Here is a 115,343-nt window from a genome sequence, read left to right on the forward strand (position 1 = left end):
GGCTCACCTCTTCCCATTCCGAACAGAGAAGTTAAGCCTGCCTGCGCCGATGGTACTGTTACTACGGGAGAGTAGGTCGTCGCCAGTTTTTAATTGAAAGCCTCAAGTGAATAACTTGAGGCTTTTTTGTGTTTATAGATTTTAGATAATAGAAACTAGATAGGAGATTATTGTACAATGTAAAAAGTATAATGTACAATGTAAAGAGTACAATGTAGCTTAGACTTCTTAAAACTAATCTCTAGCTTCTAGTTTGCAGCTTAACAACCCTTGCACCTTATAATCTTAAACCTTAAATCTAACTTCTAGTTTCTAGCCTCTAGTTTCTAAGATTTGAGATACTAGATAAGATCTGAGATAATTGTATAGAGTAAAAAGTATAATGTAAAATGTACAGAGTAGTTTACTATTTACTAGCTTCTAAATCTCTAATCTCGAGTTTCCAACTTAACAATCCTTATTCCTAATAGTCTTACATCTTAAGTCTAACCTCCAATTTCCAACTTCTTTTTAACGAAAAATAAAGTCCAAAATAAATAATTTCAAAAGTTTTAAATTTTCATTTTATATTTAAGGTAATTAATTTAATATCTTATGAAGCCATTTAATGTCAGAATATATGCCTTATTAGAGCATGAAGGAAAGATTTTAGTAATGCATGAACCATTTCAAGGGAGATTGATTTATAAATTCCCTGGAGGTGGACTAGAGTTTGGTGAAGGAACTGTTGATTGCCTTAAACGTGAGTTTCGAGAAGAGTTGAACTTGAATGTAGAAATTACATCACATTTTTACACGCAAGATTTTTTTATGTTAAATGCCTTTGATGAATCTGAACAGATTATTTTAATTTATTATAAGGCTTCAATAACAGCGAAAGAATTAAAGAACCTAAAAGTTCTTGATGCAGATATTAATGAATTACTTTGGATTACTCCTAACGATTTAAGAATTGATGATTTTACCTTAGCGGCAGATAAAATTGTTGTAGACTTATATAAAAAAGAAAACTCCGAATCCTAAGATTCGAAGTTTATGATTTGTTGATCATCAAAATATTGTATTACTGCATATTTCATCAATAATGTTTGTTCGTTAGTTTTAAGAGGAGGCAACTCATCTAATAACTCGAAATGAGGCCAACCATCTGCATCTTTTCCATCGAAGCGATAAAAACCAAATGGTTCTAAAACACGACATACTGCAATATGTAATAAATTTAGTTTATCGTCTTTTTTAAATTTCTTTTTACCTTGACCTAATTCTTGTACGCCAATTATAAAAAGAATTGTATCTAAATCTGGTTTTTCACCGTCTGTGAAATTTTCTTGAAAGAATTGTTCAATTTTTTTCCACTTTTCAGTGTTTGATGATGTTTCTTCTGTTAATTTTGAAATATCCATTTAGAATTTACGTCCTTTATGACGCATATTTGGGTTCTGTAATTGTGATGTACTTACATTGAAACGTTTCATTTGACCAGTCATCATCTTAATTTGGTCAGTAAACATTCCTTTAGTATCATTCTTTTTAGCTTCTTTGATATAGTTTTCAGCTTCTTTCTTTTTACCTTTTGACATAGCAGCACCAGCTAAAGATAAGTTAGCCATAGCACGATCATGATCAAATGATAAACCGTAATTTAAAGCTTCTTTCATATATTTTTCTGAAAGAGCAACATTATCTTGTGCTTCTGTAATTCCTTTCATGTAATTAAAATATCCCATTTGTTTAGGAATTAATTGTGATGAAGGATTAGTTATTTTATTTAACCATTTCTTAGCCTTTACCATATCTTCTTTACGTAAGAACCAAAAAGCAAGTAAAATATTTTCGTTTCTGAAATAAAATAAGATTGGAAAAACAGCCAATAATAAAGAAACAAATCCCCAACCGTATTCACGAGTTGTAAATAAAAAGATTGCTAAAGCAATTAAGATAACAGCAATTACTAATTTGATATACTTATTCATCTTATGATTATATATTAGATTTTATAGCTTCTGCAATTTCATTCATTTTTTCTGCAGATAGCTGAATTTTTGGATTTGTGAAATTGATATCTTGCATTGTATTTAAAGGTACTAAATGTACATGTACATGTGGAACCTCAAGTCCAATAACAGCAACACCAACTCGTAAACATGGAACAGCCTTTTCTATAGCTTGTGCAATTTCATAAGAAAAGTCCATTAACCCAAGGTAAGTTTCTTTATCTAAATGAAATATTTTATCTACTTCTTTTTTAGGAACAACTAATACATGTCCTTCTACTAAAGGAAAAGCATCTAAAATCGCAATAAAATTTTCATTTTCTGCTATTTTGTAAGATGGGATTTCACCATTTATAATTTTTGTGAAAATACTTGCCATATTTTTTTTGTTTAAAAAATTATTAATCCAAAGATATTTCTAAAATTTCAAAATTTAAAATCATACCATTAGGTAATGTAATTTCTGCAAGCTCTCCTAAAGATTTTCCTAATAAACCTTTTGCAATTGGTGTATTTACAGAAATTCTCATTTTAGCTAAGTCTGCTTCAGACTCTGGAACTAATGTATAAACTAACTCCTGTCCGTTTGCAGTATTTTTAATTTTAACTTTAGATAAAATTGATACCTTAGAATGATCTAATTTAGACTCATCAATTACACGAGCATTTGCAACTACTTCTTTTAATTTAGCAATTTGCATTTCTAACATTCCTTGCGCTTCTTTTGCAGCGTCGTATTCTGCATTCTCAGACAAATCTCCTTTGTCTCTTGCATCAGCAATTTGTTGAGATATTTTTGGACGTTCAGTAGTTTCTAATTGATGAAGCTCTTCACGTAATTTTTCTAATCCTTCTTTCGTTACATATTGTATATTTGCCATAACAACAATGTTTAATTAATTTTTATTAATAGGTCATATAAAAAATAATCCTACACATATATCTTAAATATGCGCAGGACTATTTGTTTATCGTTTAACAAAGATAATAAAAAATAAATACGAAAAGAGAAATGAAACAATTTATTAGAATGATTCTAAATAAAGTGATATTGATAGCTAGTTTTATCTTTATATTACAATCATGTGCATCAGATGATGGAACGGTAAGTTGTGTTCCCTTAACAACAGTAAGTTTTTCAATCAATACAAATTTACCATTATATGCCAATTTAAATAGTCCTGGAGGTTATGTAGAAATTCCAGCTGGCCCAACTTCAGGAACAAGAGGATTAATTGTTGTGAGAACAGCATCAGGATATAAAGCATATGATAGAAATGCACCTCATATTTGTCCAGACGAAAAAACGACTTTATATGTAAAAGATGGGATAAAAATTGTCTGTGATGCTGATAATTCAGAATGGATTTTATTAACAGGACAACCTACTAAAGTTGCAAATAGAGCACCAAGAACTTATCAAGTTTTTGTGAATGCTAATAACGTAATAATGATTACGAATTAATATGAAATTATTTTGCTTGTTATAACATATAATAAGCGTTTGATTTGTATTTAATTTAAATGGTTAAAATACAGGTTATTATGTTTTTATTTGGATGATTTTTGTTTTTTTTAATAAATATTTATGATTAAATTATTTTTAAAAAAAGATGAATTCGTTGTAAAGATTACACAAATCCATTATTTTTGATAAATATAAATTTATCAATATAAAAACAAAAGTAATGAGCATTATTTCGCATATCCATGCAAGACAAATTTTAGATTCTCGTGGAAACCCAACAGTAGAAGTAGACGTTATAACAGAATCAGGTATTTTAGGTAGAGCTGCAGTTCCATCTGGAGCATCAACAGGAGAATACGAAGCCGTTGAATTACGCGATGGAGGAGACTTATTCTTAGGAAAAGGAGTTTTAAAAGCCGTTGAAAATGTAAACGATGTAATTGCTCCAGAATTAATTGGTTTTTCAATTTTTGAACAAAACTTAATTGATCAAGTAATGATCGATTTAGATGGTACAGAAAACAAAGCAAAATTAGGTGCAAACGCAATCTTAGGTGTTTCTTTAGCAGTAGCAAAAGCAGCAGCAGAAGAATTAGGTTTACCATTATTTAGATATATCGGTGGTGTTAACGCTAATACATTACCAGTTCCAATGATGAACATTGTAAATGGAGGTTCTCACTCAGATGCTCCAATCGCATTTCAAGAATTTATGGTTATGCCAGTACAGGCAGAATCTTTTTCTGATGCATTACGTAAAGGAACAGAAGTTTTCCATTCTTTAAAGAAAATTTTACACGATAGAGGTTTATCTACAGCAGTAGGTGATGAAGGTGGTTTTGCTCCAACTTTTGATGGTACTGAAGATGCTTTAGATACAGTTCTTTTAGCTATTGAAAAAGCTGGTTACAAAGCTGGTGAAGAAATTATGATCGCTTTAGATTGTGCATCATCAGAATTTTACGAAAACGGTAAATATGATTATTCAAAATTTGAAGGTGATAAAGGTGTAGTACGTTCTTCTGCAGAACAAGCTGCTTATTTAGCTGAATTATCTGAAAAATATCCAATTATCTCTATTGAAGATGGAATGGATGAAAATGACTGGGAAGGTTGGAAAATCTTAACAGATAAAATTGGTGATCGTGTACAATTAGTTGGTGATGATTTATTAGTTACTAATGTTAAGAAATTAAGCCAAGCTATCGAAGACGAAACTGCAAATTCTATCTTAATTAAATTTAACCAAATCGGTACATTAACAGAAACAATTAAAGCTGTACAAATGGCACAAAATGCTGGTTACACTGCTGTAATGTCTCACCGTTCTGGAGAAACTGAAGATGCAACTATTGCTGATTTAGCTGTAGCGTTAAATACAGGACAAATTAAAACTGGTTCTGCTTCTCGTACAGATCGTATGGCGAAATACAATCAATTAATTCGTATCGAAGAAATCTTAGGAGAGACTGCAATTTTCCCAGGATTAAAAGCTTTCAAAATTAAGCGATAATTAATCTCGAGTGATTTATATCAGTCTTGAATTAATAAAATAATAAGTATATTACGCAATAAATAATAATATAAACTATAAAATGTCAGATAAGGTAATATTAAATTACAACGGAAAAGAGTTGGAACTTCCTGTTACAACTGGTTCTATGGACGAAAAATCCATAGATATTTCTAAGTTGAGAAGTGAGACTGGATTAATCACAATGGATCCAGGTTATAAAAATACAGGAGCATGTGAGTCTAAAATTACATTTTTAGATGGTGAAGAAGGTAAGTTAATGTACCGCGGATATCCAATTGAACAATTAGCGGAGAAATCTTCTTTTGTTGAAGTTATGTATTTACTAATTAAAGGAGAGTTACCAACTCAAAAAGAATTAGATAAATTTGTAGCAGATATTACTGAATATAATTATGTATCAGAAGATTTAATTAAAATCTTAGATGCATTCCCAAGTTCTGCACACCCAATGGGAGTTTTAACTTCTTTAACAGCTGCTTTATCAGCTTTTAACCCAAAATGTGTAGATGTTTCTTCAGCAGAAGACATGTACCGTGCAGCAGTTACATTATTAGGAAAATTTACTGTTTTAGCTTCTTGGACTCAAAGAAAAATTAAAGGATTACCAGTTAACTACTCTAATGATAAATTATCATACGTAGAAAACTTCTATCAATTATTATTCAGAAAGCCAGGTCAAGATTTAGATATTGATCCAGTTATTATTGATGCAATCGATAAGTTATTAATCTTACATGCAGATCACGAACAAAACTGTTCTACATCTAGTGTACGTTTAGTAGGTTCTTCTCATGCAGGTTTATTTGCTTCTATTTCTGGAGGTATTTCAGCTTTATGGGGACCATTACATGGTGGTGCAAACCAAGCGGTATTAGAAATGTTAGAAGCTATTAGTAATGATGGTGGAGATGTTGAAAAATACTTAGCTAAAGCGAAAGATAAAAATGATCCTTTCCGTTTAATGGGATTCGGACACCGCGTTTACAAAAACTTTGATCCACGTGCGAAAATCATTAAAGTAGCAGCTGATAATGTTTTAGAAAAATTAGGAATCAATGATCCTATTTTAGAAATTGCTAAAAAATTAGAGCAAGCAGCTTTAGAAGATGAGTACTTCAAAGAAAGAAACTTATATCCAAACGTAGATTTCTATTCAGGAATTATCTACAAAGCATTAGATATACCTACGGAAATGTTTACTGTAATGTTTGCAGTTGGACGTTTACCAGGTTGGATTGCTCAATGGATGGAAATGCGTGAAACTAATCAACCAATTGGTAGACCTCGTCAATTATATACAGGTTCTCCATTACGTGATTACGTTGAAATTGAAAAAAGATAAGAATTATCTTTCCAATAAATTAAAAGCCAAAAATCAAATGATTTTTGGCTTTTTTTATTTCCTTAATTTAAATTCATTTGCTTTTGAAAACTTAAATCGCTACTTTTAAATTGACTAAACTATTATTTAAGATGAAATTTGACAAAATACACAACAAAGGACAAGCTCAGATTTTTGAGAATAAATATTTAGAAATGTTAACGAAAGGACATCCTGCAATTATTTGGGGTATGTATATTCCAATACTTGCTTATTGTATTTATTATGGCGTGTCTTCTCAAGGTTTATCTATAAAAGAAACAGTTTTTTTATTTTTTGGAGCTGTTTTGTTTTGGACGTTATTTGAATATTTTGCTCATCGTTATCTTTTCCATTGGACAGGGAAACAAGCAAGCCTTAAAAGGGTCGTTTATATATTTCATGGTAATCATCATCATTATCCAAGAGATAAGCAGCGTTTATTTATGCCTCCTATTCCAAGTATTTTATTAGCTTCTATTATATTTTGTATCCAATATTTAATTTTAGGAAACTATGTTTTTGCATTTTTTCCAGGTTTTATGATTGGTTACTTATTATACGCATCAATGCATTATTTAATTCATGCCGTAGCTCCTCCATTTAAGTTTATGAAACCTTTATGGAGAAATCATCACTTACATCATTACAAAAATGAAGAATTAGGCTTTGGTGTTTCGAACACATTTTGGGATAGAATTTTCGGAACAATGTTCGATTTAAGGAATGAAAAAGAAGATAAAGAGAAAGTAAAAGATTTAATGTTTCAGAAAAAGTAGAACATTAATATTTGTATCTTAAACAATTAAAAAAAAATAATTAACACATAGTATGAAAAAATACACCTTTCTAGTTTTAGCTTTATTGGCTTACTCACAGATTAATGCACAATATTCTAAGAAAACGCAATTAAAATATATAGAAGAATTGTCATCCGATAATATGAAAGGAAGAGGATTTGGAACAGAAGAAAGTAGATTATCTGCTGAATTAATTGCAAAAACCTTCAAAAAAAATAATTTGAAACCTTGCGTAGGAGATTCTTTTTTAATTGAATTTGAACATAATGGTAAAAAGGGACAGAATGTTTGTGGAATAAAACAAGGTAAGTCAAAAGATATTTATGCTTTTGGTGCACATTACGATCATATAGGTTATGATGATAAAGGTGATGATAAGATTTTTAATGGTGCAGATGATAATGCAAGTGGAACTTCTACTGTAATGGCTTTATCAGATTATTTTAAAGACAAAAAAACAGAAAAGACCTTAATGTATATGGCATTTGATGCTGAAGAAATAGGATTGGTAGGCTCTAAGAAATTAGTAGAAAATGAAGCTTTTTCTTCTTATCTATCTGATATGAAAGTGATGTTGAATTTAGAAATGCTAGGAACGCTTTCTGCTTTTGGTGAAGGGAAAGTTTATATGACAGGAAGTGATCGTTCAGATTTAATGGCATTAATGAATAGTAATACTAAAACAACGTTTAAAGTTGAAAGTGATCCATATTTAAAACAACAATTATTTTTCCGTTCAGATAATGTGAATTTTGTAAACAAAGGAGTAGTTTCTCATTCACTGTCAACAGTTAATATGGAAAATCAACATCATTATCATCAGAAAAATGATGAATTAGATGTCATTAAGATTGATAATTTATCAATAATTGCACAAGGTATAGGATATTCTATAGAAGAAATGATGAAACAGAATCAACAACCAAAATATTCTAAGTAGTATATAAGAATAATAGCCCAAGTTTTTAATTATATGATTTCAATCATTTAGGCTAAATGTTTATTAAACTGATGTTTAATTTTTTACTTCTAATTTAGTGATAGAATAAATCTAAAAAAAAATAATTAAAACGGCTGTCTCAGAAGACAAAAGAATCCCCTAAATGCCATTTTTTTTCATTTAGGGGATTCTTAATGAGGTTTAATTTTGAAACAGCTTTTTATATTTTATATATATGAAAATAAATAAACGACTACGATCAATTTTTGTTATAGCATTGGGTGCAATAATTACATACTATTTTTTAGAATTTTTAGATAGCCTTAGGGGGTAATAAATCTTAAAAAAAATCACAACTAAGTATTTTGTAACATTTCAATGCTTTATGCGTCTTTCTATTAACACAGTATGAAGACAATAAAAATAAAGTATGAAACGAATATTCATTGTAGCATTCTCGCTATTTAACTTTTATACATTTGCTCAGGTTACAGAGGAAAACGATTCTACCACTTATGACGTAGTCGAAATAAAAGAAGTTTTAATTGAGGCACAACGTAAGAAAATGTATGCAGATAAAGCCGTATATACATTTGATAAAGATGCTTTAGAAAAAGCAAGATTTGCACGAGATTTATTAAATACATTACCAGAGTTACAAGTAGATCCAGTAAGTAATAAAATAACGAGCACAAAAGGAGGTACAACACTTTTTTTACTAAACAATATAGAGGCTACAGATTTACAAATACGTTCTGTAAAACCACAAGATGTTATTCGAGTAGAATATTTTGATATTCCACCAACACGTTGGGCAAACAGAGCAGATCAGGTTATAAATATTATTACTCGAAATCCAGAAAATGGTTATGTTTTCGGAAATGATATTGCTACAGCTGTTTCGGCAGGCTTTGTAAACAATTCTACTTATGCCAATTTTACACGAGGCAAAAATAATTTCGGTTTAGAGTATAATCTTAATTTTAGGGATTATAAGAACAGAACTTCGAGCAATGTTTACGATTATAATTTAAATGGCGTTCATTATAGAAATGATGATAGGCGAAAAGAATATTTTGGATATACGGATCAATCAATAGCATTACGTTATACGAATACAAATCCAGAGAAATATGCGTTCCAAGCAAAGTTTGACTTAAGTATTAATACTGCTTTTGCTTATGCCAATGGTGAAACTATTTTTTCTCGAGATGATGTAAATGCCAATCATTCCATTTATAAACATTCTAATAATAATTATGTGAAGCCTACATTAGATTTATATTATTCTAAGAAAATAGGAAAGAAAGACGAAGTTTCAGTTAACGTTGTTGGTTCTTTCTTTACCACTAAAAGCTTTGATAATATTAGAGAATGGATTACAAGTTCTGGAGAAGAGCAATATAATTATTTGACAAATTTAAAAGCCGATCAAAAAGGAATTGTTGGAGAGGTTGCACATACTCACGATTTTGAAAAAGGAAAATTAAATTCTGGTTATCGTGCATCTTATAACTCAATAGAAAATAATTTAACTAATCTAAATGGAGTTTCAGATAATACAGTAAAGTATCTAGAACAATACATGTATTCTGAATTTTCAGGTAAAACAAAAAAGTTGATGTATCGTTTGGGATTAGGATTAACTAATATTAATAACAAAAACGAAGAAGCAGAAACGAATACATGGACATTAACACCAAAATTAGTTTTGGGATATGAGTTATCTAAAAATCAAAGTTTGCGCTTATCAAGCTCATACAAACCAACCAGTCCTTCTAATTCTGCTTTAAGTGCAAATGTTGTGCAAATTGTACAGAATATTGTACAAACAGGAAATCCATATCTTACTATTCAGAAATCGTTTAGTAACAATTTAATTTATTCATTCAATTCTAAATATTTCGATCTTAATCTAAATACGTTTTATGTTCGTACAAACAATCCCTATAATCAATTGTATTTAGAAGATAAGGACGGAGATGATATCAGAGGTTATAAATTAACTTACGAGAATGCACAGAATTCTCAACATTATGGTGTTCAACTAACGGGATCTGTAAAACCATTTGGAAATGATTTACTAACACTTAAAGTAAATGTTTCGCCAGCAACACAACGTTTTAAGACAAGTGATGGACGAATTTTAAAAAATGATTATATCGGTAATTATTTTGTTATATCATCTAGTTATAAGGATGTGACATTAAATTATCAGTTTAATATTCCGTATTATACACTTGGTGGAGCTTTATTGTATACACAAGAGAACATGAACCATGCTTTTGCAAATTATAAATTGAATAATTGGACATTTATGGCTGGTGTTTATTGGATTGGAATGCCATCTACTTACAAACAAAAAACACTAGATAAACAATTTGTAGATTATTCTCGTGTAGGAAAAATTTGGGACAATAAATCGATGTTTGCTTTTGGAATTAGCTTTGATTTTGCTACTGGAAAACGAACAAATATTAATAGAAAGTTAGAAAATGATACGGCAGGTGCTGCAACTTTTTAATAAATAAAATAATGTGTAAATGTAACTTTTTTGTTTAATCTTACGTCTAATTATAAAACGGTTAAATAATGAATAAACTACTTTATATTTTTACATTACTTTCAATTTATATAAGTGCACAATCAACTAATCTGAGAGTTTTAGATTATTCGACAAATTTATCTATTGATGACGCAGATGTTTATTTTTCTCAATCTAGAAAAAACTTTATCACCGATTTAGATGGAAGAGTTGTGGTTAATTTAAAAGATGTTAATGCTACAGATGAACTAATTGTTTCTAAAAAAGATTATCAAGATGCAAGAATAAAAGTTTCTAACCTAAAATCAGATTTAACAATTAAACTTGAAAAGATTTCTGAAATAGAATTACAAGAAACGATTGTAACGAATCTTAGAGCTGAAGACATTTTACAAAAAGTAATTGATAATTATGAGAATAATTTTAAAGTTGATAAATATTATTTTTTAGCAACTGTAAAACAAAGTGTAATAGAAGATACGAACAAAGATTATATTGATGTTAATTTACAGTTTAAGTTTAAGAATAAGGATTTAAAAATAAAATCAACAGGAAAAGTAAACAGTCGCTACACGGAAGGAAAGTTAAAATACAAAGTCAATATTAATACAGTAGACTATTTAAAGAATTTATATCTTTTTGATGGACTAAAAGAAATGCACGAATCTACTTTAAATAAAAGATATTTAGCGTCAAAAGTAGTTAGTACAAGATATGCTGATAAGCCCATGTATGAAGTTTATTTGAATAAAACAGAGGATCAACAAATTTATTTATTAATTGATAAAACCACTTTTTCTCTTGTTGAGTTTAAATCTAATTTTATAAAAAATAAGAGTATAAATTTGGATATAAAGAGCAACGAAATCTCAATAAAGTTTAGACCTTATGGAGACAGTTGGATACTGAAAGAATCTACAGTGTTTATGGATACTTCTTTTAAGCATGATTCTTCTCCAACCATTAATTTAGATTATAAATTAAATACGTATGACTTTAGTACAAATCCATTTCCAGAATTTAAAAAATCTGTGAGAGAAGAAGATGATATTCGTAGAAGTTTCAAATAAAAGATTTAGGTTTAAGATATAAGATATAAGATATAAGATATAAGGAGTAAGTCTTATTCCAAATTGTTGCTTGGCGTTCTCTGCGTAATCTTTGTGCTCTTTGCGGTTAAACAATATAATAAAGAAGTTAGAAGTTGGAAATTAGATTTCCTCTATTATCAAGCATTGTCTGTTTAGCTTATAGCTTCTAAACTTCATTAAACTAAATTATAAGTCAATCGTCAAGCTTTGTCTTGCGAAGCATCATTTACTATATTCACCCAACTTGTCAAGCTGATTTCATTTCAGCTTCACATTATGTGAGTAGTGATGTGTTCCTGAAACGAGTTCAGGATTTTCTTAATAAAAAGAGAAGGATTATTTATAAAAATCCTTCTCTTTTATATTTAATTTTTCAAGGATGAAATTTATAACCCTGTGTAGATTTGTATCCTCTCTTTGCATACAAGAAACATCAAAAGTTGTATTACTATTTTGATTTCCTATTGTTAATATTAAATGATATCCATCTAAGCACATAAGATTGTTAAAAATATCTTTAGAATTCAATTCTAATAATTTATCTTCAATTTCTTTATAATCTTCCAAAGACAAATAGACATTCTTTTTGTAATCTCTATTAGACTCTAAATTCATTTTTATAACTGCAAGAGCTTTTTGCTTTTTATCTTTTTTGTTTATAGGATAAAACATAGACTCTGGATGATCTATAGAAATATCCGTATTGCTAAACAATTTAAAAGAGGAATAATGAATATTAAACCACGTAATCTTTGTTTGTCCAAAAGTTAGTATCGATAGTAAGAAAACAACTAAACTTAATTTCATATCTCAGCTAAAAACTTTAAAGTATCAATGTTGTCAGCATAATCAGTTAATAAAGGTGTTTGCGTTTTTCCGAAATCAACATAATTCGGATTATCTTTTAAATCATTTCCAACAACACATTGTATTTGATCTTCATTATTGATTAAATATGATTTTACTTCATCAAGATCCGAGTAAATTTCATAATTAACTACAGCAATTGGAGAATGTAAGTTTTCATCTTTTTTTAATAAAACGAAATTATTATCTAAGAAATCATCTTTTCCTAATAAGTAAATCGCACGATTATAATCGTAGTTATTGGCATATTTAGGATGATTAATAACAGTTGTACCCCAATCTAAAATATTCTCAAAAAAAGTTGGAATCTGTTCTTCAGATTTAAAGTAAATCTTTGTAATATTTCTGCAACCTAAACCAAAATATCTAAAAATATCATCTCCTAATGCTTTTAATTCATCATTCGTTTCTGTACCATTTAATACAGCGACAGAAGTTCTATTTTTACGAATAATGTTTGGAACTTTAGAAAAATATTGCTCAAAATAACGAGCAGTATTGTTACTTCCCGTAGCGATAACAGCATCAAAATTCTCTAAACGATCAATTTTTTTGATAATTTGTTTAAAATCATCATTAATTGTGTAAAGGAATTTTATGATAAATAACATTAACTTATCGTCTTTAGAAGATGTTTTTACCAAAGCGCTATGTCCAGCAAGTATAACAGCAAGTAAATCATGAAACCCAACTAAAGGTAAATTTCCTGCCATAATAATTCCGACATTTTTCTCTGTTACTGTAAAATTGTAATTACTTATCCAATTAGATAAACTCTCTGTTGTTAAAGCTTTTGACCAATTTTCTAATGCAAAGAATATATTCTCTTTGGTAAACCAATTGTTATATGCTTCAGCATCATTTACAGCAAAATTTATTTCTTCATCTAAGGCATTAAATTTCAATTTTAACACATCCGAGATAGGCGCATTTTTATTTGAAATGTATAGAAATAATTGGCCTAATTCGTTAAAAGCAGAAATCCTTTGTTCGATTGTCATAATTCTTAAAAATAAAATGTAATTTTGCAGTTACAAATGTAGGAAATAAAAAAACAGATACAATGGCTATAATTATTACAGATGAATGTATAAATTGTGGAGCTTGTGAACCAGAATGTCCAAATACAGCAATATACGAAGCTGCTGTAGATTGGAGATATTCTGAAGGTACATCTCTTACAGGAGATATTGTAAATGTAGATGGTGTTACTTTTAATGCTGATGCAGTACAAGATCCTATTAGTGATGAAGTGTATTACATAGTTCCAGATAAGTGTACTGAATGTAAAGGATTCCATGAAGAGCCACAATGTGCGGCAGTTTGTCCTGTAGATTGTTGTGTTCCGGATGATAACCACGTAGAAAGTGATGAACGTCTTTTAAGTAAGAAAGCGTTTATGCATTTAGAGTAAAAATCGTCACAACTTTACATATTCATAACCTCGACTTTTATAAGTCGAGGTTTTTTTATTCCAATTTTCTCCAGTTTTTCTAATCACATTTTAATGTTATTCTAATCGGATAGTAATACTATTATAGGGTATAGTCATGTATTTTTGATATCAAATATTAAACATTTAATAAACGGATGGATTTTCAATTGAAATTCAATGTAAACGAAAAACTGTATCTCAAAAATCCAGAAAGTAGCGAAGTAGGTAAAACTATCGTTAAACAAGCTATAGAACTGATTTTTGAAACCGGATTTGAGCATTTTACTTTCAAAAAATTGGCTATAAAAATTAATTCTACAGAAGCAACAATCTATCGTTATTTCTCGTCGAAGTATAAATTATTAACCTATATTTTGAATTGGTATTGGTCTTACATCGAATTTATTTCTGAGCTAAAAACAAAAGAGATTAAAAACTCATTAGAAAAATTAGATAAAATATTAGAAATTATTACACACTATGATAATTCTTGCGATGAGGTAGAAGATTATAACATAAAAAAACTTCATGCAATTGTTATTTCAGAAAGTAGTAAATCTTACTTGGTAAAAGAGGTTGATTTAATTTGTAAAGAAATGGTTTTTGAACCTTTAGAAAGTCTTTGCAAGTTTATAGCAGTAATTATAAAAGAAGTTAGAGAAGATTTTCCTTATCCGTTTTCTTTAGCAAGTACATTATTAGAAACTGCACACGATCAACATTTTTTTAGTGAGCATTTACCAAATCTTACAGATAATAATCAACACGAGAATCATACAAAATATGTGTTAGATTATTTAAAATATATTACGTCAAACTTTATCAAATAAACAAAATGGCATCAATATCAGCAAGCGAACACGGTAGAAAACTACTTCGCTATATTACAAAGGAGAAAAAAGATGTAACCAATATTTATTTTTATGCAATACTAAACGGACTTGTTTCTTTAAGTATCCCTTTGGGAATACAATCTATTATTAGTTTTGTATTAGGAGCAACTATGGTTACGTCTATTTATATTCTTATTTTCTTCGTCGTAATAGGAACTTTTTTGGTAGGATATTTTAGATTAAAAGTTATTGAGATTATCGAAAAAATTCAACAAAAAATATACGTGGAATTTTCAATGGCTTTTGCAGATAAATTACCTAAAGTAAATCTATCTACAAATAGAAAATATTATTTACCAGAATTAGTAAATAGATTTTTTGATATTCAGAATCTACAGAAGGGTGTTTCAAAAATTCTTTTAGAAATACCTACAGCGTTAATCCAGATTTTATTTGGTATTTTATTATTAGCCTTTTATCATCCATGGTTTTTAGCTTTTGGAGGACTTGTCGTTATATCAATTGTTATGATATTTTATTACACAATGGAAAGTGGAATAAAATCTAGTATAGATGAAAGTGATAAGAAATATGAAACCGCAGCTTGGATAGAGGATGTAGCTGGATCTGTAAAAACTTTTAAAATGCACTCAGAAAGAGGAACGCATATTTTAGGAACAGATGATCGTGTTTCTGATTATTTAGATGATAGAACTTCTCATTTTAAAGTTTTAGTGTTTCAATACAAAACAATTATTGCATTTAAGGTAATTATTACATTTACAATGTTGGCTATTGGAACTTATCTTATGTTAGACCAACAATTAAATATCGGAGCTTTTATAGCAACAGAAATCGTTGTATTAACAATTATGGCTGCTGTAGAAAAATTAATTGTTAGTTTAGAAAGTTACTACGATATGATTGCTTCTTATGCGAAGTTAACAAAGGTTACAGAGCTAGATGAAGAAGTAGAAGGAGATATAGAACTTTTACAAAAAAATAAAGGAACAACAATAGAGTTTAAAGATGTTGAGTTTGCTTTTAATGACAGTCCTAAAATTTTACATGACATCAATTTTAAACTTCAAGAGAATTCTTTAACTGTTGTAACAGGAAAAACTGGGACAGGAAAATCTCTTCTTTTAAATATGTTAGCAGGTTTTTATGAATCGAGTTCAGGAAGTATTCTTTTTGATAAAATACCATTGAAAAATCTAAATAAAAAACATTTCAGAAATAGTGTTGGACTTTATTTAGAAAGCTCAAAAGTAATTCAGGGAACTGTACAAGAAAATATTCTTTTAGGAAATACACAAAGTAATACACAAAGTATTTTAGAGCTTTCTGATGAATTAGGGATAGATAATATTTCGAATTTATTTAGTAAAGGTTTCACAACAGAAATTAGCGAAACAGATTCTGAACTTTCATTTAATTCTAAAAAGAAAATTCTTCTTCTTCGTTCTCTTTTAGGAGAAAAAAGATTATTGCTTTTAGAAAATCCTTTAAGTGGAATGTCTGATACTTTTCAACAAAAGATGATAGAATATCTTAACCATTTAAAACAGCATACAACAATTGTAATTGTATCATCAGATGCAAATCTTGTTAAATACGCTGATCAGCATCTTCATTTAGAAGATGGAACACTTAGAGTTATTTCATAAAAATTACAGAAAATGCAATTAAAATCATTCGATAAAATATATCAAATACGTAAAAGATCAAGAGTAAAAAGATGGTTTTTATTCATTCTTTTAGCTGGAATTGTGACGTTATTTCTTCCTTGGACACAGAATATAAAAGTCAAAGGAAATGTTTCGTCTTTGTATCAATCTCAGCGGCCACAGCAATTAAATTCTCCTATTCCTGGACGAATTATTAAATGGAATGTAAAAAATGGAGATTATGTTTCTAAAGGAGATACGCTTTTACAATTATCAGAGATAAAAGAAGATTATATGGATCCTCTGTTAGTACAAAGAACAGAAGAACAAGTTGATGCAAAAATTGGTGTAAGAGAGTTTTATAAAGCTAAAGTAGGGACAGCTAAAAATCAACTTGAAGCATTGAATGCTGCAAGAGAATTAAAACTGAATCAGATTAAAATTAAGATTAGTCAGTTAAATAATAAATTAGTTGGAGAAGAAGCAGAACTTTCTGCAGCTGTAAATGAATTAAAACTTTCTGAAGATCAGTTTGCAAGACAAAAGAAAATGTACGACGAAGGTTTAGTTTCGCTTACACAATTTCAACAAAGAAGTATTTCTTATCAAAATTCTATTGCGAAGAAAACAGCTTATGAAAATAAAGTTTCACAAACGAAACAAGAAATCATTAATACACAAATTGAACAAAATGCTGTAACCCAAGATTACAACGAAAAATTGAGTAAAATAGAAGGTGAACGTTTTCAAAGTATGGGACAAATTGAAGGAAGTGATGGAGATATTGCAAAACTTCAAAATCAAGTTGCGAATTACAAAGCAAGACAAGGTTTATACTTTATTATAGCATCTCAAGATGGACAAATTGTTCAATTAAACAAAGCAGGAATTGGAGAGGTTTTAAAAGACGGAGAAAATATTGGAACTATTGTTCCTACAAAAGTAGATTATGCGGTAGAAATTTATGTTCGCCCTGTAGATTTACCTTTGATAAAAGAAGGACAACGCGTCATGTGTATTTTTGATGGTTTTCCTGCTATTGTTTTCTCTGGTTGGCCAGATTCTAGTTATGGTGTTTTTACAGGAAAAGTTATTGCAGTAGAAAGTAATATTAGTCCAAATGGTCTTTTTAAAGCATTAGTTGTCGAAGATAAGAATGAGAAAAGGTGGCCAACAAAAATTAAAATGGGAACGGGAACACAAGGGATTGCTATTTTAAACGATGTTCCTATTTGGTACGAATTATGGCGTAATATAAATGGATTCCCTCCAGATTATTATGAAGTTTCTAATACAAAATCTACAAAGGATGAGAAAGGTAAATAATAGTGTTTTTATTTTCATTTTATTTCTTTCCCAATTCACTTTTGCACAAGATTCGTTGAAAATATCTTCTAGTGAGTTTATTTCTGTTGTTAAAAACTATCATCCACTTGCAATAAAATATCAACTTCAAAATAAAATTGCGAAAGAAGAAATTACACAAGCAAGAGGAGGGTTCGATCCTGTTTTAGCAGCAAAATTGGGCGAGAAAAACATTGATGGAACAAGATATTATGAACAGAAAAATATTGAGATTGGTATTCCTACTTGGTATGGAATAGATATTCACGGAAGTTATAATCATCTTGAAGGAGATAAATTAAATGCGAGTGATACTAGAGGAGGACTTTATCAATTTGGAGTAACAATTCCTTTAGCTAAAAATCTGTTGTATGATAAAAGAAGAGCTATGTTGGATCAGGCAAAATTTGCATTGAAAATGACAGAAGCTGAACAAATTGTTTTAACGAATGATCTTCTTTTAGATGCAGAAAATACTTATTGGGAATGGGTACAGAATTATGAAATTTATAAACTGAAATCAGAAATTGTAGACATTAACAGAAAGCGATTAGATTTTACAAGAAAAACCTTAGATTTTGGTGAAATTCCTGCAATTGATACAATAGAAGCACTTTCTCAATTACAAAGTTTTGAACTTCAACAGCAAGATGCTTTTCTAAATTTTGTAAAAAGTACGCAACAACTTCAATTGTTTTTATGGAAAGATAATCAACAGATTTACGAGCTTACAGAAATGATTTATCCTTCGGATGGTTTAGAGAATCATTTGGCTTATTCTGATTTCGAATTTTTAATTAATGAAGTGGAATCGCAAGAACTAAATTCACATTCATCAATCTTATTTTATAATCAGAAACAAAATATTTTAGAGAGTGAGAAACGATTAAAATGGCAGAGCTTTCTTCCGAAAATAGATTTCACCTATAACTTTTTTAATAAAGAAGGTTATTCAGCTGATTACATACCATTCTTTGATAATAATTTTCAATATGGTTTAAAACTAGAAATTCCAATATTTCAACGAGAGGCTAGAGCGAATTATGAAATTGCCAAAATTAAACTGCATCAGAATATTCTTGATACGCAGATTAAAACAAGGGAATTGGATGTGAAAATTGAAACCTATAAAAACGAAATTTTAAATTTTCATACACAAATAGATCTTTCTAGAAATAATTTACAAAATTATAGAAAGTTATTAAACGCTGAGGAAACAAGGTATGGTATTGGAGAAAGTTCTCTTTTCCTAATCAATTCAAGAGAAAATAAAGTAATAGACGCGCAAGAAAAATATATCTCGATACGAACAAAATTTCTGAAAAGTTTTAATAAACTAAAATGGTTGAAAGAAAATTTTTTAGTTACCTCTATAAATTAGAAAGCAAAAATCCACTTCTATATGAAGTGGATTTTTTTTAATTATTTTTAAGTAATATTGTTCCTTGCAGTTTATTTGGTGTAGTTGAATTTAATTCGTTCCATTGAGCGAGATACCAATAACTATCCGATGGTAGAACAGTACCGTTTACTCTTTTTCCATTCCAGATAAAATTATTGTTTAAAGAACCTTCAAAAACATTTTTTCCTTGTCTATCAACAATTCTAAAAACAGGATTTTCTTTGGTTGATAAAAAAGAGAAATCGATTTTATCATTTACACCATCTCCGTTAGGAGATATAAAGTTGTAAAAATCTGGAATGATAAACGTCGTACTTTTTATACAACCTTCTACAGTTTTTATTTCAATTTTATGAGAACCTTTTGATACATTATTAAAAATGTTTGTACTTACCCATTCACCTTCATCAATTCTATAAAGTATAGGATTGTTTCCATTCATAACATTTACTAATACATCATTTTTTGTAATGCTTAAACTAAGTTTTACAGGAGCACAAGGATCAGGCGCAGGTATAGTTTCAAAAGAACTAACAGAACATGAAACAGCAGGTCCAACAGAATTAGTTGCTGTTATTTTTACATAATAAGTTGTAGCATGTTTAAGTGCAGCTGTAAGTGTAAAATTATCTACATCATCAACATTATAATTGTCTAGAATATCATTCCCATCTGGTGTCGTTCCTATTGTAATTAAGTAAGCTGTAGCATCTTCTACTTTATTCCATCTAATAATAGGAGTTAAGGCTACATTTTTTCCTCCATTTGCAGGAAGAGTTACAGATGTACAAGCAGGAATTGTTGGAACTTTTTCTGTTTTAAATCTATAAATAGAACAGTTTTCTTTCGAAATTCCGATAAGTGTATTTTCTGGATGTATTAAAACAGTATGCCAAGTATTCGATTTTAAATTTGTTGTTATTTCGTTGTAAGTTATAACACCAGTAGAAGAAGAATTATCTAATACGGTTGCTGATACTACCGTATTACTAGGTTCTTCGATAACGGTTAGCTTATATTGATTGGCATTTGTAATCTTATTCCAAGAAATAACAGGAGTAAGTGATACATTTTCTTCGCTATTATAAGGAGAGATAATAGCAGGACAATCTGCAAAAAATAAATCACGATCAAACGTTAATTCGTAAGCACCTAAATCTACCGAAGTACCATAATGTCTATTTCTTTTATCTAAATCATGAAAAAGAGATGTTGCACCACCAGCTACAAGCTGAAATAAACTTTCTTTACCAGCATTAAAAGCAGGACTAGAAGTTTGTAAAGTATAGTCACTATCATTGTTTACGAATAAAGGATCAATCCCGATTAAATTATCAACTGGAGAATATTCTTCAACAATATTATTGGTGATGTTATTTGTAAATGTTGTAGAACCTATCGTTTCTGCTGCAACGTCTTTTTTAAAGTTACTAGATTGTGCAGTATTTAAATAAAAAATACTATTAACAACTGTGTTCGTAGATCCATCTTTAAAAAGGATTGCAGAATTTGTATTCTTTACAAAAGTTACATTTGTTATGGCTAAATTCTTCGCATTATAAATACCTCCACCATTAACAGTAGCAGTATTGTTACTAACCAAAGAACTTAAAATTTTTAATTCATTGTTACTATTGTTATAAATACCTCCACCAATTTTTGCTTTATTATTTATAAAATGAATTCTATTTAAGTATGTTTTAGATGAAGGCGTAAGGTACATAGCACCTCCATTTTCTTCTGTCGTATTATTAATAAAGTAAATAGCTGTTAAACTAATATCACTATTGTCGTTATAAATACCAGCACCATTTTGAGTACTGTAATTATTCTCAAAATTTAATTTTGTATCAAATCCAATACTATTACCAGCAACTTGTTCCATTCTTAAGTTAGATGATTTTACATAAAGAGCACCACCATTAGAATAGGATCTGTTACCAGAAAAAGAAAAATTTTCTATTACAGCTTTTTTAGAATTGTTGATATATAATGCACTCGAATTAGTACCATTTGTTGAGGTGTAATAATTATCTTTAAAATCAACAAAATCAAAATAAAGCTCATCTACATTTTCAACATACACAGCACTTGTGTTAGAAACATTATTACCTTTTACAGTTATATCTTTAAAATTTAATTTAGGTGTATTTAAAACAGAAATTGCACTTCCTTCCTCAGTCCTAGATGTTAGATTAGCATTTTGTATTGTAAAAGTAGTTAATTCAACCGTTCTACTGTTATTAAAAGTAAAGATTTTAGTAATGTTTTGTCCATCAATAGAAGTTAATGTAGGATCACTAGAAATAATTTCGATAGGATTTCCTGTTTCAGGATCAATTTCATAAGAATAACCTCCTGATATTTTAACGCTTTGGTAGTTACTAAAATCAATTTTTTTACTCGTTTTTATGACTCCTTTATAAAGTTTAATTTCGACAGAAAATCTTGTTGTACTAGCGTTTATTAAATCCGCTACATTATCAAAAGACATCGCATTATCCCAGTTAGCTCCAGATCCGTTTCCAGTTCTAGAATCTTTAACATAGTATTGTCCGAATGAAAAATTAATTCCAAAAATTAACAATAGTAAGTAAAAGTATTTAGGGATAATATTCATAAATTTTTAATTTTAACAGTAGGGATTAAAAATAAACAAAATATTGAATAATTGATGATATAAGTTTTAGAAACTTACACATTGTTGAAAAACTATAAATGGATATTCTCCTGAGCTTGTTTTCAGGGGAATATCCATTTATGTTTTTATGTTTTTTTGAGAAAAAATTAGATGTAAAACTCGAATAAAATATCTATTTAGCGTATTTCTTTTTTCTTAACCAAAAACCTATTCCTCCTAATAACGCAATAATAGCAGTAGGAACGATAAGGTTAATCATTTGCCAAGTCGATTTCTCTTGTATAACAGCTGTTTCGCTTAATAAAGGAATTTCTAATTTTCTATTTCTTAGTGCTAAAAAGTCTGCATCACCCAATAAATAATCCATCGCATTCATTACAAATGTCTGATTGGCGTATGTTTTCGGCTTTCCATCTGGATTATCGGGACGTACAGAGAATTTATTTTCACCTAATTGCATTGGAACTCCACGCCAAAGCGAATTTTTTAAGACATCACCATCTGATATGACAATCATTTTTCCATCCACTGTTTTAGCTTTAAAATTCGGAAATTCTTTTCGCTCATAACGCATTGCATAAGCAGAATTAAAATTTCCTTCTAATAAAACAGCCATCGGAATTTTACCCATTCTGTATTCTTCAGGACTCTCTATATTAACCTCATCTAACTGAATGTAATTCATAGACGGTTTTAGTGATGTTTGCTCTGTCGTACTTAATAAAACAGTTTGTTTTATGTTAGGATTTTTAAGCAATTCTATTGGATTAGCAAACTGAAATAAAACGGGATCTATAGAGCTTGTAATAGGATTTTCTTCTCCTCTTACACCTAACTCAAAGTAAGGCCAATTGTAGTAATTGTAGCTTGTGTTTCCTGCAGTTTCTCCATCAGCTAAAACAATTTGAGCACCATTCATATCTTTAATAACTGCTGGATGGATACGAACACCGTAATTAAATAAGAAATCATTTAGTTTTAAATCTCTCGGAAAAGCAACTATTTTTCCACTACGGAAAATAGAATCCATTTCGGCATCTACGGTTTCAACAGCCATCATTAGTTTTCCTCCATTCATTACATATTGGTCCAATACCAACTTATCCATATCAGAAAAAGGTAATGTTGGTTTTGCAACAATTAATGCGTCAAAACGTTTTAAACTATCCAAATCAGAAGGCTGAAAAGATAAAGTTTTATTAACGATTGGATTAAGGTAAATTTCGGCATCATACTTTTCAGATAATGCGCTACCTAATCCTTGTATGTTAGCTTCTGGTAATTCGTCATGATGTACAACAAAGCCAATTCTTTTACGTTCGAAATTTGTTACTTTCTGAATTTTTTCTGCAAATAGATACTCTAGTTTTTCACTAGAAGCCAATGCTAATTCATTAAATGGAGTAGAAGGATCATTCACCAACACTTCCATATAAGTTGTTTTGTCTCCGTAAGTTAATTTAGCATAGGGATATACATTTAATAGACCTTTATCTGTTTTGATAGGAACTGCTGCTAATTGGTTTTGTTCCAATTCAGCTTGTCCTAAATCTAAAGGATCAATAAAAGAGTAACTGATATTACTATTTTTCTCTCTTAATTCATCTAATAAAAATTGAATTTCATTTTTCAGAATTCTATAATCTCCTGTTAAATCTCCACCTAAAAGAATTTCAATTTTTAGAGGCTGTTTTACATTCTCTACTAATTTTTCTGTTGTAGAAGTTAATGTGAAACGTTTATCTTTTGTCATATCAATTCGTGTATATACAAATTGACCAATGATAAAAATAACGAATAATGAAATGAAAATAATAAGATGTGATTTATTTAATTTCTTCATGCTGTTATTTTTTATTTTCGATATTAACGATTGTTAATTGGTTTAATAGACCAATTAAAATTAAAAAGTAAAGAACATCTCTTGTATCAATAATTCCTTTTAAAAATTGATTATAATGTGTAAAACTTCCCATTTTTTGTACATAAAAATCCATTGTACCAAATAAATTATAAGAAGCTAAACCTTCAAAACCATAAAAAATAATAAAACAAAAGAAAACGGCTAAAACATAAGCCATTACTTGATTTTTTGTTATTGATGAGGTAAATAATCCAATTGCTGCAAAAAGAGAACCTAAGAAGAAAAGACCTAAATATCCAGAGAAAATTGTTCCATAATCTAACTCTTGGTCTGGAATTAAAAACTCTTCTAACGTAAGTGTAAATAAAAACGTAGAAATTAAACAGAAAATAACAACCGATAAAACAGCAAAATACTTACCTAGAATAATCTGATTGTTTTTTATAGGTAATGTAAATAACCACAATAAAGTTCCATTAGCATGTTCTTCTGCAATTAATTTCATTGTTAATGCAGGAATCATAAATAAAAAAATCCAAGGACCAATAAAAAAGAAACTGCTTAAAGAAGCATTTCCTGTATTAAAAACATTAAACTCGTTATCAAAAAACCAAAGAAATAAGGTTGAAACGATGACAAATGTTGCCGCTGATAAATAAGCCGTTAAGCCTAAATAAAAATTGGAAAATTCTTTTTTGAAAATTGTCCACATATTATTTTTTATTATTTCTATTAATTAAACGAACAATAACCATAAGTAGTATTCCACAGCCAAAGAAACTAACAAAAGACCAATACCAATCTCTACCAAATTGTGTTTTTTGTATAACAGCAAATACGATAACGAAAAGTAAAATTGTCGCCAGCTCATTCATCATTCTAAGTTGAACAGAAGTGTATTTGTAAATATTTTTCTGAACTTGTCTTAATGTTCTCCAACACCAGAAATGATAAACCAATAATAAACTTACCATTCCTAATTTACTTTTCATCCAAGGAACTTGTAACAAGGCTTGATTTTTCATCAGCATATTTACTCCCATTACAATTAAAATAACAAGAGCAGGGGCGGTAATTACATTCCATAGTTTTTTCTCCATGTATGTATATTGCTCTTGCAAAATGCTTTTCTTAGGTTCTTCCATCTTCTGCGTTTCGGTATGATAAATCATTAACCGAACAATGTAAAATAAACCTGCAAAGTAACTGACTACAAAAATTACGTGAATTGCTTTGTATATTAAATAATTGTATGCCATATATAAATGAAAAACTTCTTTTTTTTAAACTATTTTTTAGCGTTAAATGTCAAACTCAATTGTGATTGTATCGCCCTTTTTTAATCCCATTAATTGATTTGCTGCTCCAGAAATTGTTGGATTACTTTTATAAAGAGTTACTTCTAAAAAGTTGGCAGAATTAAACAAACATAGTGTTCTACCAAAAGCTTGTACCTCTTTACTAAAATCTTGTACAACCTCATTATAATGATCGTAAATGATGTTGATATCAGTAATCGAAAAATCTTTTTGACGTAATAGAATCTTATATTTTCTATCTTGAGCAATCTCTTCAAAATAATCTTTTGAAATATTTGTTACTACATTTCCAAAATGATCAATATAAATAACATTTCCAATAATAAATTTTTCATCTCTATAAATTGGTTTCAGTTCATTTAATTGTTTTACTTCGTTTCGTTTTATTCCTAAAAGTGCAGGTACTCCTCCTCGTGCTAAATGACAAGCAATTGGTACAAAACAATTTTTCATAGGAAATAAACTATCCATTCCTTCTGGATAAGCAGTTATCTCGTAAATTTCTTCTGGATTGTATTCTTGACAGATTAGAGATAAAATCCCATTATCTGCACAAATAAAATAATAACCATTAATTAAAGCGCAAATAGGTTTCTGAAATGGAGTGCTTAATGCATTAACACCAATAATGTGAATGGTACCTTTCGGAAATTCTTCGTAAGAATTACGAATAATATATGCAGCTTCGGATAAATCGTAAGGGTTAACATTATGTGAAATATCAACAATTGTAACATCAGCCAATTCCTTTAGAATTGCGCCTTTAACGCTGGAAACAAAATAATCTTTGAGTCCAAAATCCGATGTTAATGTAATAATTGCCATTATTCTATAATAAATAGCAAATATATTGTTTATTTTTGTGATAAGTGAACCAAAAATACAACCACATTTGACAGAAATTAACATCGAATTAGCAGAAATTAATGCCCAAGATTTTTACGGCGCTAATAATGAACATTTAAAAAGGATAAAAGAGTACTATCCTAAATTAAAAATCATTGCAAGAGGAAGGCAGTTAACTGTCCTTGGAAATGAAGATATTTTGAAAGTTTTTGACCAAAAAATTCAAAAAGTCATTCAGCATATTCATAAATATAATCGACTTTCTGATCGTGAACTTGAAATTATTATGACAGAAGATAATAATGAAATGCTTCAGATGAAAAAAGAAGATGAAATTATTGTTCATGGAGTTAATGGGAAAATTATCCGACCGCAAACACCCAATCAACACAAATTGGTGCAGACTGTTTACAATAAAGATATGGTTTTTGCCATTGGACCAGCTGGAACAGGAAAAACTTATACTGCGGTTGCTTTAGCTGTACAAGCATTAAAAAACAAAGAAGTTCGTCGTATTATTATGACACGTCCTGCTGTAGAAGCAGGAGAAAATCTTGGTTTTTTACCTGGTGACATGAAAGATAAGCTTGATCCTTATTTACAGCCTCTTTATGATGCTTTGAAAGATATGATTCCGTTTGAGAAACTTTCTACTTATACAGAAAAAGGTGTAATAGAAGTTGCACCATTGGCTTTTATGAGAGGTAGAACATTAGACGATGCATTTGTTATCTTAGATGAAGCGCAGAATACTACTTATGCACAGATGAAAATGTTTTTAACGCGTATGGGAAAACATTCTAAATTTATAATTACTGGAGATCCTAATCAGGTAGATTTACCACCGAAACAAAAATCTGGATTAAGAGAGGCTTTAAATGTTTTACATGGTGTAAAAGATATTGGTTTTATTTATTTAGATGATAAAGATGTTGTGAGACATAAAATTGTTCGAGAAATCTTAAAAGCTTACAAAGTGAGTGAAGATAAAGAAAGAGAGAAAATAGATATAAAGAAATAGAAATTAAAAAATCCCCATTCAATACATTGAATGGGGATTTTTTAATTATCACTTAATTTTAATTTGTAAAAAATGTGTATTTAATATTTATGTTAACAGTTTATTATATTAACTTTAATATTATATTGATTGTTTGTAAAACTAAATTAATTAACACACATGAATAAAAAATCTACAACATTTAAAATGCTTATGCTGTGCGGATTTTTAGCGTTTAACACGCTTTCTGCTCAGAACTACGAAAATCTTATATCAGATTATTTATATTCTAATTCATCTAAATTAAAATCAGCATCCAATGCAAGTAAAGAATTTACGATAAGTAATATAGACCGTTCAGAAAGTATGAAGGCAGATGTTCTTCAGGTGCAACAAATGTATAATTCTATACCTGTTTATCAAGGTATATCTACTTTTCTGATAAAGGATAATCAAGTAGAATATGCAAATGAGAATTTTGTATCAAACTTTGATGCGTCTAAGACTTCCAAAAAAAGTAAATCCTCTATAGATGAAGAAAAAGTAGCTCAATCATTATTTCCAAAGCTACTTGCTAATGCAAATATAAAATCATCTTCAACCTATACGATTACTAAAACAAATAGTATTGAGAGTAATGTAGATAAAAAAATAATTTATTTTCCGAAAGACAATCAATTGATTTTGGCAATGGAATTTAACTTCGAAGAAGTTAATACATCAAACTATTGGCATATTTTAGTTGATATTGAGACTGGAGAAATATTACTAAAAGAAAACCTTACCGTTTTTTGCCAGTTCGATAAAGGAACATTTTCTCATGAAGATCATACACACAGTGTAACTACACTTCTAGAAAATAAAGCAAAACAAGAAGAAACGAACAATATTGCAGATGCAAGATATAATGTTTTTCCTTTTCCAATAGAAGCACCAACTTTTGGTAATCGTGCAATGGTTTCTGAGGATAGAACAATATCTCCAGACGGATGGCATTATGATGGTACAACTTCTTACACAACTACAAGAGGGAATAATGTATACACTTATGAAGATATTAATGGAACAAATACGGCATCTTATGTTACAGATGCAGGAAATTCTCTTGTATTTGATTATCCATTAGATATTAATTCTACTTTAGACACCTATAGAGATGCAGCTATTACAAATTTGTTTTATGCAAATAATAGAATTCATGATGTGTTTTACAAGTTTGGATTTACAGAAACAGCTCGAAATTTTCAGCAAAATAATTATGGATTTGAAGGAAGAGGTAATGATGCTGTTTTTGCCGAAGCCCGAGACGGGTACGGAAGAAATGATTCGGAATATTTAAATAATGCGAATTTTAGTTCACCTTCAGATGGAAGTCGTCCAAGAATGCAGATGTACGTATGGAACCCTATTTCACCTCCACAAAGAATAAGTTTTAACGCACCATCTGATTTAGTAGGTTTAAATATGCAAACACAAACTGCTAGTTTTGGACCTTATTCAACGGTAACACCAGTTGTTGGAGACTTAGTGAAGTCTGAACCAGCAAACGGATGTACTACGTTTACAAATGATTTAACGAATAAAATAGCTTTTGTAGAAAGAGGTACTTGTAATTTTACTGTAAAAGTTAAAAATGCTCAGGTTGCTGGAGCAAAAGCTGTTATAGTTTACAATGTAGATACTACTCAAGCATATGGGGGAATGGGAGGTACTGATGCTACAGTAACAATTCCATCTGCATTAATTACTTATCAAGATGGACAACGACTTTCTTCAGCTTTAAATTCAGGAACAAATGTTAATCTTACTTACCAAGATGATAAGAGTAAATATATTTGGATAGATGCTAGTTTAGATAATGGTATTATTATACACGAATATGGACATGGAATATCAAATAGATTAACAGGAACTGGTTCTGGTTGTTTAAATACCAATCTTAGTAATGAACAAATGGGAGAAGGTTGGTCAGACTTTTTTGCTTTAATGTTAACAAATAGACCAGGAGATAATGCAAGTGTAGCAAGAGGAATGGGAACTTTTGCTAATGCAGAACAACCAAATGGAGGAGGTATTCGTCCAGCAAAATATTCTCCAGATTTTGCAATAAATAATTATACTTATGGAAGAACAAATGGAATGACTACCACTAATGCTGCTGGGGCAACTGTACCTCATGTACATAGTATAGGTTTTGTTTGGGCAACCATGTTATGGGATTTACATTGGAAGTATGTAGATCGTTACGGTTATAGTTCTAACGTTCTTTCTAACCCAAATAGTGGTAGTGCAAAAGTTTTACAATTGGTAATGGATGGTTTAAAGTTACAATCATGTAACCCAACATTTATAAATGGTAGAGACGCAATTTTAAAAGCTGATGAGGTAAAAGGAGGAACAGATCGTTGTATGATTTGGGAAACATTTGCAAAACGTGGTTTAGGTGTTAAAGCTAGTGCAGGAGGTAAGACAGGTGTTGGAACAGGAATTAATGACCAAGTAGAAGATTTTACTGTGCCAGCAGATTGTAGTTTATCTACTCAAGAGGTTAAATTAAATTCAGATATTAACGTTTATCCAAATCCAGCTAAAAATGAAGTTACAATATCTTCTAAAACAATAAAAGATAAAGTAAATATTCAAATTTTTGATGTTACTGGAAGAAAAGTACTAGATGAAACAAAAGTTATTCTTTCAGGAGCTAACTTAGATACATCAAAACTTACAAATGGAGTTTATATTCTAAAATTAGATAGTAAAGAAGGTAGTTCTTCTCAAAAATTAATTATTAAGAAATAAGAAAAATTTTTATAAACCTAAAAGGCCATTCAATTGAATGGCTTTTTTTTATTTAGATGAAATTATTTTCCATAAGAAGGAATCATATGATTTAAAATTAATTTGAATATTCTCATAACAACAATCGTATTAAGATTTTTAAATTAAAAAGTATTTTAATTTATTAAGTGTTATTGTATTTAATGTTGATGCTAATTAAGTATTTATTTGTATTCATTTTAATGATAAATTATTTAGTTTTATTGTAAACTAATTTAAATATGAATAAAAAATCTACTACCTTTAAAGCGTTAACGCTATGTGGCTTTTTGGCGTTTACTCCCCTTTCTGCCCAGAATTATGAAAGCCTTATATCAGACTATTTATATTCTACTTCATCTAAACTGAAATCAACACCGTTTGCTAATAAAGAATTTACGATAAGTAATATTGATCGTTCCGAAAGTATGAAGGGAGATATTCTGCAGGTACAACAAACGTATAATTCTATACCTGTTTATCAAGGTATATCTACTTTTTTGATAAAGAATAATCAGGTAGAATATGCAAATGAGAATTTTGTATCAAATTTTGATGCGTCAAAAACTTCCAAAAAAAGTAAATCATCTATAGATGAAGAAAAAGTGGCTCAATCATTATTTCCAAAGCTACTTGCTAATGCAAAAATAAATTCATCTTCAAGTTACACATTTACTAAAGAAAATGATAATAAGAATTATGTTGATAAAAAATTGATTTATCTTCCGAAAGACAATCAATTGATTTTGGCAATGGAGTTTGATTTTGAGGAAGTCAATACGTCAAATTATTGGCATATTTTAGTTGATATTGAGACCGGAGAAATATTATTAAAAGAAAATCTTACCGTTTTTTGTAAATTCGATAATGGAACATTTTCACATGATAATCATTCACACGGTGCACCTACACTTTTAGAAAATAAAATAAATCGAGCTGAAACAAATAATATTAAGAATGTTGCAGGAGCAAAGTACAATGTTTTTGCTTTTCCTGTAGAAGCACCAACTTTTGGTAATCGTGCAATAGTTTCTGAAGACAGAACGATATCTCTAGATGGGTGGCATAACGATGGAACAACATCTTACACAACAACAAGAGGAAATAATGTATATGCTTATGAAGATCTTATGGGAACAAACTCACCATCTTATATTACAGATGCAGGTAATTCCCTTTTATTCGATTATCCGTTAGATATTAATTCTACTTTAGATACTTATAGAGATGCAGTTATTACAAATTTGTTTTATGCAAATAATAGAATTCATGATGTGTTTTATAAATTTGGTTTTACAGAAACAGCTCGTAATTTTCAGCAAAATAATTATAATAAAGGAGGAAGAGGTAACGATGCTGTTTTAGCAGAGGCAAGAGATAGTCATGGAAGAAATGATTCTAGATATTTAAATAATGCAAATTTTGCTTCTCCTGCTGACGGAATCAATCCAAGAATGCAAATGTATTTATGGAACCCTATTTCACCTCCACAAAGAATAAGTTTTAATGCGCCATCAGATTTAGTAGGTCTAAATATGCAAACCCGAACTGCTAATTTTGGACCGTATTCCACTGTAACGCCAGTTATTGGAGACTTAGTAAAGTCTGAACCAGCAAACGGATGTACTACTTTTACAAATGATTTAACGGACAAAATAGCTTTTGTAGAAAGAGGTGTTTGTAATTTTACTGTAAAAGTTAAAAATGCTCAGGTTGCAGGAGCAAAAGCTGTTATAGTTTACAACGTAGATGAGAGTCAAGGACATGTACAAATGGGAAGTACGGATGATACGATTATAATTCCATCTGCATTAATTACTTATCAAGATGGACAACGACTTTCTTCAGCGTTAAATTCAGGAACAACTATTAATCTTACTTACCAAGATGATAAGAGTAAATATATTTGGATAGATAGTAGTTTAGATAATGGTATGATTATTCACGAATATGGTCACGGAATATCAATTAGGTTGACAGGGAATGGATTTAATTGTTTGAATTCTAATCAAAGTAATGAACAAATGGGAGAGGGTTGGTCTGATTTTTTTGCTTTAATGTTAACAAATAGACCAGAAGATGATGCGAGTGTAGCAAGAGGGATGGGAACTTTTGCTAATGCAGAACAACCAAATGGAGGAGGTATTCGTCCAGCAAAATATTCTCCAGATTTCGCGATAAATGATTATACTTATGGAAGAACAAATGGAATGACAATAATTTCTGATGGTGTAACTAGGTCTAATTTACATCGCATAGGTTTTGTTTGGGCAACCATGTTATGGGATTTACATTGGAAGTATGTAGATCGTTACGGTTATAGTTCTAATGTTCTTTCTAACCCAAATAGTGGTAGTGCAAAAGTTTTACAATTGGTAATGGATGGTTTAAAGTTACAATCGTGTAATCCTACCTTTATAGATGGAAGAGATGCTATTTTAAAAGCTGATGAAATAAATGGGGGAGTAGATCGCTGTATGATTTGGGAAACATTTGCAAAACGTGGTTTAGGAATAAAAGCTAGTGCAGGAGAAAAGACAGGTGTTGGAACAGCAATTAATGACCAAGTAGAAGATTTTACTGTGCCAGCAGATTGTAGTTTATCTACCCAAGAGGTTAAATTAAATTCAGATATTAACGTTTATCCAAATCCAGCTAAAAATGAAGTTACAATATCTTCTAAAACAATAAAAGATAAAGTAAATATTCAAATTTTTGATGTTACTGGAAGAAAAGTACTAGATGAAACAAAAGTTATTTTTTCAGGATCTAACTTAGATACATCAAAACTTACAAATGGAGTTTATATCATTAAATTAGATAGTAAAGAGGGTAGTTCTTCTCAAAAATTAATTATCAAGAAATAAGAAAAGTTTTTATAAACGTAAAAGACCATTCAATTGAATGGTCTTTTTTTTATTTAGATGAAATTATTTTCCATAAGGAGGAATTAATTTACATCCACTGATTTCTATCCAAACTTCTGTATTGTATAGCCTCACTAATGTGTTTAGATAGGATATTTTCTGAACCTTCTAAATCAGCAATAGTTCTTCCAACGCGTATAATTCTATCATAAGCACGAGCAGAAAGATTTAATTTTTCCATCACAATTTTTATCAGATTTTTAGAATTATCATCTAAATTACAAAAGGCATCAAGCTCTTTAGGTCCCATTTGAGAATTATAATGAACTCTAGAATCCTTAAATCGTTTAGTTTGTTTATCACGAGCATTTATTACTCTATTGCGAATAACTTCGCTTTTCTCACCATTACGTTCTTTAGACAAATCATCAAAAGGAACAGGATTAACTTCAATATGTAAATCAATTCTGTCTAAAAGAGGTCCAGATATTTTATTTAGATAGCGTTGCATTTCAGAAGAGGTAGAAGTATTATTAGGATCATCCATAAAATAACCACTAGGACTAGGATTCATGGATGCCACTAACATAAAACTTGCAGGATAGTTAACTGTAAATTTAGCTCTTGAGATGGTAACCTCTCTATCTTCTAAAGGTTGGCGCATTACTTCTAAAACGGAACGTTTAAACTCTGGTAATTCATCTAAAAATAATACACCATTGTGTGATAAAGAAATTTCTCCAGGTTGAGGATAAGATCCTCCCCCTACCAATGCTGCATCAGAAATTGTCGAGTGCGGATTAATAAAAGGACGAACAGTTATAAGAGATTTACTTGCAAGTTTTCCTGCGACACTATGAATTTTTGTTGTTTCTAAAGCTTCATCAATTGTTAATGGAGGTAGAATTGACGCAATTCGTTTTGCTAACATTGTTTTTCCGCTTCCAGGAGGACCAATTAAAATAATATTATGTCCACCAGCAGCAGCAATTTCCATTGCACGTTTTACGTTTTCTTGTCCTTTTACATCAGAAAAATCGAAAGGATAGTTATTCATTTCATTAAAAAATGATTCGTTTAAATTAACTTGATGAGGTTTTAATTCTGTATCATTATTAAAATAGTCTACAACCTCTTTAATATTATCAACAGCTAAAACATTAATTCTTTGTACAACTGCCGCTTCATCAGCATTTTGTTTAGGTAGAATAATTCCTTCAAAACCTTCTTCTTTTGCTTTAATAGCAATTGGTAAGGCTCCTTTTATAGGACGTAGAGTTCCATCAAGCGATAACTCACCCATCATTACATATTTATCTATATTACTAGAATTAACTTGCTCCGATGCAGCCAATATTCCAATGGCAATTGGTAAATCATAAGCAGAACCTTCTTTTTGTAAATCTGCAGGAGCCATATTAATTGTTATTTTCTTTCCTGGTAATTTTAAGTTAGAATTTTTTAGTGCTGCATTTATTCTAAAATTACTTTCTTTAATTGCACTATCAGGTAATCCAACCAAATGATAGCCTACACCTTGGTCAATATTAACTTCAATAATTATTGTTTGAGCTGAAACTCCAAAAATTGCACTTGCAAAAATTTTTACCAACATATTATGTTTTTTTATAAATTTACTTCCTTTTTCTATTGTAGAAAATAGCTGAAAGGACTTAAGTATTTAATAATTAATTAAGTGACACTTATAGTATAATTCTATATGAAAAAAGAAAAATATTCCTTCGAATTTCATCGATTTGATGATAAGTCAGAATTAGGAAATGAACAAAAGAAAGTCGTAGATGAGGCTTTAGAGATTTCTAAAAAAGCTTATGCTCCTTATTCAACTTTCAAAGTTGGTGCAGCTGTTCAATTAGAGAATGGTGAAATTTTCTCGAGCTCTAACCAAGAAAATGCAGCATATCCAGTTGGTATTTGTGCAGAAAGAGGTTTATTAGCTTATGTTAATGCCAATTATCCTAACATCAAAATAGAAAAGTTAGCAGTTTCCACACCAAATGTAAATTTTCCACTACCTCCTTGTGGAATGTGTCGTCAATATATTTTAGAGATAGAAAAAAAACAAAAATCTTCTATAGAACTCATTCTATCGGGAAATGAAGGGGAAGTTTTTGTCTTAGAATCTGCAAAAGATTTACTCCCTCTACACTTTACTGATGAATTTTTAGGGTAGCAATTTTGTACACTAAATAGATTAGTTTAAATTTGTTCCAACGGAATTGTGCAATTATGGAAAAATTAACGCAAGAAACGTACCTACAGTGGTATCGTGATATGAACTTTTGGCGTCGCTTTGAGGACAAGTGTCGTTCATTATATTTAAAACAAAAAATTAGAGGTTTCTTACATTTATATAATGGTCAAGAAGCTTTACCAGCAGGTTTTTTACATGCAATGAAACCTGGAGATAAAGTAATTACAGCTTACCGTTGTCACGTTTGGCCAATCGCTTTAGGTGAAGATCCAAGAAGATTGATGGCAGAAATTACAGGAAAATCTACAGGAACTTCTCAAGGTTTAGGAGGTTCTATGCACTTTTTCAGTAAAGAACATGGTTTCTATGGAGGACATGGTATTGTTGGAGGACAAATTCCATTAGGAGCTGGTATGGCTTTTGGTGATAAGTTTAATGACAAAGACCACGTTACAATTTGTTTAATGGGAGATGGTGCAACTCGTCAAGGAACATTACACGAAACATTTAACATGGCTATGAACTGGAAATTACCAGTTGTTTTTGTGTGTGAAAACAATCAGTATGCAATGGGAACACCAGTTTCTCGTACAGCTAATCATGAAGATGTTTGGAAATTAGGTTTAGGGTATGAAATGCCTTGTATGCCTGTTGATGGTATGGATCCAGTTAAAGTTGCTGAAGCAGCTTACGAAGCTATCGAGCGTGCTCGTCGTGGAGATGGACCAACTTTCTTAGACGTTCGTACTTATCGTTATAGAGGACACTCTATGTCTGATGCTGAGCCTTACCGTACAAAAGATGAGGTTGAACAATACAAACAAGAAGATCCTATTTTAAATGTTGAATCTCATATTTTATCTAACAATTGGGCAACAAAAGAAGATTTAGAGTCGATTGTAAATGAAATGAAGGAAAAAGTTGAAGAGTGTGTAGACTTTGCAGAAAACTCACCTTTCCCTGATGAAGATGTAATGTACAAATACATTTATTCTGAACCAGATTATCCTTTCTTAGATAAAATAGAAAACAACTAATACAACCATGGCAGAAATTATTGCAATGCCTCGCTTAAGCGATACAATGGAAGAAGGAACCGTTGTTAAATGGCACAAAAATGTAGGAGATAAAATAGCTGAAGGTGATATTTTAGCTGATATTGAAACAGATAAAGCGATCCAAGAATTCGAATCTGAATTTGATGGTGTTTTATTATTTCAAGGTGTTGCTGAAGGGTCTACAACTAATGTAGATGAAATTTTAGCAATTATTGGAAATGAAGGAGAGGATATCTCTAGCTTAATAGGAGGAGGTAATTCTTCTAAAGAAGAGCCAAAACAAGAAGCTAAAACTGAAGCAGTAGAATCAAAAGAAGAAGCTGCACCAGCTGCAGATATTCCAGATAATGTAGAAGTAATTACAATGCCTCGTCTTTCTGATACAATGGAAGAAGGAACTGTAGTTGTTTGGCATAAAAATGTTGGAGATAAAGTTGCAGAAGGTGATATTTTAGCAGAAATTGAAACGGATAAAGCTGTTCAAGAATTCGAATCTGAATTTGATGGTGTTTTATTATTTCAAGGTGCTAAAGTAAATGAGCCAGCTCCAGTTGATACAATTTTAGCAATTATTGGTGAAGAAGGAACAGATGTTTCTGGAATTGTAGCAAATGGAGGAAAAACTTCAACAGCATCTAAATCTAAACCTGAGGAAACTGAGGACGACGAAAAACCAGTAGTTGTAGAATTAGATGTTAATAACAATAGCAAATCAGAAGAAACTAATGGACGTATCTTTGCATCTCCATTAGCAAAAACTATAGCAAAAGATAAAGGAATTAATTTAGCAGAAGTAAAAGGTTCTGGAGATAATGGGCGTATCATTAAAAAAGATATCGAAAATTATCAGCCAACTCAAGCAAAAGCTGAAACAAAAACTGAATCTAAACCAGCTCAAACATTTGTTTCTGGAGAAGATAAAGTAATTCCTAATTCTCAAATGAGAAAAGTAATTGCAAAACGTTTAGCAGAATCTAAATTTACAGCTCCTCATTATTACTTAAATGTTGAGTTAGATATGGATAACGCAATCGAAGCTCGTAAGCAATTAAATACTGTACCAAATACTAAAGTATCATTTAATGATATTGTTGTTAAGGCAGTAGCAATGGCTTTACGTCAGCATCCAGCAGTTAACTCTACTTGGACAGATAAAGAAATTATTCAACACGGAGACATCAACATTGGTGTAGCTGTTGCTGTAGAAGATGGTTTATTAGTTCCTGTTGTTAAAAACACAGATCAAAAATCATTCAATCAAATTTCTGCTGAAGTAAGAGATTATGCAGGACGTGCAAGAGATAGAAAATTAAAAGCAGACGAAATGGAAAAATCTACTTTCTCTGTATCTAATTTAGGTATGTTTGGAATCGAATCATTTACATCGATTATCAATCAACCAAATTCTTGTATTTTATCTGTAGGAGCAATCGTTCAGAAACCAGTTGTTAAAGATGGACAAATTGTAGTTGGTAACACAATGAAATTATCTTTAGCTTGTGATCACAGAACAGTTGATGGAGCTACAGGTGCACAGTTCTTACAAACATTAAAAATGTTTATAGAGAATCCTGTAACAATGTTAGTATAGACTAATGTTTTATATAAATAACAAAGACCATTCATAAAGAATGGTCTTTTTTTTGTTATGAATTCTATGAATGACTATTTTTAAACTATAAACTAACTGAATGAAGAGATTAAAATTCTACTATAATATCATTAAACAAACAATAATAGAATTCAGTGAAGATAGAATTATGAAGCTAAGTGCATCTTTAACATATTATGCCTTGTTTTCTTTATCACCATTAATTTTAATTGTTATTTCTAGTGCGAGTATTTTCTTTAAAAAGGATGCCATAGAAAATAGAATGTTTTATGAATTGAAAAACATAGTTGGTCCAGATGTAGCACTTGCAGTACAAAACTTTGTAACCAATTCTACCATTTCTGGAGATAGCTCTGTAGCGTTATATATTGGTATTGGTATTTTAATCTTTGGTTCTACGACTATGTTTGCCGATATGCAAGATAGTCTTAATCTTATTTGGAGAGTAGAAGCAATGCCAAGAAGAGCTTGGATAAAATTTATTATAAACAGAGGACTTTCGTTTTTAGTAATTCTTACTTTGGGATTGCTTTTAATTACAACAGTTATCTTAAATGGAGTTTTAGTGGGATTTGGAGAAGAGATTTTTAGTTTTCTTCATCTTGATACAATTATAACAAAAACATCTGTTATTTTTATTAATAATGGTTTAAGTATATTTATTTCTATTGTTATTTTTTACATCTTATTCAAGATATTACCAGATGCACATATAAAATCTAGACCAGCTTTAGTTGGAGCGGTTTTTACAGCGATTTTATTTTTTCTTGCAAAATATTTGATAGGAGTGTATTTAGCAAATACTAAATACTCTAAAATATTTGGTTCCGCTGCTTCGTTGGTAATTTTACTATTATGGATATATTATGTAGCGACAATAGTCTATCTAGGAGCGAAATTTACGAAGGTTTATGCCGAATGTAAAGGTTTTCCTATTATACCTAAAAAGAATGCAAAATTGAGAAGATTAACTTTTGTGGATCATAAAGTGAAGAATGATTATGATACAATTAATTAAAACATAAAAAAAGCAGTCTTATAAGACTGCTTTTTTTATGTAATAAAATATAAATATGTTTTATATAAATAATGTTATAACATAGTAAATTAAGGCTGCTAATATTGCAGAAACAGGAATTGTTAAAACCCACGCCCATAATAAACTAATAGTAACTCCCCATCTAACGGCAGAAACACGTTTTGTTAATCCTACACCGATAATAGAACCAGTAATTGTATGTGTTGTAGAAACTGGAATTCCGAAGTGCTCTGAAATATATAATGTCATAGCTCCAGATGTTTCAGCAACTACACCTTCTAATGGTGTTACTTTTGTAATTTTTGATCCCATTGTTTTGATGATTTTCCATCCACCACCCATTGTACCTAAAGCGATAACAATAAAAGATGTGATAGGAACCCATCCCCAATGACTAACAAAATGAGCAAACTTATCATCTGCTTGTACATATTCTATGTCGAAATCTACATTCATGTGGTAGAAGATAACTGCTGCACCAATAATACCCATTACTTTTTGTGCATCATTCATACCATGTCCTAAAGAGAATAAAGCAGAAGAAACTAATTGTAGTTTCTTGAACCATTTTTCTGCTTTTGCTGGCTTTGCTCTTTTACAAATATTTAAAGTAATAATTGTTAATACAGATGCGATTACCATTCCCATAAAAGGAGCTAGAAAGATAAATAATACAATTGGCACAACTTTTTTGTACACAATAACATCCTCTCCATTTACAGAAAAACCACCTGCATGTGCTATAGCAGCCCCAATAAATCCTCCAATTAAAGTATGAGAAGAAGAAGAAGGGATACCAAATTTCCAAGTTAATAGATTCCAAGAAATTGCAGCAATAATACCAGCTAAGATAACCTCTAATGTGATAAAATTTTCAGCAACAGATTTAGCAATTGTATTACCAATTTTAAATTCTCCTATCCAATAAACTGAAATGAAATAAGCTGCAAAATTAAATACAGCAGCCCATAATACAGCCTGAAATGGAGTTAAAACTTTTGTTGCAACAATTGTTGCAATAGCATTTGCCGCATCGTGAAAACCATTGATATAATCAAAAACAAATGATAAAATTATAATTGTAATCAATACTATACCTGGTGTTGACGTTAACATATCAGAAAACGCTGAAAAAAATTCTGTCATAATCTTTAATGATTTAGATTAAGTTGTTACGAGTGTTTAACTGCAACAGCTTCTAATACATTTGCAACACTTTTACATTTATCTGTTGCAGATTCTAATGAAGATAAAACTTCTTTATACTTAATGATGTTCTTAACGTCTGTTTCGTTTTCAAAGATCTCTTGAACAGCTTTGTCAAAAATACGATCAGATTTATTTTCTAATTTGTTGATTTGCTCACAAATTTCATAAACACGATTCAGGTTACGGAAATCTTTTAATTGATCAATTCCTTCACCGATTAATTGACAAGCTTCTAAATTAACAGCAGTAATTTTACGAATAGATTTCGTTATTTTTTCTACTTGATAAATGTTAATTCTATTTGCAGCTCCATTTAAATTATCAGCAACATAATCTATCGATTTTACAAGTTGATAAATATCTTCTCTATCGAATGGAGTAATAAAATTCTTACTTAATTCTAAGTTAGTTTTTTGAGTTAAATACTCAATTTTACTTTCTAGTTTAGAGATTTGTGCGATATAGTCCTCACGATCTTCAACCGGAGCATTCACACATTCGTGTAGTAATTCAGCTAGTTTTATTAAGCTTTTTGAAGCTTCCTCAAACAAAGGATAGAATACTTTATCCTTTGGAGTAAACAATTTAAAAAATGAGTTTACTGACATTTAAATTTAAATTTTGAACTGCAAAGTTAACAGATTAAGACTTAAGCGACATTAAATTAATGTAAATTTTTTTAACATTTAACGTTTCTCAGTCAATATAAATGGTTTAAAAATAATGTTTTTTATTTCTCAAATTTCAGTAAATCAGGTTGTTTTATAGTACTTTATTATGAAAATTATTTTTGTAATAAATATTCAATTGGTATGATTTTTGTAAAATCGGAAACACTCTAAAATTTTTTTAATAGATTTTAGATTATTACATATATTTAACCAACCAACAACCTATACAACCTATGAAATATTATCAACTGCTAATATGTTTATTTGTAAACATATGCTATGCGCAAAACATAGATTCTATACAGTCTCAAATAGATTCTATACAATATGATAGCGAAATAGATTTCCTAAAATCGAGATTAGAAAACTTAGAAAAAAAATTCGGTGTAACAGATTCTGTACAAAAAAAAGAATTTGGCTTGCTTCAACAAACGCGTATTAATATGTTTGTTTTAATGCGAATGGGAGAATTAGATTGGGATCAAAAAGTATTTAATCAACAAACACAAAAAGGAGAGAGAATTCATCCAAGATTTTGGTCTCGTCCTATGTTTTATGTATTCTTAAACTCTCAATTATCAGAGGATTTTGATTTTAGATTCAGTTTTCAAAACTATCCTTTCTCTATTTTTGGAGGAGATACCGATTTTCGTTTAGCGTTAGTTTTAGCGGAGATTTGGTTAAGATATAAGATTGATGATCATTACTCATTAAAATTTGGACGTCAAGACGTATCAAATATATGGGATAACCAGATAGGTACTCAATTTGATTTTTGGCAACATGATGGTTTATCGTTTAAAACGAATCATGATATTGGAAAATTAGATTTAACAACTCAATCTGCTTTTTTTCTAGAAAGATATGTTAATAATGCACCATTTAAAGAACAAGGAAAGTTGTATGGTATGTCTGCTAAGTTAGAAAATAAAACATCTAGAACTCCTTGGCATATTAGTACGGGATTAATGCGAGCAGAAAGTCTACCTAATACTTATTATAGTAGTATAGGACAGTTTTTTTATGATGGAGATTTAGCAAAAGAATATACAATCTTTTTATCTCAACTTTCTGTGAGGTTTAAAAACTTCGCGAATTTGGCATTTACGTTTGATTTCTTTCATAATTTCAATAACTATAAAAATAATCCACAATCTAGTCTTATTAGAGATGTAAAAGGAGAAACAAATATTATAAGAGATGCTGATGGAAATTATTCAGAGAATAAATCTTTTGATGCGTCTACTGCTCCAAATTTTAGAAATCAAAAATCAGGATTCTATGGGTCTGTTTCTTCAGATTTACCTTTTATTAGTAAAGATTTAAGAGTGTCTGCTGGTTATTTGTATATGCAAAAATATGCCGCTTTAGATTTCTTTGCTCAGTATGATTTAGCGCGTTGGGCATCTACCAATGTCAAAGGACCTGAATTTATGATAAAGTATAAATTGAATGATAGAATCTCTTTTAGAAATAGAACATTCTTTATAAAAGAGATAAAGGGACTTAATGGAGTTGATCCGGGTTTTGTTCGAGAAGGAAATCGAACAAGATTTGATATTATAATTAATTTTTAATGTGAAAAAAAACTCCTTTAGAATTTCTAAAGGAGTTTTTTATTTATATAAGAAATATAATTTTATTTTGTTCTTTTAAAGAAAGAATCTACAAATTCCATTTTATCAAATGCTTGTAAATCGTTTATTCCTTCACCAACACCAATATATTTTACTGGAATTTTAAACTGATCAGAAATACCAATTACAACTCCTCCTTTTGCTGTTCCATCTAATTTTGTTACAGCTAAAGCAGAAACTTCGGTTGCTTGTGTAAACTGTTTTGCTTGTTCAAATGCATTTTGCCCTGTAGAACCGTCTAAAACTAATAAAACTTCGTGTGGAGCATCTGGAATAACTTTTTGCATGACGCGTTTTATTTTTGTTAACTCATTCATTAAATTAACTTTGTTATGTAAACGACCTGCTGTATCTATTAATACAACATCAGCATTTTGAGCAACGGCAGATTGTATCGTGTCAAATGCTACAGAAGCAGGATCTGATCCCATTGCTTGTTTTACAATTGGAACACCAGCACGCTCCGACCAAATAACTAATTGGTCTACTGCAGCAGCTCGGAAAGTATCAGCTGCACCAAGTACAACTTTTAAACCTTGAGATTTAAATTGTGAGGCTAATTTTCCTATTGTAGTTGTTTTTCCAACACCATTTACTCCAACAACCATAATTACATACGGTACGTTTTTCTTTGGTATTGTAAATCCATTTGTATTTTCAATATTATTTTCAGAAAGTAAACCTGCTATTTCTTCTCTAAGAATAACATCAAGTTCAGAAGTTGAAACATATTTATCACGTTCTACACGTTCTTCTATTCTTCGAATAATTTTTACAGTAGTTTCTACTCCTACATCAGATGAGATAAGAACTTCTTCTAAATCATCTAAAACCTCGTCATCTACTTTTGATTTTCCAACAACAGCACGACTGATTTTATCAAATAGAGAAGTTTTAGATTTTTCTAAACCTTCATCTAATTTTTCTTTACTTTCTTTACCTAGTATTTTCTTGAACCAACTCATTGAAAGTTAATTTATCTTAAAAAATTTATGTACGAATATACATAAATTTAAAGCAAATAAAAAAGCTACCTTGAAAACGAGGCAGCTCAATTAATCTTAAATATTTTCTGTTAGAGTGATCTACAAATTATTTCGTAAAGAAAGAATCTGCTTGCTCAGCACTAACTACTTTTTCTACAAATACGTAAGCTCCACTTTTAGGAGATTTTACCATTTTGATTACTTTGGTCATCTTTTTAGACCCAGTTTGTAGTGTTGCTACCGTTTTCTTTGCCATCGTCTAAACTTTTATTATTTAATCTCCTTGTGAACTGTATACTTTTTCAATACTGAGTTATATTTTTTTAACTCAATACGATCTGGAGTATTTTTTTTGTTTTTAGTAGTGATATAACGAGACATTCCTGGCATACCACTTTCTTTATGCTCTGTACATTCTAAAATAACTTGTACTCTGTTTCCTTTTTTTGCCATGGTGTCCTAAATTATTTGATTAAACCTTCTTTGCGTGCGCGTTTAACAGCCTCATCAACGCCTAATTTGTTGATTGTTTTTAAACCGTGTGCAGAAACTCTTAATGTAATCCACTCACCAGTTTCTGGCATAAAAAATCTCTTTTTGAACAAATTCACTTCAAAAGTGCGTTTTGTTTTATTATTAGCATGAGAAACATTGTTTCCAACTAATCTCTTCTTACCTGTGATTTGACAAATCTTTGACATCTTATTTTGTATTGTCCTATTTTAAACGGAGTGCAAAGTAACAAATTATATATTACTTATACAACCCTTTAGGTTATTAATTTTATATTTTTTTCTTATTTTGTTTGTATAACAACTTCTGAGCAAGGGTATAAGCTAAGATAATTCCCATTATCAATAAAGCTACTCTTGCAATTACATCGCCATACTTAGTATAAAACGTTAATTCACTATTCATTAAGATTGTGCCATTTAAAGCACCTTGCTCACCGTATGGTAATGATTTCATTATATCTCCTCGCTGATTAACAAAAGCCGAAATACCTGAGTTTGCAGATCTAACAATAGCGCGTCTATTTTCAATAGCTCTTAAGTTACCATATAATAATAACTGTCTATGACCATCAGTAGAGCCCCACCAAGAATCGTTGGTCATTGTGAATAAAACATTTGCGCCTTCTCTCACATATTCTGTTGTGTAATCTCCGTAAATTGATTCGTAACATATAACCGGAGCAACAGAAGCGGTGTTTGTTTTATTTTTGAAAACAGAACGATGGGGTTGAATCCCTAACGTTTTTGTTGTGCCGCCAAAGTTAAGCATAAATTCTCCAATAATTGGTATTAAATATTTACGATATGGAAAATTTTCTACTCCAGGTACTAATTTACTCTTATGATAAACTTCTATAGAATCATTTCCACTTATTTGTAAAGCCGAATTATAGGCATCATACCAAGTTATTCCATCTCGCATGACAGATGCTGTTTCTGTTGCTAAAGAAGACATAGGATAAATTCGCATAATTGATGCGCCTGTTACAAAATGTACATCATTTTTAGCTTTTGTCCATTGCTGGATGTCTTTTACAATTAAATCAGTATATAAATTATCAAATATAAGAGCAGAAGATCCAGGAACTGCGGTTTCTGGTGCTACAACAAATTGTGTTTTAGGTTGAATATTTTTTAAAGCCAATTCTTTTAATTCACCATAAATCTGTAAACCATCTTTCATGTACTTTTCATTGTACGGATCTAAATCTGGTTGTAGAATAAGAACATCAAGTGCTTTTCCTTTTTCTTCGTAATTAGCATACATTATATATGATATTCCGATAGGAACAGCAATTAATAATCCTGCATAAATTCCTAATTTATTTAGATATTTTATTTCTTTCTTATTAATGTATGCAGTTAAATAATAAAAGATGATAATGTTAACAATCCAAATCCATAATGCTCCTCCAAAAGTACCAGTATATTCGTACCATTGTACCCACTCATAGTATTTTGCAAAACCATTTCCTAAATTAAACCATGGCCAAGTTAATTCCCAATTAAGTGTTAGTTTATCAAAACTCATCCAAATAGCTGGAAGAAAAACTAAACCATATAGGTTTCCTGCTTTTGTTTTTACAAAATGATAGATTTGAAAAACAATTGACATAAATAATGCGTTAGCAATAACAGGTATTAAATATGCACTCCACGAATTATGTAGAGTTCCATTAGCATCTGTTTCTTGTGCATAATGTAACCACCAAATAACAATAGCATTCCATATAAAGAAAGCTAAAAATGAAAGTCCGAAAATTTTACGTCCTTTCTTTTTAAATTCTGCTCGTTGTGTAATTTGATGTTCAGCTAACATCAAAGGAACAAAACCAATGAATAGTAATAGTGGAAAACCATGAGATGGCCAACCAGCTGTTAATAATAATCCTGATGCGATTGCGTACGCAATGTATTTTTTCATGCTACAAATTTATACTTTTTAAAGACTTACTGTGTGATGATATTTGTTGGGAATTATTTAAAATTATTTTTGCTAAACTTTTATAAGTCTATATGCGTTTCGATGTAATAATTAGGGTCAATTGTAATGTCAATTACTTTTTTAATTGAGTTACTTTTTAATGTTTGCCATTCTGCTGTTGGATAAATTATTTCTTTAGAATTTTTAAGACGTAATGGCATAGCAAATCCATCTACAATATTGTTGTATCTATAATCTATCTTATTACCGTTTTGTTTTAGTTCTAAAACAGGAATTTTAATAGTTCTTAAATATTGGTTGAAGAATGCAGTTAAATCTAAGCCAGAAAAATTAGCTATAAAGCTTTCTATTTGTTCTGTTGTAACTGTTTGATGATAAAACTCTTTGTTCATTCCTCGCAACATTTGTCTAAACTTTTCATCATCATTCATCCACGTTCTCAAAGTATGAATCATGTTTGCTCCTTTAGAGTACATATCACCACTTCCTTCTTGGTTTACACCATACACTCCAATAATTGGAATATCGTTCTGAATTGATTGTCTTGTTCCACGAACATATTCGGATCCAGCTTCTTTACCATTATAAGTTTCTACAAATAAGGTTTCCGAATAAGATGTAAAAGATTCGTGTATCCACATATCAGCAACATCTTTTTCTGTAATATTATTTCCAAACCATTCGTGTCCAGCTTCATGAACAATAATAAAATCCCAATTTTCACCCCATCCAGATCCAGATAAATCTCGACCTAAATAACCGTTTGCGAATCTATTTCCATAAGCAATTCCCGATTGATGTTCCATTCCTAAGTGTGGAGCTTCTATAATTTTAAATGAATCTTCATAGAAAGCATATGGACCAAACCAATGTTCAAAACTTTTTAACATCAATTTTGCTTGTTCAAATTGTGTTTTAGCTTTCTCTAAATTATAATCTAAAACATAATAATCTAAGTCTAATTTTCCTTTTTCTCCTTGATATGTATCTTTAAAGTTGACATAATTACCAATGTAAGGAATGATATTATAGTTGTTAATTGGATTAATTACTTTCCAAACAGCAACATTTTTACCATTACGTTTTTCTTGTTTAATTAATCGTCCATTTCCAATACCAAGTAATTCTTTAGGAGTTATGATTTCTAGCTCCATTCCATTATCTGGCTCATCTCCCAAATAATCTTTATTAGGAAACCAAGCACTTGCTCCTAAACCTTGTACGGCAACAGATATCCAATCTCTTTGTTTTGCATCTTTAGTAAAAATCCAACCACCATCCCAAGGAGCTCTAACAGCTATACGAGGATTACCTGAATAAGATATTTTTAGAAGATTATCTTTCGATTTTAATTTCGATTTTTCTGTATTAATAAAATAAACATTTCCATCTCGTTTAAAATCTATAACTTCTTTTCCATTAAGATTAATGCTCTTAATCTCCATAGGAGTTTGTAAATCTATTTGTAAAAGTTTGTTATGCTTTTTGCTAGTTTCATCAAATTTTATATCAACATTTCCTTTAATAAATTTATCTTCACTAGTAGGTTCAACACTAATTTTATAATGTTTTACATTCCACCAATCACGAAATTCGTTGTTAGTACCTCTTAAAGAATCTTGCCTTGTAAATTCTTTTTTATGATGTAAAACTTGGGCATTAGCTGTTATTGAAACAAAGCCCATTAAGAGTATTAATTTTTTCATAATAATTTTTAAAACCTTATCAAAAGTAGCATTATTAACTAAATAAAAGTAACTATTAAAAGTAATACAAGTGTTTAATTTTTCTTGTTTTTTAACTTCATATCTTTTAAAAAGATTCTTTTAATAAATTTAAAAATATAAAAACAATTTAAAACTTTCAATATGGAAGACTATTGACTGTCTTAGGGATAGTTATGCTCTTAATATTATGAAAAATGTAAACGACAGGCGAGATTTTAAAGTGTTTGGAAAGAATAATTTACGAAACCTTATCATTGAAAATTATAAATAAATACGAATGTGAATCAATTGACATAAAAAAATCAGCTTATAAAGCTGATTTTTTTATGTGTAAATATGAAAATTTTATAAAATAGATTTTCCAACAGATTGATTTGTTTTATATGGAACACCAATTATTTTTGACATTGTTTCTGCTAATTGATTGTTATAAAACTGACCTTTTGTTTTAATTGGTTTTATCTTGTTTCCAAACATAATAATCCAAGATTCATCTGCTCCCTTTATTTTATTGCCATGATGTTGCCATTCGTCTCCAGTTCCTCTTCCGTGATCTGTTGTAATGATAAATGTTGTTTGATTTTTATAGAAAGGATCATTTTGTGTATAATCCCAAAGTTCTTTTATCATCTTATCATTAACATGAGCAGATTCTATGTAATGATCATAATCTCCGTCATGCGCAAAATCATCAGTTTCTCCATATCCAATGTAAACAACTTTAGGTTTTTTAGTTTTCATTGTTTCCAAAGCAAAATTATGAGTAAAAACATCAAAACGAACACCTCCCCAACGCTGTGGAGTTTCATCTTGGTATTTGTTAATTAATTTTTCTGTTTCGTTTGGATTTGTAGCATGTGCATACCCAGCATTAATTGGTAGTTTACTACGTTCGTAATTAAAAATATATGGAAAAACATCCCAACTTCCGTAAATATAAACACTGTTTTTGTACCAAGGATGTTGATTAATTTGTTCGAAAATAGAAACATTAGGGTTTAAGATTTTATCGTTACTATTTATGCGATTATTATCTGCAAAACCAGTAATTGTTTCATTGTATCCAGGGTAAGAAAAATGCATTGTATTATGAACGTTTACTAAACTCCCTTGATTTCTATCACCTAAGATAATTCCATCTTTAGCAACATGATTCCAAATAAAAGGCATTAGTTTAGCTCTTTTTTCCTCAGGAGTTTTTGCATCAAATGCAGTTTTTAACTCTTCTATTTTAGAATTATATTTTTTGTTATTGGCTAATTCATTGTCAATACCATTAAATAATTCTTGCCAACGCCAACCATCAAGCGTAATAAAAACTATTTTTTGTTCTTGAGCTTGTGTTATTTGACTAAATACACAAGATATTATTGTAAGTAATCCTATTAATTTTTTCATTAGAATAATTTTAATTGTACAACCAAGTTTTTAAATTGATATTATCAGTTCCATTAAACTGACGAGAGATAGATTCTTGTAAATTCGTAGTGTTGTTATTGTATTCACTCGTTGGATATAAAAATCTATAAGGTTTTGCCGTTCCTGTTTGTATAGGAAGGTTAGGATAATTTGTTCTTAAGTAATCAAAGAAAAAGTTCCAACCTTGTTGATGAAAAGCAGAAAGGTAACGTTGTGTCATTATAAGCTCTAATTGTGCATTTAAATTTGTAGCACGATCAAAATTTACTAAATCTTGAATTAAGTAATTGTTCACATCAAAATCTGCAAAGTAAGTTGAAGCATTTGGAGAGTTTCTTGAATAAAAATCGAATGAGGCTTTGATTGAATTCTCATAGTGATTTTTTGCTCCAGAAGAAATCCATCCTCTTGCAGCAGCCTCAGCTAAAATTAATTCTTGTTCCGAATAACTTAATAAAGAATGTGGTTCGTTAATAGCATCTCTGTAAAAACGTTGATTAACTTTAGATATATTTTGTTGCTGAACTAATGCTTCATTATTTGCATAAGGAACAATAGGATCTCCACCATTATACCCATTAAAGTTTGTAAGAGCTAAACCTTGAGAGGATGCTTGTCCTGTTCTTTCTGCAAAAGAAAATAACCGAGGATCTTTTCTTTCTTGAAACAATTTAATGTAAGAACCAGACATATAAATACTAGATCCGTAATCACTATCATTAAAAGAAGTATAACGATTGTCTAAACGATCAAAGAAAACCAATTGCGCATTATCGTCACTAGAAGACATTAAGTTTTGGTTTTGAACAATTGCTGAAAATTGACTAGCTACACTATTTCCATTAATTGATCCTTTGTTAGATAAAGTCATTAAAACTCTTAAGCGAAAGGCATTAATTAACTTTTTCCATTTTGTTGTGTTTCCATTGTAAATAATATCACCAGAAATAGCATCATTTGTATTAATTAAATTATTTGCTTCTTCTAATTCCTTTAGAACTCCTGTGAAAACAGCTTCTTGAGAATCATATTTTGGATTAAAAACTTGAGAAGATTCACCTTTTAATGCTTCCGAATATGGTATTTCTCCAAACATAACAGTTAGGTTATAAAAATGATATGCTTTGAAGAATTTAGCTATAGCAATGTAATTATTGTTATTTGTTAATTTCGCTTCTTCAATCATTTTTTCGGCTTGCATTAAAGTTTCATATCGACTATATGAACCTTGGTTCCATTTAAAATATTGAAAAACGTTTTCTCCAGAAGTTAAAATAATCATTCTAGAAGCGAATAAAGGATCTTTCCCTGCTGCTTGAAACGTTGTTCTAGAAATGTTAGTTAATAACAAAGCAGGTGAAACATGTGATGGGTCGTTTGGATTAGTATTTATTTCATCTAAATCTGACTCACATGAAAATAACATTCCTGTGATAAAAATGGTAAGTATAAATTGAATAATTTTCATTTTCGTGTTGTTTTAAAATTTAACATTAACACCCATTCCAATCCATCTAGAAGAAGGATCTTGAATGTCGTTCTTGCTTCCTGTTCGTTCGTCATTAATGTTGTTATAATCTGGATCAGAATATAAACCTTTCGCTTTTTTCCAAATAGCTAGATTGTATCCAGAAACATTTACTACAATACCTTTAAAAGTTTTTGAGTGTTTTAAATGAGACGAGAAATCATAAGATAATACGACAGAGCGTAATTTTATAAATGTTCTATCAAACACATTTGCAAAAAGTTTACTTTCATCTTCTGTTACACGAGCACGATAAGGGTAATTTTGCGCCCATGATTGCCAGCTTATAGCTGTTGTATGAGGTGAATATGTTCGTGTGTCTGAAATAATATTTCCGTTTATATCATACTGTACATTTCCTCCAGTTACATTAACACCGTTTGGTACAAATACATAATTTCCACCAGCATATTCTTCGTCACGATATTGTACAGAGTTAGGATGTTTTCCTCCCCACCACATTTTTTCTACAACTTCCGAACGCATGATACCTCCAACACTTCCATCGATACCAATATCTAAGCTCCAACCTTTATATTTAAATGTATTGTTGAAACCAAATGTCCAGTCAGGATTAAGATGTCCAATTTTTCTTGCATAAGGATCAATAGTTGGCATTCCAGTTGTAGGGTTTAAAATAACTTGCCCTTCACTGTTTTTCAACCATTGCGAATCGTAATAACTATCAATACGATCATCTAATCTAAAATTTCCGTAACGATCTTGATTGTTGTAAATACTTGTTAATTTTTGTTCGAACTTACTCCAGTTAATTAAAGATTTCCAAGTGAAATTTGCTGTTTTAACAGGAACAAAACCTAATGTTAATTCAAATCCGTTTGTTGTGTACTCATTACCATTTACATATCTCTCTTTAAATCCTGAAGCTTCTGAAGTAGGTAATTTTACGATTTGATTATAATCTTTGATATTATAATAAGTTGCTCCTAATGTAATTCTGTTTTTAAATAAATTAGCATTTAAACCTAATTCATAAGAATCAGAAGTTTCTGGTTTTATATTAGAATTAGCTAATAATGTTGGATAAGAAGCTGTTTGGTTACCGTTATAGTTTAATTGTCCTGTTAAGTAATAATTGTTTAGACTATAAGGATCTAAACCTCCAGAAACTTTTGCCCAAGAACCATAAATTTTTAACATGTCTATAAAAGAAGGCATATCAATTAAATTTGAGATAACTAAACTTGAAGAAACAGAAGGATAAAAATAAGAGCGATTATTTGCAGGTAAAGTAGAATTCCAGTCATTTCTGAAAGAAGCATTTAAAAATAATGCATCAAAAAAACTTAAATCAACAGTTGTAAATAAACTCTGAATTAATCTTTCATTCATTCTTCCTCTAGATAAAACATTTCCTTCCGAGTTTCCTAAGTTGTAAACACCCGGAACAATTAATCCATCAGTTTCAGAATATAAATTGTCTTTTTTCCAATAATTAACAGCACCTCCCGCATTAATTACAACCTCAACTTTATCATTAAACAACGATTTTTTATAAGAAGCTAGGAAATCATAATCAACTAAAATATCATTCTCCTTCGTAATACTATAACGTCCTTCTCTTGGCGCACTGTAATTAAAAAATGATTTTGGACTTTTCATTTCCAATTGCTCATTTTCTTTAATTAACGATACATTCGTTTTAAATGATAAGTCCTCAGTTGCTTTAAATTCTAATCCAATTTGGCTGTTAATAACTTCTGTTAGTTTTTCATTCTTGTAATTAGAAGCACTAAACCAAGGGTTGTTGTACCAAGCATAATTGTAGTTAGCTTGTCTAAAACCTTCCATTCCAGGAACCCACTGGTGTTTTTGTAAATCTCTTCCATTTACATCATTTCCCATCCAAATTAGAATTGTGTACATATGCCCACTCGGGTTGTAATTATAATTTGGTACGTTTGGCGTATAAGAACGATTGTATGATATTTTAGAATTTAATTTTAATTGATCTGTAATGTTTATAGTTCCATTTAAAGATAATCCTCCACGATTTAATTTAGATTCTGGAATTCTATCATTCATTTCTAAATAGTTTCCAGAAATTCTTAAAGAACCTTTATCACTATTCATATTCACTGCAAAATTCGTGTTAGAAATAGAACCAGCTTTTAAGAAATAATCAAGATTATCGTGGTTTACCCATGGAGTTGGAACTCTTTCATATAAAGTACGATCATTGTAAGCTGTTCCTGCAACATCTCCGTACCATGGAATAATTTCTCCTGTTTGTTTATTTCGAATAGGACTATTCCATTGAGCGATTAATTGACCTTGATTTAATTTTGGTCCCCAAATCATATCACCATCACTAATACCACCATCAGCACCATCCCAAAATTCATACTTTCCGTTAGATCCGTTTCCGTATTGATTTTGTGTTTCAGGATAAACTGTAAAACCGGCTGTGTACATTATATTTTGTGATAATTCAACAGATACACCAGCTTTATTAGCTTTTTTAGTTGTAATAATAACAACTCCATCTTTTCCTCTAGAGCCATAAAGAGCAGAAGCAGAAGTTCCTTTTAAAACATTAATATTCTCAATGTCATTCTGATTTAAGGCAGCGAAAGCATCTTCGTTTACAATAAAACCATCAATTACAATAACTGGACTTTTTCCTCTTAAATTAAACGTTGGTGCTTGTTGCATTCCAGGAGGATTCGAAACATAAAGACCAGCAACCTGACCAGAGAATAAGTTTCCAACATTTGGAGTTGTAACTCGTTCAATAGTTCCAGTTCCAATTTCTTGTGTTGCATAACCAACTTTTTTCTGTTCTTTAGTGATTCCTAGTGCTGTTACAACCACTTCGTTTAGTTCATTTTCAACACTTTTAATCAAAGTTAATTGATAATTTGTTTGATCTGAAACAACAATCTCTAATGATTGATAGTCTAATCCTTCTACTACAATAATGTCACTTTTTGATGCTTTGATTTTAAAGTTACCATCTGCATCAGTTTCTGCATTTTCGTTAGTAGATAAATTCGTTACAATAACGTTCTCTAAGGGTTTATTTTCTAAACTCTGAACTTTCCCAGAAATTATATTTTCTTGCTGACTAAAAGCGCAACTCGCAGCAGAAAAAATAAGCATCAAGGATAAAAAATTCTTTCTCATTCTTAAAAATTTTAACAAAATTACCCTTAGTATGTTAACAGAATCTTAAAGCAATTTTAAATAAAATTGAATATATTGTTAACTGAAAATTGAATGAATGTTTACTAAATGTAAAGCCTATTATAAATAAAGAATAAATGGAAGAAGATTTTAAAAATAGAATTAATTATTTGAAAAACAGTAAATTAATTATTGAAGCTTTATTTGAGATTCTAAATTATTTTGAATTAAATCATTCTTCTTTTACAGGATTTGTTTTTAGAGATGAGATAGATTCTAAAGGATTATTATTAACAGCTGAAGGAGATGAACAAAATGGCTTTACTATTCATATTCCTCAAAATATTTTAGATTTTGATTTAGCTTTGGTTTCTAATTTATTGATGCATGAAGTGATTCATCTTTACCAAAGATCTGGACAGAATCAAATAAAAGAACGAGAAGAACGAGAATGGCAAGCTTATACAGAAATGATTTATCATACAATGTTTCCAAATGTTCCTAATTTGACGAACTTTTATAAAAAACAATTTGGTGAGAAGGCGATAAGTTATTACAATAAGATGTCATTGCCATTAAAGAGTAAATACTTAATAAAAAAGACTAATTTAGAAGAATTGTTGCAAGAAATTTATAATAAAGAAGATAAGATGAAAGAAGAGACAACTGAAACAATAACATGGCAAGATTTTGAAAAAGTTGATATAAGAGTAGGGACAATAATTTCTGTAGAAGATTTTCCTAAAGCAAGAAATCCCTCTTATATTTTAGAGATAGACTTTGGAGAATTAGGAGTAAAGAAAAGTTCTGCTCAAATCACTTCGCTTTATACAAAAGAACAGCTTATTGATAAACAAATTATAGCGGTTGTTAATTTCCCAAAAAAACAAATTGCAACTTTAATGAGTGAGTGTCTAGTAATGGGAGTTTATGGAAATCAAAAAGATGTGATTTTACTTCATCCTGAAAGGAAAGTAGAAAATGGAAGTAAAATAGGTTAATCCGTTCTTAAATTCATTATCTATCAATCTGACATACAAATCATAGAAAACTGACGATTATATACTATAAAATATTATTTTTTATAATAAATATGACAACATGACATTGAATAATAAACTCATGACATTATTTTTATGTTGGCACAAAGATTGTCTATTTGTTGATGCATCATTTATATGAGCAAACTAAGACATCATAGAAAGTATAATTAAGTATATAAAAAAACAAACAATATGAGCAAAATAATCGGAATTGATTTAGGGACAACAAACTCTTGTGTTTCTGTAATGGAAGGAAGCGAGCCAGTAGTTATTCCTAATGCAGAAGGAAAAAGAACAACACCATCTATCGTAGCATTCGTAGAAGGTGGAGAAATAAAAGTTGGTGATTCAGCAAAACGTCAAGCAGTAACAAACCCAAAGAAAACGATTTATTCTATTAAACGTTTCATGGGAACTAAATTTAATAACGATGCAGATGAAATTGGACGTGTTCCTTATACAGTAGTAAAAGGAAATAATGATACACCTGCGGTTGATATTGATGGACGTAACTATACGCCACAAGAAATTTCAGCAATGACTTTACAAAAAATGAAGAAAACTGCTGAAGATTATTTAGGACAAGAAGTAACTAGAGCCGTAATTACAGTTCCTGCTTACTTTAACGATGCACAACGTCAAGCAACAAAAGAAGCTGGAGAAATTGCAGGTCTTAAAGTAGAACGTATTATTAATGAGCCAACAGCTGCTGCATTAGCTTACGGATTAGATAAAGCAAACTCTGACAGAAAAATCGCAGTTTACGATTTAGGAGGAGGTACATTTGATATCTCTATCTTAGAATTAGGAGACGGAGTTTTCGAAGTATTATCAACAAACGGAGATACACATTTAGGAGGTGATGATTTTGATGATGCAATCATCAATTGGTTAGCTTCAGAATTTCAAGCAAGAGAAGGAGTAGATTTAAAGAAAGACGCAATGGCTTTACAACGTTTACGTGAAGCTGCTGAGAAAGCTAAAATCGAATTATCTTCTTCTGCACAAACAGAAATTAATTTACCATACGTTACAGCAAACGAATCAGGACCAAAACACTTAGTAGAAACTTTAACTCGTTCTAAATTTGATCAGCTAACAGAATCTTTAGTAAAACGTTCTATGGATCCTTGTCAAAAAGCATTAAGCGATGCAGGTTTATCTATTTCTGATATTGATGAGGTAATCTTAGTTGGTGGTTCTACTCGTATCCCAAAAATACAAGAAGAAGTAGAAAAATTCTTTGGTAAAAAACCATCAAAAGGAGTTAATCCAGATGAGGTTGTTGCAGTTGGTGCAGCTATCCAAGGAGGAGTTTTAACTGGAGATGTTAAAGATGTATTATTATTAGATGTTACACCTTTATCTTTAGGTATCGAAACTTTAGGAGGAGTATTTACTAAATTAATTGAAGCAAATACAACAATTCCTACTAAAAAATCTGAGGTTTTCTCTACAGCAGTAGATAATCAACCAGCAGTAACATTAAGAATTGGTCAAGGAGAGCGTCCTTTATTTAATGATAATAAAGAAATTGGTCGTTTCGACTTAGTTGATATCCCACCAGCACAACGTGGAGTTCCACAAATCGAAGTAACATTTGATATTGATGCGAATGGTATCTTAAGTGTTTCTGCAAAAGATAAAGGAACAGGAAAAGAGCAGTCTATTAAAATTGAGGCTTCTTCTGGATTATCAGATGCTGATATTGAAAGAATGAAAAAAGAAGCACAAGAAAATGCTGCAAAAGATGAAGAAGCAAAACAAAAAATTGAAAAAGTAAATGCTGCAGATTCTTTAATTTTCCAAACAGAAAAACAATTAACAGAATACGGAGATAAAATTCCAGCTGATAAAAAGCAGCCAATAGAAGAAGCTTTAGCAGAAGTTAAAACAGCACATGCTGCACAAGATATTACTGCGATAGATGCTTCTATGGAGAAATTAAATACAGCTTGGAATGCTGCTTCTCAAGAAATCTATGCTGCAATGAACGAAGGTCAAGAAGGTGGAGCGCAAGCTCAACCAAATGCAGACCAAGGTCAAGCAGATGGAGTAGAAGATGTAGACTTCGAAGAAGTAAAATAAGACTCAGCGAGTCAAACAATAAATTAAATCCTCAAGCTTTTAGCTTGAGGATTTTTTATGCAGTAAAATGAAACTAATTATTACTTGTCTATATCTTTTAGATAAGATGTTTGTTATTATTTTAAGATTCCACGATTCTACTACAATATTTCATGATATGGCTAAATATGCGCAAATAAATTCAAAGACCTTTACCATTATAATTTTTAATATAAATCATTATGGAAAATATCAAAGGAAAAGTTGTCGCTATTACAGGAGCAAGTAGTGGTATTGGAGAAGGAATTGCACGTCATTTGGCAAATTTGGGTGCTAAAGTAGTATTAGGAGCAAGACGTGAAGAGAAGTTGAAGCAAATTAGTGATGAAATTATTATTGCAGGTGGTGAAGTTGAATACTTTAAAATAGATGTTACCGTTCCTAAAGAAGTAAAAGCATTTACTGATTTTGCAGTTTCAAAATTTGGACAATTAGATGTAATTGTAAATAATGCAGGTTTAATGCCTTTATCTATGATTAACAGTTACAAAATAGATGAATGGCATCATATGATTGACGTAAATATAAAAGGTGTTTTGCATGGTATTGCTGCAGCTTTACCTATTTTTGAATCAAAAGACAGTGGGCAGTTTATTAATATTACTTCAGTGGGAGACCGCTGGGTAGGACCAACGTCTACTGTTTACAGTGCAACAAAATTTGCTGTTAGAGCTATTTCTGACGGTCTTCGTCAAGAAGTAAGTCGCAATATTCGTGTAACTTTAGTGGCGCCTGGAGCTACAGAATCAGAATTGCCAAACACTATTTCTGATCCTGAATTAAAAGAAATGGCAATTGATCTTTTTAGAAAGGATCTGCTTCCTGCATCTGCTATTGCCAAAGCTGTTGCGTTTGCTATAGCACAACCATCAGATGTAGATGTTAATGAAATCGTTGTTCGACCAACAGCACAGAAAAATTTGTAAGAAATTGAACCAACAATAGAGAATACAAAATAATATAGAATTACAATGGAAAAAACTTTTCGTTTTCATTCGCTAACTGAATTTCATACATTTTGTGGATTGCCTAAACCAGAGCATCCATTAATTAGTCTTATTGATTACAGTAAGGTTAATTATCCAATTAATGACAAAGAACTTAAGTGGATACAACAGTTTTATTCTATTGGTTTAAAAAGAAATGTTTCTGAACGATTTAATTATGGCCAACAGAAGTATGATTTTGATTCTGGGGTACTTACTTTTGTGTCGCCCGATCAATTTCTTAAAGTAGAGATTAATCCAGATGTTAAGACTCAAGCTAGCGGATGGCTCCTGCTTATTCACCCAGATTTTCTCTGGAATACTGATTTATCGGAGACAATATCTAAATACGATTTCTTTCAGTATGCTGTAAATGAAGCTCTATTTCTTTCAGACAAAGAGGAGGCTATTATCGAGGAAATTCTTCAAAGCATAGAAAAAGAATACCAGAGTAATATAGATAAATTTAGTCAAGGACTTATAATTAAACAATTAGAGCGATTGTTAATTTATGCAGAGCGTTTCTATGAGAGACAATTTATTACTCGCGCAAAACCCAATCACGAATTTGTTTCTCGTTTTGAGTCTTTATTGACAGCACAATTTACAACAGAAAAATTATTGGAAAATGGTGTTCCTACTGTTACATCACTTGCAGAAAGTATGAATATTTCGCCCAATTATTTAGCAAGTTTATTGCGGATTTATACAAAACAAAATACGCAACAGCATATTCAAAATAAAATAATTCAATATGCAAAATTGCGATTAAGTACAACAAATCTATCGGTTAGTGAAATAGCGTATGAACTAGATTTCGAACATATACAGTCTTTTAGTAAATTATTTAAAAATAAAACCAGTAAGACACCATTAGAATTTAGACAGTCATTTAATTAAACATGATGCCTTTGAAAATCTATGTTTGTAGTTTATTCGTAGTATTCAAAGGTATCAATAATATCTAGATATACTCCATCGAAACCAGCATTAATAACTTTTTGTGTATATGAATTGCTGTTCCCGAAAATAATATTCTGCCAATCTTTATTCCAGTATTTTACTTTGTAATTTCCCTTCCATGCTGGATTTTCTGCATCAAGCCATTCTGGTTTGTTTGAATTCCAGTTGCTTTGCCAATAGTAACGGTAATTTTCTGCTTCACCAATCGACATGTAGGAAATAACCAATCTTTTACCACCATTGGCTTTATTTCGTAGCTGGTTTATTTCATTAGTTGTAAAGCTACTTCCATCGGTAAAGTATAAATCCATAATAAGAAGATCATAATTGGTAGCAGTGACAGCATTGATGAATGAACTTTTAGTATTAAAGTTTGAAGGATTTATAAGGTATAGAAAGTTTTTGACCTCTGAAAGTTTTTTAATGTCAGCTGAATTTTCATTATGAATAGGAGAGGGAAAGATAGGAATGGAATTAAGTTCTCTTTTATCTGCTGCAAAAGAAATATAACCAGCATTTTTATTCTGGTTGTATGATGAACTTACTTTTGTAGGTGTTGAACAGTAATCAATTGCTAGAATTGTCTTTCCATTATTTTTTGACTTATTAAGTAAATTCCTCAGATATTCATTGTCGGAAGAAGGTGTTGCTTCATCATCATTATTGTAACCAAAAAATAAGTCTTCCTGTCCATTTCCGTCGATTGAATTAAGATAAGCATTGTCATTTTGCCCTGAAGCATCACCATTTGAGGAAACCAGTTCAATGCCATTTTGTGGAATGATGATAAACTGTGAGTTTTGTGATTTTGAATATTGACTTATTCCAATAACGAATTCACGCATTTTCTGTTTGTATTCCGTTTCATTATTTTGGTTATCATCATCTGTATTACAAGATAATATCAAAAGAAATAATGATAACAAAAGGATTCTGATTTTCATAGGTATATTCATTTATTCAAGTAACGGAATGCGAAATGAATTATTATCAATCAATTTTTGTTAAAAAAAATAGACAGCACTTAAAGTGTTGTCTAATTATTATTTGTTCTATTTTTTATGCAGTAAAAGGAAACTAATTATTAATATATTTTTCTATGATATGTTTAGAAACGGGTTTTAATGTTTTTCCATTTTCTGGATGAATACCATAGTTGGTGAAAAATTCTACATGATTATTAGATTTATCATACCACACTTTTCCAAGTGCATTATTAACTGTTAAAGTATCTATTTTATTTATTTTTCGGAAAGATCTTAATAATTCTTCATCTATTGCAATTAAAGGATTAACGCTTATATCTTCATTACACAAAACAGCTACATAATGATCCAATTTCCAATACATACACTCTTTTTTTGAAACTTTTTTTTGATTCACTTTTTGTACGATATGATTTACTTCCTTTTCTATAACAGTTACAATAGAATTTGATTTAGGAGCAGCAGTTGTTTGATTAGGTTTTGAAGCTTCTTCTATAGGTTGTTGAGCAATTACTTGTTGTTTTTCTTTTGCAACATTATCTTTTTGACTAACAAAAATTCCTCCTGCTACAAGAATACCCATTAAACCAAAACTATTTTTGTTCTTAGAAATAAATTCTGGAATGTTGAAAACTGGAGCATTCGTAATATTTACTACAACTTTAGACGATTTGTCGGATAAATTATCATGTTGCTCTTCAGATTCAGAAATAGCAACATTTATAGAACCAAATTTTTTAACAAAAGGTTCTTTCTTATAATTATTGCAAAAATCATTAAAATTTTTATATCCACTATATAAACTCATATTATCTAGTGTGATATCATCAATCGTATAATCTAAATTATCTTCCACTAATTTTTTATAATAGCGAACGAATGTTCTTCCGTCTTTCGAAAATCCATACTCCTCTTCGAAAAGAGTACTCAGATAAAAAGCAATAGAAGTTTTGCTGCTATTTGGAAGCTCATTTTTAGCTTTTTCAAATACAACTTCCACTAATTTTTTCTTCTTGTCAATCATTTTAGTAACAGTAAAATAAACCTGCGTCCAAATTAGACAATATACGGATAATAATTTTACGGTTTTCCATAAAAATTCATCAGATGGCTGTCCATTTTCTGTCCTTCGTTTGTCTAGGAAAAGGACCCTAACTGGTTGTTAATTTGTAACAGAAATAAAGGTGAAAACTTTTACTGATCAGAAGGTAAGAAACCTAATTTCAATAATTAAGATACAAAAAACAGTTTGTTTAAACTGGCCTTGGGAAGCGGTTTTCCACTCTCTGTTTTGCGTATCAATACTTCCCAAAATTTAAGAAGCGCTTCTTAGTTCGTCGTGCCCAATGCTTAAGACCTGTGTCTTGAGCAAGCGCGAGAATTATTAAATCTTAAATTTTAAAATAATGTTACAATTTTTATTAATGCTATTAGGTTTAGCATTCCCAAGTAATCATAATATCGCAACAACATCTAATGATAACTCACCAATTAGTGTTCAATCAACAGAAACTGAGAGTGACGGAGATTCAGGAGATGATACAGGAGGTGAAAAAGGACAAGTACCTCCAAAGAAATAATTAAAAGAGGCTGAAAATAATTCAGCCTCTTTTTGCTTTATAAATTACTATATAGTAAAAAATAGCATCCATTAATTTGCAAATTATCACAAATAGATAGTAAAGCTATTTAGAATGATAAATCGTTCCAATCCCTACCTAAAATATATAATTAATTTATAACCTTAATAGATAGTTTTCATTAAATTAGCGCTGTGAGATATTTTTATTTTTGTGTTATATTACTCGTTTTATTTTCTTGTTCAGGAAATGAAAAACAACAGAATCTTCTAGGAACTGGAGATGAATTTTATGATAAAGGAGAAGCTTTATATGGTAAGAATAATGATAGTGCATACTATTATTTTAATCAAGCCTTTGATGAGTATCAAAAAAATAATGATAGTATAAAATCATCTAATGCTTTGATTTATCAATCCTTTATTCAAAATGAAGAAGGAGATTATTATGGAAGTATAGAAACTAATATACGAGCTTTAGAACTTCTCGGAAAAAGTAAAAATAATCTTTTATCAATTTATAATTCTATTGCAATCGCAAAAGGTAATTTAAAAGATTATAAAGAGTCTGTAAATTGGTATGAAAAAGCTTTATTAAATATTGAAGATAATAAAGATAGAGCATCTATAGAGAATAATATAGCAGTTGATTTATCTAAAGAAAAAAAATACGATAGGGCAATTAATATTTTAGAAAATCTGATTAAAGAACAAGGACAGTCTGATAAAATATTAAAGGCTAGGGTTATGGATAATTTAGCATTTAATAAATTTTTAAAAGACTCAACATATAATGCTTTACCAGAACTTTATGATGCATTAAAAATTAGAGAAGACGAGAAAGATTTCTGGGGACAGAATGCAAGTTACGCTCATTTATCAGATTATTTTTATAAAAAAGATAAAGCAAAGTCTCTTTTATATGCACAAAAAATGTTAGCAATAGCAAAAGAGCTAGAGAGTCCAGATGACCAATTAGAAGCGCTTCAGAAATTAATTCTTCTAGAATCTTCTGAAAGCTCTAGAGGACATTTTATCAACTATCAACAACTAGATTACAATCTTCAAACAGCAAGGTCTAAAGCTAAAAATCAGTTTGCATTAATTCGTTTCGAAACTGAAAAAGAACGTGCAGAGAATGTTAAAAAGCAAAACCATATATTAAAGCAATATATAGTTATTGGACTACTTACTTTTTTTGTAATAGGAGGTCTATTTTGGTATAGAAAAAGAAAGAAAAGACTACAACAAGAAAAAGAACTTGAAGTAAAGAATACACAAATTAAATACTCAAAAAAAGTACACGATGTTGTAGCAAATGGTTTGTATCATACTATGATGCAAATTCAGAATAATTCTGCATTTGGAAAAGAACAAATGTTGAATAATATTGAAAAACTATACGAAGAGTCTAGAGATATTGCGCGTGACGATTTAAATGAAATTTATGAGAAAGATTTTTCGGTACGATTAGCTGAGATGTTGAATTCATACTCTAATGAAACGAATAAAGTATTTATTGTAGGAAATAGCCCAGAAAAATGGGAGACGATTACAAATAATGTTCAAACAGAAATTTTATATACATTAAGAGAATGTATGATAAATATGATGAAACATAGTAAGGCTAAATTAGTCAGTGTTAAGTTTGAAAAATCAGAAGATTTCCTAATGATAAAGTATACAGACAATGGAGTTGGAATTGATGATGTACAAAAAAAGTCAACTTCTGGAATTCGAAATATGGAAAACCGTATTGTAACAATTGGAGGAAAAATTACTTTTGAGAAAAATCCAGCCAATGGATTAATTATTCAAATCACAATTCCAACATAGAAAAAAATGTTTAAAAAAGTCCTTATCGCAGAAGATCACGAAATAAGAAATCTAGGTGTTATTAACACATTAGAAGAATTGAAAGTAGCCAAATTTGAGTTTGTTAGTTATTGTGATTCCGCATTACAAAAAATAAAAAAAGCAATTGAAGAAAATAATCCATACGATCTTTTGATTACGGATTTGGTTTTTGATAAAGATTTTGTTGAACAAAAAATAACTTCTGGTCAGCAATTGGTTGCAGAAACAAAAACAATTCAACCAGAATTAAAAGTTATTGCATTTTCTATCGAAAAAAAGGTTCAAGTAATAGATGAGCTTTTTAATCAATCTAAAATTAACGGTTATGTTAGTAAAGGAAGAAATGATGCAAAAGAACTTAAAAATACAATAAAGAAAGTATTCGCAGGAGAAACTGTTATTCCTCAAGATATTTTAAATTCTCTAAGAAATAATTCGTTTGAAGTAACAGACTATGATATTAGATTACTTGATTTATTAGCAAAAGGCTGGAAACAACACGAAATTATGGACAATTTTAAAGACGAAGGTTTACATCCTAATAGTCGAAGTGCCATAGAAAAACGTTTAAATGATTTAAGAGAATCCTTAAATGCAAAGAATAATATAGAAATGATTGTTATTTGTAAAGACATGGGAATAATTTAAAATTCTTCATATAAAACTAAATCGTCTCAAAGTTGAGGCGATTTTTTATTTGTTTCAAATTCAATCTATTCAAGATAGATGTTAAAAAATAAACTAAATTCCTTATTTTTGGATTGATTTTGGTATTTATCCAACGATCAAAATAATAAAATATGAAAAAAATAGTATTCATGATGGCAATCGCCATGGCTGTCACATCATGTAAAAAAGACGATAAAGTTGTAGGAAAAGATAAAGATGGAAACGAATTAATCGTAAACGAAAAAGGAGATACAATTCCTCAGACTGAAACGAATAATGAAGTAAAAACAGATTCTATAACTAAACCAGAAGTTGTTGCAGTTACAAAAGGAGCTGATGAAAAATATTCTTATCAATATAATTTAGAGATTGGAAAAACATATCCAATGAATTTATCTATTAAGAATACACAATCGGCTAGTGATGGAAAACAGTCTCAGAAGATGACGAGTGAAAGTAAAAAACAAATAGATTATACTGTAAAAGATTTTAAAGATGGTGTATATACATTAGAAGTAAAATCTAAACAATACAGTGAAAAAATGACAGACCCAACAGGGAAATCTATTTCATACGATACAAGCTCTGCAAAACCTGCGAATAAAGATATTGCTGTTTCTTGGTCAATTTATAAAGCAATGACAGGGAAAACTTACACAATGAAAATTGATCAAAAAGGAAAAGTTGTAAGTGTAGATGGATTAGATGTTATAAAAAAATCTATCTTAAACTCTGTAAAAAGTCAAGTAAATGCTGAAGAATTTAAGTTGTTTACTCAAATTATAGATAATTCTTTAAACAAAGAAGCTATTTCTTCTCAATTCGAAGAAACAATGAATGTTTTTCCTAATAAAACATTAGCTTTAAAAGAATCATGGAGTGATAGTCAAAAAATAGATAAAGGTCCAATGAAAGGGAATATTTCTATGAAAAGAACCTTGTCAAATGTAGAGGATCAACATACAACAATTACAGTTGCAGGTTCTCAAAGTTTAAAAGGGAATGAATCTCAGGAAGGAGTAAAAATGTCTGCGAATAGCAATGCAAATGTAGATGGTAAAATTTTGATTGATACTAAATCTGGATGGATCAACAAAGTTAACTTAACAAAAAAGGAAACATTAAAAAGAACAGTAGAAGCGCAAGGTCAATCACAAACAATGACAGAAACGGCAACTACTGTTACAACAGTAAACTAAAATGAAAACAATACTTTGGATTCTTGTTTTGGGTATAATTTTCTTAACAATATTTCGTTTTTTAAGAAAAGTATTTGCGATTAAGAAAGTCTTTAAAGATGCTCTTAATCAACAACAAAACGCTTATAATCAAAGCCAAAATAATAATGATTCTCAACAAAGAGAATCTCAATCTAACCAATCGTTCGATAAGCCAAAATTTAATATCGATGCGGAAACAGTTGATTACGAAATAATCGAGGAAAAAAAGGATGAAAAATAAACAAAACCTACTCTACGTTCTTATTTCATTACTACTTTTTGTAGTAATAGCGTTGGTTTATTGTGCACCAGTTTTATCTGGTAAGGCTGTTATACAGCCAGATATTATCAATTACAAAGGTAGTGCGCAAGAAATGTTAACTTACCAAGATAAGACAAACGAAAATGTTTATTGGTCTGATGCTATGTTTGGAGGAATGCCAACGTATCAAACTGGAGCAAAATATAATTTTGATGTTATAAAATCTATTGATGGTATTTTTAGATTTTTGCCTCGTCCAGCTGATTACATTTTCTTGTTATTCACAGGATTTTTTATTCTAGGAATTACGGTGTTCAAAAAATGGAAATATGCATTGGTTGGAGCAATTTTCTTTGCTTTTGGTTCGTATTATTTCGAATTAATAGCAGCAGGACACAATGGTAAATTACACACAATAGGTTATTTTGCACCGCTTATAGCAGGTATTCTTTTATTATACCGCAAGAAATATATAGCAGGTTTTGTACTTACTACTTTATTTATGGGCTTGCAATTACAAGCGAATCACATTCAGATGACATTTTATCTGTTTTTAGCAATGTTGGTTTTTGCAATTGTTCAATTTATAGATAGTTTAAAAAAGAAAGAATTACCAGATTTTCTTAAATCATCCGCTTTAACCATAGCAGCAGTTTTAATTGCTGTCGGATTAAATGCAAATCGATTATTATCTACATACGAATACAGTAAAGAAACAACAAGAGGAAAGTCGGAAATGACTTTGTTGAAAAAGAATTCGAATGGTTTAGATCATGACTATATAACACAATGGAGTTATGGAAAGTTAGAAACATTAAATCTATTTATTCCAAACTTAATGGGAGGTGGTTCACAAACGAATCCAGATGATTTAAAAAATTATACTTCAGAGTTACAAAATACTCAATATAGTTTGGGAGAAGATGAGTTCAACCAACAAGTTTTTCAAGCAGTAGCAAGTCAATCAAAAAGTGCTTATTGGGGAGATCAACCAGGAACTTCTGGTCCAGCTTATCAAGGAGCTGTTGTCGTATTTTTGTTTATTATTGGAGCTTTTATGGTTAGAGGTCAATACTCTACCTATAAAAAATGGTTGGTAGGTGCTACTATTTTAAGCTTTGTTTTAGCTTGGGGTAAAAACTTACCATTTATTACAAATCTATTTATAGATTATTTCCCTATGTATGATAAATTCCGAGCGGTTTCATCTATTTTGGTGATTGCGGAATTTACAATGCCATTTTTAGCAATCTTAACATTGTATTATTTCTTTAATTCTGATGAAACAGAAGAATTTAAAAAGAAAGTACTTTATATTGCTGGAGGAAGTACTGTAGGATTATTAATTTTATTTTACTTATTTGGAGGAATGTTATTCCCATTTGCTTCTGGAGACGAAAAATTAATGACAGAACAATTAATAGGGCAGATACAACAAGCTAATCCCAATGCTGTTGGCTTATGGGACGGATTAATGAAGCGTTTAGATGAAGCATTAATCTTAGACAGAATAGATATGTTTAAAGCAGATACATTAAGAACATTAATTTTTGTCTTATTAACATTAGCTTTATTATTAGCGTATCAGTTCAAGTTTATTAAAAAACCAGCAATTGTTGTTTTAGCAATAGGAGCGTTGGCTTTAATAGATGGATATACAGTAAATAAAAGATATTTAAACGAAGATAATTTTGTGTCTAGTTACATTGTAGATAATCCTTTCCCGACAGAATTATCTACACGTTTAGAAACGGAAGCAACGAACAATAATAATGTAGCACAGATTGCTTACAAAGTTCCGATGAACAAGTTATTGTCAGAAATTTCTAAACAAGATCAGTCACATTTCCGAGTTTATAATACAGCAGTAAGTACATTTAATGAAGCTGGAACATCTTATTTTGTTCCATCTGTAGGTGGTTACCATGCAGCTAAATTAGGAAAATACCAAGATGTTGTAGATGTTTACTTTTTACAAGATGAACGTTTAAAACAGTACGGAATAAAAGATGAAAAAGGATTGATTAATGTATTAAATATGTTGAATACAAAATACATTATTCATGGAAATCCTACAGAACCAAAAGTTCAACAGAATCCAACAGCGTTGGGTAGTGCTTGGTTAGCATCTAACATAAAATGGACAGAAAATGCAAACGATGAAATTCTAGCTATAAATTCTATTGATGTAAATAATACGGTTATTTTACGAAAAGATTTAGTTTCTAATTCAAATTTAAAATCTGTTGCAGATTCTACAGCTAAAATTAATTTAGTGGAGTATTCTCCAATGAAAATGACATACAAGTCTTCTTCAAAATCAGATCAGATAGCTGTTTTCTCTGAGGTGTATTATCCTCATGGATGGACTGCAACTGTAGATGGAAAAGAAGTTCCAGTAGAAAAAGCAAATTATGTTTTACGTGCTGTTCCTGTTTCTAAAGGAAATCATACAATTGTATTAGAATTTAAACCACAAGTTATTTCTACAGGAAATACAATTGTTATTATCTCAAATATTATTTTATTACTTGTTGTAGCAGGAGGAGTATATTTAGGATACAAAAAATGTAAAGAAGAAAAGGATTTAACATTAGCTGAATAAGCTAAATAATTAAATGAAAAAAATATTAATTATCACCTATTATTGGCCTCCTGCGGGAGGTCCTGGTGTTCAGAGATGGTTAAAGTTTACAAAATATCTTCCAGAATTTGGATATGAAACGTTTGTTTATACGCCAGAAAATCCATCTTATCCTATTCTTGATGAAACATTAGCAAAAGATATAAATCCTGAGGTAAAAATCGTCAAAAATAAAATATGGGAACCTTATCAGCTTGCTGAAAAGTTAAATCCAAAAAACAAAGCTTACAAAGGTGGTCATTTCGAGAAGAAAGAAAATCAATCTTTCATGTCAAGACTTTCCGTTTTTGTTCGTGGGAATTTCTTTATACCAGATGCCCGTAAATTTTGGGTAAATCCTTCTGTAAATTATTTAAAAGATTTTCTTCAAAAAGAAAATATAGATACTATTGTTACATCTGGTCCTCCACACAGTTTACATTTAATAGGTTTAAAACTTAAGGAACAATTACCAACTGTAAAATGGTTAGCAGATTTTCGTGATCCTTGGACACAAATTAGCTATCATAAAGAATTAAAATTAACTTCTTGGGCTGCAAAAAAACATGAAAATTTAGAACGTGATGTCATGCAAAAAGCCGATGTTGTTCTAGCAACAAGCTATGCAGACGGAGAAAATTTTAAGAAAATTGGAGCAAAACGAGTTGAGGTTATTACAAATGGTTTTGAGCAAGTAAAACAAAAAGTAGAAAAAGATCAAAGCAATTTTAATATCACCTATTCGGGTGGATTAGAAATGTTGAGAAATCCTATTGCTTTGTGGAAAGCTTTAGCAGAAATCTTACAAGAAAATAATTCGTTTAGAGAAGATCTTAAACTTAATTTCTATGGATCATTGGCAGATGATGTGAAACAGACAATTATAGAAGCAGGTTTAAATACAAATTTGGTTGTACATGGCTATGTTTCTCATCAAGAATCATTAGATGCGATTAATAAGGCAAATATACTAGTCTTAACTAATTTTGATAATGAAGCATCAAAAGGAATTATTCCTGGAAAATTGTTTGAGTATATGGCAACAGAAAATCCTATTCTAGCTATTGGACCAGAAGATGCAGATGTAGAAAAAATTCTATCTAAAACAAAAGCTGGTGATTACTTTTCTCATCAAGATGTTACTCAAATAAAATTGTTTATATTATGTATCTATAAACAATGGTTAGCAAATCCGAATCAGAAATTTGAAACGAACGAAATAGAGCTACAACAATTCAATCGTAAAAACTTAACAAAGAAGCTAGTTGAGATTATTGGTTAGTGGTATGTCTTAAGATTCTAAGTTATAAGTTTTAACTAAGAAGTTTGAATTATAATTAATAATAAAAGAAGAGAAAAGTTAGGTATAATTTAAAAATGGGAGAAGTACATAAAGTAAAGAGTTTAGAAGAAGCTATTAATCTAGCTCAAAAATTTAAAAAAAGTGGAAAGTATAATCTTTTTAGAGGTCAAGCTCAAAACTGGAATGTTATCCCATCTGGCGCTAGGCTAAATGAAAAACAATTTAAAGAAGGACTTGAAAAATTAAAAAGACTTTATGAATTTTTTGAAACTTCAGAAAATCTAATAAAATATCAATCAGATATAGATTGGTTTTTTGCAGTTGCTCAACATTATGGACTACCAACTAATTATATTGATTTTACAACAGATTTAGAAGTTGCTGCATTTTTTGCAACAAATTCTAAATCAAATGAAGTAGGAAAGGAGAGTGTCATTATCTGCTTAAACGAATCTGATTTTACAAGATTTATAGATTTTACTAAATCTTTATATGTTAAAGATAAAGTAATACCGCCATATCTTTGTAAGATTGATGTTCACAATCTCTGGAGACTTCAAGCACAACAAGGTCTATTTTTATTTACACCATATTCTAATATTGAATCTTATTACGATTTCGATAGAATAATATTTCCTTTTGAAAAACCCTATAAAAAAATACATAAAAATGACATATATCCATTACACAAAAGTGAATTAGAAATTCATTTAGATTATTACTTTAATAATGAAGAAAGTTTAATTGGTAAAAAGCGGTTTGAAAATTTTATCAAAGAGACTAATATTCCAGTTCACACTTTCCCAGCAACTAAAGTTGAAAAATTTCTTAGAATTAATAAAATTCACAAAAGTTGGCAATCAGAAAATTTTTCAAAATGGAGTTTCTCTTTTACAGAAAATTGGGAATCATTAGGAAATCAGTATTTAATTACTCTTAAATTGCCAACTAAAAGTAAATCTTATGAAGAGTTCTCTAAATCAACATTAGAAGAATTTGAAAAAAATGATCAATTCATAAAAAGAAACCAAAAATTAATATTCACAATAAATCTAAATGGAAATGACAAATCTTTAAACAAGTTATCAAAAAGAATTGAGATGAGTTGTACAAGAATTTGGGATGGAACAAGAAATCTACCATTTACAAATTTTGAAATCTATAAAATAATCAATGACTATGTTTTTTTTGAGTATTATGAATTTGTTTTTAAAGAAGTTTTTTCTTTCAATAATGAAGAGTTAATTGTACTTGAGTTAACCAATAAATATAATAGTATAACCAGATGCTACGCAAGAAAAAGTAAAATAGAAGAAACATTTAGAGATGATATTGAGTATATTTTAATTGAAAACTATTATAAAAACATTACATCATTAGTCTTGTTAGATGTAAATATTCCTCAACTTATTTTTGACTTTGAAAAACTTTTGACCTTATTTAAAGAAGAAATGATTGCTTATCAAGTTGTTTATAATAGTGAAAAATTGAATCCAGTTATATTTTATTCACCAACTGAATTAAACATACTTGGTTATTCATAAAAACTCTATATAACATGTGCTTTGCAAAATGTATGATTTAATACAAAAATTAAAGTTTAAGAATAAATATTGCAAAAATCATTAATTGAAGCTTTTTCGATCTTCACCAATAACAGCAAGACTCGAAATTTTAGCAGAAATATTTTGTTGGTTATGCGTTATATATCAACACATCTAGAAAAAAATGAGTAGGAAAGATTGGACTGATGATAAATTACTATTTCGACTTATAAATAATAAGACGGAGAAAACCCGTTGGGACAATATACAAGTTTTAAGAGATAGGGTAAGTCAAGAACTATTTTCAAAAAGTGTTGAATTGACCAAATCTGATAATCCTAAAATTAGAAAAATAGGTATTGATATTTTAGCTCAATTAGGAGAAACGCCAAGACCATTTTTGAATGATACTTTAAAAGTCTACTTTGACTTACTAGATGTTGAAACCAATCCAGATGTTTTAATGTCATTGCTTTATTCCGTTGGACACAATAATGATAACCTTAGTAAAAAGCAAATAGATAAAGTCTGCTCATTTATAAGCAACGAAAATGATTGGGTAAAAGAAGGTTTAGTTTTCGCGTTGCTTGGTATAGATAACACAAATGCAATAAAAACCTTAATAAAACTTTCGTCTGACAAACTGAGCCATGTGAGAGATTGGGCTACTTTTGGACTTGGATCCCAAATCGAAAGAAATAACAAGTACATTCGTGAAGCTTTATGGGAAAGAGTCAATGATAAGCATCAAGAAACTAAACTTGAAGCTATTATGGGGTTAGCAAAACGAAATGATAAACGTGTGAATAAAATTATAAGAGATGAACTTATTAATCAAGAGCACGGGATTTTACTATTAGAAGCAGTTATTGAAACACAGAATAAAGAATTTCTTCCTTTATTGAGAAATAATTTAAATACAATTATTGATGACAATTCTATAGATTTTCGATGGAAGAAAGACTTACAGAATTGTATTGACGAATTAACTAAATTGACTTCAGTTATAGAAACTCGTTGATCTATTACTAAAATCTAAAATTATACTATTCAGATAAATAAAAGTTAAAAAAGTATACAATATTTTGTATATATTAGTTATACGATAGTTTTAGCTAAACTCTGTATAGAAATAAAAAATGGAAAATGAATTAAGATCCTTTTGGAGAAAATTTTTTGATTTTAACTGGAAATTTGGATTATTCTTAATCTTAATAATTTGTATTCCAAGATTCATGATCGTTCTCATAGCAAATGAAACTGCAAATTATAGTTATGTTGGCTTTATTATGATTATTTCTGCAATTGCACCTTTTTTATTTCTGAATAAATATGGTCAAAAGAAAATCGGAATAACAAAACCAAAAAGTTATTCTTGGTTAATTTGGAGTTTCTTAATAGGGTTAGCTTTTAGTTTTCTGCTTTATCTTTTGGGAGATTTACTTTATAAAAGCACTTTTGAGAATTGGTATGTTTATATAGGAAAATCATACAATATTCCTACAGAAATAAAAGCAAATGATAAACGTATAATGTTTATTATAATGGCTATAACAGGCATGATATTTAGTCCTATTGGAGAAGAGTTATTTTTCAGAGGAATTGTTCATTCAAGTTTTGCAAAATCGTTGGGAAATGTCAAAGCATCAATTATTGATAGCTTAGCTTTCTCATTAATTCATATCTCTCATTTTGGTTTAGTGTTTATAAATAATGATTGGAAATTATTAACAATTCCAACGTTTATATGGTGCTTGAGTATGTTTTTAGTTAGTATTCTTTTCTATTTTAGCCGGAAAAAATCAGGTTCAATTTTGGGCTCAATTATTTGTCATTCGGCTTTTAATCTTGGAATGATTTATTGTATATTTTACTTATTGAACTAAGCCCATATTTCTTAAGTCTTAAAATTACCCTTCTATAATCTTTTTTCGATGAGCAATTCCCCATTCAGTCAAATTATTAATAATAGTTTTTAATGTTAAACCATGTTCTGTAAGTTGATAATGAACTGTTACAGGTTGTGTGTCTAATACAGTTCGTGTTATTAACTTATTTATTTCAAGTTCTTTTAATTCTTTACTCAACATTCTGTTAGAAATACCTTCCACATCATTCAATATTTCTGAGAATCTTCTTTGATTATAAAAACAGATAGAAGAGATAATAGCTATTTTCCATTTACCATTCAGAACGTCCATAGAATCCTGAACAGCTCTCATTTCTTTCTTATGTTCTTGTTTAAAATCTGTAATTTGACACGTCATAATGTTACTTTGTTACTCCTATGTTACTGTTATCTTTAAGTACAAAGTTACTAAAAATAACTTGGTGTAGTTACCTTTGATTCATTAACAAATACAAATTTTTAAAAAATGGATTTTATAAATAAAAATGTAGTTATTACAGGAGGTAGTACAGGAATAGGATTTGCAACTGCACAAGCATTTATTAACGAAGGTGCAAATGTTTGGATAACGAGTAGAAGTGCAGAAAATCTGCAACAAGCAGAAACAAAAATTAATAGTCCAAAATTAACGACAGTTGTTTCAGATACTTCAAATTTAGAAGGAATTTCTATTCTAGAAAAAGTAGTCACAGAAAGTGGAAACAAAATAGACGTCCTTTTCTTAAATGCAGGAATTGCAGTTTTTTCACCAATTGAACATGCGACAGAAGAAGATTTTGATGCACAATTTAATACCAATGTAAAAGGTTATTATTTTACATTACAAAAAATGATACCTCATTTAGTAGAGGGAGCATCAGTAGTATTTACTTCTTCTACTGTTGCAACAGCTTCTCAAATGTATGCAAGTGTATATTCAGCAACAAAAGGAGCGGTGAATAAAATAGCTCACATCGCTGCAAACGAATTAGCGGATAGAAAAATTAGAGTAAATATTGTAAGTCCTGGACCAATAAAGACAGAAGGTTTTGAAAAAGTAGTTACAGATGATGAAGTTAAAAAACAATTTGCTGCAACTACAGCTGTACAAAGATTAGGAAACCCAGATGAAATTGCTAAAACTGTATTATTCTTAAGTTCAGATAAAGCAAGTTTTATAACAGGAGCAGAATTAATGGTAGATGGAGGTTATATTGGATATGCCTTGAAATAGATTTATCAATAAAATTTAATATGAAGAGTCACAGATAACTAAAAATTGTTTGTGACTTTTTCTTTTTAAGAAACTTTGAATTAAATTCGTTCAATCTAACAGTATTTATTGTTTACAGTAATACGCTACTAATTCGTAAAATTAAAAATGAAAGTACTATTCTCAATTATTACACTTTTTTTAAGTTTAAATTTTTGTATAGCTCAAAAACTTCTTAATTCTTGGAGTCAACAGAATATTGAAAATTATACAAAAGAAATGTATGATGAAGCACAAAAACTTTCACCATCTGAACTTTTAGAGAAAAATCTAAATGATCAGTATTGGAGTGAAGTATTTTTAACTTTGAACGCTTCTGTTAATAACTATTCTAAAGATGTAAATTATCTACAATCGTTAACTGAACAATTAACAAATAAGACAGAGACAAAATTAAAAGGAACAAGTAGGTTAATAATTTGGGATAGGATTTCAAATGGAGATATAATTTTTGAAGGAAAAGGTTTGATTATTGATAATGATTTGTTTACAGTTGCAGGTAGAGCAAATCAAATTTTACAAAACTTAACGAGTAAAAACTTTGGTAATGTATCTATAAATTCAACTGAAAAAGAACTTGAAATACTTAAAATTAACTGGAAAGATTATCTAAAAGGAAAATCCGTAAATGGGTATGAACAAGAGGAAAATAAAAATGCAAAAATTCCTGAAATTAGTAATTTGGCAGCTATAAAAGCATTAATAATTTCTTTACAAGATAATTTGAGCAAAGAACAAATAACTAAAAATTGTTTGAAAAAAGTTTATAATTTAGAAGAAATGCCAAAAGATAAAGGTTCATCAGCAACTTACTGTAATCCTGATACGTATACTAATGCATATATAAATATATTATTTGGAAATAAAAACAATGATGATTTGAAAGATGCAAAATGGTGGTTGGTGTTTTGGAATAAAAATCAAAATAATTTAGTTTGGAATTCTGAAAAAGAAATCTACGAAGTTAAAAAATAACTACTCCTAATATTTTTTACTAAAAGATTTACTCACATTTGTAGCTTAATATAGATTATTTACTATTGTTTTTTTCTTAAATTTACTAAAAGACTCACAGTTATATAATATTTATTTGTAGAGTTTTAGAGGTAATTATAAATTTAAATAGAAAGAAATTATGGCATTAATTAACCCTCATATTAACTTCAATGGAAATGCTGAAGAAGCATTCAACTTCTATAAATCTGTATTTGGTGGAGAATTCGCAAATATTGTACGTTTCAAAGATTTAAGGAGTGATGATTTTCATGTCGCTGAACATGAAGAAAATAAAATTATGCACATTGCTTTACCTATTGGAAAAAATGTTTTGATGGCAAATGATGTTCCCGAATTTATGGGAAGAACAAATGAAAACGAGAACAGATCTAAAATATCAATCAGCGTAGAAAGTAAAGAGGAAGCAGATAAACTATTCAACGGGCTTTCTGCTGGAGGAAAAATAGAGGTGCCAATTTCAGAAAGTCCTTGGGGTTCTTATTTCGGAATGTTTAGAGATAAATATGGAATTGAATGGATGGTGGATTTTGATTCAAACTACAAAGGAGAGATTTAATTTAAGATGAAAAATAGCTGCTTTTTTTAATTAGTAGAAAAAGTAAATAATAGGAGTATGAGAATTCTTTTTAACTACAATTAATTAACTTTATAGCTAAAATAAACTCAATATTATTACAATTTAATTTATGAAAAATACACTACTCTTAATTTTATTTCTTTTAGCTGTTAATAAAACTTTCGCTCAAAAAAATTATATCGATCAACCTTTTGTTGAAACAAGTGCTAAAGTCGATACACTTGTAATACCAGATAGAATTTACTTAACAATTATTATTTCTGAAAAAGACACTAAAGGAAAAACTTCTGTAGAAGAATTAGAAAGTAAAATGGTAAATAAATTAAATTCCATAGGAATCAATTTATCAAAACAATTATCATTAAATGATTTATCAAGCAATTTCAAAAAATATTTTTTAAAACAACAAGAAGTTTTAAAAGCAAAATCATATTCATTATTAGTTTATGATGCTAAAACTGCAGTAAAGGTGATTGTTGAATTAGAAAATGAAAATATATCTAATGTTAACCTCGAAAAAACAGAGTATTCTAAAATAGAAGAGTTAAAGTTAGAATTAAAATCTCAAGCTATTTTAAAAGCAAAATTAAATGCAATATCTATGACCAAACCATTAGAGCAAAAGATAGGAAGAGCACTTTTTATATCCGACTTAGATAATGATTACAATGGTCTTTCTGGTCAAGTCTCTGGAATAAGAGTTAGAGGGTATAGTAGTAAAGTAAAAGCAAGTAGCTATGAATCTATTGATATTGAATTTCAGAAAATAAAGGTTGAGATGGAAGTGAATGCAAAATTTTTAATTGAATAATTCATTCAATATATATGTAAAAAAAAATCTCCAAAATTATTATTGGAAATGAATATATATTTTAAAAATCAGTTTAATAATTTAATGGTTCACCTCGAAAAACTAAAACAGAAAGGTGTCATGAGTTATAATAGAAATAAGTTGATTGAAAAGATATCTGAGATTGATATTTACACTGAAAAACCTTTTGATGAATTAAATTTAGACTTTCTTTTTAATTATAAAATTTTTCCTGATAATATACTAATTTCTAAAAATGAATGGAATGTAGAGAATAGAGAAATGAGAATTGGAGATACTATTGTTCAACAAGCATTTTTTCCTCCAATAAAAAATTTCTCTCAGAAGATTATTTTCGGAGTTAGGATTAATGAAATACTAAATAAAGAGAATAAAAAAGGATTCAGTTACGAAACAATTGAAGGTCATGCTGAAAAAGGAATCTCAATATTTACTGTCGAAAATGAGGCAGGTAAAATAAAATTTAAAATTCATACATTTTCCGAACCAGGTAATTTTTTAAGTAAAATTGTAGGTTCGTTAATTACTATTCCTTATCAGAAATATTGTACAAAAAAGGCTTTGGAATCTGTAAAGGAGCAAATAGAAAAACAGTGAAATTTTACACAATAAGTTAATTACAGATTTACTATTTTTAATTTTTTGTTAAATTAATATTCTATGAAACAACTACATATACTTATATTATTTCTGGTATCAACTATTAGCTTTTCACAAGAAAAGAAAACTGAGATTTTTATAATAGGAAATATACACGACAGTGTCGCTAACTATAATCCTAAAATTTTACTCACAATTCTTGAGAATATAAAACCAGATATTATACTTCATGAAGTAGATAGTGAGGGTATGAGAGAGTATGAAACTGATGCAAATTTTAAAGGAAATGAAATAAGAGCTAGTAATTTATATCTTAAAAAAAATTCAAAAACTTTAAGATTTCCGTTTGATTTTGAAGGAAGGAATAAGTATAGAAGAGATAGAGGAATGGTTCCTACAGATAATTTAACTATTAAGTTAATTGATAGTTTATACAATGCTAAAAAGCTTACCAAAGAACAAATAAAAATATACGAAACATTTAATAATATTACAGGAGATTTAATGAAAATTGCTGAATCATCTCCTGAGAATTTCAATAATAAAAAAACTGATAGTATTGCAGAACTAAGACAGAATTTTCAATACCAACAGTTGTTAAAAATAACAAATGAAAGACCTGAATTTTCAAAAAATTATATAGTGAAACCTAATAAAGAAAATATAAGCTATAAAGATGGTTTTAAATTAATGTCAGACTTTTGGGATTTAAGAAATAAAACAATGGCAAAAAATATCTATGATATTTCAGAAAAATATCCAAACAAAAAGATTGTTGTTTTAACTGGTTTTCTGCATCGCTATTATTTAATAAAAGAATTGAGAAAATTAAATAATGGTAGTTACACAATTAAAGAATTTTATGAGCCATAATAATTTTAGAACTACAATTACACCATTTTTTATTATTCTTGGAATTTTGATTATTTTACTTTTAATATTTTCAGTTTACTATCTTTTTATTGATAATAATGGAGGAAATGCTTTAGATGGAACAATTGCTGCATTTGGATTCATAATTTTTCTTTTTATTTTGGGATTTGAACAATTTATTTTGATGAGCATAAGGGTGAATAAAAATGTAATTTGGGTAGTGGAATCATTAATTCTTATTACTGCAGTAATCTACATTTGTTTAAATGGGATATCTATTGGATAAATGAATAATTGCTATCAATTTTTTATTAAAATATAATATTAAAAAATACTTTTATTATGAATTTAGGATATTTAGAAAGTGTAATAAAACAATTTGAGTATTATAAATTACTTGGAGAAAAAACGTTTAGTCAGTTAGATGATGAAGACTTATTTTGGAAATATAACGAAGACTCTAATAGTATTAGTGTAATTGTAAATCATCTATCTGGAAATATGCTTTCGAGATGGTCTGATTTTCTTAATTCTGATGGAGAAAAAGTTTGGAGAAAAAGAGATGAAGAGTTTGAGAATAATATTAAAACTAGAGAAGTTCTAATGCAAAAATGGAATCAAGGTTGGAATTGCCTTTTAGAAACTCTATATTCTTTAAAAGAATCTGATTTAACTAAAATTATCTACATTAGAAATGAAGGTCATACAGTTATTGAAGCTATAAACAGACAATTAGCACATTATCCTTATCACATAGGTCAAATTGTTTTTATTGGAAAAATGATTACTAATAATAATTGGAAATCATTGTCAATTCCAAAAGGGAATTCTCAAAAATACAATGACGAAAAATTTTCCAAAGAGAAAAAGAAAAGACATTTTACCGATGACTTTTTAAAAAACAATAAAGAATCATAAAATGAAACAACCACCTTACGATGTATTTCCAGAAATTATATCTAATGAAATAATTTTGAGAGAAATACAGATAGAAGATGTGAAAGATATTGTTGAAATATCGTTTTACGATTCAAGACCAGCTTCAACAGTTGAAGATGCAATAACAATGCAAGAAAAAATAAATTTGGATTATCTAAACGGTTCATCTATCCATTGGGGAATTGTAGATAAACAGACAAATAGTATTGTAGGAACATTAGGTTATTATAGAGGCTTAGATAAAGGAGTAGGGGAACTTGGTTGTGTGTTAAAGAGCAACTTTCGCGGAAAAGGGTTTATGACATTAGCAATGACACTTGCTATTGAATTTGGTATTAAAAATATTGGATTAAAAGAAATAATAGCAATTACAACTACACAAAATCACAGTGCTGTAAAACTTCTTGAAAGATTAAATTTTGTAAAAACAAGAAAGCTCGAAGAAGATGAAATTGAATATAAATATGTGAATATTGCTTAATTTTTTCTTTTCAAGAAACAATGTAATGTAAATATTCTTCCACTGTTTGGTATCCACTTATTTGTAATTTTTTCTTCAATCTCATTTTACAAACCCTAACACTTTGTGGAGAAATTCCTAAAGTATTAGCCATATCATTTCCATTCAATTTTAGTCGCATTAAAACTAATATACGTACTTCTGCTTCGGTTACACTAATATCACTTTGTGTTATTTTACTAAAAAAATCAGGGTATATCGCTGCAAAACGCTTTTTGAATCTATCCCAACCATCGTCAGTAAAAATCTTCTCTTCTAATAAATCATCAATATTATACTCTGGGTTTGTAACCTTTTTATCAGGTTCTTGTAATTGATGAATAATATTATTTTTATTCGTAAGATCTATAATGTATGTTTTAAGTTCTTCTTCTTTTACATGAATAAGCTGCTTAGAATTTTCTAAATCTATTTCTAATTGCTTTTTTCTAAACTTTATAATAGAAAGGTAACGATAAACAAAAAATGCAGAAATAAGTAATACTGCTAGTACAGAAACGGCCGTTAACATAAAACGACTATTGGCTATTTTTTTCTCGTTTTGTAGATTTTTGATGCGAAGATTTTTAACCTCAATTCCCAAATTTGCTTGATACTGAGACAAAAGATTGCTTTGATTAGCATCCATAATATCTTTTTCTACATCATAATGCTTCTTAAAATAATACAGTGCAGAATCTTGTACATTAAAAAGATCATAATTGTTAGAAAGTTCACGAAGCCCTTCACTTATTCTAACCTTACTTTTTACTTTATAACTAAGGTTTAAACATTTGTGTCCTGCTTCTATCGCTTCTTTTTTATTACCTTGTTTAGCATATACATAGCTTAAATTTTGATAAGCAGTAGCCATTCCTTCGGTATAGTTTATTTTTTTACATTCTTCTAAAGACAATAAATAGAATTTTAAAGCAGCATTATAATTCTTCGAATACCTATAAATCTGACCTTGATTATTGTAAGCAATAGCTAAATCTTTTGGTTCGTTAATTTCTTTAAAAAGCTGAATAGCCACGTTATTATAATTGAATGCAGTTTTAAAATTTCGTTGCTCTTTAAGTATCAATGCACGATTTGTGTAAGTAAGACCTAAAAGTCTTTTCATGTCATTTTTTTCAGCCAGTATAGCGGCTTCAGTATAACATTCCATTGCGGCAGTGTTATTTTCAAGGCGCCATTGTACCAAACCTAAATTATTTAAAAGTGTGGCCATTTCTGTTTCGTTGTCAGATGCTTTTACCTTTTTATAAGCTTGTGTAAAGTAGTTAAGCGCTTCTTGATAGTTTCCTGTGCGCCAATGTTCATTTCCTAAATCTCTAAGTGTGGAGAAAGATTCTTTAGTAGATGAGTTATTTTTTTCTACATGATTTTGTTGTTTCTCAACACAAGATGAGACAAGGAGAAAAGAATAAAGTATGATTAATAATTTTGAAAGGTTTACATTGAACATCATACTCAAATTTAAATTTTTATCCTACATAAACAAAAAAAGGTTCCAAATTAAATATTCGGAACCTTTCGTTTTTTTTGATTGATATAAAATTATTTAACAATCATTTTTTTAGTTTGTTTAAAGCCTTTAGATTCTAATGTGTAGAAATATACACCTGGAACTAAACTTTTAATATCAAATGTCACATTGTTTTTACCAGCAGAATAGTTTCCGTCGGCTATTTTAGTAATATATTGACCTTGTATATTGTATAAATTGATTACAGCTTTCCCTCCATTTGTTAATGTAAACGGTATAGTCGTGATAGAAGAAACAGGATTAGGATAGTTTTGCCCCAATACATCATTCTTAGAATCTACAGGTAAGTTATCCGAAAGTCCTAGTGTACTTTTATGTTCAGTTTCAAAAAAGTAAAGACCTCTGTAAAAACTTTGATCAGCAACAGTACCAGCTACTAAAAGTTTATTATTACTGTTTGGTACTAATCTTCTACCATAAAATTCTGAATATTCTGGACCAATAAAATATTCCTCATTTTTATTTTCTCCATTTTTATCAAATGTCAATAATGCTCCAACAGGAAAGAAAACAGAAACAATTTTATGAGCAGAAGGATCTATAATCTCTTGGTTTAATATGTAAACTTTATCATCAGCATCAATATGAAAGTCATTGTAATAACGCATATTATCAGATTTTACATTCCAAAGTAATTCACCATCTGCGCTATACTTTTGTATAACATTATGTATATCACCATTAATTGCAAGACTGTAACCAACTAAGGCAACACCTCCGTCACTAAAAGATTTTACAGTATAAGAACGCTCACTTCTATCTTGATCTCCATACGTTTTATACCATTGCATTTTTCCTGCCGTATCCAATTTTACAATAACCATATCATCTTGTGCTGTATTTCCATTGATATAGACACTTCCATCTTTTGCAATGTGCATATCACTAGCCGTAATTGTTTGTCCTGGAATAGATACTGGAGCTGTCCAGTTAATAGTTCCATTTGTATTAAATTGTACTGCAGCAAAATTTCTAGTTGTTAAAGTTAATTGCCCATTACTATTTACATTTGCTGTATTAACTTGGCCTGCAATACCTGGCACAGATGTTTTCCATGCTTCAGTTCCATCTGCATTATATTTTATACCAACAATAGTATTACCAGATCTTCCACTAAAGTATAAAGAACCATCTGCTAATGGTGTTAAAACAAAAGCTGAAGAATTAGACCAATCAATTTCTTTTACCCATACTCGAGAACCTTCTGGTGATAGTTTAATTAATTTTAATTTTGATGGAGATTGTTCAAATGAAGGTATTAAACCAACATAAACATTTCCATTTGTATCTGCTTTTCCAATGATTCCATCTGCAGGATTTCCATTTTTAGAATTATAAAGAATATTCCAAGCTACTGTACCATCTTCATTATGTTTAACAAGAAAGTAATTCATATTAAGCATTTCATCAGCATAAGAATAATAAGAACCAGTAGAAAAAGTACTTCCTTTATTATCTGAAAAAGAGTTAAGCATTATAGCTTCTGATGAACCAAGATTAGTATACTTTGCGCTCCATTGTTTTTCTGGAACTGTATTACCAAAACTTGATTTTATAGTTTCGAACACATTACCACTTTGTGTATAAAATGAATTAACAGAGAAATAAACATTTCCATTATTATCTGTACCAACTCCAGCCATTCTACCCATAGTAGCAGTTCCTGTCGTTGTAGAAATTACGAAAGCAGATTCACCTAATAAGTTTCCATCTGGTGAATATTTATACGCACGAGCTGCAACATCTTGTTCCCAAGCTTCAGCACCTGGAGTCATTCCATTTGCAGCAATAATAATATTACCATTAGTATCAAAAGATAATTTGTTATGATCAGATTGTATAAGACCATTGGTTTCTGTTACCCAATTTTGTGTTCCATCTGTATTGTATGATAAAAGAACAGTTCCGTCATCAGAAAAGCTTCCCGAATGATTTCCGCTGACATATAGTTTGTTATTATGAAGCGCTATTTGCCAACCATTTGTTTGTTCTTCTTGACTTCTGTGAGACTGTACCCATTGTTCTTCTCCGTTTGCATTGTATTTAATTGTTCCAATGCGATTAAGATAAGTATCAAAAGTACCTGTCACATAAATATTATTATCAGCATCTGTAGTAATAGCAGCAGGAACTGAATTTGTAACATCTGCAATGTTTTCAGGATCTGTGCTTTTATAATTATAAGCTTGTTCCCAAATTTTTGTACCATCTGCAGTGTATTTAATAGTATGGTAATTAAGCCATCCTTCAGCATTAGGACTGTACCCTGTTACTATAACATTACCAATATTATCTACTGCAACAGCTGTTGCTTCATTCCAAGATTCTCTATTTGCAGGGTTTTCGGTTTTATGCCATAACTTTTCTCCTTTACTATTATATTTTAAAGTAACATAATCCACAGAATTTCCAGACCATGTGATACCAGATAAATAAATATTCCCATTACTATCAGTTGTTAAATGACTAGGAATCTCTAACCCTTTCGTTCCATTGTCAAAAGATGTATCAAAAAGTTTTGTACCATCTGTAGAGTATTTAACAAGACGAATATCCATGTCATTACCATTCCATTTAAGTCCCGATACAACTATATTTCCTTCGTTATCAAATATAATATGGGTACCATGTTCAACGGCATATAATGAAGCTTGTTCTCGTTTTTGCCATATAATTTGACCATCTGGACCAACTTTTATAGTAAAAAAATCTCCAGAAGGCTGATTTTCATTAGAACTTCCTCCTGTAATATAAGTATTCCCATTTCCATCTGTTACAGATGCATAAGGAATACTATTTCCTTTATAAACTTCTCCACCAAAAAAGTCAAATTTATTTTTGTTATCACGAAGTACTTGAGACTTTATTTTGGATAACATTTTTTCTGTTGGATTGATAATGGTTTTATTTTGTTCACTCTTTTTTAACCCGGTTGGTTGAGGGTTAAGTAAAGAGATGCTACCAAAGTTTTTAGAAACCTTATAACCATTTTGTTCTTTAAGAATTGTGCTTTGTGCAGTAACAATTGTACAGACTGTTACAGCAATCAAAGAAGCTGTGGATTTAATAGTAAAATTCATATCGTGTTAATTATTAAATGTAAAATTAAAGTTATTACAATGTTTTATTAAGGTTTTTAGTGTTGACATCTATGTTGACAATTGCTATTTTACACAATAATAAAGACGACGAAATATCGAAATGATACTTTTCTAATTGATGCAATGTTTTTCTAACAAGAACTTTATTTATAAAAACAAAAAGATGATTTGTTTTTGATAATTAATGCATTTCAATAATAAGTAGTAGTAAAATTTTATAAAAGATTTTAGGAAGTTTTATTTGTAATCTTTATTTTCGGTAAATAAATAACCTAAACAAACTATTATGAAAAAATTAGTTAGAAAACAATCAATGTTTTTTTATGCTTTTCTATTTCTTACTATTTTTAGTTGTAAAGACAAAAATGTAAACGAAAAGAAAGAAGTTTCATCCATAACTCCAACCGAAAAACCTACTGAGGTTACAGAAAAAGTAAAACCTTTGTCTATCGTAGGAACTTATTCTTTTGGGACTAATTTGGAAAAAGGAGCTATAGGAAAAGTTTATGTATACCCAATAACAGATAGTACGGCAGTTTTTTATTTAGATGTATCAGAAGGTGCACCGGATTATATGTTAACAACTTTATATGGAGAAATGTTGGTAAAGGATAATGTAGGGACTTATGATTCGAAGAAAGATAAACAAGGAGCAGAACAATACGGTGATGCATTGAGTAATTGTGTAATGAAATTTGAATTTAAACAAGGAGAACTTACGATAAAACCTAAGGAGAAAGGATGTGGTTTTGGAAAAGATGCATCTGTATATTCAACATATAAATTAATAAATGAAACAACGCCTAAATATTTTGAAAACGTACAAGGTACTAAGAGTTATCCAGTAGAATTAATTCTTGAAAAATATAAAAAATAGTCCAAAGATTTACTTTTAAATCTTTTATCTCAAGATAATCAATTGTATAATTTGTTTTGATGATATAAATAAAATTTAAAAAAACTCTTGTGTAACAGAATATACAAGAGTTTTTTATTCTAAATTTTCTGAATAATGTATTTCTGCAACATTCTATAAAACAAAATTATTTTTAAATCATAATATTTTTTATTTTAGTGGTTGTTATTAAACATATTAACTAATTAATTACATAAAATGAAAAAAATATTATTATTTACATTGTTTTTGTTTTCACTAACAGCATACGCAGATCAATGGTATGTATTGTCTTATGATCAAGCAAAACAAGCAAAGGAATTTTTAGATAAACAATCATACGTAGTTTCTTTTTGTGGTTGTTGTGATAACGATCCAAAGCAATTAATAGAAATTAAGAAAGTACAAATTGAAAAATGGAAAAGTTCAAATAAAGATGAAAATTTGTATTACATAAAAATTGATGGAACAAATAATACAACAAATCAACCATTTTCAGAAGGTGTAGATTTAGCTTATATACATGTATTAAATCCAGATGGATTAGCTTTTACTGTTGCTGGAGAATTATCTTGGGAAGTAGATGCTTGTGTAGAACCTTTTCCTTTTGATGTAAAAAAGGAGAAAAAGAAAAACAAAAGAAATAAAAAATTAGCTCATCATAGATTTTTAAATTCTATTAATGAGAATGATGCGACTTTTTTAACAAAAATTTCATCAAGGTTTAATTAAATTATAATGATTTATTTATGTGTAGAATAACATAGCAAATGTTATTCTACACTTTTATTTTATACCCATTCAATTGTTTGTTCTTTTAAAATAATTTGCAATGAATTCTATCAAAACAAAAATATTTTTAATCGCTATTATAAGTTTTCATTTTTTTGCTTTTGCACAAGAAGATACATTTCGACACTATAAAGAATATGAAGTAAAAAATATTCCGAAAACAAAACTTATAGTAGATGCTAATAAGGAAGATGTTAAGAACTTTTTTTTAGAATATGATAAAGAAAATATAGTTAAGATTTCAGAAGACAAATATCAATTATTTGATACTAAACAAGCTTTTACAACAAAAGAAGATTTTGATGCATCTGTAAAGAAAGGTGTTGCTCCCGATGATTGGCTTTTTACACACGAAGGAAGTTTATCTTCTTATTGGGAAGTCTCATTTAAAGGTTTGAATGGAAATAAAACAGAAATGGAGTTTGAGCTAAAGAAAGTCGTAACAAACTCAGAAATTAAAGCCGTTTTTTCTGATAATGAAATTCTGAATCAACAACAGATGTGGGAGAAATGGTATCAAAATAAAAAATTAGTATCAAGAGGAATTATAGAAAAGTTATACGAAATCTATTTTCGAAAAAAAATTCTTCCAGCTTTGCATGTAGCAAAATTTTCTAAAGAAAAAGGATTCGATAATGGTAATTATACAATTAAAAATTTTATTCCAAATAAAAAAGTAGAAGCTAAAGTTGTTTTTAAAAAGCAAGTACCAGAATTAGGAAATTCTCTTGATAAGAAAAGTATATTGGTTTATGATAGAGTAAGGGCAATTATAAGTTTACTAGATAATGATACTGGTAAAACAATTTGGACCAAAACACTAGAAAATAAAGATAGTCAGAATTTAAATAAATTCAATATTTATAAAAATACCGTTTATGTTGCGACAAGTAGTGGTAACATATATGCCTTGTCCTTAAAAAATGGTGAAGAGTATTGGAAAATGTCTCCAACAAATGATGCACAAAAAGAAAATATTACGAATCTTTTTAAACAAGATTTACCAATTTCTGACGAGTATTTATATGCAAATTACAACGGAACAGTTTACAAAATAAACAGATATAATGGGCAAATAGATTGGTCGCAAACAATCGGGAATTATGGACATTATAATTATTCTTTTGATAATGAAAATCTTTATAAAACAGGCATTTTAGAATGTTTTGTTATAAATAAGAAAAGTGGTGAAGTAACCAAAATTATTAACAATACAGAAGAAAATACGTTTTATTCACCTAACGAATTAGATGCTAAAAACAAAATAATTTATCTATCTGCTGGTAGTTTATATGCTTTTAATTTAACTACAGATAAAGTAATATGGAAGTATAAAGATGGTGCAGATTTTATTTTTAGAGAAAATACGACACTTTATACAGCAGTCAATGGATCGCTTACTTTAAGCGCGATAAATTCTAATTCTGGAGATTTACTTTGGGAGAATACTGAAATTAAACCACAGAATGGAGAAGGAAAAACAATTCTTGATATTTATAATCTCAACAATGAAATTATGATGGATATTTTTGTTGAAGACTATTCTAATAAAACGACAACAAGACAACTTGTTTTTATTGATAAAAAAACAGGAGAACTAAATTTAATTAATAATATTACAGAAAAAATAATATCAAACCCATTACTAACAGAGAATGAAGTTTTATTAATTTCTCCAAATAAGCTTCTAACAATTAATCTTAAAACAAAAGAACTGAAAGAGAAAGTTATTGATTTTTCTGTATTAGAATCAGAGAAAAATAAATTAGGAGTCTATGAACATTATTCTCAGCTCATAAACCCCAATTAAACCTTACAGAAGATGTTATTTTTTTAATCCTTCAATTCTTTTCACCTCTTTTATAAGCAATGGAAAAGCTGGTTGAGCCATTTCACCATGATCAAAACCATCTAGTTCATATAAAACAGTTTCTTTGTGACCTTTTAATTTCATTATACGCCACATATATGCATTTTCTTCGTATCTACCGAAAATTTCTTTTTCACGATCACCAGTAATTAAAAGTAATGGAGGAGCATCTTGTCTAGCAAAATACAATGGCCCCATATCATCTATTCTAGGATCTAACTCGTTAATACCTCTTTCTTTTCTAATTGTAAAATGAGAAATCATTTGCCCACTAAATGGAATAATACCTGCCAACTTATTGGCATCTATCTGATATTTTTTAAGATAAGACTTATCTAAACCAACCATTGTTGCAAGGTAACCACCAGCCGAATGACCAGAAATAAAAATAAGATTCTCGTTACCACCATATTCCTTTATATGATTAAATGTCCAAGCTGTTGCAGCGGCTGCATCTTCAATATATTTAGGAGCATTTACTTTTGGAGATAATCTGTAATTTACACCAATTATAGCAATTCCTTTATTCTTTAATGCTTCAGGAATTTCTTTTTCTCCACCTGTTATTCCTCCACCATGAAACCAAATTACAGTAGGGAAGTTTTTAACATTTTTAGGGATGTAAATATCCAAAACACATCTTTCGTTTATATAACTGTCTGCTTTGTTTATTTTATCATCATAGTAATGAATATTGCTGATTGTTTTGTAGTCTTGTGCATAAATTTTTGTAGCTGTAATACTTAAAAATACGAGAAGATATAACCAAATATTTTTCATAATTGTTTGAATTATTTTTAGATAAAAAATTAACAATATTTTATTGTCTCATTTTTTATGTTAGATATACAATACCCTAAATTTAGTAAAAATAAAATTTATGGGACAATTACAAAATAAAGTAGCAATTATTACAGGAGCTGCATTAGGAATGGGAAAAGCAACAGCAGAGCTATTTGCAGAAGAAGGAGCAAAAGTTATTGTAGCAGATTTTAATGAAGAAGCAGGTCAGGCTACAGTAGATGAAATTAAGAGTAAAGGAGGAGAAGCAACTTTTTGTAAAGTAGATATTTCAGATTCTTCTCAAGTAGAAGCTATGGTTAAATTTACGGTTGACACATACGGAAGATTAGATTGTGCTGTAAATAATGCAGCTTTAAAACCAGATAATAATTCTTTTCAGGATTTAGATGAGGAATATTATGATAGATTACAAGCTGTAGATTTAAAAGGAACAGCTTTATGTATGAAATATGAACTTAGACAATTTATGAAACAAGAAGGAGGAGGTTCTATTGTAAACATATCATCAATTAATGCATTTAAACCAATTTTGGGTAATCCAGCATATCAAGCATTTAAACATGGAGTAGAAGGTTTAACAAAAGCTGCTGCATTTGAATATGGAGTAAAAGGAATAAGAATAAATTCGGTTGCGCCAGGAGCAATTCGTACACCAATGTTAACAGCATCTTTAGCAGATAAAGGAATTACTGAAGAAGATATAATTCCATCTATGAGCTTAATTGGACGCCTTGGAGAAGTGAGAGAAGTTGCTCAAGGATCACTATTTTTAAGTTCGGATGCTGCAAGTTATGTTCATGGAACTGTTCTACATGTAGGAGGAGGTTTTGAGCTACTTTAAAAGCTATTAAAAAACGATAATAAAAAGATCTCAATCTGAAATTTCAGATTGAGATCTTTTTATTATATATGCTATTTAATTGTTTATTAGATTGTTGAATTGTTAAAAGTTGTTGAAAATTTTTATTTTTCAATAGGTTTATTGTATTTTTATATTATCCGAGTTAATTATTAAAATAGCACATATGAAGAAACTAATTTTTCTATTTATTCTTTTATCTACTATTTCAAACGCGCAAGTAGGTATAGGAACAAATACTCCAAATAGTGTACTTGATGTTAGAGGATCTTTACAGACAGCTTACAGAGAAGTCACTGCAAATGCAACTTTAGATATTAATGACTATTATGTAGTATTTAACGGAACTGCAGCATCAACAATTACATTACCTGCAATACAGACAGGAACAAGTAGTTTTACAGGGCGTATTTATCGTATTAAAAATATTAGCAGTCAGGTTCTTACAGTTCGACCAGCAGGTACTAATACATTTCGTATTTCTAGTACAACACCAGATGCTACAATAACCTTAAATCCAGGTTTTTTTGTTGAATTAGTAAATAACGCTAATACAGGGACAACTGCTGCTGTTTGGGATGCTTCATTTGTAGCACAACCAATGGCACAAGCGGTAACATTGTATGGAGCAACTTTAAAACTTCCACCATATGGTTCAATTACAAGCCGAAATCCAACTTACGATTCAGGAACAGGAACAGATGTTTGGTGGTTAATATCTGCAACACCTTCAACATATGAGGTTTCAGCAAGTTTATCAAGACCTAGTAGAATGACAATTGTTTATGAATATCAAGGTGCAATGTTTAATTTGAGTGGGCTTCAACCTTTATTAACAGTAGGTAATTCTTCAAGTTTTCCAGATATTTTTTCCGTTTCTTTTGGAGGTTTTTCCAATACTACTGGTAAAACAAGGTTAACAGTATCTATTGCGAGAGTAGATTTTATAGGATCAACAGCAATTCCTGCTACAAATAGTAACTGGCAAGGAACAGAATTTTTTATTAATGCATTATTTACAAAAAGAACTTTATAAAGAGAGGTACAATGATTTCAAAAGTAAATAGTTTAATAATTCTTTTTATGCTTATTTCTTTAAGTGTAAAATCGCAAGTAGGTATTGCTACTTCTAATCCTAACAGTATGTTAGATGTTAGGGGATCATTACAAACAGCATATAGAGAGATTTCAACAGCTACGAGTACATTAAATGTTAATGATCATCATATTTCCTACACAGAAACTACAGTAGGAACAATTACACTTCCTAGTATTGCATCTGGAACTGCTAGTTACAATGGTAGAATGTATTTTATAAAGAATTTAAGTAGCCAAAATTTGACAATAGTAGCATCAGGAACAAATAAATTAAGAGCTGATAATGTAGCTTTAGATAACATCATTTTACAACCAGGTTTTTATGCAGAAATTGTAAATAACACCAGTACTGTAAGTACTTCTGCAACATGGGATATTTCTTTTGTCGTATTGCCAATTGCACAAAATGTTGAAGTTTATGATGTTAACTTCAAAATACCTCCATATGCTGTAACTGTTACCAATCATAATACGTCAGATTACGATATAACTTCAGGAGCTTATCAATGGTGGTTGATTTCGACGACATCACAAGCTGCTGCTCGGACAGCTGCTTTGGTAAGACCCAATAGAATGACACTTGTTTATGAATACCAAGGTCCATTGTTTGATTTAACAGGTGTACACCCAATATTATTAGTAAATACAAGTGGAACAGCAGCTAATTTTATTGCTTCCTTCGGAGGACTTAGTGTTGTAGGAGGTAAAGTAAGGTTTACTTTTACTGTTGCGAGATATGATTACATTGACAATGGAAGTACAGCTTCTCAATGGACAAATACATTTGATGCAATATCTGTTTTCACCAAAAAAATGTATTAACTTATTTTTAATGAGAGTTTAAAAATAGACTTAAGATTGGTAATATTTTATAAATCAATGCAAAATAAATGCATAAATATTTTTATTTAATGAAATTATTCATATTTTTGCATGCCCAAAAAAGGGTTTAATCCAAATTTAAAAGGAAATTATTAGTATGCCAACAATTCAACAATTAGTTAGAAAAGGTAGAAAAAAACTAACCAAGAAGAGTAAATCGGCTGCATTGGAATCATGTCCACAACGCCGCGGTGTTTGTACACGTGTTTACACTACAACTCCTAAGAAACCTAACTCAGCAATGCGTAAAGTTGCTCGTGTTAGATTAACAAACGGAAAAGAAGTTAACGCGTACATCGGTGGTGAAGGTCATAATCTTCAAGAGCACTCGATAGTATTGGTTAGAGGAGGTAGAGTTAAAGATTTACCTGGTGTTCGTTACCACATCGTACGTGGAGCGTTAGATACTGCGGGAGTAAACGGACGTACTCAACGTAGAAGTAAGTATGGAGCGAAACGTCCTAAAGATGCTAAAAAATAAATTTAAGGAGAAATGAGAAAGACAAGAGCTAAAAAAAGACCCTTACTTCCAGATCCTAAATTTAATGATCAGTTAGTAACACGTTTCGTTAACAATTTAATGTACGACGGTAAAAAATCTGTTGCATTCAAAATTTTTTATGATGCATTAGAAATCGTTGATTCACGTAAAGAAGATGCTGAAAAATCTTCAGTGGATATCTGGAAAGAAGCTTTATCAAATGTGATGCCTCACGTAGAAGTACGTTCTCGTCGCGTTGGTGGTGCTACATTCCAAATTCCAATGGAAATTCGTCCAGACCGTAAAATTTCAACAGCTATGAAGTGGTTAATCAAATACTCACGTAATAGAAATGAGAAATCTATGGCTCAAAAATTAGCTGGTGAAATTATCGCTGCTGCTAAAGAAGAAGGATCTGCCGTTAAAAAACGTCAAGATACTCACAAAATGGCAGAAGCTAACAAAGCATTTTCACACTTTAGATTCTAGTAAGAAATGGCAAGAGACTTATTATATACTAGAAATATTGGTATTGCTGCACACATTGATGCAGGGAAAACTACAACAACAGAACGTATCTTATTTTATACGGGTAAATCTCACAAAATTGGAGAAGTACATGATGGTGCTTCTACAATGGACTGGATGGAGCAAGAAGCTGAGCGTGGTATCACAATTACTTCTGCTGCAACTACGTGTAAATGGCAGTTTCCTACTGAGCAAGGACAACCACTTCCAGATGCAAAAGAATTCCACTTTAATATTATCGATACTCCTGGTCACGTTGACTTTACAGTAGAGGTAAACCGTTCTTTACGTGTTTTAGACGGATTAGTGTTCTTATTCTCTGCAGTAGATGGAGTAGAGCCTCAATCAGAAACTAACTGGCGTTTAGCTGACAACTATAAAGTTCCTCGTATGGGGTTTGTTAACAAAATGGACCGTCAAGGTTCAAACTTTTTAAAAGTTTGTCAACAAGTTAAAGATATGTTAGGATCAAACGCTGTTCCTATCGTATTACCAATCGGTGAAGAAGCTGATTTTAAAGGAGTAGTAGATTTAATTAAGAATCGTGCTATTGTATGGCATGACGAAAACAATGGAGCTACATTTGACGTAGTAGAAATTCCTGCAGATTTAGTTGGTGATGTAAAAGAATACAGAGCTAAATTAATCGAAGAAATTGCTGCTTACGACGAAAACTTATTAGAGAAATTCATGGAAGATGAAAACTCTATTACAGAGGATGAAATCCATGTTGCTTTACGTGCTGCTACTTTAGATATGTCTATTATCCCAATGACTTGTGGATCTTCGTTTAAAAACAAAGGTGTACAGTTTATGTTGGATGCAGTATGTCGTTACTTACCATCTCCGATGGATAAAGAAGCGATTCCTGGAACAGATCCTAAAACGGATGAGCCTACTTTTAGAAAGCCATCTGTAGAGGAGCCTTTTGCAGCTTTAGCATTTAAAATTGCAACAGATCCTTTCGTAGGTCGTTTAGCATTCTTCCGTTCTTATTCAGGACGTTTAGATGCAGGTTCTTACGTATTAAATACTCGTTCAGGAAACAAAGAGCGTATCTCTCGTATCTTCCAAATGCATGCGAACAAACAAGAGCCAATCCCATTTATTGAGGCTGGTGATATTGGAGCTGCTGTAGGATTTAAAGATATCAAAACAGGTGATACTTTATGTGATGAAAAAGCACCTATCGTATTAGAGTCTATGGACTTCCCAGATCCAGTAATTGGTATCGCGGTTGAGCCTAAAACTAAAGCTGACGTTGATAAATTAGGTATGGCTTTAGCTAAATTAGCTGAAGAAGATCCAACATTCCAAGTAAAAACAGATGAGGCTTCAGGTCAAACTATTATTTCTGGAATGGGTGAGTTACACTTAGATATTATCGTTGACCGTTTAAGACGTGAATTCAAAGTTGAAGTTAACCAAGGTGAGCCTCAAGTAGAATACAAAGAGTCTTTCTCTAGACCAGCAGAACACCGTGAAGTTTACAAAAAACAATCTGGTGGACGTGGTAAATTTGCTGATATCGTTTTCACAATGGGACCAGCAGACGAAGGAAAGTCTGGATTAGAATTTGAATCTATTATTAAAGGTGGTAACATTCCTAAAGAATATATCCCTTCAATCGAAAAAGGATTTAAAGCTGCCATGAAAAATGGACCTTTAGCTGGATTCGAAATGGATTCATTAAAAGTTACAGTAAAAGATGGATCTTTCCACCCTGTGGATTCTGATGCTTTATCTTTCGAATTAGCTGCTCAAATGGGGTATAAAGCTGCTGCTAAAGCTGCTGGAGCTCAAATTTTAGAGCCAATTATGAAGTTAGAAGTATTAACTCCAGAGGAAAACATGGGAGATGTTGTAGGTGACTTAAACAGAAGACGTGGACAAGTTTCTGGAATGGATGATAGAAACAACGCTAAAGTTGTTAAAGCATTAGTTCCATTAGCAGAAATGTTCGGTTACGTAACATCATTACGTACATTATCTTCTGGTCGTGCTACATCGACTATGGAGTTTGATCACTATGCTGCTGCACCAACAAACGTTGCAGAAGCTGTAATCGCTAAAGCAAAAGGTAACGCTTAATTCAAGAAAAATGAGTCAAAAAATTAGAATAAAATTAAAATCTTACGATTATAATTTAGTTGATAAATCAGCTGAAAAAATCGTAAAAACTGTTAAAGCTACAGGAGCTGTAGTTAATGGTCCTATTCCATTACCAACTCACAAAAGAATCTTTACAGTTTTAAGATCTCCACACGTTAACAAAAAATCTCGTGAGCAATTTCAATTATCTGCACACAAAAGATTGTTAGACATTTATTCTTCTTCATCTAAAACAGTTGATGCTTTAATGAAGTTAGAATTACCTAGTGGTGTAGAAGTAGAAATTAAAGTGTAGTTTTTATAACACTTTAAATAAATATAAACCTCGAGACGTGCACATCTCGAGGTTTTTTTATAAAGTATTGATGTTTCATAAATTTGCAAAAATTGAATTGGTTATAATCTTTTGAAAAATAATTAATTGAAAGTTTGTATTTTATGAAATAATTCATACATTTGCATGCTAATTTCAGAGAAGATCTCTAGTGGCTAACATCCACATTCTCTGAAATATTAAACAAATTATTAACATATTTTAATCAAATGTCAGGTATCATTGGTAAAAAAATCGCGATGACTAGTTTATTCGATGAGAATGGGAAAAATATTCCTGTTACTATCGTAGAAGCTGGGCCATGTGTGGTTACTCAAGTCAGAACCGTAGAGAAAGATGGGTACGTAGCGGCTCAACTTGGTTTCGATGACGCAAAAGAAAAAAACACGACTAATGCTTTAAAAGGTCACTTTAAAAAAGCTGGGTCAACTCCAAAAAGAAAGTTAGTTGAGTTTTACGGACAAGAATTCGTAGATTCATTAAACTTAGGAGATGAAGTGAACGTTGAGTTATTCAACGAGGGAGAATTTGTAAGTATTACAGGTACTTCTAAAGGAAAAGGTTTCCAAGGTGTTGTTAAACGTCATGGTTTCGGTGGGGTAGGTCAAGCTACACACGGTCAACATAACCGTTTAAGAGCTCCAGGTTCTATTGGTGCAGGTTCAGATCCTTCTCGTGTATTCAAAGGAATGCGTATGGCTGGAAGAATGGGTGGTAAACAAGTTACTGTTCAGAACTTAAAAGTACTTAAAGTTGATACTGAGAAAAACCTTTTAATCGTAAAAGGTGCTATCCCAGGTCCTAAAAATTCATACGTAATCGTTAGAAGATGGAAGTAGTAGTATTAAACATCAAAGGTCAAGAGACTGGAAGAACAGTATCTTTAGACGAAGCAGTTTTTGGAATTGAGCCATCTACACATTCAGTGTATTTAGAGGTTAAACAATATTTAGCAGCTCAACGCCAAGGAACTCACAAAGCAAAAGAAAGAGCTGAGATTGCGGGATCAACTCGTAAAATCAAAAAGCAAAAAGGAACTGGTACAGCTCGTGCTGGATCTATCAAATCTCCAGTGTTTAGAGGAGGAGGTAGAGTATTTGGACCACGTCCAAGAAACTACTCTTTCAAATTAAACAAAGCACAAAAGAGATTAGCTAAAAGATCAGTTTTATCACAAAAATTAGCTGAGAACGAAATCAAAGTTGTTGAAAACTTTTCTTTCGAAGCTCCAAGAACAAAAGAGTTCAAAACTGTTTTAACTGATTTAGGATTAGAGAACAAAAAATCTTTATTCGTATTAGGTGAATCAAACAATAATGTATATTTATCTTCTCGTAACTTACAAAAAGTTAAAGTTGTTACAACTGAGGAATTAAATGTATTTGATTTAATTAATGCTTCTCAAATCGTATTTTTAGAAGGTTCTTTAGCAACAGTTCAAGAAAATTTAACTAAATAAGACGAAGAAAATGGGAATCATAATTAAACCAGTAATTTCAGAAAAAGCAACTAGTAACAGTGAGTTATTAGGGCAATATTCGTTTTATGTAGATACTAAAGCTAATAAATTACAAATTAAAGAAGCTGTAGAAAAAACTTATGGTGTTTCTGTAGTTTCAGTTAGTACTTTAGTTTCTGCTCCAAAAGTAAAAACTCGTTATACAAAAACAGGTTTTCAAACTGGAAAAACAAATAAATTGAAAAAAGCGATCGTTAGCTTAGCTGAAGGTCAAGAAATAGAGTTGTTCGGATAATTTAAGAATTAAAAAATGTCAGTAAGAAAATTAAAACCTATCACCCCGGGACAACGTTTTAGAGTGGTTAATGAATTTGCGGCAGTAGACAAAGGTGCTAAGCCAGAAAAGACATTACTAGAAGGAAAATCTAAATCGGGTGGACGTAACAACACTGGTAAAATGACAATGCGTTATATCGGTGGTGGACACAAACAAAAGTATCGTATTATCGACTTCAAACGTGATAAAGAAGGTGCTGCAACTGTAGAATCTATTCAATATGATCCAAACAGAACTGCATTCATCGCTTTATTATCTTATGAAGATGGTGACAAACGTTACATTATTGCTCAAAATGGTTTAAAAGCTGGACAAGTAATTGTTTCAGGAGAAAACGTTGAACCAGAAGTAGGTAATGCTATGAAGCTTAAAAACATGCCATTAGGTACAGTAATCTCTTGTATTGAGTTACGTCCAGGGCAAGGAGCAGTTATGGCAAGAAGTGCAGGTACTTATGCTCAATTAGTAGCACGTGATGGTAAATATGCTATCGTTAAGTTACCAAGTGGTGAATCAAGAATGATTTTAGTGGAGTGTAAAGCAACAGTAGGTGTTGTGTCTAACACAGATCATCAGTTAGAAGTTTCAGGTAAAGCTGGTCGTTCTAGATGGCAAGGTCGTCGTCCAAGAACTCGTCCAATGGTTATGAACCCTGTAGATCACCCAATGGGTGGTGGTGAAGGTCGTGCGACAGGAGGTATTCCTCGTTCTCGTAACGGTATTCCATCTAAAGGTTACAAAACTCGTGACAAGAAAAAAGCGTCTAACAAATATATTGTTGAAAGAAGAAAAAAATAATTTATGGCACGTTCATTAAAAAAAGGACCATTCATCCACTATAAATTAGAAAAGAAAGTTCTTGCTAACGTTGAATCTGGAAGCAAAAACGTGATCAAAACTTGGTCAAGAGCATCAATGATTTCTCCTGATTTCGTTGGTCAAACTATCGCAGTACACAATGGAAAACAATTTATTCCTGTTTATGTTACTGAGAATATGGTAGGTCATAAATTAGGTGAGTTCGCTCCAACACGTACTTTTAGAGGTCATGCCGGAGCTAAAAACAAAGGAAAAAAATAGTAGAAGGCCATGGGATCTAGAAAAAGATTAAGTAACGAAAGAATCAAAGAAGCTAACAAGCAGGTAGCTTTTGCGAAATTAAATAATGTTCCTACTTCTCCTCGTAAAATGAGATTAGTAGTTGATATTATCCGTGGAGTTGAAATTCAGAAAGCTTTAGGTATTTTAAAATATACTAAAAATCATCCATCAATTCGTTTAGAAAAATTGTTATTAAGCGCTATCGCTAACTGGCAAATGAAAAACGAAGGAGCAGATGTTGAAGAAGCTGGATTATATGTAAAAGAAATATCTGTTGATAGTGCGCGTCAATTAAAAAGAATTCGTACTGCACCTCAAGGTAGAGCACATAGAATCAGAAAACGTTCAAACCATGTAACTTTGGTTTTAGGAACTAAAGAAGATAAACAAAAAGTACAAGATTAAGAATATGGGACAAAAAACTAATCCAATCGGAAATCGTTTAGGAATCATCAGAGGATGGGATTCTAACTGGTACGGTGGAAATGATTACGGTGATAAAATTGCTGAAGATGCGAAAATTCGTACTTACTTAAGAGCTCGTTTATCTAAAGCCGGTGTTTCTCGTATTTACATTGATCGTACTTTAAAATTAGTTACAGTTACAGTAACTACTGCTCGTCCAGGTATCATTATTGGTAAAGGTGGACAAGAAGTTGACAAATTAAAAGAAGAGTTAAAGAAAATCACTGGTAAAGAGGTTCAAATTAACATCTTTGAAATTAAGAGACCGGAATTAGATGCAATCTTAGTAGGTGATAGTATCGCTCGTCAAATTGAGAATCGTATTTCTTACCGTCGTGCAATCAAAATGGCTATTCAATCAGCAATGAGAATGAACGCTGAAGGAATTAAAGTTCAAATTTCTGGTCGTTTAAACGGTGCAGAGATGGCACGTTCTGAAACTTATAAAGATGGACGTATTCCTTTGTCTACATTCCGTGCAGACATTGATTACCACATTTCAGAAGCTCATACAACTTATGGTCGTTTAGGGATCAAAGTATGGATCATGAAAGGTGAGGTATATGGTAAGAGAGAATTATCTCCTTTAGTTGGATTACAGAAGAAACAAAAGAAATCTGACAACAATAGAAAGGGAGGTGAAAGATCTAATAATAGAAAGCGATAATTAGTTAACAACTAACATAAAGAATTAAGTAGATATGTTATCACCGAGAAGAGTAAAATTTAGAAAAACCCAAAAAGGTAAGATGAAAGGTGTTTCTCACAGAGGAACTCAATTAGCTTACGGGACTTTCGGGATCAAATCTTTAGACGAAGCGTTTATTACAGCTCGTCAAATCGAGGCAGCTCGTATTGCTGCAACTCGTTGTATGAAGAGAGAAGGTCAATTATGGATTAAAATATTTCCAGATAAACCAATTACTAAGAAACCAGCAGAGGTACGTATGGGTAAAGGTAAGGGTGCACCAGAATATTGGGTTGCTCCTGTACAACCAGGTCGTATCTTATTCGAAGTAGGAGGTGTGCCATTAGAGGTTGCAACTGAAGCATTGCGTTTAGCAGCTCAGAAATTACCTGTTAAGACTAAGTTTATCGTTGCACGTGATTTCCAAAATTAATTATTTTCAAAAAAATTAAGAAAAAATGAAAGCAACAGATATTAGAAATCTAAGTGTAGAGGAGTTACAAGCTAAAATAGCTGAAGAAAAAGCGAACTATGATCAATTAAAATTGACTAACGCTGTTTCTCCTGTAGCAAATCCAATCAGTATCAAACAATTACGCAGAACAATTGCTCGTTTGAATACTGTATTAAACGAAAAACAATCATAACAGTAATCTGTAACTGATGGAAAGAAAATTAAGAAAAGAAAGAATTGGTTTAGTTACATCAAACAAAATGGAAAAAACCATTGTTGTATCTGAAACTAAGAAGCAAAAGCACCCATTTTATGGGAAATTCGTTACTAAAACGAAGAAGTATACAGCGCACGACGAAAGTAATGAGTGTAACGAAGGTGACACTGTGCGTATCATGGAAACTCGTCCTTTGTCTAAAAGCAAAAGATGGAGATTAGTAGAAATCATAGAAAGAGCTAAATAATATTAAGTTATGTTACAACAAGAATCTAGATTAAAAGTTGCAGATAACACAGGAGCTCGTGAAGCATTAGTAATCCGCGTTTTAGGTGGAACTAAAAGAAGATACGCATCAGTAGGTGACAAAATCGTAGTTGCGATTAAAGAAGCTACTCCTTCAGGAAACGTTAAAAAAGGTGCTGTATCAAAAGCTGTTGTAGTTAGAACTAAAAAAGAAGTTCGCAGAAAAGACGGTTCATATATCCGTTTCGACGATAATGCATGTGTATTATTGAACACTCAAGGAGAAATGCGTGGTACTCGTGTATTCGGTCCAGTTGCTCGTGAGTTACGTGATAAAGAATATATGAAAATTGTATCATTAGCCCCAGAGGTATTATAATATAACAACATGGCAAAGTTAAAAATTAAAAAAGGAGACAAAGTAGTCGTATTATCAGGTTCTGCTAAAGGACAAACTGGTACTGTATTACGCGTATTCCCTGACAAAGCTAAAGCTATCGTTGAAGGGGTTAATATCGCAAAAAAACGTATAAAGCCAAGCGCACAAAATCCACAAGGTGGAGTTGTAGAGAAAGAAGCTCAAATCTATTTATGTAAATTGGCTTTAGTAGATCCAGAAACTGGGAAAGCAACGAAAGTAGCTATCAAAGAAGAAGGAGGTAAAAAAGTAAGAATTGCTAAAAAATCAGGTAAAGCTATTTAAGAATGAGTACAACTACATACACACCTCGTCCGCAGGTTAAATATAAAGAAGAGATTGTAGCTGCTCTTAAAGAAGAGTTCGCTTACAAATCTATTATGCAAGTTCCTAAATTAGAGAAAATCGTTTTATCTCAAGGTTTAGGTGCTGCTACAGCTGATAAAAAAATCGTTGATTACGCTATCGAAGAGTTAGAGTTAATCACAGGTCAAAAAGCAGTTGCTACTATTTCTAAGAAAGATGAAGCAGCTTTCAAATTACGTAAAGGAATGCCAATTGGTGCTAAAGTAACTTTACGTGGTGAGAAAATGTACGAGTTCTTAGATCGTTTAGTATCTTCTGCATTACCACGTGTACGTGACTTTAACGGAATTTCTTCTACAGGTTTCGACGGTAGAGGTAACTATAACTTAGGTGTTAAAGAACAAATTATCTTCCCAGAAATTAATATTGATAAAATCAAGAAAATTCAAGGTTTAGATATTACATTTGTAACATCTGCGAATACTGATAAAGAAGCGAAAGCTTTATTATCTAAATTTGGATTACCATTTACTAAAGAAAACTAAGAAGTCATGGCTAAAGAATCAATGAAAGCGCGTGAGCGCAAAAGAGAAGCATTAGTTGCTAAGTATGCTGCGAAAAGAACTGCTTTATTAGAAGCTGGTGATTACGATGCATTACAAAAATTACCTAAAAACGCTTCTCCTGTACGTTTACACAACCGTTGTAAATTAACAGGTCGTCCAAGAGGATACATGAGAACTTTCGGGATCTCTCGTGTAACTTTCCGTGAAATGGCGAACGAAGGGTTAATCCCAGGTGTTAAAAAAGCATCTTGGTAATATACCAAAGCTTATAAATATAAAAGCCCAACTCTTAGAGTTGGGCTTTTTTGTTATTTAAATATTTTCTTCATTTTAAACTTCATCCAATTACCTATACCTGCTTCTATAATGTCAACTCCTAAGCCGAAATTGCTATCTGCAATGATATAATGATTGTTTCGGAATCTTTCAAACTCATCTAATTTTATTTCATGATTAGTTGTGGGATTATATTCTATATAAACACTTCCTCCATTGTTTTGAATTTTCTTTCTACTTGTGTAAGAAAAATAATCGTCATTTATAGTTGATTCTTGAACGGTGTATTTTTCATTTACATCGATTTTTTGATCGGTATATAAATTGATTTCATATTTTTCGCTATCAAAATTATGCCAGAAGCTAGCATCTTTATGAATGTAGTCGCGTACATTAGTTTTGGTAATATTACGATCAAAATACATCAAGAACCTTTCATTTGTATTACGATCAGTAAAATATGGGTTTTCGATTCTAGCCTTATATTTTATCTTTAATTCGTTTCGTTTCTTGTCATCAGAAACGATCTCAATTACAGCATCTTTAAAAATTTCTCTTAAATCCATTTCCGGACGATCTGCATTATAGTTTAAAGAGTAATAAAAGAAACTATTCCAACTGTCTACAATTTCTCGTTTATTGGTATTCTTAAAATAACGACGCATGTTATTTGCTCTATTGTAACGATAAATAGATTCAGCTTCTAAATCGCCATAATTTCCATTGATATTGATTGTCACTTTCTCATCAATACAAAATCTTGGGAATTTATGAGATGGACGTATTTGTAAAGTTTGATTTGGTTTAATTTCTAAATAGTGACAGAAATAAATGAAACTTCTGTTTTCTAACCAACCAAATTCTCCTCTCATTGTTGGATCTACATAATATGTTTCACCTTGATGTTCTACTTTTACTATTACATGGTTAAAAGCAAGCAAAGAAGGTAAATAATATTTTAAATAGAAATCTGTATTATAATTTAATAGAATGATTGAAGAATTAAGACCTAAATAATCAAAAACTACTTTAAGTAAGATACATTTCGCTTTACAGTCTCCTTGTTTATTATTAAATGTTATTTCAGCTTCCTGAGGTTTATGACCACTCATTTCATCTGCATTGTAGATATAATAAATATGGTTCTGAACGTATTCGATTGCATACTCTATTTTATCTTCAATATTATCAAACTCATTTAATTTTTCAACTAACGTCGGAGCAAATTCTTCTAGATTTGCTTTGTTAATTGTTTCTTCATAATATGGGTAAATGAAATTGGATAATTTTTCCCATTCACTTTTTGTGGCAAAATCTACATACGGGAAGATTTCACGATTGGGATCAGTAGGATTTAAATAATTATTTAGTTCTTGAATATAAGATGTTCCTAGAGGTATAATACCTGTCTCAGTTTCGATTAAATGTCCGTTTTCGTCTCGGAAGAAATTCTTTCTATATTCAAATTCGTCATCACGATTATTAATTAATTCGAATTCATATTTACCGTAAGCCCAATAAGAATCTGGACTAACCCATATATAACGGCTATACTCTTTACGAACAAAGTCTTTTTCTGTAAACGTTTTTTCGCGAGCATCTTCTAAAATCAATATGTCATAAAGACGTAAATCTTTAATCGAAATATTTACTTTCTTACTTTTACTAATTACACCAGATGCACTATCATTTTCGTTATCTAAAACCTTTATGGTAATATCTTGTAACTTGTCTATTAACTGACCATCTCGAATAACACTAATTCTATGAATTAGAAAGGTTTCATTTTCTTCGATAATAATATCGTAAGTTGAAGCTTTTTCTAAGTTTGCAGGATCTGTCAGTGTATAAGCCATGTTAATATACTCTGTGTGCTGTTCCTTTGTAACGTAGAATTTTTTATTCAGGAAATAACAATAATCTCTTCCTTCGTCTAAAATATTCTTAGAGAATTCGGTTTCTTTAGTTAGTTCAATAATTTGTTGATCAGATAAACTTTTAGCCCATTCTTCGGGTTTTCTAATCACATACAATTCATCTTGCTGGTTTGTCATTTATATTGTTTTTTACTACTCTAAATTACAAAAATAAAAACGCACTCTTTAGGTAGAGTGCGTTTTTAACAATTTTTGTGTTATAAAATCATATTTTAAAACTTATATCTTAAGTTGACAATAAAATATCGTCCAAGTACATTTCTTGTAGAAGTAGATATAAAGTTATTATCAAAACCATTAGTTACTATGGCATTATTTCCTAAAAGGTTTCCTCCAATAACGCTTAAGTACGTTTTCTTGGCAATATTGTAACGTACAGAAGCATTCCATTCTTTTGCATCGTTCAATTTTTCACCATTACGATATTGCAAACGATAAGAAAAATCTGATTGGATTAATAATTTATCTGTAACCGACCATGCAGCTTCAGTATATGGACGCCACGTTTCAAATTTTTGTTTAAACAAAGATTCGAAATTGCTTAAGCTTAAATTTAATCCAGCTTTTAATTCAAATTTTTTATTGAATGTGAAAGCATTCTCTAAATTATAAGTTTGTGTAAATGAAGTATTATTAATTACAGTTTCTGTATTATCATTTCTACGACCAGTATATGTATAATAATCTGAAAAATTAATGTTAGCAGTTCCTCTAACATTGTACCACTTAACAAATCTTTTCGAAATCATAAATCTTCCTGAATAACTTTCATTATCAAAGTCAGAATTAAGAAGTGTATTAACCTGTGTTAAACTTTCCTGATTTAATACTGTTGATGTAACAAAACTTTTCTCTCTCTTCGTATAAGTTAAACCAGCATTCATGAAAAAGAATTTAAATGAATTGTAATGCCCAAAGTTTAATGATGCTGTATGAGTTAAAGCTTGTCTTAAATTTTGGTTACCTTGAAAAACTGTAAAGTAACTTTGTAAAACATACGAATCTGTTAAATCTTTTGCATGTGGCAATTCATAAGCTTGCTGATAATTAGCTGTAAGATTAGTTGCATTACTAAATTTATAATTTAATCTGGCATGTGGTAAAACTTTCGTTTCGTTAAAACTTACAGATGCATTGTTTGCGTAATCAACCTTTTCGTTAAAAAATGAAACTCCGGCACCTAAATCTGCCTGTAGATTACCTATTTTCTTAGTTAATGTTACATCTCCAAAAGTTTCGTTATAATTTAAATTTGTATCTGCAACAGCATTATTTGCTGTGATTAATTGTTGAAAGTCATATAACTTATTAGAAAAATCTTGTATACTAAAATTTGTTCCAGCTTTAAATTTTAAGTTAGCAGTGTTTGTTACTAAATAATTAAAGACAGTATAAGCCTGAAATGTATTAACTACATAATTTTGGTTTTGATTTAAGTTGTATCTATTTTCTGCATCTGTAGAAAGATTTCCAAAAACACTAAATGGTTGTGTTGTAGAAAACATTTGATAATCTGGAGTTTCTTTCTGATATTGATGACGTAAATAAAAACCAATATTATGGTCACGACCTACTTTACTAACATAAGATATGGTTTGTAATAAGGAATAGTTTTTACGGTCTGTGTAATTATTTCTATACCCTATTTTTTGATCATCGTAATAATTATCTACTGATTGCTCATCTTCATTACCAACATAGTTGAAATTTAAACGGTACTTAATTTGTGCTTTATCGTTTGGATTATAATCTAAACGTAAGCGAGACATTCCCATTAAAGTATTGTTTTTATTTCTTTGCTCATCTATTGTTGTATATGGATCTTCTACAGTATTGTAGAATCTTTCTACTTTAGAATTATATCTGATATTGTTTGTATTAATTAAACCAAAACCAGTTATTTTTAATCTCTTACTAGACTCTATTCCGAAATGAGCTGCACCATTATACGTATTCATATCAGGAGCATTAGACTCTGTAGGCATTCCTAAACTATTATTTCCTTGACGGATAGATAAGACACTACCTTCTGACATAAATTCTGAATAACCACCCATAAAGCTTACATAGTCATCTTGATCAAATACTTGTTTTCCGTAAGTATTGAAATCATTAATTAATGTAGCGTCTGTTTTTTCTGAAAAGTAAAATATTTTGGCTTGTGCGTCTGTATGTTTATCTGCATCACCACCTAATGTAACATTACCAAAAACAAGACTTTTCATATCATCTTTTAACTCGATGTTTAATGAAAATTGTTCGTCATCTTCTTGTAATGATGAAGCAAAAGGGTTTGATTTAAATTTTGTATTTAACTGGATTTTAGAAACAGCATCTGATGGTAGATTTTTATTTAATAATTTTTCATTACCACCTAATACTTCTCGTCCACCAACTGTCACTTGCGACATAGGTTTACCTTTATAGAAAACTTTACCGTTCTGAACTTCAATACCTGGTAATTTTTTTAAGACATCTTCTAAAACCTCTTCATTACCAACTTTAAAAGAATCTGCATCAAACTCAATTGTATCTCCTTTTACTTTGATTGCTTGTTGAGCTTTTACGATTGTTTCTTGTAAAGAAATTTCTTGCCCTTTTTTTAATTTTATACTCTTGTTAATATTACTAGCTAAATCAACATTCTCAATATAAGTTTCAAAACCAGGTTGTTCTATTTCTATGTCATATTTCTGTCCACAAGGTAGTTTAAATTCAAACTCTCCTACGTTACTTGTAAATACGAAACCTTTACCTTCGTTTTTACTATCGAAAATAGAAACTGATGCATCTGTAACGGGAATTCCATTCTCGTCAGCAATTGTTCCTTTCAATTTACATTCTTGCGAAAAGGCAAGTTGAATGCCTCCAATAAATAATAATGGATAGAGTATTTTTTTCATATAGATAGATGATATAATAATTATTTGGTATAGAGATTTGGGAGAGGAAATCAGTTGAAACTAAAGTTTCAACTGATTTTTATAATATGAATAGTGTTATTTTGTATCAACACCACTATTTGACATTTCTTGGAATTTTTTCTGCATGTCAGTTACAACTTTCATAAATTCTTCAGTTGTTACAACCTGTCCTTTTGTTGGTAAAGTGATTTTTAAATCTTTGTCAGAAATTTTTAAATCCTTTAATGTAACAATTGTATGTGCATTGTTGAAATCAAATTCTGCTTTTACAATAAATCCTGGTAAACCTGCAAAACCAACAGGTCCATCTTTTACAGCAATAGCCGGAGCAAACCAAGCAGTAACAGGAATAGAATCCATCATTACGCCTTCTGCTTTAGTTGCCTGATAACCTGCAATTTCTGTTTTTTCACGAGAAATTTTCCATTTGTAATCTGGAATTTTATCTTTTATTAAGAAAGCTTTACCCATCATATCTACTTCTTTGTAAGACATAGCTGGTGTAGCAGAGAAATCTTTATAAGTAGGTTTATTATCAAAAGTTGCCATTTGTTGAGCAATCATTCCACCTTGAGATTGAGCATTACCTACTTTTTCTTCTAAAGTATAAGTAGACATCTTTCCATTATTTTTAAAAAAATAATTCATGAAAATTCCTGCATCTAACTCAGCTTTCAACATAGGGCCAACTTGTGCTCTATATTGTTGTGGAACTTGTGCCATCACTTTATCATAATCCATTTTTATTTCTGCAACATAAGTTGCTTCAATGTTTTGTACTTTTTTATCTTGTGCAAATGAAAATGTTGCTGTAAGTATTCCTAAAGTAAAAGTTAATATTGTTTTTCTCATGTTATTGTATTTTCTTAGTTAGTCTACTTATATAGAATATTGTTACAAAATTTTAAAAAAATGTCATTTAAAACATTAATTATAAATGACATTTATATTTTTATCAGTAATGCATTACAATAAATAAGTAGAAACACTTCCTCCTTTTTTAGTGAAATCTTGTTTCAGTTCTTCAAAATATTCTGGATTAATAGCTTTCGTAGAACCCTCTAAAATAGATGTTGTATAACCCAATTCTAACGCATCTTTTGCTGTGTAGTACACACAATAGTCAGCTGCCAGTCCACATACAAAAACGCTAGTTACATTAAGATTTTTTAGAAAACCATCTAAACCTGTTGGGTTTTTCTTATTAACATCAAAAAAAGCACTGTAAGAATCTACCTCAGGATTCATTCCTTTACGAAAAATTGCACGAATTTTATTTTGATTCAAATCTTTATGTAGTTCAGCACCTTTAGAACCTTGTACACAATGGTCTGGCCATAAAACTTGACGAGTTCCATTAAGATCTATAACTTCAAATGGTTCTTTACCAGCATGCATGCTTGCAAAACTTTTATGTTGAGAAGGATGCCAATCTTGTGTTGCAACAATGATATCATATTTTTCTTGAAGTTGATTGATGCGTTGAATTATTTTATCACCTTCGTTAACTGCTAATGCTCCCCCAGGTAAAAAATCGTTTTGTAAATCAACAATTATTAAAGCTCTCATAAAATTTGTTTTTTGATATATTTCTTACTTAAATGTAAGCTTTTTGATTATTAAAAAATGATAATTTTATCCTAATCTTTTCTATCAACACCTTCTGAACGCATTTTTTTGAACTTTTCATTCTGAGCATCCATTACTTTTTTGAATTCGTCATTGGTAACGATATTCTTTTCTTTAGGCTTATCTATTTTTTTTAGATCAGGAACTTCTTTTACTTCAATAACTCTAATAACTGTTTTAGCATTCATTTTGTCTTTGCTGTCTTGAGATTCAGTTTCTAAAATTAATCCAGGTAAACCATCATATTTTCCAGGTCCATTCTTAACAGCTAATGATGGAGCATACCAAGCAACTATAGTCGTACTGTCAACTGTTGCAGTTGCTTTTTTAACATCAAAACCAAGAATTTTTTTAGTTTCTCGAGATAATTTCCAATCATAATTTTTTAATTGATCTTTTATTGTAAATGCTTTATCAAAGCTAGAAACATTTGTAATGTATTGTTTGGTTTCAATATTCTTATATAGTCCTTCTCCAGCACCACTTGTACTAAAAGAGATAGAAAATCCACCTGTAGATTGATTATTACTTATTTTTTCTTCTTTTTTGTAATATGATTCATTATCAAAAATTGTTAACAAATAATCTTTAGGTTCAGTCATGCTTTTATAAACTTGATCTTCAAACCCACTTGGAAGTTTTGAAGAAGTTGAAGATTCAAATTTCATCGATTTTTTAAAATCATCTTTATCTACAATCATTAGCTCCTGATATTTTACCTCTAATTTTTGAGCAAATATTGAAGATGTAAACAATGTTGTACATGCAATAAGTTTGTAAAGTAGTCTCATATCAATTGTTTTGTTGAACAATATTATGAAAAAAAACAAAACAAATCTACAATTGTAGAATTTAAAATTTTGTTAAAATAATAGTAATAATTTATCTAAGGCTAGATAATTATTTTAAATCTTTAAAATATTGACGTTTTTTTAAAAAGAATTGTACAGGTAATAAAGAGGTGTTAGAATAATTTTTGTTTTGATTTGTTTGACGCTTTTTATACATTTTTATAAAACCTAAATAAAAATGAACATGTGAAATAAAAACAGACCAAACATGTGGAAGACCCTGTTTTGGTAGAAATGCAATTGCAGCAATTCCATCTAAAGATAATCGAGTGAAAATAACTGGAAATAATTTTTCTTTAGGTAGATTTTTTAAAAGCATCCACAAACTATTTCTATAATTTAAATACCATTTTTTTGGATTTGATTTATCTAAAGTTGCTCCTCCTAAATGATAAACTGTAGATTGTCCGCAATAATAAATTTTTCTATTTGCATTGTTTAATCGCCAACATAAATCAATTTCTTCCATGTGTGCAAAAAAATCTTCATCAAAACCATTTTGCGCAAAGAAATCTTTGCTTCTGATAAATAAACTTGCACCACTTGCCCAGAATATTTGGGTTGTATCGTTGTATTGTCCTTTATCTTCTTCTAAGGTAGAGAAAACTCTTCCTCTACAAAATGGATAACCAAATTTGTCTATAAAACCGCCTCCAGCTCCTGCATATTCAAAATATTTTTTGTTTTTGTAGTCTAATATTTTGGGTTGAATAGCAGCTATTTCTGCATTTTGATTAAACAACTCTTCAATTGGTTGAAGCCAATTTTCTGTTACTTCAACATCAGAATTTAATAAACAAAAATACTCAGCATTAATTTGTTTTAAACCTTCATTATAACCTTTAGCAAAACCATAATTTCCTTTATTCTGAATGATTTTTACAGAAGGAAATTCAGTTTTTATTAAATGGATTGAATTATCTGTTGAAGCGTTATCAATAATATAAACTTCTGCATCTTTAGAATAATTGATAACAGAAGGCAAAAATTGAGGAAGTAATTTTGCTCCATTCCAGTTTAAAATAACGATAGCTGTTTTCATGTATTTAATTTTGCAGCGATTAATAAAGAATAGTTAGATAAGAGTTGATAATTTACATGTTGGCAAATTTCCAACGTTTGTGACTCCAAAGCCAATTATCAGGATGCTCTTGTATAGTTTGAGCTAAAAGACTAAAAAATTGATGAACAATTTCGTTTTCCTCAAATTTTTCTCCTTTAGGTTCAATTTCTATAAAAGTTGTGTGATAATATCCACGTTTTATTTTTTCTGTTTTACAATAAACGACACCTAAATTTTGGCGTTGAGCAATTTTATCAAACCCGTTAAATGCAGGAGTTCTTTGATTTAGAAAATCAATAAAGTAATGAACTGCTGATTTTTTTGGACTTTGATCTGCAACAAAAAGATAAGTAGAATTTCCATCGTTAGGAGTTTTCATCATGGTACGTAAAACATCTTTCATATCGATAGCTTCTGTACCATATTTCCCTCTCATTTTATTTATTTTATCGTTCCAAAAAGGATTTCCAATTTTATGATAAACAGCAACAGTATTTTTAGCAGGTAAATGTTTTGCTGTACCAACAAACCATTCCCAATTAAACATATGTCCAGCCATCATAATAACATTACGATTTTCAGCTTTAATTTTATGAAAAACTTCTAAATTAGAATACGTAAATCTTTTATCTAACTCTTCTTGAGATATAGAAAAAGTCTTTAAAGTTTCAATAAGATAATCACAAAAATTTGCATAGAATTTTTTCTGAATAGCTTTAATTTCTTTTGCAGATTTTTCTGGGAAAGAATTTTCTAAATTAGTTTTAATAACTCTTCTTCTGTAACCAATAACTGTGTGTAAGAGAAAAAATAAAAAATCTGACAACACGTATAAAATCGATAATGGTAACCGAGAAAATTGATAAATGATGAAATAGAAAATACTGTTCATTTGTATGAATAAAATAAGATACGAATTTACAAATTATAATTTTGTTGTTGCTTGCCAAATAGGATCCTTTGGAACAGGTGCAAATATTGTCATTTCTTCTTTTTTAACAGGATGTTCAAATGTTATTTTGTAAGCATGTAAACAAATACTTCCATCTGGATTAGAACGTTTCGCTCCATATTTTAAATCTCCTTTTATTGGACAACCAATGTAAGAAAGTTGAGATCTAATTTGATGAGAGCGTCCAGTGAATAGTTTAACTTCTACGCAATGAAAAGAATCTAAAGCACCTAAATAAGTATACTCTAAAATTGCTTGTTTAGCATCTGCAGCAGGTTTAGTATAAACAGTTGTTTTATTATTTTTAGGATTTTTTCTTAAATAATGTTCTAAACGCTCAAAATTATGAGGAGGTTTATTTTGTACAATTGCACGGTAAACTTTATCAATATTTCTTTTCTGAAACATCTCGTTCATTCGTGTCAATGCCTTTGAAGTTTTTGCGAAAATAAGAATTCCAGAAGTAGGTCTATCTAAACGATGCACTAAACCTAAAAAAACATTTCCAGGTTTATTGTCACGTTTCTTTATATAGTCCTTTAGACTATCGATAAGTGGAACGTCTCCTGTTTCATCTCCTTGCGCTAGTTCTCCTGCTTTTTTATTAATAATTAGGAGGTGATTATCTTCGAATAAAATTTCGGGATTCATTTATACGTGTTGTATTTTAAGTAATAAGTTTTAAAAAAGATATTTTTCAAAACTTATTACTTTTACTATATCTTAATATTGTTCGTTAATATTTGGAAAATCAGATGATTTTACATCTTCTACATATTGCTCAATTGCTTGAACCATTTGATCTTCTAAATTTAAATACTTGCGAACAAATTTAGGTTTAAATTCGTTGTTTAACCCTAACATATCATGAATAACTAAAACTTGTCCGTCACAACCATTTCCAGCTCCAATACCAATTGTAGGAATAGAAACAGCTTCTGTAACTTTTTTAGCTAATTCTGCAGGAATTTTCTCCATAACAACAGAAAAACAACCTAATTCCTCTAACAATTTTGCATCTTCTAATAATTTATTTGCTTCTGCATCTTCTTTTGCACGCACTTTATAAGAACCAAATTGATAGATAGATTGTGGTGTTAAACCTAAGTGTCCCATAACAGGAATACCAGCATTTACAATGCGACGAATAGATTCTTCAATCTCTTTTCCTCCTTCTAATTTTATAGCATGAGCACCAGATTCTTTCATAATTCTTACCGCAGATTCTAATGCTTTTTGCGGATCAGACTGGTACGTACCGAAAGGTAAATCAACGACAACAAGTGAACGTTTTGCACCACGAACAACACATTGTGCATGATAAATCATCTGATCTAAAGTAATAGGTAAAGTCGTTTCGTGACCAGCCATTACATTTGCTGCAGAATCTCCAACTAAAATGGCGTCTAAATTAGCTTTATCAGCTAACAAAGACATTGTATAATCGTAAGCTGTAAGCATAGAGATTTTTTCTCCATCAACTTTCATTTTACGTAAAGTTTCGGTTGTGATTCTTTTTATTTCTTTATTTACAGACATTGTATGATAATTGTTTGGCGTAAAGTTAAATTTAAATTTTTAAAAAAACTCTAAGAACGTATTGCTTATTCTGTCATGTCTGTATTTAATTAATAATTGTTTGCTTATTATATTAGGAATGATTAATTAGAAAAATGCAGTAACTCTTAGACCTAATGTTACGAATTTTATTTTTTCTCGGTCAGTAATATTTTCTATATCATCTTCATCTTCAATTAAATTATTTATAGCTTCATATTTTATCTTCGTATTTATTTGACTGTATTCGGAGAAGAATGTGAGACCTAATTCAGGATTAAACTTATAAGTTATTGCTGCGCCAAAATTTCTTCTAAAAGATGTAGTAGGAGTGTAAGATACAATTTCTAGCTCCTTATTGGGAGTATCAATAAGATCTCCTTCAATAATAACTTTTCCAGATGCAGGATTAGAAATTCCTGCTGTAGCTTTAAGAGAAACTTCCCAGTTTTCTGAGAATGAATGAGAAAAATATGGACCTACTGATAAATTTAAAAATCCTAAAGATTCATAATTAACATCTACAGTTTTTAATTCTTCATGATCCTCTACATCTAATTTTACAGATTGGATAGGAAAACTTGTAAAACCAAATTCTGCACCTAAACCAAATTTCTTAGAGAAGAAATAGGCTCCTTCTAGTCCCATTTCAAATCCCATGTCTTTTCTATCATCTATAAAATTATTAATAGGAAAAGTAGGACCTACTTTTAATGCTAAAAAAGAAGGATTATCATTTCCTTCTATTTTTGATAATAATCCAAGATTATCTCCCTTATTCTTATAAAGCTTATCTATAAAGAAATAACCTAATTCAGTAGATAATATTCCAATTCCAGCACCAGCCAATACATCAGAAACCCAATGCCTGTTATTTAAATTTCTACCAAGACCTGTTAATGTAGCCGCACTATATCCTCCAATACTATAAGCTGTGTTTACAACGCCATATTCTTTATGTAAAAAAGAAGCATTCGTAAAAGCCATTGCTGTATGTCCAGAAGGAAAAGAATTGTTAGCAGATTCGTCTGGTCGTTGTACTTTAGTTGTTCTTTTCAACGTATTTACAACAATTCCCATTATAGCTAAACTACTAAGATGTGATAAAGTAGCTCTTTTTATATTATTTCTACCTTTTACACCCGCTATTTGTAATCCATAAACAACTGCTGCTGGAGCATATTGTAGATAATCATCATAGCTTGCTTTAAAAGTAGGTATATATCTATTTCTTACATCTCTAATATTTTCTCTGTCATTCCAAGTAGCAGCAGTTGCTCCAAATAATACTGCTGGTACAATGGATTTTTTTAAGAAGCTATTGTTATGAGAATCATAAGCTGAGGATAAAGGTGGTATTTCTGTTTTTATATTTTTTGTTGTGTCTGAAATAGAATAATTAAAAGTTGAAGGTGTATTTTTTTGTGCATAACAAAAATTTGCACATACCGAAATGGTCATGATAAAAGCTAAGTTTTTCATATTATGTATTAAGTTGGTTTGGTTAGGTTTATATTCTTAAAAAAAAATATGAAATAAATTTACAAAAAAAACAATAATATTAAAAAGATAATTTTTTAAGTGTATCGAATTTGTTTTGAGTTAATAAATCGTTATTAATTATTTATTAGAATACTAAATAAGCATTTACGAATATTTTTTTTCTGTTACATGATAAAATTCTTGGCTAAAAATTTAGAATACATCAACAATATTTCTATTTTTGTAATGGAAAAAATCAAAAAAAATGAATCTTCACGAATATCAAGGAAAAGAAATTCTTAGTAAATATGGTGTAAACGTACAACGAGGAATTGTTGCTACAACACCAGAGGAAGCTGTTGAAGCTGCTAAAACATTAACAGAGCAAACTGGAACAGGATGGCATGTTATTAAAGCTCAAGTACACGCAGGTGGTCGTGGAAAAGGAGGTGGAGTAAAGCTTGCTAAGAACTTAGATGAGGTTAGAGAAAGAGCAAACGATATTATCGGTATGCAATTAGTTACTCCTCAAACTTCAGCAGAAGGTAAGAAAGTTCACCAAGTATTTATTGCTGAGGATGTTTATTATCCAGGGGAATCTGAAACTGAAGAGTACTATGTTTCTGTATTATTAGATCGTGCTACTGGAAAGAATATGATTATGTATTCTACAGAAGGAGGAATGGATATTGAAGAAGTTGCTGAGCATACTCCAGATAAAATTTTTACTGAAGAAATTGACCCAACTGTTGGAATTCAAGGTTTCCAAGCTCGTAAAGTTGCATTTAATTTAGGTTTATCAGGAAACGCTTTTAAAGAAGGTGTAAAATTTATTACAGCTTTATATAATGCTTATGTTTCTATTGATGCTTCTATGTTTGAGATCAATCCAGTTCTTAAAACATCAGATAACAAAATTATAGCTGTTGATGCTAAAGTAACATTAGATGACAATGCATTATTCCGTCATCCAGATATTGCTGCATTACGCGATACAAGAGAAGAAGACCCTACAGAAGTTGAAGCTGGTGAAGCTGGATTAAACTTCGTAAAATTAGACGGAAACGTTGGATGTATGGTTAATGGAGCTGGTTTAGCAATGGCTACTATGGATATTATTAAGTTATCAGGAGGTAATCCTGCAAACTTCTTAGATGTTGGTGGTACTGCAGATGCTGAGCGTGTAGAAAAAGCTTTCCGTATTATCTTATTAGACGAAAATGTAAAAGCTATTTTAGTTAATATCTTTGGAGGAATCGTTCGTTGTGATCGTGTTGCTCAAGGTATTTTAGATGCTTACAAAAATATGGGAGATGCAATTAATGTTCCTATTATTGTTCGTTTACAAGGTACAAATGCAGAAATTGCAAAACAAATGATTGATGATTCTGGACTAGAAGTTCATTCAGCAATTACTTTACAAAATGCTGCAGATAAAGTAAAAGAATTATTAAACTAAGATTAGTTTAATCAAAATATTTAAAACTCCCAAATTTACTTTTGGGAGTTTTTTTTATTGAATTTGTTTAAACTTTTTTTATAATCAAAATGTTTCGACGAGCTCAATATGACAGATTGTAATAAAAAGAAGATTATAATTGAAAATTATAGAATATGGTAATTAGTTTAAACAACTTCTATATAGATTTTTAACATAAAAAAATCTCTCAATAAAATATTGAGAGATGTAAGTCTTATTTTTTTATCAGATAACTATATATCGTCAAAATCTACATTTGTAAAAGAAGAAACTTCAACTTCTTCGTTTACTGTGTTTTTATTTTTTGGATCAAAATCTTTTTGATGTTTCTCAGAAATTACCTCTTCACCCTTTTGCGAAAAAACAAAATCTGTTGTTTCATCCAACATTTCTTTAAAACTTTCAAAATCTTCTTTATATAAATAGATTTTATGTTTTTTATAATACACAGCACCATCATCCTGTGTATTCTTTTTACTTTCTGTAATAGTTAAGTAATAATCTCCTGCGCGAGTTTCTCTAACATCAAAAAAATATGTTCTTCGCCCTGCTCTTAGAACTTTCGAAAAGACTCCCTCTGCATCAACCTTTTCTTGGTTTTCAAATTTATTCATAAGTC

The 115,343-nt window shown here is 30.1% G+C and carries 109 protein-coding genes and 1 rRNA gene; 70 read left to right on the forward strand and 40 right to left on the reverse strand.

Features of this window, described 5'->3' with window-relative positions; translation table 11 throughout:
- Together rrf and BUA86_RS01665 are read left to right on the forward strand one after the other, a co-directional pair.
- Positions 1-88 (forward strand): 5S ribosomal RNA (rrf, locus tag BUA86_RS01660); the annotation flags it as partial.
- A gap of 506 nt (positions 89-594) precedes the next feature.
- Positions 595-1,023: an NUDIX hydrolase gene (locus BUA86_RS01665; RefSeq protein ID WP_072929253.1), complete on the forward strand. Its 429-nt coding sequence runs from the start codon at positions 595-597 to the stop codon at positions 1,021-1,023.
- Here the strand turns inward: BUA86_RS01665 and BUA86_RS01670 are convergent.
- From BUA86_RS01670 to greA, 4 genes are read right to left on the reverse strand one after another with little or no spacing between them, the layout of a single operon-like run.
- Positions 1,020-1,403 (reverse strand): hypothetical protein, encoded by a 384-nt coding sequence (locus BUA86_RS01670; RefSeq protein ID WP_072929255.1) that lies wholly within the window; start codon positions 1,401-1,403, stop codon positions 1,020-1,022. The genes BUA86_RS01665 and BUA86_RS01670 overlap by 4 nt on opposite strands.
- Positions 1,404-1,973, reverse strand: a complete 570-nt coding sequence (locus tag BUA86_RS01675) for a hypothetical protein (RefSeq protein ID WP_072929257.1) — start codon at positions 1,971-1,973, stop codon at positions 1,404-1,406.
- A gap of 7 nt (positions 1,974-1,980) precedes the next feature.
- A complete protein-coding gene (locus BUA86_RS01680) occupies positions 1,981-2,373 on the reverse strand; it encodes an HIT family protein (RefSeq protein WP_072929259.1) in 393 nt (130 codons plus the stop codon).
- 22 nt (positions 2,374-2,395) lie between these two features.
- Positions 2,396-2,875, reverse strand: a complete 480-nt coding sequence (gene greA / locus BUA86_RS01685; RefSeq protein ID WP_072929261.1) for a transcription elongation factor GreA — start codon at positions 2,873-2,875, stop codon at positions 2,396-2,398.
- Between the two features lie 131 nt (positions 2,876-3,006).
- On the opposite strand from greA, the gene BUA86_RS01690 reads away from it, so the two are divergent.
- From BUA86_RS01690 to BUA86_RS01720, 7 genes are all read left to right on the forward strand, one after another.
- Complete coding sequence (locus tag BUA86_RS01690; RefSeq protein WP_072929263.1) at positions 3,007-3,459, forward strand: hypothetical protein; 453 nt, start codon at positions 3,007-3,009, stop codon at positions 3,457-3,459.
- A 223-nt stretch (positions 3,460-3,682) separates the two neighbouring features.
- Complete coding sequence (gene eno / locus BUA86_RS01695; RefSeq protein ID WP_072929265.1) at positions 3,683-4,975, forward strand: phosphopyruvate hydratase; 1,293 nt, start codon at positions 3,683-3,685, stop codon at positions 4,973-4,975.
- A gap of 82 nt (positions 4,976-5,057) precedes the next feature.
- Positions 5,058-6,341 (forward strand): citrate synthase, encoded by a 1,284-nt coding sequence (locus BUA86_RS01700; RefSeq protein ID WP_072929267.1) that lies wholly within the window; start codon positions 5,058-5,060, stop codon positions 6,339-6,341.
- Positions 6,342-6,472: 131 nt separating this feature from the next.
- Positions 6,473-7,138 carry a sterol desaturase family protein gene (locus tag BUA86_RS01705; protein WP_072929269.1) on the forward strand — a complete coding sequence of 222 codons (666 nt, stop codon included), beginning with the start codon at positions 6,473-6,475 and terminating at the stop codon, positions 7,136-7,138.
- A 52-nt stretch (positions 7,139-7,190) separates the two neighbouring features.
- Complete coding sequence (locus BUA86_RS01710; RefSeq protein ID WP_072929271.1) at positions 7,191-8,099, forward strand: M28 family peptidase; 909 nt, start codon at positions 7,191-7,193, stop codon at positions 8,097-8,099.
- Between the two features lie 430 nt (positions 8,100-8,529).
- Positions 8,530-10,623 carry an outer membrane beta-barrel protein gene (locus tag BUA86_RS01715; protein WP_072929273.1) on the forward strand — a complete coding sequence of 698 codons (2,094 nt, stop codon included), beginning with the start codon at positions 8,530-8,532 and terminating at the stop codon, positions 10,621-10,623.
- A gap of 68 nt (positions 10,624-10,691) precedes the next feature.
- Positions 10,692-11,714 (forward strand): hypothetical protein, encoded by a 1,023-nt coding sequence (locus tag BUA86_RS01720; protein ID WP_072929275.1) that lies wholly within the window; start codon positions 10,692-10,694, stop codon positions 11,712-11,714.
- A gap of 357 nt (positions 11,715-12,071) precedes the next feature.
- Here BUA86_RS01720 and BUA86_RS01725 read toward each other — a convergent pair whose 3' ends face one another.
- On the reverse strand, positions 12,072-12,542 hold the full coding sequence (locus tag BUA86_RS01725) for a hypothetical protein (RefSeq protein ID WP_072929277.1): 471 nt from the start codon (positions 12,540-12,542) through the stop codon (positions 12,072-12,074).
- Positions 12,539-13,603, reverse strand: a complete 1,065-nt coding sequence (locus BUA86_RS01730; protein ID WP_072929279.1) for an acyl-CoA reductase — start codon at positions 13,601-13,603, stop codon at positions 12,539-12,541. The genes BUA86_RS01725 and BUA86_RS01730 overlap by 4 nt, the downstream gene beginning before the upstream one ends.
- 62 nt (positions 13,604-13,665) lie before the next feature.
- Between BUA86_RS01730 and BUA86_RS01735 the strand changes: the two genes are divergently transcribed.
- The 5 genes from BUA86_RS01735 to BUA86_RS01755 all read left to right on the forward strand — a co-directional run bounded on the left by BUA86_RS01735 (position 13,666) and on the right by BUA86_RS01755 (position 19,265).
- Positions 13,666-14,016: a 4Fe-4S dicluster domain-containing protein gene (locus tag BUA86_RS01735; protein ID WP_072929281.1), complete on the forward strand. Its 351-nt coding sequence runs from the start codon at positions 13,666-13,668 to the stop codon at positions 14,014-14,016.
- A gap of 176 nt (positions 14,017-14,192) precedes the next feature.
- Positions 14,193-14,867 (forward strand): TetR/AcrR family transcriptional regulator, encoded by a 675-nt coding sequence (locus BUA86_RS01740; RefSeq protein WP_072929283.1) that lies wholly within the window; start codon positions 14,193-14,195, stop codon positions 14,865-14,867.
- Positions 14,868-14,872: 5 nt separating this feature from the next.
- Positions 14,873-16,540: a peptidase domain-containing ABC transporter gene (locus BUA86_RS01745; protein WP_072929285.1), complete on the forward strand. Its 1,668-nt coding sequence runs from the start codon at positions 14,873-14,875 to the stop codon at positions 16,538-16,540.
- A gap of 12 nt (positions 16,541-16,552) precedes the next feature.
- Positions 16,553-17,866, forward strand: coding sequence for an HlyD family secretion protein (locus BUA86_RS01750; RefSeq protein ID WP_072929287.1), 1,314 nt, complete (start codon positions 16,553-16,555; stop codon positions 17,864-17,866).
- Complete coding sequence (locus BUA86_RS01755; protein WP_072929289.1) at positions 17,850-19,265, forward strand: TolC family protein; 1,416 nt, start codon at positions 17,850-17,852, stop codon at positions 19,263-19,265. Before BUA86_RS01750 ends, BUA86_RS01755 begins: the two co-directional genes overlap by 17 nt.
- A gap of 37 nt (positions 19,266-19,302) precedes the next feature.
- On the opposite strand, the gene BUA86_RS01760 is transcribed toward BUA86_RS01755, so the two are convergent.
- From BUA86_RS01760 to BUA86_RS01780, 5 genes are all read right to left on the reverse strand, one after another.
- A complete protein-coding gene (locus BUA86_RS01760) occupies positions 19,303-21,906 on the reverse strand; it encodes a T9SS type B sorting domain-containing protein (protein WP_072929291.1) in 2,604 nt (867 codons plus the stop codon).
- Positions 21,907-22,099: 193 nt separating this feature from the next.
- Positions 22,100-23,770 (reverse strand): gliding motility-associated ABC transporter substrate-binding protein GldG, encoded by a 1,671-nt coding sequence (gldG, locus tag BUA86_RS01765; RefSeq protein ID WP_072929293.1) that lies wholly within the window; start codon positions 23,768-23,770, stop codon positions 22,100-22,102.
- Positions 23,771-23,774: 4 nt separating this feature from the next.
- Positions 23,775-24,503 (reverse strand): ABC transporter permease subunit, encoded by a 729-nt coding sequence (locus BUA86_RS01770; protein ID WP_072929295.1) that lies wholly within the window; start codon positions 24,501-24,503, stop codon positions 23,775-23,777.
- Position 24,504: 1 nt separating this feature from the next.
- A complete protein-coding gene (locus tag BUA86_RS01775) occupies positions 24,505-25,050 on the reverse strand; it encodes a CopD family protein (protein WP_072929297.1) in 546 nt (181 codons plus the stop codon).
- A 42-nt stretch (positions 25,051-25,092) separates the two neighbouring features.
- Entirely contained in the window at positions 25,093-25,935 is an 843-nt protein-coding gene (locus tag BUA86_RS01780; RefSeq protein ID WP_072929299.1) for an SAM hydrolase/SAM-dependent halogenase family protein, read from the reverse strand.
- Between the two features lie 67 nt (positions 25,936-26,002).
- Between BUA86_RS01780 and BUA86_RS01785 the strand changes: the two genes are divergently transcribed.
- The 3 genes from BUA86_RS01785 (at position 26,003) to BUA86_RS01795 (ending at position 32,640) form a co-directional block, all read left to right on the forward strand.
- The gene (locus BUA86_RS01785; RefSeq protein WP_072929301.1) at positions 26,003-26,977 is read left to right on the forward strand and encodes a PhoH family protein; all 975 of its coding nucleotides are present in this window, start codon (positions 26,003-26,005) and stop codon (positions 26,975-26,977) included.
- Between the two features lie 159 nt (positions 26,978-27,136).
- Positions 27,137-29,755, forward strand: coding sequence for a T9SS-dependent M36 family metallopeptidase (locus tag BUA86_RS01790; protein WP_072929303.1), 2,619 nt, complete (start codon positions 27,137-27,139; stop codon positions 29,753-29,755).
- Positions 29,756-30,015: 260 nt separating this feature from the next.
- Positions 30,016-32,640, forward strand: a complete 2,625-nt coding sequence (locus BUA86_RS01795) for a T9SS-dependent M36 family metallopeptidase (RefSeq protein ID WP_072929305.1) — start codon at positions 30,016-30,018, stop codon at positions 32,638-32,640.
- Between the two features lie 88 nt (positions 32,641-32,728).
- On the opposite strand, the gene BUA86_RS01800 is transcribed toward BUA86_RS01795, so the two are convergent.
- The gene (locus BUA86_RS01800) at positions 32,729-34,255 is read right to left on the reverse strand and encodes a YifB family Mg chelatase-like AAA ATPase (RefSeq protein ID WP_072929306.1); all 1,527 of its coding nucleotides are present in this window, start codon (positions 34,253-34,255) and stop codon (positions 32,729-32,731) included.
- Positions 34,256-34,360: 105 nt separating this feature from the next.
- On the opposite strand from BUA86_RS01800, the gene BUA86_RS01805 reads away from it, so the two are divergent.
- The 4 genes from BUA86_RS01805 (at position 34,361) to BUA86_RS01820 (ending at position 38,543) form a co-directional block, all read left to right on the forward strand.
- On the forward strand, positions 34,361-34,834 hold the full coding sequence (locus tag BUA86_RS01805) for a cytidine deaminase (RefSeq protein ID WP_072929309.1): 474 nt from the start codon (positions 34,361-34,363) through the stop codon (positions 34,832-34,834).
- A 56-nt stretch (positions 34,835-34,890) separates the two neighbouring features.
- Entirely contained in the window at positions 34,891-35,892 is a 1,002-nt protein-coding gene (gene pdhA / locus BUA86_RS01810) for a pyruvate dehydrogenase (acetyl-transferring) E1 component subunit alpha (RefSeq protein ID WP_072929311.1), read from the forward strand.
- A gap of 7 nt (positions 35,893-35,899) precedes the next feature.
- Entirely contained in the window at positions 35,900-37,504 is a 1,605-nt protein-coding gene (locus BUA86_RS01815; protein ID WP_072929313.1) for a pyruvate dehydrogenase complex dihydrolipoamide acetyltransferase, read from the forward strand.
- A 100-nt stretch (positions 37,505-37,604) separates the two neighbouring features.
- Entirely contained in the window at positions 37,605-38,543 is a 939-nt protein-coding gene (locus BUA86_RS01820) for a YihY/virulence factor BrkB family protein (protein WP_072929315.1), read from the forward strand.
- Positions 38,544-38,603: 60 nt separating this feature from the next.
- On the opposite strand, the gene BUA86_RS01825 is transcribed toward BUA86_RS01820, so the two are convergent.
- Positions 38,604-39,710 carry an inorganic phosphate transporter gene (locus BUA86_RS01825; RefSeq protein ID WP_072929317.1) on the reverse strand — a complete coding sequence of 369 codons (1,107 nt, stop codon included), beginning with the start codon at positions 39,708-39,710 and terminating at the stop codon, positions 38,604-38,606.
- Between the two features lie 26 nt (positions 39,711-39,736).
- On the reverse strand, positions 39,737-40,381 hold the full coding sequence (locus tag BUA86_RS01830; protein ID WP_072929319.1) for a DUF47 domain-containing protein: 645 nt from the start codon (positions 40,379-40,381) through the stop codon (positions 39,737-39,739).
- A gap of 296 nt (positions 40,382-40,677) precedes the next feature.
- On the opposite strand from BUA86_RS01830, the gene BUA86_RS01835 reads away from it, so the two are divergent.
- Complete coding sequence (locus tag BUA86_RS01835) at positions 40,678-42,021, forward strand: hypothetical protein (RefSeq protein WP_072929320.1); 1,344 nt, start codon at positions 40,678-40,680, stop codon at positions 42,019-42,021.
- Positions 42,022-42,083: 62 nt separating this feature from the next.
- On the opposite strand, the gene ftsY is transcribed toward BUA86_RS01835, so the two are convergent.
- The 9 genes from ftsY to BUA86_RS01880 form a co-directional block, all read right to left on the reverse strand.
- Complete coding sequence (gene ftsY / locus BUA86_RS01840; protein ID WP_072929322.1) at positions 42,084-43,046, reverse strand: signal recognition particle-docking protein FtsY; 963 nt, start codon at positions 43,044-43,046, stop codon at positions 42,084-42,086.
- Positions 43,047-43,173: 127 nt separating this feature from the next.
- Positions 43,174-43,323 (reverse strand): DUF4295 family protein, encoded by a 150-nt coding sequence (locus tag BUA86_RS01845; RefSeq protein WP_072929324.1) that lies wholly within the window; start codon positions 43,321-43,323, stop codon positions 43,174-43,176.
- Positions 43,324-43,337: 14 nt separating this feature from the next.
- Positions 43,338-43,520: a 50S ribosomal protein L33 gene (gene rpmG / locus BUA86_RS01850; RefSeq protein ID WP_072929326.1), complete on the reverse strand. Its 183-nt coding sequence runs from the start codon at positions 43,518-43,520 to the stop codon at positions 43,338-43,340.
- An 11-nt stretch (positions 43,521-43,531) separates the two neighbouring features.
- Positions 43,532-43,768 (reverse strand): 50S ribosomal protein L28, encoded by a 237-nt coding sequence (gene rpmB, locus BUA86_RS01855; RefSeq protein WP_038337064.1) that lies wholly within the window; start codon positions 43,766-43,768, stop codon positions 43,532-43,534.
- Between the two features lie 82 nt (positions 43,769-43,850).
- The gene (lnt, locus tag BUA86_RS01860; RefSeq protein WP_072929328.1) at positions 43,851-45,506 is read right to left on the reverse strand and encodes an apolipoprotein N-acyltransferase; all 1,656 of its coding nucleotides are present in this window, start codon (positions 45,504-45,506) and stop codon (positions 43,851-43,853) included.
- An 80-nt stretch (positions 45,507-45,586) separates the two neighbouring features.
- Complete coding sequence (locus BUA86_RS01865) at positions 45,587-47,233, reverse strand: M1 family metallopeptidase (RefSeq protein WP_072929330.1); 1,647 nt, start codon at positions 47,231-47,233, stop codon at positions 45,587-45,589.
- Between the two features lie 366 nt (positions 47,234-47,599).
- The gene (locus BUA86_RS01870) at positions 47,600-48,652 is read right to left on the reverse strand and encodes an alkaline phosphatase family protein (RefSeq protein ID WP_072929332.1); all 1,053 of its coding nucleotides are present in this window, start codon (positions 48,650-48,652) and stop codon (positions 47,600-47,602) included.
- A 10-nt stretch (positions 48,653-48,662) separates the two neighbouring features.
- Positions 48,663-50,141 carry a SusD/RagB family nutrient-binding outer membrane lipoprotein gene (locus BUA86_RS01875; RefSeq protein ID WP_072929333.1) on the reverse strand — a complete coding sequence of 493 codons (1,479 nt, stop codon included), beginning with the start codon at positions 50,139-50,141 and terminating at the stop codon, positions 48,663-48,665.
- 12 nt (positions 50,142-50,153) lie between these two features.
- Positions 50,154-53,348 (reverse strand): SusC/RagA family TonB-linked outer membrane protein, encoded by a 3,195-nt coding sequence (locus tag BUA86_RS01880; RefSeq protein ID WP_072929335.1) that lies wholly within the window; start codon positions 53,346-53,348, stop codon positions 50,154-50,156.
- Between the two features lie 650 nt (positions 53,349-53,998).
- Here BUA86_RS01880 and BUA86_RS01885 point away from each other — a divergent pair.
- From BUA86_RS01885 to BUA86_RS01900, 4 genes are all read left to right on the forward strand, one after another.
- A complete protein-coding gene (locus BUA86_RS01885; protein ID WP_072929815.1) occupies positions 53,999-54,349 on the forward strand; it encodes a tRNA-binding protein in 351 nt (116 codons plus the stop codon).
- A 234-nt stretch (positions 54,350-54,583) separates the two neighbouring features.
- The gene (gene dnaK, locus BUA86_RS01890) at positions 54,584-56,479 is read left to right on the forward strand and encodes a molecular chaperone DnaK (RefSeq protein ID WP_072929337.1); all 1,896 of its coding nucleotides are present in this window, start codon (positions 54,584-54,586) and stop codon (positions 56,477-56,479) included.
- A 221-nt stretch (positions 56,480-56,700) separates the two neighbouring features.
- On the forward strand, positions 56,701-57,444 hold the full coding sequence (locus tag BUA86_RS01895; RefSeq protein WP_072929338.1) for an SDR family oxidoreductase: 744 nt from the start codon (positions 56,701-56,703) through the stop codon (positions 57,442-57,444).
- A 45-nt stretch (positions 57,445-57,489) separates the two neighbouring features.
- Entirely contained in the window at positions 57,490-58,404 is a 915-nt protein-coding gene (locus BUA86_RS01900) for a helix-turn-helix domain-containing protein (protein ID WP_072929340.1), read from the forward strand.
- A gap of 32 nt (positions 58,405-58,436) precedes the next feature.
- Here BUA86_RS01900 and BUA86_RS01905 read toward each other — a convergent pair whose 3' ends face one another.
- Complete coding sequence (locus tag BUA86_RS01905) at positions 58,437-59,411, reverse strand: endo alpha-1,4 polygalactosaminidase (protein WP_072929817.1); 975 nt, start codon at positions 59,409-59,411, stop codon at positions 58,437-58,439.
- Positions 59,412-59,544: 133 nt separating this feature from the next.
- A complete protein-coding gene (locus BUA86_RS01910; protein ID WP_072929342.1) occupies positions 59,545-60,477 on the reverse strand; it encodes a hypothetical protein in 933 nt (310 codons plus the stop codon).
- Between the two features lie 382 nt (positions 60,478-60,859).
- Between BUA86_RS01910 and BUA86_RS16100 the strand changes: the two genes are divergently transcribed.
- From BUA86_RS16100 to BUA86_RS01955, 10 genes are all read left to right on the forward strand, one after another.
- Positions 60,860-61,033 (forward strand): hypothetical protein, encoded by a 174-nt coding sequence (locus tag BUA86_RS16100; RefSeq protein WP_178300387.1) that lies wholly within the window; start codon positions 60,860-60,862, stop codon positions 61,031-61,033.
- Positions 61,034-61,227: 194 nt separating this feature from the next.
- On the forward strand, positions 61,228-62,868 hold the full coding sequence (locus BUA86_RS01915; protein ID WP_072929344.1) for a tetratricopeptide repeat-containing sensor histidine kinase: 1,641 nt from the start codon (positions 61,228-61,230) through the stop codon (positions 62,866-62,868).
- A gap of 6 nt (positions 62,869-62,874) precedes the next feature.
- Entirely contained in the window at positions 62,875-63,537 is a 663-nt protein-coding gene (locus BUA86_RS01920) for a response regulator (RefSeq protein ID WP_072929346.1), read from the forward strand.
- A 152-nt stretch (positions 63,538-63,689) separates the two neighbouring features.
- The gene (locus tag BUA86_RS01925) at positions 63,690-64,757 is read left to right on the forward strand and encodes a DUF6263 family protein (RefSeq protein WP_229731894.1); all 1,068 of its coding nucleotides are present in this window, start codon (positions 63,690-63,692) and stop codon (positions 64,755-64,757) included.
- Position 64,758: 1 nt separating this feature from the next.
- Entirely contained in the window at positions 64,759-65,019 is a 261-nt protein-coding gene (locus BUA86_RS01930; protein WP_072929348.1) for a hypothetical protein, read from the forward strand.
- Entirely contained in the window at positions 65,009-67,645 is a 2,637-nt protein-coding gene (locus tag BUA86_RS01935) for a YfhO family protein (protein WP_072929350.1), read from the forward strand. The genes BUA86_RS01930 and BUA86_RS01935 overlap by 11 nt, the downstream gene beginning before the upstream one ends.
- 13 nt (positions 67,646-67,658) lie before the next feature.
- The gene (locus BUA86_RS01940; protein WP_072929351.1) at positions 67,659-68,945 is read left to right on the forward strand and encodes a glycosyltransferase family protein; all 1,287 of its coding nucleotides are present in this window, start codon (positions 67,659-67,661) and stop codon (positions 68,943-68,945) included.
- A gap of 95 nt (positions 68,946-69,040) precedes the next feature.
- The gene (locus tag BUA86_RS01945) at positions 69,041-70,510 is read left to right on the forward strand and encodes an FRG domain-containing protein (protein WP_072929353.1); all 1,470 of its coding nucleotides are present in this window, start codon (positions 69,041-69,043) and stop codon (positions 70,508-70,510) included.
- A 319-nt stretch (positions 70,511-70,829) separates the two neighbouring features.
- Positions 70,830-71,531, forward strand: a complete 702-nt coding sequence (locus BUA86_RS01950) for a hypothetical protein (RefSeq protein WP_229731903.1) — start codon at positions 70,830-70,832, stop codon at positions 71,529-71,531.
- 118 nt (positions 71,532-71,649) lie between these two features.
- Positions 71,650-72,396: a CPBP family intramembrane glutamic endopeptidase gene (locus BUA86_RS01955; RefSeq protein WP_072929357.1), complete on the forward strand. Its 747-nt coding sequence runs from the start codon at positions 71,650-71,652 to the stop codon at positions 72,394-72,396.
- Positions 72,397-72,420: 24 nt separating this feature from the next.
- Here BUA86_RS01955 and BUA86_RS01960 read toward each other — a convergent pair whose 3' ends face one another.
- Positions 72,421-72,777 (reverse strand): winged helix-turn-helix transcriptional regulator, encoded by a 357-nt coding sequence (locus tag BUA86_RS01960; protein WP_072929360.1) that lies wholly within the window; start codon positions 72,775-72,777, stop codon positions 72,421-72,423.
- A 108-nt stretch (positions 72,778-72,885) separates the two neighbouring features.
- Here BUA86_RS01960 and BUA86_RS01965 point away from each other — a divergent pair, with 108 nt between their 5' ends.
- The 9 genes from BUA86_RS01965 (at position 72,886) to BUA86_RS02005 (ending at position 78,990) form a co-directional block, all read left to right on the forward strand.
- Positions 72,886-73,632 (forward strand): SDR family NAD(P)-dependent oxidoreductase, encoded by a 747-nt coding sequence (locus BUA86_RS01965; protein WP_072929362.1) that lies wholly within the window; start codon positions 72,886-72,888, stop codon positions 73,630-73,632.
- A 147-nt stretch (positions 73,633-73,779) separates the two neighbouring features.
- Positions 73,780-74,646, forward strand: a complete 867-nt coding sequence (locus tag BUA86_RS01970; protein ID WP_229731904.1) for a hypothetical protein — start codon at positions 73,780-73,782, stop codon at positions 74,644-74,646.
- Between the two features lie 160 nt (positions 74,647-74,806).
- Positions 74,807-75,244, forward strand: coding sequence for a VOC family protein (locus tag BUA86_RS01975; RefSeq protein ID WP_072929364.1), 438 nt, complete (start codon positions 74,807-74,809; stop codon positions 75,242-75,244).
- Between the two features lie 130 nt (positions 75,245-75,374).
- Entirely contained in the window at positions 75,375-76,076 is a 702-nt protein-coding gene (locus tag BUA86_RS01980; RefSeq protein WP_072929366.1) for an SIMPL domain-containing protein, read from the forward strand.
- A gap of 48 nt (positions 76,077-76,124) precedes the next feature.
- On the forward strand, positions 76,125-76,694 hold the full coding sequence (locus tag BUA86_RS01985; RefSeq protein ID WP_221405183.1) for a DUF1990 family protein: 570 nt from the start codon (positions 76,125-76,127) through the stop codon (positions 76,692-76,694).
- Between the two features lie 63 nt (positions 76,695-76,757).
- Entirely contained in the window at positions 76,758-77,570 is an 813-nt protein-coding gene (locus BUA86_RS01990) for a hypothetical protein (RefSeq protein WP_072929368.1), read from the forward strand.
- Positions 77,560-77,856, forward strand: coding sequence for a hypothetical protein (locus tag BUA86_RS01995; RefSeq protein ID WP_143147218.1), 297 nt, complete (start codon positions 77,560-77,562; stop codon positions 77,854-77,856). Before BUA86_RS01990 ends, BUA86_RS01995 begins: the two co-directional genes overlap by 11 nt.
- A 56-nt stretch (positions 77,857-77,912) precedes the next feature.
- Entirely contained in the window at positions 77,913-78,488 is a 576-nt protein-coding gene (locus BUA86_RS02000; protein WP_072929372.1) for a DUF1572 family protein, read from the forward strand.
- A 1-nt stretch (position 78,489) separates the two neighbouring features.
- Positions 78,490-78,990, forward strand: coding sequence for a GNAT family N-acetyltransferase (locus tag BUA86_RS02005; protein ID WP_072929373.1), 501 nt, complete (start codon positions 78,490-78,492; stop codon positions 78,988-78,990).
- A 10-nt stretch (positions 78,991-79,000) separates the two neighbouring features.
- Here the strand turns inward: BUA86_RS02005 and BUA86_RS02010 are convergent, their stop codons facing one another.
- Entirely contained in the window at positions 79,001-80,482 is a 1,482-nt protein-coding gene (locus BUA86_RS02010; protein ID WP_083580270.1) for a tetratricopeptide repeat protein, read from the reverse strand.
- A gap of 89 nt (positions 80,483-80,571) precedes the next feature.
- Positions 80,572-83,640: a T9SS type A sorting domain-containing protein gene (locus BUA86_RS02015; RefSeq protein ID WP_072929376.1), complete on the reverse strand. Its 3,069-nt coding sequence runs from the start codon at positions 83,638-83,640 to the stop codon at positions 80,572-80,574.
- Between the two features lie 307 nt (positions 83,641-83,947).
- Between BUA86_RS02015 and BUA86_RS02020 the strand changes: the two genes are divergently transcribed.
- The 3 genes from BUA86_RS02020 to BUA86_RS02030 all read left to right on the forward strand — a co-directional run bounded on the left by BUA86_RS02020 (position 83,948) and on the right by BUA86_RS02030 (position 87,158).
- Positions 83,948-84,538 carry a hypothetical protein gene (locus BUA86_RS02020; RefSeq protein ID WP_072929378.1) on the forward strand — a complete coding sequence of 197 codons (591 nt, stop codon included), beginning with the start codon at positions 83,948-83,950 and terminating at the stop codon, positions 84,536-84,538.
- Positions 84,539-84,775: 237 nt separating this feature from the next.
- Complete coding sequence (locus tag BUA86_RS02025) at positions 84,776-85,288, forward strand: hypothetical protein (RefSeq protein WP_072929380.1); 513 nt, start codon at positions 84,776-84,778, stop codon at positions 85,286-85,288.
- Between the two features lie 100 nt (positions 85,289-85,388).
- Entirely contained in the window at positions 85,389-87,158 is a 1,770-nt protein-coding gene (locus BUA86_RS02030; RefSeq protein ID WP_072929382.1) for an outer membrane protein assembly factor BamB family protein, read from the forward strand.
- A 15-nt stretch (positions 87,159-87,173) separates the two neighbouring features.
- Here BUA86_RS02030 and BUA86_RS02035 read toward each other — a convergent pair whose 3' ends face one another.
- The gene (locus BUA86_RS02035) at positions 87,174-87,998 is read right to left on the reverse strand and encodes an alpha/beta hydrolase (RefSeq protein WP_072929384.1); all 825 of its coding nucleotides are present in this window, start codon (positions 87,996-87,998) and stop codon (positions 87,174-87,176) included.
- Between the two features lie 100 nt (positions 87,999-88,098).
- Here BUA86_RS02035 and BUA86_RS02040 point away from each other — a divergent pair, with 100 nt between their 5' ends.
- The 21 genes from BUA86_RS02040 to rpsN all read left to right on the forward strand — a co-directional run bounded on the left by BUA86_RS02040 (position 88,099) and on the right by rpsN (position 100,828).
- Positions 88,099-88,863 (forward strand): SDR family NAD(P)-dependent oxidoreductase, encoded by a 765-nt coding sequence (locus BUA86_RS02040; protein ID WP_072929385.1) that lies wholly within the window; start codon positions 88,099-88,101, stop codon positions 88,861-88,863.
- Positions 88,864-89,047: 184 nt separating this feature from the next.
- A complete protein-coding gene (locus BUA86_RS02045) occupies positions 89,048-89,917 on the forward strand; it encodes a hypothetical protein (protein ID WP_072929387.1) in 870 nt (289 codons plus the stop codon).
- A gap of 11 nt (positions 89,918-89,928) precedes the next feature.
- Complete coding sequence (locus tag BUA86_RS02050) at positions 89,929-90,801, forward strand: hypothetical protein (protein ID WP_072929389.1); 873 nt, start codon at positions 89,929-89,931, stop codon at positions 90,799-90,801.
- 157 nt (positions 90,802-90,958) lie between these two features.
- Complete coding sequence (gene rpsL / locus BUA86_RS02055) at positions 90,959-91,342, forward strand: 30S ribosomal protein S12 (protein ID WP_019974211.1); 384 nt, start codon at positions 90,959-90,961, stop codon at positions 91,340-91,342.
- 12 nt (positions 91,343-91,354) lie between these two features.
- Positions 91,355-91,831: a 30S ribosomal protein S7 gene (gene rpsG / locus BUA86_RS02060; protein ID WP_072929391.1), complete on the forward strand. Its 477-nt coding sequence runs from the start codon at positions 91,355-91,357 to the stop codon at positions 91,829-91,831.
- A gap of 6 nt (positions 91,832-91,837) precedes the next feature.
- Complete coding sequence (gene fusA, locus BUA86_RS02065) at positions 91,838-93,961, forward strand: elongation factor G (RefSeq protein WP_072929393.1); 2,124 nt, start codon at positions 91,838-91,840, stop codon at positions 93,959-93,961.
- A 10-nt stretch (positions 93,962-93,971) separates the two neighbouring features.
- On the forward strand, positions 93,972-94,277 hold the full coding sequence (gene rpsJ, locus BUA86_RS02070; protein ID WP_072929395.1) for a 30S ribosomal protein S10: 306 nt from the start codon (positions 93,972-93,974) through the stop codon (positions 94,275-94,277).
- Between the two features lie 248 nt (positions 94,278-94,525).
- A complete protein-coding gene (gene rplC / locus BUA86_RS02075) occupies positions 94,526-95,155 on the forward strand; it encodes a 50S ribosomal protein L3 (protein WP_072929397.1) in 630 nt (209 codons plus the stop codon).
- Positions 95,146-95,775, forward strand: a complete 630-nt coding sequence (gene rplD, locus BUA86_RS02080) for a 50S ribosomal protein L4 (protein ID WP_072929399.1) — start codon at positions 95,146-95,148, stop codon at positions 95,773-95,775. Before rplC ends, rplD begins: the two co-directional genes overlap by 10 nt.
- A 10-nt stretch (positions 95,776-95,785) precedes the next feature.
- The gene (rplW, locus tag BUA86_RS02085; RefSeq protein WP_072929401.1) at positions 95,786-96,070 is read left to right on the forward strand and encodes a 50S ribosomal protein L23; all 285 of its coding nucleotides are present in this window, start codon (positions 95,786-95,788) and stop codon (positions 96,068-96,070) included.
- A gap of 15 nt (positions 96,071-96,085) precedes the next feature.
- On the forward strand, positions 96,086-96,910 hold the full coding sequence (rplB, locus tag BUA86_RS02090) for a 50S ribosomal protein L2 (protein WP_072929403.1): 825 nt from the start codon (positions 96,086-96,088) through the stop codon (positions 96,908-96,910).
- A gap of 3 nt (positions 96,911-96,913) precedes the next feature.
- Positions 96,914-97,192: a 30S ribosomal protein S19 gene (gene rpsS / locus BUA86_RS02095; protein ID WP_019974202.1), complete on the forward strand. Its 279-nt coding sequence runs from the start codon at positions 96,914-96,916 to the stop codon at positions 97,190-97,192.
- A 9-nt stretch (positions 97,193-97,201) separates the two neighbouring features.
- Complete coding sequence (gene rplV, locus BUA86_RS02100; protein ID WP_072929405.1) at positions 97,202-97,618, forward strand: 50S ribosomal protein L22; 417 nt, start codon at positions 97,202-97,204, stop codon at positions 97,616-97,618.
- Between the two features lie 4 nt (positions 97,619-97,622).
- Positions 97,623-98,345 (forward strand): 30S ribosomal protein S3, encoded by a 723-nt coding sequence (gene rpsC, locus BUA86_RS02105; RefSeq protein ID WP_019974200.1) that lies wholly within the window; start codon positions 97,623-97,625, stop codon positions 98,343-98,345.
- Between the two features lie 34 nt (positions 98,346-98,379).
- The gene (gene rplP / locus BUA86_RS02110; RefSeq protein WP_072929407.1) at positions 98,380-98,799 is read left to right on the forward strand and encodes a 50S ribosomal protein L16; all 420 of its coding nucleotides are present in this window, start codon (positions 98,380-98,382) and stop codon (positions 98,797-98,799) included.
- Positions 98,800-98,824: 25 nt separating this feature from the next.
- Complete coding sequence (rpmC, locus tag BUA86_RS02115; protein ID WP_072929409.1) at positions 98,825-99,013, forward strand: 50S ribosomal protein L29; 189 nt, start codon at positions 98,825-98,827, stop codon at positions 99,011-99,013.
- Between the two features lie 16 nt (positions 99,014-99,029).
- Positions 99,030-99,284, forward strand: a complete 255-nt coding sequence (rpsQ, locus tag BUA86_RS02120; RefSeq protein WP_072929411.1) for a 30S ribosomal protein S17 — start codon at positions 99,030-99,032, stop codon at positions 99,282-99,284.
- A 9-nt stretch (positions 99,285-99,293) separates the two neighbouring features.
- The gene (gene rplN, locus BUA86_RS02125) at positions 99,294-99,662 is read left to right on the forward strand and encodes a 50S ribosomal protein L14 (RefSeq protein ID WP_019974196.1); all 369 of its coding nucleotides are present in this window, start codon (positions 99,294-99,296) and stop codon (positions 99,660-99,662) included.
- Between the two features lie 9 nt (positions 99,663-99,671).
- Complete coding sequence (rplX, locus tag BUA86_RS02130) at positions 99,672-99,986, forward strand: 50S ribosomal protein L24 (RefSeq protein WP_072929413.1); 315 nt, start codon at positions 99,672-99,674, stop codon at positions 99,984-99,986.
- A 2-nt stretch (positions 99,987-99,988) separates the two neighbouring features.
- Positions 99,989-100,552, forward strand: coding sequence for a 50S ribosomal protein L5 (rplE, locus tag BUA86_RS02135; RefSeq protein ID WP_072929416.1), 564 nt, complete (start codon positions 99,989-99,991; stop codon positions 100,550-100,552).
- 6 nt (positions 100,553-100,558) lie between these two features.
- Positions 100,559-100,828, forward strand: coding sequence for a 30S ribosomal protein S14 (gene rpsN, locus BUA86_RS02140; RefSeq protein ID WP_072929418.1), 270 nt, complete (start codon positions 100,559-100,561; stop codon positions 100,826-100,828).
- 53 nt (positions 100,829-100,881) lie between these two features.
- Here rpsN and BUA86_RS02145 read toward each other — a convergent pair whose 3' ends face one another.
- The 10 genes from BUA86_RS02145 to BUA86_RS02190 form a co-directional block, all read right to left on the reverse strand.
- Positions 100,882-102,903, reverse strand: a complete 2,022-nt coding sequence (locus BUA86_RS02145) for a DUF3857 domain-containing protein (protein ID WP_072929420.1) — start codon at positions 102,901-102,903, stop codon at positions 100,882-100,884.
- A gap of 95 nt (positions 102,904-102,998) precedes the next feature.
- Positions 102,999-105,689, reverse strand: coding sequence for a TonB-dependent receptor (locus tag BUA86_RS02150; protein ID WP_072929422.1), 2,691 nt, complete (start codon positions 105,687-105,689; stop codon positions 102,999-103,001).
- A 96-nt stretch (positions 105,690-105,785) separates the two neighbouring features.
- Positions 105,786-106,562, reverse strand: a complete 777-nt coding sequence (locus BUA86_RS02155) for a GLPGLI family protein (protein WP_072929424.1) — start codon at positions 106,560-106,562, stop codon at positions 105,786-105,788.
- 114 nt (positions 106,563-106,676) lie between these two features.
- Complete coding sequence (gene pncA, locus BUA86_RS02160; protein WP_072929426.1) at positions 106,677-107,279, reverse strand: bifunctional nicotinamidase/pyrazinamidase; 603 nt, start codon at positions 107,277-107,279, stop codon at positions 106,677-106,679.
- 71 nt (positions 107,280-107,350) lie between these two features.
- Entirely contained in the window at positions 107,351-108,130 is a 780-nt protein-coding gene (locus BUA86_RS02165; RefSeq protein ID WP_072929428.1) for a GLPGLI family protein, read from the reverse strand.
- A 109-nt stretch (positions 108,131-108,239) separates the two neighbouring features.
- Complete coding sequence (locus BUA86_RS02170; protein WP_072929430.1) at positions 108,240-109,232, reverse strand: glycosyltransferase family 2 protein; 993 nt, start codon at positions 109,230-109,232, stop codon at positions 108,240-108,242.
- A gap of 52 nt (positions 109,233-109,284) precedes the next feature.
- Entirely contained in the window at positions 109,285-110,160 is an 876-nt protein-coding gene (locus BUA86_RS02175; protein ID WP_308419280.1) for a lysophospholipid acyltransferase family protein, read from the reverse strand.
- 18 nt (positions 110,161-110,178) lie between these two features.
- Positions 110,179-110,856 (reverse strand): RluA family pseudouridine synthase, encoded by a 678-nt coding sequence (locus BUA86_RS02180; RefSeq protein ID WP_072929434.1) that lies wholly within the window; start codon positions 110,854-110,856, stop codon positions 110,179-110,181.
- A gap of 72 nt (positions 110,857-110,928) precedes the next feature.
- Positions 110,929-111,744: a 3-methyl-2-oxobutanoate hydroxymethyltransferase gene (gene panB, locus BUA86_RS02185; protein ID WP_072929435.1), complete on the reverse strand. Its 816-nt coding sequence runs from the start codon at positions 111,742-111,744 to the stop codon at positions 110,929-110,931.
- A gap of 126 nt (positions 111,745-111,870) precedes the next feature.
- On the reverse strand, positions 111,871-113,244 hold the full coding sequence (locus BUA86_RS02190) for a phosphatase PAP2 family protein (protein WP_229731906.1): 1,374 nt from the start codon (positions 113,242-113,244) through the stop codon (positions 111,871-111,873).
- Positions 113,245-113,509: 265 nt separating this feature from the next.
- Between BUA86_RS02190 and sucC the strand changes: the two genes are divergently transcribed.
- A complete protein-coding gene (gene sucC, locus BUA86_RS02195) occupies positions 113,510-114,703 on the forward strand; it encodes an ADP-forming succinate--CoA ligase subunit beta (RefSeq protein ID WP_072929437.1) in 1,194 nt (397 codons plus the stop codon).
- Between the two features lie 254 nt (positions 114,704-114,957).
- On the opposite strand, the gene BUA86_RS02200 is transcribed toward sucC, so the two are convergent.
- Positions 114,958-115,338, reverse strand: a complete 381-nt coding sequence (locus BUA86_RS02200; RefSeq protein WP_072929439.1) for a PUR family DNA/RNA-binding protein — start codon at positions 115,336-115,338, stop codon at positions 114,958-114,960.
- Positions 115,339-115,343 lie beyond the last annotated feature (5 nt).

Origin of the sequence: Chishuiella changwenlii (assembly GCF_900142565.1) — a bacterium.
Taxonomy (GTDB): domain Bacteria; phylum Bacteroidota; class Bacteroidia; order Flavobacteriales; family Weeksellaceae; genus Empedobacter; species Empedobacter changwenlii.

Coding starts and splice junctions, on each gene's coding strand:
- BUA86_RS01665 (WP_072929253.1), top strand. CDS start 595: ATGAAGCCATTTAATGTCAGAATATATGCCTTATTAGAGCATGAAGGA.
- BUA86_RS01670 (WP_072929255.1), bottom strand. CDS start 1,403: ATGGATATTTCAAAATTAACAGAAGAAACATCATCAAACACTGAAAAG.
- BUA86_RS01675 (WP_072929257.1), bottom strand. CDS start 1,973: ATGAATAAGTATATCAAATTAGTAATTGCTGTTATCTTAATTGCTTTA.
- BUA86_RS01680 (WP_072929259.1), bottom strand. CDS start 2,373: ATGGCAAGTATTTTCACAAAAATTATAAATGGTGAAATCCCATCTTAC.
- greA (WP_072929261.1), bottom strand. CDS start 2,875: ATGGCAAATATACAATATGTAACGAAAGAAGGATTAGAAAAATTACGT.
- BUA86_RS01690 (WP_072929263.1), top strand. CDS start 3,007: ATGAAACAATTTATTAGAATGATTCTAAATAAAGTGATATTGATAGCT.
- eno (WP_072929265.1), top strand. CDS start 3,683: ATGAGCATTATTTCGCATATCCATGCAAGACAAATTTTAGATTCTCGT.
- BUA86_RS01700 (WP_072929267.1), top strand. CDS start 5,058: ATGTCAGATAAGGTAATATTAAATTACAACGGAAAAGAGTTGGAACTT.
- BUA86_RS01705 (WP_072929269.1), top strand. CDS start 6,473: ATGAAATTTGACAAAATACACAACAAAGGACAAGCTCAGATTTTTGAG.
- BUA86_RS01710 (WP_072929271.1), top strand. CDS start 7,191: ATGAAAAAATACACCTTTCTAGTTTTAGCTTTATTGGCTTACTCACAG.
- BUA86_RS01715 (WP_072929273.1), top strand. CDS start 8,530: ATGAAACGAATATTCATTGTAGCATTCTCGCTATTTAACTTTTATACA.
- BUA86_RS01720 (WP_072929275.1), top strand. CDS start 10,692: ATGAATAAACTACTTTATATTTTTACATTACTTTCAATTTATATAAGT.
- BUA86_RS01725 (WP_072929277.1), bottom strand. CDS start 12,542: ATGAAATTAAGTTTAGTTGTTTTCTTACTATCGATACTAACTTTTGGA.
- BUA86_RS01730 (WP_072929279.1), bottom strand. CDS start 13,603: ATGACAATCGAACAAAGGATTTCTGCTTTTAACGAATTAGGCCAATTA.
- BUA86_RS01735 (WP_072929281.1), top strand. CDS start 13,666: ATGGCTATAATTATTACAGATGAATGTATAAATTGTGGAGCTTGTGAA.
- BUA86_RS01740 (WP_072929283.1), top strand. CDS start 14,193: ATGGATTTTCAATTGAAATTCAATGTAAACGAAAAACTGTATCTCAAA.
- BUA86_RS01745 (WP_072929285.1), top strand. CDS start 14,873: ATGGCATCAATATCAGCAAGCGAACACGGTAGAAAACTACTTCGCTAT.
- BUA86_RS01750 (WP_072929287.1), top strand. CDS start 16,553: ATGCAATTAAAATCATTCGATAAAATATATCAAATACGTAAAAGATCA.
- BUA86_RS01755 (WP_072929289.1), top strand. CDS start 17,850: ATGAGAAAGGTAAATAATAGTGTTTTTATTTTCATTTTATTTCTTTCC.
- BUA86_RS01760 (WP_072929291.1), bottom strand. CDS start 21,906: ATGAATATTATCCCTAAATACTTTTACTTACTATTGTTAATTTTTGGA.
- gldG (WP_072929293.1), bottom strand. CDS start 23,770: ATGAAGAAATTAAATAAATCACATCTTATTATTTTCATTTCATTATTC.
- BUA86_RS01770 (WP_072929295.1), bottom strand. CDS start 24,503: ATGTGGACAATTTTCAAAAAAGAATTTTCCAATTTTTATTTAGGCTTA.
- BUA86_RS01775 (WP_072929297.1), bottom strand. CDS start 25,050: ATGGCATACAATTATTTAATATACAAAGCAATTCACGTAATTTTTGTA.
- BUA86_RS01780 (WP_072929299.1), bottom strand. CDS start 25,935: ATGGCAATTATTACATTAACATCGGATTTTGGACTCAAAGATTATTTT.
- BUA86_RS01790 (WP_072929303.1), top strand. CDS start 27,137: ATGAATAAAAAATCTACAACATTTAAAATGCTTATGCTGTGCGGATTT.
- BUA86_RS01795 (WP_072929305.1), top strand. CDS start 30,016: ATGAATAAAAAATCTACTACCTTTAAAGCGTTAACGCTATGTGGCTTT.
- BUA86_RS01800 (WP_072929306.1), bottom strand. CDS start 34,255: ATGTTGGTAAAAATTTTTGCAAGTGCAATTTTTGGAGTTTCAGCTCAA.
- BUA86_RS01805 (WP_072929309.1), top strand. CDS start 34,361: ATGAAAAAAGAAAAATATTCCTTCGAATTTCATCGATTTGATGATAAG.
- pdhA (WP_072929311.1), top strand. CDS start 34,891: ATGGAAAAATTAACGCAAGAAACGTACCTACAGTGGTATCGTGATATG.
- BUA86_RS01815 (WP_072929313.1), top strand. CDS start 35,900: ATGGCAGAAATTATTGCAATGCCTCGCTTAAGCGATACAATGGAAGAA.
- BUA86_RS01820 (WP_072929315.1), top strand. CDS start 37,605: ATGAAGAGATTAAAATTCTACTATAATATCATTAAACAAACAATAATA.
- BUA86_RS01825 (WP_072929317.1), bottom strand. CDS start 39,710: ATGACAGAATTTTTTTCAGCGTTTTCTGATATGTTAACGTCAACACCA.
- BUA86_RS01830 (WP_072929319.1), bottom strand. CDS start 40,381: ATGTCAGTAAACTCATTTTTTAAATTGTTTACTCCAAAGGATAAAGTA.
- BUA86_RS01835 (WP_072929320.1), top strand. CDS start 40,678: ATGAAATATTATCAACTGCTAATATGTTTATTTGTAAACATATGCTAT.
- ftsY (WP_072929322.1), bottom strand. CDS start 43,046: ATGAGTTGGTTCAAGAAAATACTAGGTAAAGAAAGTAAAGAAAAATTA.
- BUA86_RS01845 (WP_072929324.1), bottom strand. CDS start 43,323: ATGGCAAAGAAAACGGTAGCAACACTACAAACTGGGTCTAAAAAGATG.
- rpmG (WP_072929326.1), bottom strand. CDS start 43,520: ATGGCAAAAAAAGGAAACAGAGTACAAGTTATTTTAGAATGTACAGAG.
- rpmB (WP_038337064.1), bottom strand. CDS start 43,768: ATGTCAAAGATTTGTCAAATCACAGGTAAGAAGAGATTAGTTGGAAAC.
- lnt (WP_072929328.1), bottom strand. CDS start 45,506: ATGAAAAAATACATTGCGTACGCAATCGCATCAGGATTATTATTAACA.
- BUA86_RS01865 (WP_072929330.1), bottom strand. CDS start 47,233: ATGAAAAAATTAATACTCTTAATGGGCTTTGTTTCAATAACAGCTAAT.
- BUA86_RS01870 (WP_072929332.1), bottom strand. CDS start 48,652: ATGAAAAAATTAATAGGATTACTTACAATAATATCTTGTGTATTTAGT.
- BUA86_RS01875 (WP_072929333.1), bottom strand. CDS start 50,141: ATGAAAATTATTCAATTTATACTTACCATTTTTATCACAGGAATGTTA.
- BUA86_RS01880 (WP_072929335.1), bottom strand. CDS start 53,348: ATGAGAAAGAATTTTTTATCCTTGATGCTTATTTTTTCTGCTGCGAGT.
- BUA86_RS01885 (WP_072929815.1), top strand. CDS start 53,999: ATGAAAGAAGAGACAACTGAAACAATAACATGGCAAGATTTTGAAAAA.
- dnaK (WP_072929337.1), top strand. CDS start 54,584: ATGAGCAAAATAATCGGAATTGATTTAGGGACAACAAACTCTTGTGTT.
- BUA86_RS01895 (WP_072929338.1), top strand. CDS start 56,701: ATGGAAAATATCAAAGGAAAAGTTGTCGCTATTACAGGAGCAAGTAGT.
- BUA86_RS01900 (WP_072929340.1), top strand. CDS start 57,490: ATGGAAAAAACTTTTCGTTTTCATTCGCTAACTGAATTTCATACATTT.
- BUA86_RS01905 (WP_072929817.1), bottom strand. CDS start 59,411: ATGAAAATCAGAATCCTTTTGTTATCATTATTTCTTTTGATATTATCT.
- BUA86_RS01910 (WP_072929342.1), bottom strand. CDS start 60,477: ATGATTGACAAGAAGAAAAAATTAGTGGAAGTTGTATTTGAAAAAGCT.
- BUA86_RS16100 (WP_178300387.1), top strand. CDS start 60,860: ATGTTACAATTTTTATTAATGCTATTAGGTTTAGCATTCCCAAGTAAT.
- BUA86_RS01920 (WP_072929346.1), top strand. CDS start 62,875: ATGTTTAAAAAAGTCCTTATCGCAGAAGATCACGAAATAAGAAATCTA.
- BUA86_RS01925 (WP_229731894.1), top strand. CDS start 63,690: ATGAAAAAAATAGTATTCATGATGGCAATCGCCATGGCTGTCACATCA.
- BUA86_RS01930 (WP_072929348.1), top strand. CDS start 64,759: ATGAAAACAATACTTTGGATTCTTGTTTTGGGTATAATTTTCTTAACA.
- BUA86_RS01935 (WP_072929350.1), top strand. CDS start 65,009: ATGAAAAATAAACAAAACCTACTCTACGTTCTTATTTCATTACTACTT.
- BUA86_RS01940 (WP_072929351.1), top strand. CDS start 67,659: ATGAAAAAAATATTAATTATCACCTATTATTGGCCTCCTGCGGGAGGT.
- BUA86_RS01945 (WP_072929353.1), top strand. CDS start 69,041: ATGGGAGAAGTACATAAAGTAAAGAGTTTAGAAGAAGCTATTAATCTA.
- BUA86_RS01955 (WP_072929357.1), top strand. CDS start 71,650: ATGGAAAATGAATTAAGATCCTTTTGGAGAAAATTTTTTGATTTTAAC.
- BUA86_RS01960 (WP_072929360.1), bottom strand. CDS start 72,777: ATGACGTGTCAAATTACAGATTTTAAACAAGAACATAAGAAAGAAATG.
- BUA86_RS01965 (WP_072929362.1), top strand. CDS start 72,886: ATGGATTTTATAAATAAAAATGTAGTTATTACAGGAGGTAGTACAGGA.
- BUA86_RS01970 (WP_229731904.1), top strand. CDS start 73,780: ATGAAAGTACTATTCTCAATTATTACACTTTTTTTAAGTTTAAATTTT.
- BUA86_RS01975 (WP_072929364.1), top strand. CDS start 74,807: ATGGCATTAATTAACCCTCATATTAACTTCAATGGAAATGCTGAAGAA.
- BUA86_RS01980 (WP_072929366.1), top strand. CDS start 75,375: ATGAAAAATACACTACTCTTAATTTTATTTCTTTTAGCTGTTAATAAA.
- BUA86_RS01985 (WP_221405183.1), top strand. CDS start 76,125: ATGAATATATATTTTAAAAATCAGTTTAATAATTTAATGGTTCACCTC.
- BUA86_RS01990 (WP_072929368.1), top strand. CDS start 76,758: ATGAAACAACTACATATACTTATATTATTTCTGGTATCAACTATTAGC.
- BUA86_RS01995 (WP_143147218.1), top strand. CDS start 77,560: ATGAGCCATAATAATTTTAGAACTACAATTACACCATTTTTTATTATT.
- BUA86_RS02000 (WP_072929372.1), top strand. CDS start 77,913: ATGAATTTAGGATATTTAGAAAGTGTAATAAAACAATTTGAGTATTAT.
- BUA86_RS02005 (WP_072929373.1), top strand. CDS start 78,490: ATGAAACAACCACCTTACGATGTATTTCCAGAAATTATATCTAATGAA.
- BUA86_RS02010 (WP_083580270.1), bottom strand. CDS start 80,482: ATGATGTTCAATGTAAACCTTTCAAAATTATTAATCATACTTTATTCT.
- BUA86_RS02015 (WP_072929376.1), bottom strand. CDS start 83,640: ATGAATTTTACTATTAAATCCACAGCTTCTTTGATTGCTGTAACAGTC.
- BUA86_RS02020 (WP_072929378.1), top strand. CDS start 83,948: ATGAAAAAATTAGTTAGAAAACAATCAATGTTTTTTTATGCTTTTCTA.
- BUA86_RS02025 (WP_072929380.1), top strand. CDS start 84,776: ATGAAAAAAATATTATTATTTACATTGTTTTTGTTTTCACTAACAGCA.
- BUA86_RS02030 (WP_072929382.1), top strand. CDS start 85,389: ATGAATTCTATCAAAACAAAAATATTTTTAATCGCTATTATAAGTTTT.
- BUA86_RS02035 (WP_072929384.1), bottom strand. CDS start 87,998: ATGAAAAATATTTGGTTATATCTTCTCGTATTTTTAAGTATTACAGCT.
- BUA86_RS02040 (WP_072929385.1), top strand. CDS start 88,099: ATGGGACAATTACAAAATAAAGTAGCAATTATTACAGGAGCTGCATTA.
- BUA86_RS02045 (WP_072929387.1), top strand. CDS start 89,048: ATGAAGAAACTAATTTTTCTATTTATTCTTTTATCTACTATTTCAAAC.
- BUA86_RS02050 (WP_072929389.1), top strand. CDS start 89,929: ATGATTTCAAAAGTAAATAGTTTAATAATTCTTTTTATGCTTATTTCT.
- rpsL (WP_019974211.1), top strand. CDS start 90,959: ATGCCAACAATTCAACAATTAGTTAGAAAAGGTAGAAAAAAACTAACC.
- rpsG (WP_072929391.1), top strand. CDS start 91,355: ATGAGAAAGACAAGAGCTAAAAAAAGACCCTTACTTCCAGATCCTAAA.
- fusA (WP_072929393.1), top strand. CDS start 91,838: ATGGCAAGAGACTTATTATATACTAGAAATATTGGTATTGCTGCACAC.
- rpsJ (WP_072929395.1), top strand. CDS start 93,972: ATGAGTCAAAAAATTAGAATAAAATTAAAATCTTACGATTATAATTTA.
- rplC (WP_072929397.1), top strand. CDS start 94,526: ATGTCAGGTATCATTGGTAAAAAAATCGCGATGACTAGTTTATTCGAT.
- rplD (WP_072929399.1), top strand. CDS start 95,146: ATGGAAGTAGTAGTATTAAACATCAAAGGTCAAGAGACTGGAAGAACA.
- rplW (WP_072929401.1), top strand. CDS start 95,786: ATGGGAATCATAATTAAACCAGTAATTTCAGAAAAAGCAACTAGTAAC.
- rplB (WP_072929403.1), top strand. CDS start 96,086: ATGTCAGTAAGAAAATTAAAACCTATCACCCCGGGACAACGTTTTAGA.
- rpsS (WP_019974202.1), top strand. CDS start 96,914: ATGGCACGTTCATTAAAAAAAGGACCATTCATCCACTATAAATTAGAA.
- rplV (WP_072929405.1), top strand. CDS start 97,202: ATGGGATCTAGAAAAAGATTAAGTAACGAAAGAATCAAAGAAGCTAAC.
- rpsC (WP_019974200.1), top strand. CDS start 97,623: ATGGGACAAAAAACTAATCCAATCGGAAATCGTTTAGGAATCATCAGA.
- rplP (WP_072929407.1), top strand. CDS start 98,380: ATGTTATCACCGAGAAGAGTAAAATTTAGAAAAACCCAAAAAGGTAAG.
- rpmC (WP_072929409.1), top strand. CDS start 98,825: ATGAAAGCAACAGATATTAGAAATCTAAGTGTAGAGGAGTTACAAGCT.
- rpsQ (WP_072929411.1), top strand. CDS start 99,030: ATGGAAAGAAAATTAAGAAAAGAAAGAATTGGTTTAGTTACATCAAAC.
- rplN (WP_019974196.1), top strand. CDS start 99,294: ATGTTACAACAAGAATCTAGATTAAAAGTTGCAGATAACACAGGAGCT.
- rplX (WP_072929413.1), top strand. CDS start 99,672: ATGGCAAAGTTAAAAATTAAAAAAGGAGACAAAGTAGTCGTATTATCA.
- rplE (WP_072929416.1), top strand. CDS start 99,989: ATGAGTACAACTACATACACACCTCGTCCGCAGGTTAAATATAAAGAA.
- rpsN (WP_072929418.1), top strand. CDS start 100,559: ATGGCTAAAGAATCAATGAAAGCGCGTGAGCGCAAAAGAGAAGCATTA.
- BUA86_RS02145 (WP_072929420.1), bottom strand. CDS start 102,903: ATGACAAACCAGCAAGATGAATTGTATGTGATTAGAAAACCCGAAGAA.
- BUA86_RS02150 (WP_072929422.1), bottom strand. CDS start 105,689: ATGAAAAAAATACTCTATCCATTATTATTTATTGGAGGCATTCAACTT.
- BUA86_RS02155 (WP_072929424.1), bottom strand. CDS start 106,562: ATGAGAAAAACAATATTAACTTTTACTTTAGGAATACTTACAGCAACA.
- pncA (WP_072929426.1), bottom strand. CDS start 107,279: ATGAGAGCTTTAATAATTGTTGATTTACAAAACGATTTTTTACCTGGG.
- BUA86_RS02165 (WP_072929428.1), bottom strand. CDS start 108,130: ATGAGACTACTTTACAAACTTATTGCATGTACAACATTGTTTACATCT.
- BUA86_RS02170 (WP_072929430.1), bottom strand. CDS start 109,232: ATGAAAACAGCTATCGTTATTTTAAACTGGAATGGAGCAAAATTACTT.
- BUA86_RS02180 (WP_072929434.1), bottom strand. CDS start 110,856: ATGAATCCCGAAATTTTATTCGAAGATAATCACCTCCTAATTATTAAT.
- panB (WP_072929435.1), bottom strand. CDS start 111,744: ATGTCTGTAAATAAAGAAATAAAAAGAATCACAACCGAAACTTTACGT.
- BUA86_RS02190 (WP_229731906.1), bottom strand. CDS start 113,244: ATGAAAAACTTAGCTTTTATCATGACCATTTCGGTATGTGCAAATTTT.
- sucC (WP_072929437.1), top strand. CDS start 113,510: ATGAATCTTCACGAATATCAAGGAAAAGAAATTCTTAGTAAATATGGT.
- BUA86_RS02200 (WP_072929439.1), bottom strand. CDS start 115,338: ATGAATAAATTTGAAAACCAAGAAAAGGTTGATGCAGAGGGAGTCTTT.